The organism is Micromonospora sp. C81 (assembly GCF_018070425.1).
Taxonomy (GTDB): domain Bacteria; phylum Actinomycetota; class Actinomycetes; order Mycobacteriales; family Micromonosporaceae; genus Micromonospora; species Micromonospora zamorensis.
On record NZ_JAGPXS010000003.1, the window covers coordinates 339,579 to 451,110 of the forward strand.

Below are 111,532 nucleotides of genomic sequence, written 5' to 3' on the forward strand. Positions count from 1 at the left end.
TCGACCACGCCTGGACCTACGACCACCTGGGTTGGCGTGACCTGGTCGACGGCCCGTGGTTCGACTCGATGGCCACGCTGACCGCCGCCGCGACGGTGACCTCCCGGATCCGGTTGGGCACCCTGGTGGCGTCGCCGAACTTCCGGCACCCGGCGGCGTTCGCCCGGCAGATCACCACCGTGGACGACGTCTGCGACGGTCGGCTGCTGCTCGGCCTGGGCGCGGGTGGTATCGGGTTCGACTCGGCCGTGCTGGGCGGTGAGACCCTGCCGCCGCGTCAGCGGGTGGACCGGTTCGCCGAGTTCACCGAGCTGCTCGATCTCGTCCTGCGCGAGGACGGCACCACCTGGCGTGGTGAGTGGTTCGCCGCGGTGGACGCCCGCAACAACCCCGGCTGCGTGCAGCAGCCCCGGGTTCCCTTCGTGGTGGCCGCCAACGGGCCGCGATCGATGCGGCTGGTGGCCCGGTTCGGTCAGGGCTGGGTGACCACCGGCACCGATGCCGACGACGTGTCGGGCTGGTGGGACACCGTGTCGGCGCTGTCCGCGCGGATGGATCGCACGCTGGAGGAGGCCGGCCGCGATCCGGCCACTCTGGACCGTTACCTCTCGCTGGACGCGGCGCCGGTGTTCTCGCTCAGCAGCGCGCAGTTCTTCGCCGACCAGGTCGGCCGGGCCGCGGACCTGGGCTTCACCGACGTGGTGACGCACTGGCCGCGCGCCAGCAGTTGGTACGCCGGCGACGAGGCCATCCTCGCGGACGTGGCGACGCGGTTGCTGCCCGAGCTGCGCGCCTGACGTGGCCGCGTCAGGTGCCGAGGTCGCCGCTGGCCACTCCGCCCTCGCCGCCGGACACCAGTCGCAGGCGTAGGCACACGATCGGGGTGTCGCCGTCGACCGGGGTGCCGAGGCCCGCCCAGTAGGCCGCGTGCCCGGCCCGCCACTCCTCGATCGAGCGGTCCCCCTCACCCTCGGCGCGGGCGAAGTCCCATGGCACGTCCGCGAAGCGGACCACCTCGACTCCGGTGATCTCCACGACGCCGGCCAGCGCGTCGTCGTCGTCGACCAGGGCCAGCCGTTCCCCGACCTGCTCCAGCTCCTCGCCCTCTTCCGCGTACTCGGCGAGCCGGCCGGCCGTCGCGGTCTTCACGCCGGCCAGCACGAGGGTGTTGAGGGTCGCCCGCAGCTCGCCGGGGGTGCCGAGGGCAAGGGTGCGCAGTTCACCGATCCGAGGCCACATCCTGCCGAGGCTAGGCCAGCGCGACCCGTACTGCCGCCGCATTGCGCCGGGGCCTGCTCAGATCAGTTGGCCGGCGTAGCCGGCGGCGGTGAGCAGCCGGTCGTCGCCAGTGGCCGCGTGCGCGTCGAGCACCGCGTCGGCGAGCTTGACCACGTGCTCGTCGCCGTGCCGAGCCGCTCGGGCGAAGACCTCCGTCGGTGTCGCGGCGGTCACGGTCGGTGGCGCGATGCCGTCGGCTGGGGCGTACACCGAGGTCAGGGCCGCCGTCGCGGCCCAGGCCGCGGCGAGGCTCGGCGCCCACAGCGCCCGGTCCAGGGCCGGCAGGGTACGCAGCACCGCGGTCGGCGCGGTGACCGCGTGCACCAGCATGACCGGCGCGGCGTGACCGAAGCGCAGGTAGTCCAGGCCGGCGCGGTGCACCAACGTGGTGAGCCCGCGCTTCGCCTCGTCCGGGCTCCGCGCGGGGCTCAGCGCCGCGAGCGCCGGCTCCCATCGGGGTACGCCCGGCAGTTGACCCAACCGATCCCGGACGCCGCCGGTCTGGTCGTCGATCCGGGGCAGCCCGGCCAGCGCGGCGTCCACGTCCATCTGCTCGCGGCCGGCCCGGTGGCCGTCGAGAACACGGTCGGTGCCGGGGATCGGCTGCCAGCGGGCCGCCCAGTAGCCGAGGGCCTGGGCCAGTTCGGTGAGCCGAGGTGGGTTCACGTCGTCCGTTTCGAGGACGCGTACGGCGTGCCCGACCCGGATCACGCCGTGGGTGGCGCCGGCGGCGATGCCCGGCAGCAGACGGGGCCACCAGGTTCCGAGCACGTCACGCCACGGGTGGTCGCGCAGTTGCCGGTCGAAGTACGCCAGCCAGTCACCGGCCCGCTTCGGATCCCCCAGCGCCGCTCGCCAGTCGTCGATCGGGTGCAACCCCCGGGGCAGTTCGTCGAGTCGGCCGAGGTAGTCGTCGAGCCAACGGTGCACCTGTCCCTGGTGCCCGTGTCGGGCCAGCGCCTCGACGGCCATCGGTCCGTGGTTGGAGAGCCACCCCTCGTATTCGGGGCCGGTGCGATGCAGTCTTTCGTACGCCTCGTCGAGAATGCCGTCACTCATGGATCGATCGTCGGACGTGAACCGAGGTTCAGGTCAAGCGTGCAGATCGGCGGCGTCGATCAGGCCGGTGATCCGCAGGTCGGCCGCGACCTCGGGCGGGCAGTCGACGGCCACCACGGCGGTGCCCAGCACCTCGGCGCCACGCGCCGCGCAGATGTCATAGAGGGCGTGGAGCTGCGCGCCCGTACGCACCCAGTCGTCCACCACCAGCACCCGGTCGTCGGGGCCGAGGTGCCGGTCCCGTACCGCCAGGTCGACCCGTCGTCCCCGGTAGTCCGGTGGGCTCTGCGCCCAGGTGAGCGGCCCGGCCGGCAGCCGGCCGTCGGCGGGTTTGTGTGCGGCCACGAAGCCGACCCCGAGGGCGGTGGCGGCAAGCGGCCCGAGCAGCAGCCCGGTGACCGCCGGGGCGAGCACCACCGTCGGCCGGGCGGCCCGGTACGGCGCCACCAGGGCCGGTCCCAGCTCGGCCAGCACCGTCGGGTCGCGCCACCAACCGGAGATGTCGCTGACCAGGTGACTGGTGCCCGGACCGGGGTCGATCCACCGGAACAGGGCGGCCAGGCGTTCGGTCAGCTCAGCGGGCATCCGCTCATCCTGCGCCACGGCCGGTCGACGTGCCGACACCCGGGGCCGGCCGGCCCATCCCGCCTCGGATGATCGGCTACACGTAACAGTGCAAATACGGGCATACCACTATGATCACGTTGACTTCGGAAGTGCTTCTCTCGTTACGGTCCGACCCGGTTTGTTCAGTCGACGAAAGGACCGGGCCGGTGGCAGGTAAGCACTCCCGTACCCGCATCTTCTCCTCCCCGGCGGGCATCGTGGCCACCGCGGCGGTCGGCGTCGCCCTCGCCGTCGGGGGCACGTTCGGTGCCGTGCAGCTGACCTCCGGCTCCGCTCAGTCGGGCCAGACGACTCTCGACCTCACCCCGACCACCGCCGCCAGCAGCCTCGCCCCCAGCTCCCCGGCCGCCTCCGCGTCCCCGAGTGCCAGCGTCTCCCCGAGCGCGTCCGCCAGCCCCTCGGCCAGCCGGTCGCAGCAGGCCGCCTCCCGAGGCAAGGAGCGCACCGCGTCGCCGAAGCCGAAGCCGACCACCAAGAAGACCACCGCCGCCCCGAAGGTGCTGGACAGCGGCTCGTGCGGCGCCTCGTTCTACTCCGACGGGCAGCTCACCGCCAACGGTGAGTCGTTCAACCCGAGTGCGCTGACCGCCGCACACAAGACGCTGCCGTTCAACACCAAGGTCCGGGTGACCAACCCGGCCAACGGCAAGTCGGTAGTGGTGCGGATCAACGATCGCGGCCCGTTCATCGACGGCCGTTGCCTGGACCTCTCCCGCGCCGCGTTCGCCACCATCGCCTCGGTCGACGTGGGCGCGCTCACCGTCCGCTACGAGGTACTCGGCTGAGTGGGGCAAGCGACGTCGATTCGGCCGGTCGATCGGACCGGCCGGTCAGAACCTCCTCGGACGACGGGTCAGGTTCATTCACCGTTTCACGCGGATCAGGCAAACTGTCTCTCGTATCCACGCGACTCCTTCAGCCGGTCCGTCGCCCGCTGAGCCCCGGATCCCGCGCCGGCCTCGGCGCGGCCCTCGTTCTGCTCGCGATCGTGTCGGCGGTCGAGGCGGCGGACGGGCGTTCGGCGAACTACATCGCACTGTTGGCGGCCGCACCGATCCTGGCCGCCGCACTGGCGGCCTGGCCGGTGGTGCTGGGGGTGGGTGTCGCCGCGACAGTGATCGGGGTCGCCTTCGCGCTGCTCGATCCGGAGATGTTGCTGGTCACCTCGGTCAACGTGGTCTGGGTCGCGCTCGCCACCGGGCTGGCGGTGGCGGTGACATCGGTCCGCCAGAAGCAGGCGGACCGGATCGTCGAGTTGACCAAGCTCGCCTCGGTGGCCCAGCAGGCTGTGCTGCGTCCACTCGGCCCGCAGGTCGGGACGCTCTCGGTCGCCGGTCGCTACATCTCCTCCACCGCCACGGCCGAGATCGGCGGTGACCTGTACGAGGCGATCGACACGCCCTACGGCGTACGCATGATCATCGGTGACGTGCGCGGCAAGGGCCTGGACGCGGTCCGGCTGGCGAGCATCGTCCTCGGTTCCTATCGCCACGTGGCCTACGAGCGGGCCGACCTGCGCGCCGTCGTCGCCGACCTGGACCGCGCGGTCGCCCGCAACGTGGGCGACGAGGACTTCGTCACCGCGGCACTGGTCGAGGAGCGCGGTGGCACGCTCACGATCGTCAACTGCGGACATCCGCCGCCGCTGCTGCTGCGTCGGGGCGCGGTGATCCCGCTGGAGCCGCCGGCGCCGGCCCCTCCGCTCGGGTTCATGCCGGTGGTCCGCCCCCGGGTCGAACGCCTGGAGCCCGGCGACCGGCTGCTGCTGTTCACCGACGGGCTCGGCGAGGCGCGGCGTGACGGGGAGTTCTTCCCGACCGCCGACCGGGCCTGGCGACTGCTCGGCCACGGCACTGTCGCCAACGGGCTGGCCTCACTGGAGACGGCGCTGATCGAGTGGGTCCATGGTCGTCTCGACGACGACATCGCTCTGGTCCTCATGGAGTACGTCGGTGCCCGCACCGCCGTGACCGCAGCGGTCCCGAGCTGGGAGGTCGGCGCCGCCGAGAGCTGATTCGGTCAGCGCGGCCCGGAGGTGTGTAATCGCCGTCACTTGGGTGATCCGCTTGTCGCTGGCTACCCGCGAGTAATACAGTGTGGGTTACTGATCGGTAACACCTGTCCGGAAGCGGGGCCAGCGAGCATGACCCACTACAAGAGCAACCTGCGGGACCTTGAGTTCAACCTGTTCGAGGTCTTCGGGGCGGACCAGGCGTTCGGCCAGGAGCCCTATTCGGAACTCGACGTCGACACCGCCCGCACGTTCCTCGCTGAGCTCGACCGCCTCGCCCGCGGCGATCTGGCCGCCAGCTACACGGACAGCGACCGCAACCCGCCGGTGTTCGACCCGGCCACGCACACCGCGCCGCTGCCGGCGTCGTTCAAGAAGTCGTACCAGGCGTTCATGGACTCCGAGTTCTGGCGCCTGGACCTGCCGCCGCACCTGGGCGGCACCAACGCGCCGCGCGCCCTCTGGTGGGCCCTCGCCGAACTGGTCCTCGGCTCGAACGCCCCCATCTGGATGTACGCCTCCGGCCCCTCCTTCGCGCACGTCCTGGAGGTCGAGGGCAACGAGCAGCAGAAGCGGTGGGCCAAGCTCTTCATCGACAAGCAGTGGGGCTCCACGATGGTGCTCACCGAGCCGGACGCCGGCTCGGACGTCGGTGCCGGCCGTGCCCGCGCGATCCAGCAGCCCGACGGTTCCTGGCACATCGAGGGCGTGAAGCGCTTCATCACCTCGGGTGAGCACGACCTGAGCGACAACATCGTGCACTACGTGCTGGCCCGCCCGGTCGGCGTCGAGGGCGTCGGTGGCCCCGGCACCAAGGGCCTGTCGCTCTTCGTGGTGCCGAAGTTCCACTTCGACGAGACCACCGGCGAGCTGGGTGAGCGCAACGGCGTCTACACCACGAACGTCGAGCACAAGATGGGCCTGAAGGTCTCCAACACCTGCGAGCTGACCTTCGGCGAGCACGGCGTACCGGCCAAGGGCTGGCTGCTCGGCGACAAGCACGACGGCATCCGGCAGATGTTCATGATCATCGAATACGCCCGGATGCTGGTCGGCACCAAGGCCATCGCCACCCTCTCCACCGGCTACCTCAACGCTTTGGAATACGCGAAGAGCCGGGTGCAGGGCGCCGACCTCATCCAGCAGGCCGACAAGACCGCCCCGCGGGTCACCATCACCCACCACCCGGATGTGCGTCGCTCGCTGCTGCTGCAGAAGTCGTACGCCGAGGGCCTGCGTGCCCTGGTTCTCTACACCGCCTCCTGGCAGGACAAGGTCGCCATCGCCGAGGCCGCCGGCGACGAGAAGGCCACCAAGCTGGCCAAGCGGGTCAACGACCTGCTGCTGCCGCTGGTCAAGGGCGTCGGGTCGGAGCGGGCCTACGAGATGCTCGGGCACGAGTCCCTGCAGACCTTCGGTGGTTCCGGGTTCCTCCAGGACTACCCGCTGGAGCAGTACGTCCGCGACGCGAAGATCGACACCCTGTACGAGGGCACCACCGCCATCCAGAGCCTGGACCTGATCTTCCGCAAGATCGTCCGGGACAACGGCAAGGCGCTGATGGCGGTCGCCAGCGAGATCCAGGAGTTCATCTCCTCCGAGGCGGGCAACGGCCAGCTCAAGGAGGAGCGGCAGGCGCTCGGCAAGGCGCTGGCCGAGGTGCAGAACATCCTCGGCGTGATGACCGGCTGGCTGGGCGAGGCGCAGGGTGGCGAAACCCGCGCGCTCTACAAGGTCGGGCTGAGCAGCCGGCGGTTCCTGCTGGCGATCGGCGACCTGGTTGTCGCCTGGCTGCTCCAGCGGCAGGCCGAGGTGGCGCTGAAGGCACTGACCGGCGAGGTCTCCGCCAGCGACAAGGCGTTCTACACCGGCAAGGTGGCCGCTGCCCGCTTCTTCGCCCGCGAGGTGCTGCCCCGCATCGGTGCCGACCGGCGGATCATCGAGAACACCGACCTCGACATCATGGACCTCCCGGAGGAGGCCTTCTGACCGTGCCACGGCACGGTTGACCGGTCCCGGGTCGCACCACCTGGGACCGACACCGACGGCCGGTGGGGCAGCTGCCCCACCGGCCGTTGCCGCGTCCGAGGGTCAGCGACGCCTCTGCTTCCGGCCCCGACGTCCCAATCCGCGGCAAGGAACACTGGTCGGTCCCTCCTTGGGCCGGGTATTGGGCGAGCCTGGCCGGGTATGCCGGCGGCGTGGCGGGTAACCGTCGCGTGACCTCGAAAGGGAACGCCCAGAGCCACCGCACGGGGGAGTGCAGCGCATATGGGTGTCGGAAGCGGCATTTTTCTCATCGCGATCGGCGCGATCCTGACCTTCGCGCTGAGAGCCAACGTCTGGTGGATCGACGTACGGGCGGTCGGCTGGGTCTTCATCCTGGCCGGGCTGGCCGTACTGCTGACCACGCTCTGGTTCTGGCAGGACCGGCGCAAGCGGGCCCGGACCCTCATCGTGGAGGAGAACCGGCTCTCTCATCCGACCGCGATGATGCCGCCGCCGCCGGACCCGCCGCCACCAACCGCGCCGCCGTCCTGAGCTGGACCTGGGCGTGTACCTCTGAGCCACCCGTCGAGAAGCGGCGGGTGGCTCAGTCGCGTGCGGTGTGCCGCTCGATGATCGGAGCGCTTGACCGACCCAGTTCCGCCCAGCCGAGTGGGCCACGGTGCACCGCCAGTTCCGCGGTGCGTAACCCTTCGTCGGCCGCGCCCTCCGGGTCGAGGAGCGCGGAGAGCAGTGAGATGCCCGGATTGTGGGCGATGAGCAGCGCCGTGCGAGCCGTGGGGTCGATCGTGCGGACCAGCGCCAGCAACTCCTCGGGGTGCGCGTCGTACGCGCCGGGCTCGTAACGAACGGTCGGCCGTGGCCCGGCCGGGCCACCCTCCGGCGGCGAACCGGTCATCCCCATCGCCACCCCGTGCCAGGTCTGGCGGGTGCGTCTGGCCGTCGAGCAGATCACCACGTCGGGCAGCAACCCGTGGCGCGCCAGCCAGGCGCCGGCCGCTGCGGCGTCTGCGGTCCCGCGTGCGCTGAGAGGCCGTTCGGCGTCGTCCGCCGCGTCGCTACCCTGCTCGGCCTTCGCGTGCCGCAACAACACCAGCGTCCGGGTCTCGGGGTCGGCGTCCGTCATGCTCCCAGCTTGCCCGATTGGCGATCTCCGTGCCTGGGTAAGTCGATGGATGCCGCACCCCTACCGACGGCCGCGGCGCGTCGTACGCCAGGTTTTGAGCCGAGGAGCGAGACATGGGCATTGGTGGCAGCATCTTCTTGATCGCGCTTGGCGCGATCCTCGCATTCGCCGTGGAGGCCGACCTGGGCTGGCTGGACCTGTCCGTGGTCGGCTGGGTGCTGATGCTGGCCGGCGTCGCCGGCCTGATCACGACCCTCTACTTCTGGAACAGCCGCCGCCGCACTGTGGTCGCCGCGCCGGTGCGCGAGCAGCGCGTCGTGGCGGACCGGGTGGTGCCGGTCCAGGACGACCAGGTCGTCCAGGAATACCGCGAGGTGCGTCGGCCGGGCCGACCGGTCTGAACCTCGCTCGCGAAACTCCGGGGTCCCGCAGCGTCGCGGGGCCCCGGCTCGCGTCTCTACCCGGAGGGACCACCACCCCGGCCACCCCTGGCGAGATCCGCGCACTTTCCGGGAAACTGCTGCCTGAAAGCCCGTCGAGGCAGCAGTTTCCCCGAAGTTGCGCGGATCTTGCGGTGCGGGCGCGCCTGCGTCCTCGCGGGCTCGGGCGCTCAGGCGAACAGTGCGAAGTAGATCGCGATGTGGTGGCAGAGCGCCGCCAGCAGCGTGCAGGCGTGGAAGAACTCGTGGTGACCGAAGACGGTCGGCCACGGGTTGGGCCGCCGCAACGCGTAGAAGACAGCGCCGACGCTGTAGATCGCGCCGCCGACGACCAGCAGCACCAGTGCAGTGACGCCGCCGCCGTTCAGGATCTCCGGCAACATGGCCACCGCCACCCAGCCCAGCGCCAGGTAGAGCGGCGCGGACACCCAGCGCGGCGCGTGCGGCCAGACCACCTTGAGCGCCACGCCGGCCAGTGCGCCACCCCAGACCAGGGACAGCATCACGGTGGCCGGGCGGGGTGCGAGCAGCATCACGCAGAGCGGCGTGTACGTACCAGCGATGAACACGAAGATCATCGAGTGGTCCATCCGGCGCATGAGCTGGTAGCCGCGCTCCGACCACACCCGACGGTGGTAGAGCGCGCTCGTGCCGAAGAGCCCACAGACCGTCAGGCTGTAGATGAGACAGCTGACCAGGGGCGCCCACCCGGGTCGGGTGGCGGCGATCGAGCAGAGCACGATGCCGCACACCACCGCGACGAAGAAGGCGTACGTGTGCAGCCAGCCGCGCATCCGGGGCTTACCGATGTCGACCGGCTTCAGGCGAAGCGGGGCGGAGGTGGTCACCTCCTTAGGTTACGGCACCGTAGGTTACTTGCAAGTAGTCACGGCGGTGACACCCGGCACCGTCGCCGTGAACACCGCGACCGCCGGCCATCGGCGAAGATGAGCCGATGCGGATCCGACCCGTCGGGGCGCACGCCCTGCTCCTCGACTGCACCGACCCCGACGGCGTGCCCGAGGCCGACCTGGTCGACGCATGGCGAGCCGAGCTGTGGCGGCGTCGGGAGCAGGGTGACCTGGCCGCCGTCGAGATCGTGCCGGCGGCCAGCACCGTCCTGCTCGACGGCCTGCCCGACCCGGCTGCCACGGCCGCGCAGCTGACCCGGTGGGCGCCGGCCATTGTGACCGCCGCCACCGCCCGTCGCGGCACGGACGAGCACGACGACGGCACGGAGACCGTCGTTCCGGTCGACTTCGACGGACCCGACCTGCCGGCGGTGGCCGAGCACTGGGGCGTCGACGTGCCCGCCGTGCTGTCCCGGCTGACCGGCACCCGGTTCCGGGTCGCGTTCTGCGGCTTCGCCCCCGGCTTCCCGTACCTGACCGGGCTGCCTGCCGAGCTGGCGCTGCCCAGGCTGGCCACGCCCCGCCCCCGGGTGCCACCCGGTTCGGTCGCCCTGGCCGGCCCGTACGCAGGCATCTACCCGGGCGCGTCACCCGGCGGCTGGCAGCTGGTCGGCCGCACCGACCTGGTCCTCTTCGACGTCCACGCCGACCCGCCGGCCCGACTCGGCCCGGGCACCCCGGTCCGGATGGCCGCGGCATGACCCGCCCGCCCGCCATCGAGGTGCTCCGCGCCGGTGCGCTCACCACCGTGCAGGACCTGGGTCGGCCCGGCTGGGCGCACCTGGGGGTCCCCCGGTCCGGTGCCCTCGACCCGGCGGCCCTGCGGCTGGCCAACCGCCTGGTCGGCAACCCGGAGCACGCTGCCGGCCTGGAGATCACCCTGACCGGCTGCACGGTGCGGCTGACCCGGGCCACCACGGTGGCGGTCACCGGCGCCGAGGTGACCGTCCACGCGGGCGATCGGCCCGGCGACACCGGGCGCCCGCTCACCGTGCCGGCCGGGACGGTGCTGCGGATCGGCCCAGCCCGTCGGGGCGTACGGAGTTGGCTGGCGGTGGCGGGCGGCATCGACGTGTCGCCGGTGCTCGGCAGCCGGGCCACCGACACCCTCTCCGGGCTCGGTCCGCCTCGGCTGGGCGACGGCGACCGGCTGCCGCTCGGCGAGCCGCTCGACGCACCCGCGCCGGTGGACCTGACCGTCTGCTCCGCGCCCCCACCGGAGCTGCACCTCATGCTCAGCCTCGGCCCTCGCGACGACTGGTTCACACCAGCCGCACTCGACCTGCTGTTCGGCACCGCGTACACCGTCAGCCCGGTGAGCAACCGGGTCGGCGCGCGACTCGCCGGCGCGCCGCTGCCCCGCGCGGTCGCCGGCGAGCTGCCCAGCGAGGGCATCGTGCTCGGCGCGGTGCAGGTGCCGGCCGACGGACAACCCCTGATCTTCCTGGCCGATCACCCGACCACCGGCGGATACCCCGTCATCGGGGTGGTCACCGACGTGACCCCGCTCGCGCAGGCCCGCCCAGGGACTACCGTCAGATTCCATGGACCTCAACGCTGACCTGGGCGAGGGCTTCGGCATCTGGCGACTCGGCGACGACGAGGCGCTGCTGGGCCTCGTCACCTCCGCCAACGTCGCCTGCGGCTTCCACGGCGGCGACCCGTCCACCATGCGGCGGGTCTGCGAGGGCGCCGCACGGCGCGGGGTCGCGGTGGGCGCGCAGGTCGGCTACCGGGACCTGGCCGGCTTCGGTCGACGGCACATCGCGTACGACTTCGCTGAGCTACGCGACGAGGTGACCTACCAGCTCGGGGCGTTGAACGCGTTCTGCCGGCTGTTCGGCACCCGGGTCCGCTACCTCAAACCGCACGGCGCGCTCTACCACGCGACCAGCACCGACGAGTCCCAGGCGGCGGCGGTGGTCGCGGCGGTCACCGGGTACGACCCCGAGCTGCCCGTGCTCTGCCTACCCGGCTCGACGCTCGCTCAGCTCGCCGTCGGCGCGGGCCTGCCGGTCGTCGCCGAGGCCTTCGCCGACCGCGCCTACCTGCCCAACGGGGCATTGGTGCCGCGCGGCACCCCCGGCGCGGTGATCACCGACCCGGAGCAGGTGGCCGAACGGGCGGTGCGCATGGCCGTCGAGCGGAGCGTGGTGGCGGTGGATGGCACCGTCATCCCCTGCTCGGTCGACTCGATCTGCCTGCACGGCGACACCCCGGGCGCGGTCTCCGCCGCCGAGCTGGTCCGCGCCACCCTGATCGACGCCGACATCCCGCTGGCCCCGTTCGCGTGACCTTCAGGGGCCCACCGGGCCCCTGAAGGTCACGTCAGGCGTCCAGGCCGCGGAGCACCAGAGGCAGCCGGGTCACGGCACCGTCGACCACCCGGACCGGTACGCCCCAGTCCTGCCGGGTCAGGTGGCACGCCGCGTGTTCGACGTCCGCGTCACAGGTCGCCGCCTGGGCGGTCACCTGCAACACCCCGGCGGTGACCTCGCCGTTGAGCACCAGCCGACGGGACAGCTCGGTGCCCGTGCCGGCACCGTCCACCAGCAGCTCCGGCGGAGACGCGGAGACCACCAACCGGGTCGACGGCCCGTACGTCTCGTCCAGCTTCTGCCCCGGCGCCGGGGTGAAGACGATGTCCAGGGTGACCTCACCGGCCGCGACGTCGGTCGGCTTGCGCTCGGTGCGGTGCCGGGGCCCGTCCACCGTGCTGGCACCCGCCGCCGACAGGGCACCCGGGGCGAGCCGGGTCAACCGGTGCGCGGCGGACTCCACCACCAGCACCTCACCGGCCGGGGTGAGCACCAGGTCGCTCGGCTCCGCCAACCCGTCGGCGACAGTGGAGACCTGGTTGCTGGCCGGGTCGAAGCGGCGCACCGCGCCGTTGTACGTGTCCGCGATCAGCACTGAGCCGTCCGGCAGCGCGCACACGCCCAGCGGGTGCTGGAGCAGCGCCGTCTCCGCCGGGCCGTCCACGTGCCCGAAGTCGAACAGGCCCTGCCCGACGGCGGTGCCCAGCACGCCGTTCTCCACGTACCGGATGGCGCTGGTCTCGCTGTCGGCGACCCAGAGCCGGGTGCCGTCGGCCGAGACCGAGAGCCCCGACGGCTGCGCCATCCACGCCTCGGCCAACGGGCCGTCGCGCAGCGCCTCGACGGTGGTGCCGGCGTACATGCCAGTGGTCCGCTTGATCGGGTCGAACCACCAGAGCTGGTGGATGCCGGCCATCGCGATGATCAGCTTGTCGTCGTACCAGGCCAGGTCCCACGGGGAGGAGAGGTCGACGGCGAACGCGTCGTGGGCGTGGTCGTCGACCGAGGCGCGCCACTGCCGCCCACTGCCGGCCACTGTGACCACCTCGCCGGACTCCAGCCGTACGCCGCGCAGCAGGTGGTTGACCGTGTCGGCCACCACCAGGTCGTAGCCGGCGACCTCGGCGACATGCGTGGGCAGCAGGCACACACCCTGCGGCTCGGAGAACGTCGCCGCGGCAGCCGGCCCGTCGGCCCGGCCCCGCTCGCCCGAGCCGATCCGGCGCACCGGCGTCTCGCCGTCCGGGGCAACCTCGACCAGGGAGTGCCGGGCCGAGTCCGAGACCAGCAGGTTGCCGTTCGGCAGCTGCACCGCCTTACCGGGGAAGCGCAGCGCGGTCTCCGGCGCCGGCGGCGGGACGTACGGACCATCGCCCCGGTGCAGGGTGCCCTTGGCCTCGTGGGTGGCGATCAGCTCGTCGATCAGCCGGGCCAGCCCTTCGGCGTGCCCCTCGCCGGCCATGGTGGCCACCACGTACCCCTCGGGGTCGATCACCGACAGGGTCGGCCAGGCCCGCGCGGCGTACTGCTGCCACATCTCCATCTCAGGATCGTCGAGTACGGGATGGTGCACCCCGTACCGCTCGACGGCGGCGGCGAGCGCGTCGGCGTCCTTCTCGTGCTCGAACTTCGGCGAGTGCACACCGATCACGACGAGCACGTCGCCGTACTTCTCCTCCAACGGGCGCAGCTCGTCGAGAACGTGCAGGCAGTTGATACAGCAGAACGTCCAGAAATCCGCCAAAACGATCTTGCCGCGAAGGTCGGCGAGCTTGAGGTCGCGTCCGCCGGTGTTCAGCCAACCCCGGCCGTGCAGCTCTGGAGCCCGTACTCGTGCAGTCGTTCCCATGCCTGTCAGCCTGCCACGGCGAGGCTTCTCCGTATCGGTCGTCGTGACCCGGACGACAGTCAACATTTCGATCGGTGGCAGTTCAGCAGTGGTGGCAGCTCCGCAGTGGTGGCAGCTCAGCAGTGCGGTGCTCGGCGTGTCGAGTTGCTCAGCTGCCAACGATCAACGGGACGAGGCAGGAAGGCCCAGGGGTGGGGTACGACGGCGGCGGGGTCACGGTCGCCCGTGAACCCCGCCGCCGGTCGAGCTACTTCGTGGCCGGTTTGAGGCAGAGCACCCGGTTGGTGCCGTCACCCGGCAGCACCACGTGCGGCTGCGTCGTGTCGGTGCACTTCTCCTTGGCGTCCACCTTCGAGACGATTGTGAAAGCGTCCGCCTCGCCGCAGTCCGCCGCCGTGGCGCCACCCTGACCGGACTGCTTCACGCAGGTGCCGACCGCCGGGTCGAACGACGGACCGTCGTCGCCGCCGAACTTGCCGAGCAGCATCAGCAGGCCGAGCGGCACCGCCAGGATCAACACCGCCGCGATCAGCACCGCGGCCAGCACCCGACCGTTGCGGACCTTCGGCGTGGGCGGCTCCGCCTTCGGCTCGTCGGCGTCCGGCTTGAACGCGTCGAACCGGCCCTGGTCCGACTGGCCGACCTCCTGGCCCCAGGACGACGTGGGCTGCTGCGCGGGCGGGAACGACGGCGGGAAGTTTCCGCCCGGCACCGGCTCGGCACCGAAGCTCGACCCGCCGGACCCTGGCCCACCGAAGTTCGACCCACCGAAGGCCGACGCCCCGTTCACGGCGGCGGCGCCGGAGGCAGGTGACCCGGGGCCGCCGAACTGGTCGGCCGGTCGTTCGGCACCGGCGTGCGGCCGGGTGCCGTTCATCGGCCGGTTGTTGCCGGGCGTGTCGACGAAGGACGGCACACCGGGCGGGAATGCCGGCGGCGCCGACGGGGCCTCACCGAATGTGTTCGGCGCGGGCTGCCGGTCGTCGAAGCGGGGATCGGCAGCCGACTCGCCGCCCCAACCGGGACCGGCCTGGCGCTGCGAGTCGTTCTGCCATTCCGGTGCGGCCTGGCGGTGGGAGTCGTTCTGCCATTCCGGGGCGGCCTGCCGGTCGGCTCCCGGGTCGCCCTGGAACGCCTCCGGCTCCGGCTCGTTCTCCGGCTCGGGTCGAGCCGGGCGGCCGTACACCCGGGGTTGTGGTGTCGCCGTGCCGGTGGGCCGGATGGCCTGGTCGGTCGGTGGCATCACCCGGCTGGCCAGCGGCACCGAAGCGCTCGCAGTGGCGCGGGCCGCCGCGCCGTCCGCCGAGTCGGCCTCCGACGCCGGCACGACCGCGCGGCCCGCTCCGGACTCCGGAGAGGTACGCGGGGCAGGCACCATGGCGCCGCCGCTCGCGGGAGCGTCGCCGGCGCGGCCCCAGCCGGCCGGCTCCGCCTCGTACTGCGCGGCGGCGTCCGGGGCCTCCCGCTCGGCGTACGCGGGCTGCTCGGGGATCGGGGCGAACTGGGCCTGGGGCGGCGCGTAGTCGGCCGGCGGGGCGGCGGCCAGGCTGGCGCCCGGCACACGCTGCTCCTGCGGGGGCAGCGGCACGGCGTTCGCGGGCGAGATGCCCGGCGCGGGCCCGGGCTGGTAGGCAGGTGCCTCGTCGCCCCGGTCCGCCTCCCAGCCACCGCGGGACTGGGCGGAAGCCTCCGCTTCGGCGCGTCCCCACACCTCACCGGGTGCCCACGGCTCGACCGCCGGCACGCCGGGGTTGGCCTGTGCGGCGTTGTCCTGGTTGGCGGCCCAGCCGGGCACGCCGTCGTTGCTGGGCACACTGACGCTGGCACGCGCGGGCAGGCCACTCTGCTCCGGCGGATTCCACACTGCCGGCTCCGGCCGTTCGGCCGGCTGGTCCTGGGGTGCGAGCACCCAGTCGGGCTGCTGCGGACGGCTCTCGGCCCCGCCCCAGGCAGCCGGCTGCTCGGCCTGGTCCTGCCGCGCGTCGCCGCCGTCATTCCAGGCTGCGGGTTGTGCCTGCTGCTGTGCGGCCCACCCACCGGAGTGGGCCGGGTCGTCCTGGCTGGGCCAGTTCGCCGCCGGTGCCGGCACCTGGGCCGCGCCACGGGCGGCGCCGGGCTGGGCGGCCTGTCCCCACTCGGGGGCGGGCTGCTCGGTCGGTTCGGCAGGTTGGCCCCAGGCCGGCGGCGACTGCTCAGCCGGCGTCCACACCGGCTGGTCGTCGCGCGCGGCGGCGTTGCTGGCGGGCCAACCGCCGTTGCCGGGCGCGTCGTCCTGCTGAGCGCCGCCGGACCAACCACCGGCCTGCGGCATCTCGGGCTGCTGCGACTCGGCGCCGTGCCAGTCACCGGCGGGCGGGTTGGGCTGCTGCGCCCCACCCCAGCCTCCGGCTCGGGCCGGGTCTTCCTGGGCAGGCCAGGCAGTGGTGGCCGGAGGCACCTGCGCGGCACCTCGCGCGGCCGGCTGGGCCTGCACCCACTCGGGCTGCTCAGCCGCGTTCGGAGTCCAGTTTGGTGCGGGTGCGCTCTGCTCGGCCGGCGTCCAGCCCTGCTGCTGCGCCGCCCAGGGGGCAGGCTGCGCGGGGGCCGGTGTGCCGTCGTTGCCGGGCCAGGTGCCGGGCTGCTGCTGCTGCGGCGGCTCGCTCGTGCCGCCGGCCGCCCAGGCAGGCTGCGCCGGGTCGCTGGGCTGCGGGGCAGCGGCGGCACCCCAGGCGGGGGCCGGTGGCTGCTCGGACTGGGTCGCCCATGCTGGCGTCGACGGGTTGGGCCGCGTCGGCGGCGGGGGCGCCCAGCCCAGGTCGGGGCCGGCGGCGTTGTGGCTGTTGTCCGGCTGCGCCGGGCGGTCGCCGTACGGCGCCGGTCCGCCGGCGCCCGGTGACACCTCGTCCGGCTCTTGGCCGGGGCGGTGCGGGCCCTCGGACGTCATGGGTGCGCCTCCTCCATCACATGTCGGCTCGCCGGTGCCGATCGGTCTCCTCGGCATGGCTGCCGGCGTCACCGGCGTACCGCTGTGCCGGCTCCCCGCACGGTATCGGGTGGTGGCACGGCCCGTCCAAGGAGCACCGGTCGTCACTTTGCGTGGCCGGTCGGTGTCGAGCAGCTTCTGTCAGCTCGGCCCCTGCCGGGTCGGCGGGCGGCGACCGAAGCCCACCGTACCGGGCGCTGCGGCAGGGCGGAATCCCGGTGGCCGATGGCCGGAGACGCCGATGGCCCACCCGGCGGACCGGGTGGGCCATCGATCTGGAGGAGGTAGGAATGTCGAGGAGCGTCAGCTCATGTGACGCTGGGCGATGACGAGGATTTCCTCGCGAACCGCCGGCGAGTTCGCCGAGCGCAGCGCGTGCTCGATGGCACGGGCGCGGCGGGTCGCGTCGCGGTGGTTGCGGATTCGCTCGATCATGCTCATTGGTGGGTCCCCCTAGCTATTCGGTTGTCAGCCCCTGATGCGTCTATTTAACCGCAGAACCCGGCCAACTTCCATCGATTATTAGGTGAGCTGAGACACCTGCCTAACAATCAAAGGTCAACAGCCGATCTGGCTGATGTTTCCGTCGCTCAAACGACACGGCCGGTGTGCCGGGCGTTAACCCGTGGCACACCGGCCGTGGCTGGCGTCGCGAACGATCAGGTCCAGGCGAGCAGCGCCGCCTCCGGATCGGTGAGGAAGTCGCCGATGTCGCGCAGGAACTTCGAACCCAGCTCACCGTCGATGATCCGGTGGTCGAAGCTCAGCCCCAGCGTGGTGACCTGACGCGCCTTGACCTTGCCCTTGTGCACCCAGGGCATCTCCCGCACGGCACCGAAGGCCAGGATCGCGGACTCGCCCGGCGGCAGGATCGGCGTGCCGGTGTCCACTCCGAACACCCCGACGTTGGTGATGGTCAAGGTGCCACCGGACATGTCCGCCGGCGAGGTACGGCCGGACTTGGCCGTCTGCACCAGGCCGTTCAGTGCGTCCGCCAACTCCCGCAGCGAGAGCCGGCCGGCGTCCTTGACGTTCGGCACGATCAGGCCACGCTCGGTGGCCGCCGCGATACCGAGGTTGACGTAGTCCTTGACCACGATCTCGTCGCCGGCCCAGGTCGAGTTGACCATCGGGTGACGCTTCACCGCCAGCAGCACGGCCTTCGCCACCAGCAGCAGCGGCGAGACCCGTACGTCGCGCCACTCCCGTCGACCGCGCAGTCGGTCCAGAGCCTTCATCGCCCGGGTCACGTCGACGGTCAGGAACTCCGTCACGTGCGGGGCGGTGAACGCCGAGCGGGACATGTTCTCGGCGGTGAGCTTGCGAACCCCCTTGACCGGGATGCGCTGCTCGCGGTCCGTGCCGAAGCTCGCGGCGCTCGTCGTCACCGACGGGGTCGCGATCGGCTCGGCCACGGCACCGCTCGCCGCCTGCTGCACGTCCTCCCGGGTGATCGAACCCAACGGGCCCGACCCGGTCACCGTGCCGAGGTCGACCCCGAGGTCCTTGGCGAGCTTGCGCACCGGAGGCTTGGCCAGGACCAGCCCGCCGGTCGCCGTCGCGGCCTGCCCGTTACGAGCCGGAGCCGCCACTGGCGCGACCACCGGCTGCGGAGCCGGTGCCGCCGGAGCGGGGGCCGCAGCGGCCTGCGCCGGGACACCACCCTTGCGCGGGCGACGCTTCGCGGCCGTCGTACGCGGGCCGTAACCGACCAGCACCGCCGTCCGTCCACCCGGGGCCGCCCCGCCGATCAGGCCGGGCTCGATCATGCCCTCGGCAGGCGCCACCTCCACCGCCGCCAGCGAGGCCGCCGACGGGGTGGGCAGGTCGCTGCTGGGCGTGGCCGTGGTCGACGGCGCCTCCAACGGGCCGGCACCCGGATCGGTGTCGATCGCGATGATCGGCGTACCGACCTCGACGGTGGTGCCCTCCGGGTGGTGGATCGCCTGCACCTGCCCGGCCCACTTCGCCGGGATCTCCACCGCCGCCTTGGCGGTCTCGACCTCGACGATCGGCTGGTTCAGCTCGATGGTGTCGCCGACCTTGACCAGCCAGGCAAGGATCTCGCCCTCGGTCAGCCCTTCGCCCAGGTCGGGCAGGTTGAACGTCTTGATCCGGGACATGTCGATCACCAGCCGAAGGTGCGGTCGACGGCGTCGAGCACCCGGTCGAGGTCGGGCAGGTATTCCTCTTCCACCCGGGAGGCCGGGTAGGGGGTGTCGAAGCCGGTCACCCGCAGCACTGGCGACTCCAGGGAGTAGAAGCACTCCTCGGTGATCCGGGCGGCCAACTCGGCGCCGAGACCGATGTTGGACGGTGCCTCGTGCACCACGACCGCGCGGCCGGTGCGCTTCACCGACTCGTACGCGGCGCCCAGGTCCAGCGGGGAGAGCGAGCGCAGGTCGATGACCTCCAGCTCCCGGCCGTCCTCCGCGGCGGCGGTCGCCGCCTCCAGGCAGGTCCGCACCATCGGCCCGTAGGCCAGCACCGTGACGTCGGTGCCGGGCCGCACGACCCGGGCCGAGTGCAGGGGGTACGCCTCGGACAGCGGCGCGTTCAGGTCGACCTGACCCTTCTCCCAGTAGCGCCGCTTGGGCTCCAGGAAGACGATCGGGTCATCCGAGGCGATGGCCTGCTGGATCATCACGTACGCGTCCTGCGGGTTGGAGCAGGTCACGACCTTCAGACCGGCGGTGTGCGCGAAGTACGCCTCCGGCGACTCGGAGTGGTGCTCGACGGCGCCGATGCCACCGCCGAACGGGATCCGGATCACCATGGGGATGCTGAGCTTGCCGCCCGAGCGGTAGTGCATCTTCGCCACCTGCGACACGATCTGGTCGTACGCGGGGTAGACGAAACCGTCGAACTGGATCTCGCAGACCGGCCGGTAGCCGCGGATGGCCAGACCGACCGCCGTGCCGATGATGCCGGACTCGGCCAGCGGGGTGTCGATGACCCGTTGGTCGCCGAAGTCCTTCTGGAGCCCGTCGGTGATCCGGAAGACACCGCCGAGCTTGCCGACGTCCTCGCCCATGATGATGACCTTGGGGTCGGTCTCCAGGGCGCGGCGCAGGCCGGTGTTGAGGGCCTTGCCGAGGGTGAGCGTCTCCGTGGCCATCAGTGGGCGCTCCCTTCGAAGGACTCCATGTAGCGGTTGAACTTCGCGCGCTGCTCGTCGAGCAGCGGAGAGCCGTTGGGGTAGACGTGGTCGAACATCGTCACCGGCTCCGGGTTGGGCATGTTGAGCACCCGCTCGCGCAGGTGCACCGACTCGCGGCGGGCCTGCTCGTCGACCTCGGCGAAGAAGGTCGCGTCGGCGATCTGCTGCTTCTCCAGGAAGGCCTTGACCCGGGTGATCGGGTCCTTGGCCTGCCACGACTCGACCTCGCTGGCGATCCGGTAGCGGGTCGGGTCGTCGGAGGTGGTGTGCGCGCCCATCCGGTAGGTGTACGCCTCGATCAGGCTCGGGCCCTGCCCGTGCCGGGCGTTGTCCAGCGCCGTGCGGGTCACCGCGTACGAGGCCAGGACGTCGTTGCCGTCCACCCGTACGCCGGGGAAGCCGAAGCCGGCGGCCCGCTGGTAGAGCGGGACCCGGGTCTGGCGCTCCAGCGGCTCGGAGATCGCGTACTGGTTGTTCTGGCAGAAGAAGACCAGCGGCGCGTTGAAGACACTGGCCCAGACGAACGCCTCGTTCACGTCGCCCTGGCTGGTGGCCCCGTCGCCGAAGTAGGCGATCGCGGCCTCGCCGTCGTCGTTGCCGATCTTGCCGTCCATGGTGATGCCCATGGCGTAGCCGGTGGCGTGCAGGGTCTGCGCACCGATGACGATCGTGTACATGTTGAACTTGAACTCGTTCGGGTCCCAGCCGCCCTGGTCGACACCGCGGAACAGGCCCAGCGGCATGATCGGGTCGATGCCCCGGCAGTAGAGGACGCCGTGCTCCCGGTAGGTCGGGAAAGCCATGTCCTGCGATCGCAGCGCCCGCCCGGAGCCGACCTGAGCGGCCTCCTGGCCGAGCAGGCTGGCCCAGAGGCCCAGCTCGCCCTGGCGCTGGAGGGCGGTCGCCTCGGCATCCAGCTTGCGGACCATCACCAGATCGCGGTAGAGCCCGCGGTATTCCTCGTCGGTGAAGTCCACGCGGTACACGGTGCCGTCCGGCCCGGTGGCGCTGTCGATGCGCTCGCCGTCGGGGGTGAGCAGCTGCACCAGCTCCGGATTACCGGCCGCGCCCTTCTTGGAGCGGGGTGCAGGCCGCCTGCTGCGGGTGGTGCCCCCGGGGTCGCCCTTTGCCATCGGTCTCTCCCTGTCGTGTCTGCGTCGGCACCGGGGGGTCACCCGGCCGCGCAACTCGTGCGCCTGCCCGGCTGCTGCCGGGCCGGTTCCTGGCGGCCGCGCCTAGCCCCGGTGGGGGTTGCCGCACGGCGTGATCCGGGTTCTGGCCGAACCCGGATCGGGAGTGCCGGCGCTCAACCGCGCCTGCCGCGAGGGTGCGCGGAGGTCACGGCTGCGTTGCCGTCGTGCTCCATATTCGCAGAGCAGGTGAGCGCGCCCACAGTACGCCTGCCCCGCATTCCGACCGCCCACGCTTTGCCATCGTTTGTCGCCATCATGCTGGCCTGCGTTTCGAGGGCGATCCGGCGATGATTCGTCACCGTTCGGTCAGCACCGCGTGTCGACACGCGGTGGAGGTTGGACGACGGAGCGTGACTACGTAAGGCTGATTACCGCAGGATCGCGCCTATCGAGTTATTTGCCGGCTTCAGCGCCGGCGGCGTCCATCCATGTCCTCCGACGGCCGACGACAAGGGGTGTGCGGTGCACGAGCCAGGTGATGGTCCCGGCACACCAGCCCTCGGCCGGCACCGGTCCGCGGGCGGTTACCGCAGGGTGGTCGGCGTGCACCGTGCTCCCGGCGCGGGTGGCCCCACCCGGGGTTACCTGCTCACCGTCGCGCTGCTGGCCGGCACCGCGTCGATGCCGATCCTCGCCGCGATCAGCGCCGGCTCGGCCACCCCGGGCAGCACCGCGCTGCCGGACAGCAGCATCCCGTTCATCCCGACCCCGTCGGTCGGGCCGGTGCTGATTCCGCTGCCGATGACCAGCCAGCCGTCAGTCCCACCGCCCGGCTCACCCAGCGTCGGCCCCACCAGCGGCTGGCTGCCCGCCGCTCCCCGGCGTACCCGGGAAGGGCCTGGGTCGGGGCCCACAGTGACCGACCTGGGGCCCGCCCCGCGGGCGCCGCACCCGCCGGTGGCGCCGAAGCCGCCCCGGGGCACCTCACCGGCCGTCCCCCCGTCGTCGCCGACCGGTTCGCCGACCGACCCCGGTCCGACCGACCCGGACCCGACCGACTCGCCGGGCCCCGATCCGACTCCGACCCCCAGCCCGACTCCGACCCCGACGTCGACGCTGGATCCGTCGCCCACGCTGGATCCGTCGCCGACGCTCGACCCGACGCCCACGCTGACTCCGACCTCCACGCTGGAGCCAACCGCCACGCCGACGGACGCCTCGACCGCCACCGCCGTCCCGACCTGCACCCGGTCGGTGCCCGCCACCAGGCCCGCGCCGACCAGCACCCGGTCCGTGCCGGCCACCAGGCCCGCGCCGCCCGCCACCCCCGCCGTGCCGACCAGCCGGCCCAGCCCGTCGGTCCCGTCGTCTCCGACCGATCTCCCGACGTTCGCGGCCGGCCTGGCATCGCTGGCCGGACCGCCGCACCCGACGGTGTCCCCGGCGGTACGGTGACGAACAGGGGCGGCCCATCCGGTGCCGGCGGTGTTCGGCGGTAGGCGCATACCGGAGGGGGTGGCGTGGGCGGCGGTACCGAACTCCGCCCGGTCACCAGCCGACCCGGTCCGGGGCGGCGGATCGCCCGGCTGGTCACCGAGGTGACCGCACCGGCCGTGCTCGTGTCGTTGCTGATCATCACGGTGAGCTGGCACAGCGCGCGCCGTCCGGGTCAGGGCCTCGTCTGGGGTCTGCTCGCCACGATCTTCGTCACCGGCATCCCGTTCGCCTACATCGTCGGCGGCGTACGCCGTGGCCGGCTCACCGACCACCACATCGGCCGTCGGGAGCAGCGCCGGGTGCCACTGCTGGTCGGCCTGGGTTCGGTCGCGGGAGGGCTCGCCCTGCTCGCCGTGCTCGGTGCGCCCCGTCCGTTGCTGGCGCTGGCGGTGGCCGGGCTCGTCGGCCTCGTGGTCGCCGTGTCGGTCAGCCACTGGTGGAAGATGTCGATCCACTCGGCGGTGTCCGCCGGCACCCTGGTCATCCTGGCCCTGACGTTCGGAACGCGCGTGCTCGTCGCCGCCCCGCTGCTGGCGTTGGTGGGCTGGTCCAGGGTGCGACTGAGGGACCACACGGTGCCGCAGGTGCTCGCCGGTGGTGTGCTCGGCGCGCTGATCGCCGCGGCGGTCTTCGGCCCACTGCGCTGAGACCCGCCGCAGACGCCGGCCGGTCTCGCGCGCGCTGGGCCGACCGAGCCGCTGGGCCGAGCCGTTGGGTCGGGCCGAGGCGTTGGGTCGGGCCGAGGCGGGCGGCGTTATGCCGCCCGGCCTCGGGTGTCGTCAGGCCCCGTCGTCGGCCAGGCGGTGCCGGTTCGCCTCGATCCAGGCGTCCAGGGCGGCCGGGTCGTCCGGGTCCACGCCGTCGGCCATCAGCTGTGCCACCGCGGCGGTGGCGGCGCTGCGTCGTTCACCCGTGGAGTAAAGGCGCGCGAACTCCGGCACCATCTCCTCGATCGCCTCGTCGGTGCGCGTGGTCGCCGCCTCGGGCAGACCGCGCTGCCGGGACGCGTACCGCGCCCAGGCACGCAGCACCCGGGGCAGCATCGCGGCGTCGTCCATGTCCAGCACGGCACGGCGGTGCACCCAGTCAAGCAGGAAGAGCCCGGACACCGCCGGGCTCCAGCGCATCGGGTCGGCGTCCGGGAAGGTCGCCGAGTGGTCCAGCAGCAGGCTCAGGCAGAAGTGCAGCGAGGCCAGCTCCGGGCCGTCGACGGAATCCAGCCCGAAGCGGGTGGCCTCCGGCGCGGCGAGGAACCGCCGGACCAGGTCGGTGCGCTCGGCGGCGGAGAGTGGCTCGACCTCCGCCGGGCCGGTCGGGTCGGCCGCGGTGGGCAGCAGCGCCAGCCGGGCGCCGACCAGCGCCCGGTCGGTGGCGAGGGAACCCTCGCCGGGCAACTCGCTCAGCTCGTCGGTCACCGCGAGATGGCGGGCCACCTCGCCACGGAGCTGGGCCGGATTCTCGGTGCGGAACCAGGTCAGCTCGTCGTCCGCGCACATCTGGCGGACCTGGTCCAGGATCCGTTCCGCCGGCCCGCCGACGAAGATGTCCTTGGTGATCCCGATGTTGTGGTCCACCAGGGCCACCAGCGCGTGCTCCGAGCCGCCGGACGCGTCGTCGTAGGCGAAGGTGGCGAGGTAGGACGTCTGGTCGCCGTAGACGTCGCCGTACGCCCACGTGCCGGTGAGGTGCACCCGACCGAGCTGACCGGCCCAGGTGGGTGCCTGGCTGCCCGGACGCACCCGATCGGTGCCCTCGGCGTCCGGGACGAGCGTGGCGAAGACCTGCCGGATGGTGGTCGCGGCCGCGACCCGGCGACGGGCGGTGGCGGCGAGAAACCCGGTGACGAACTCCCGTACGGCGGTGTCGCGGTCGGTCTCCGCGATCGCGTAGACACTGCCCAGCAGCGCGCTGCCGAGCATCTCGGCGTCGAGGGCGGACTCCAGCTTGGTCACGTCGCGTGCGGCGTGCAGCACCGCGTCGTAGGGGGTCTGAGGCGTGGCCATGCTCCGACCCTACGCCGCTCGGGGCGTACACAGAGCGGTAGCGAGCCGTGCGGAGCGTCAGCGGCGGGCGGCGTCCCTCAGCGCGTCGCGTGCCTGCGCGTACGAGCCGAGCACGACCCGCACGGGTGTGAGCACGTACTCCTCGCCCACCCGGGCCACCTTCGCGGTCAGGCGTTGCTCGGCGCGGGCCCGGGCACGCCGCGCGGCCCAGCGCACCACGGGTCGGGTCAGCGCCGCCAGCAGCAGCCCGGCCAGCAGACCGCCGAGCAGCAGCAGGGTCGGCAGTGGCACCTGCCCGACCATCGGGTTGTCCAGCGCGGGCAGGCCGAGTGCCCGCAGCGCGTAGCCGAGCACCAGCCAGCCCAGACCGACCACGGCGGCCAGGGTGACCAGCCACTGCAAACCGCCGACGACCCGCCACCACAGCGGTCGACGGCCGAGGCCGAGGTCGGTGCCGGCGATCGTGCGGTCCAGCGCGTCCGGCAGGTCGCCGAGGCGGGACCGGGCGGCGGCGGTGACCGCGCCGGGCCAGGCGGCGGGCAGGTCGGCGGCGGCCCGGTCGGCCACCGCGCGGATCGCCAGACCCAGGGCGGAGCGTTGGGCGGCCGTCGGATCCGGCACGGAGGTGGCCGCGACCAGGCTTTCCGCCGCGTCGGCCCCCGCGTCGGCCGGGCCGGGCAGGTGCAGCCGGCGCAGCGGGTCGGGTCGCAACCGGCGCCAGCCTCGGACCAGGGGCCAGCCGGTGGCCGCGACGGCCCGGTGCCGGTACGCCTGCTGCACCGCCTCGGTCACCGCGGGCACGCCGGCAGCTCCGGCCAGCGCCCGGTTCAAGCCGTCGACTGTCGAGTCGTCCGGCCCACCGGCCGGTCTGGCCGAGCCGACCAGCTCGTCCAGCCCGGCGACGACCGTGTCGACGTCACCGGCGAGCCGGCGCAGCGCGGCCTGCCGCTCGGCGACGGTCCGCTCCAGGGCACCGCGCAGCCCGACCATTCCGGCCGGGTCGATGGCGGTGGTGGACAGCAGGGGCACACCGGTCAGCCCGTCCGTGTCGAGCAATCGGCGCAGGTCGTCCAGGACCCGGGGCACCTCCGCCGGGGGCAGCCGGTCGGCCTGGTTGAGCACGACCAGTGTGACGTCGCGGTGCCGGTGGAACTCGCGCAGGTAGCTGTCGTGGATGACCCGGTCGGCGTACTTCTGTGGGTCGACCACCCAGACCACCTGGTCGACCAGGCCGAGCAGTCGGTCCACCTCGAGCCGGTGGGACCGCTGGACCGAGTCGAAGTCGGGCAGGTCGAGCAGGATCAGCCCGTGCAGCGCCGTCTCGTCGTCCGCGTCCAGGGCGCTCTCCCGGACGAAACGGTGTCGGGGCAGCACGCCGATCCAGTCGAGCAGCCGGTTGGCGCCCTCCAGTGGGCCCCACACGCAGGCGTGGGTGACGCCGGTGGTCGGCCGACGGACCCCGACCGGCGACAGCTCCAGCTGGGCCAGCGCGTTGAAGAGGCTGGACTTGCCGCTGCCCGTGGCGCCGGCCAGGGCGACCACTGTGTGGTCCCGGGAGAGCGCGAGTCGGGTGCCGGCCCGCTCGACCAGGGTGTGCGCGGGCACCAGCTCCGCGTCCGGCAGCAGGCCGTCGACAGCGGTCAGGAACCGGCGTACCGCGTCCAGTCGGGCGATCAGCGCGTCGGCGTCGACCCGCTGGTCTCCGCGGAACGCCTCGCGTACCCGGCCGGTGATGTTCGTCACCGGAAACCCTCCTCGTCGGCGGCCGGCTGAGTGTTGCCGGCGGCGGACAGGCCGCTGCGGTGCCGGGCCAGCTCGACCCGGCCCGCGGCCCGGCGCAGGCCGTCGCCGGCGTCCGCGGCGGGGCGGGCGTCCGCGGTGCGGCTCAGGAACCGGTCGGCCTCCGCGTCGAGCAGCGTCCGCACCCGCTTCAGCAGGTCGGTGCGGGCCTTGGCGGCGAGGGTACGCACCGCCTGGTCGCCGAAGATCGCCTGGAGTACGGCCTGCGCGGCGACGGTGGTGCCGGCCCCGGTGGCCAGCTCCAGCCCGGTCGGGATGAACGCGGTGGAGGCGAATACGGCGATCATCACGGCCAGCCCGGTGGCGTTGACGGCGTACGCGGCGGTGCGGGCCACGAACCGCTTGTCCCCGCCCTCGACCCGGACCAGCTCCAGCACCCCGCGCTGCCAGTCCCGGACCATCCGTTCGGCGCGTTCGGGCAGGTCGGCGCTCGGGTGGGCGAGCGCCGGTTCGAGCAGGTCGGCGCCCGCAGGGTGTGCCTTCCAGCCGGTGTACGCGGATTCGGCGGCCTCCGAGGCCACCCCGCGCAGCAGCGTCACCAGCTGCGACTCGATGGCGTTGCGGAGTTCGACGGAGGGCGCCGGTCGGCCGGTGACGGCGGCCACCACCCGGTCCCGCAGGCGGCCGATCCGTGCCTCCAGGGTGCGGAACAGCTCGCCGGTGCCGACGAACTCCTGCCAGCGGGCGAGCACCTCGCCCCGGAGCAACCGACCGTCCTGGAGCCCCTGCTCGACGGTGCGCTCGGCACCCCGGTATGCGGCCCGGACCCGTTCGTCCAGCCCGTCGGCGGCGGCGAGCTGCTCGTCGGCGGCGTCGGCCAGCTCCTCGACGGCGGGGTGCAGGGCGGCCAGCGCCCCGTCCAGCGTCTGACGGACCACCGCCGCCCGGGCGTCCGCGTCGCCGGCCAGCCGGGCGAACCAGTCGGCCAGCGATGCGGTGACCCCCTCGGGCAGCAACCCCTGCCCGTCGACCCAGGTCTCCGGCAGCACGAACAGCGGCGCCCGGCCGAGGTCCTGTTCGGCGAGCATCTCGCTCAGGTGCGCGGCGATCTCCTCGGTGGCCTCGGCGGGCACCCGGTCCAGCACCATGGCGATCACCGCGCCTCGCGACCGGGCGCTGCGCAGCAGCTCCCAGGGCACCGCGTCGGCGTACCGCGCGGCGGTGGTGACGAAGAGCCAGAGATCGGCGGCGGCGAGCAGTTGGGTGGCGAGCGCCCGGTTGGCGTCGACCACCGAGTCGATGTCGGGCGCGTCGAGGAAGGCCAGCCCGGCGGGCAGGGCCGGCGCGGTGACGAGGTGCAGGGCGCGCGGATCTTCGCTCGGCTCGGTGGTGCGGGTCAGCCCGGGCAGCAGGTCCCCCTGCCGGAACCAGGCGGCGTCGGACGGGTTGCAGACCAGCACCGGCGAGCGGGTGGTCGGTCGGAGCACGCCGGCGGCGCTGACCCGGGCCTTGACCAGGCTGTTGACCAGGGTCGACTTGCCCGCGCCGGTGGAGCCGCCGACCACCACGAGCAGTGGGGCGTCCAGCCGGGCGAGCCGGGGCAGCAGATAGTCGTCGAGCTGGTCGTTGAGGGCGGTGGCGTTGTGCCGGGCGGACCCGGCGGTGGGCAGCGCGAGGGGATACCGGGTCGCACCGATCGCCTCCCGGAGGCCCGACAGTGCGCCGGGGAGGCTGTCGTCCCCGGTGGTGGCGGGCGGCTCCTCCGCGGCGTCCGGCGGGCCGGTGCGGGCTGCGACGGCGGGCGCGCCGGAACGGGTGGCGGAATCGCCGTGCGTCGTCACCGCTAAAGCGTGCCCGACCGATGCAAGAGAAGACAACCGGACGGTAATAACGGGTGGGTTGCGTCGGGTTGACTCAACTCAACTTGACGATTCGCCAACGCGTGGCACTATTGAGTCAAGTTCACTCAACTTGTGGTGGGGCCCGCTGCGGGCGGTGCTCGCCAGGCAGCCGCGGGCAGTGCCCGTCACCTGCACAACCTTACGAAGCGAGGAAGCGAACATGGCACGTGCGGTCGGTATCGACCTCGGCACGACGAACTCCTGCGTCAGCGTTCTCGAGGGCGGTGAGCCCACCGTCATCGCCAACGCTGAGGGGTCGCGGACGACTCCGTCGATCGTCGCGTTCGCCCGCAACGGCGAGGTGCTCGTCGGCGAGGTCGCCAAGCGTCAGGCAGTGACCAACCCGGATCGGACGATCCGGTCGGTCAAGCGCGAGGTCGGCACGAACTGGTCCGTCGACATCGACGGCAAGAAGTACACCCCGCAGGAGATCTCGGCCCGGACGCTGATGAAGCTCAAGCGGGACGCCGAGGCGTACCTGGGCGAGCAGATCACCGACGCGGTGATCACCGTTCCGGCCTACTTCAACGACAGCCAGCGCCAGGCCACCAAGGAGGCCGGTGAGATCGCCGGCTTCAACGTGCTGCGGATCGTCAACGAGCCGACCGCGGCCGCCCTGGCGTACGGGCTGGACAAGGGGTCCAAGGAGCAGACCGTCCTGGTCTTCGACCTCGGCGGCGGCACGTTCGACGTGTCGCTGCTGGAGCTGGCCGAGGGTGTCGTGGAGGTCAAGTCGACCAGCGGTGACAACCAGCTCGGTGGCGACGACTGGGACCAGCGGATCATCGACCACCTGGTCAAGACGTTCCGTGGTGAGCACGGCATCGACCTCGGTCAGGACAAGATGGCCCTCCAGCGCCTCCGTGAGGCTGCCGAGAAGGCCAAGATCGAGCTGTCCGCCGCCACCACCACCAACATCAACCTGCCGTACATCACCGCCGGCGCGGCCGGCCCGCTGCACCTCGACGTGACGCTGAGCCGCGCCGAGTTCCAGCGGATGACGCAGGACCTGCTGGACCGTTGCAAGGGCCCGTTCGAGCAGGCCGTGAAGGACGCCGGGATCAAGATCTCCGACGTCGAGCACGTCATCCTGGTCGGCGGTTCGACCCGGATGCCCGCCGTGACCGACCTGGTCAAGCAGCTCACCGGTCGCGACCCCAACAAGGGCGTCAACCCGGACGAGGTCGTCGCCGTCGGCGCCGCCCTCCAGGCCGGTGTGCTCAAGGGTGAGGTCAAGGACGTCCTGCTGCTCGACGTGACCCCGCTGAGCCTGGGCATCGAGACCAAGGGCGGCATCTTCACCAAGCTGATCGAGCGCAACACCACCATCCCGACCAAGCGCTCCGAGGTCTTCACCACGGCGGACGACAACCAGCCGTCGGTGCTGATCCAGGTCTTCCAGGGTGAGCGTGAGATCGCGGCCTACAACAAGAAGCTCGGCACCTTCGAGCTGACCGGCCTCCCGCCGGCGCCGCGCGGCGTGCCGCAGATCGAGGTCGCCTTCGACATCGACGCCAACGGCATCGTCAACGTGCACGCCAAGGACCTGGGCACCGGCAAGGAACAGAAGATGACGATCACCGGCGGCTCCTCGCTGCCGAAGGACGACATCGAGCGGATGCGCCGGGACGCCGAGGAGCACGCGGAGGAGGACAAGCGCCGCCGCGACGACGCCGAGACCCGCAACGTGGCCGAGGCGCTCCAGTGGCAGACCGAGAAGTTCCTCGCCGAGAGCGGCGACAAGCTGCCCACCGAAAACCGGGAGCAGCTCAACGAGGCGCTCGGCGAGCTGCGTGGTGCCCTCGGCGGCCAGGACATCGAGAAGATCAAGTCCGCGCACGAGCGGCTGGCGCAGGTCTCCCAGCAGGCCGGTTCGCTGCTCTACTCGCAGCAGGCCGAGCAGGGCCAGCAGCCGGGCGCCGAGCCCGGCCCGGGTGCGGCCGGCGCGACCGGTGCGACCGGCACGACCGGTGCGCAGGCCGGTGGGGCCGACGACGTGGTCGACGCGGAGATCGTGGACGAGGACGGCAAGAAGTGACCACCGGCCTCGGACGCGTATCCACGGCGAAGGGGATGAGGTAGCCGCATGACGCAGAAGCCACGAGCCGCCGACCCGGCCGACACCGGGTCGACGCCGGGTGGCTCCGCGCCCACGGAGCCGACCACCGGCGACAAGGAGCGGGTCGTCATCCGCAACAACCGCAAGCTCATCGACACGTCGGAGCCTGAGGGCACCGCGGCCGACGCCGAGACCGGCGTACCGGCCGAGGGCCTGGTCGAGGACGCCGAGGTGGTGGTCGACGAGATCGAGGTCGAGGTCAACGCCACCGACGGTCCGGAACCATCCGGCCCGGCGGTGGTGGACGCCCCGGCGCAGCCGGTCGACGGCGGCGGCACGGGCACCTCGCTCGGCGCCGAGCTGGAGGCGCTCCGAGCCGAGCTGGACGAGCGCACCAGGGATCTGCAGCGGGTGTCGGCGGAGTACGCCAACTACCGCAAGCGGGTCGACCGGGACCGCAGCCTGGTGCAGGAGCAGGCGACCGGCTCGGTTCTGGCCGCGCTGTTGCCGATCCTGGACGACCTGGACCGGGCCCGGGAACACGGCGACCTGGTCGGGCCGTTCGGCACGGTGGCGGAACAGCTCACCACCGCGTTGGGCAAGTTCGGCCTGAACGCCTTCGGCGAGCAGGGCGACCCGTTCGACCCGACCCGGCACGAGGCGGTCGCGCACCAGACCTCGGCCGACGTCAGCGAGCCGACCTGCGTCCAGGTCATGCGGCGCGGCTACCAGCTCGGTGAGCGGCTGCTGCGCCCCGCGCTGGTCGCGGTCGCGGATCCGGAATAGTGCGAGACAGTGACCGGGCCGCGAGGGTCGAGAGGGGGTGGACCGGTGAGTTCGAAGGACTGGATCGAGAAGGACTTCTACGCCGTGCTCGGCGTGGACAAGGCCGCCTCCGCGGATGACATCAAGAAGGCGTACCGCAAGGTGGCCCGGGAGTCGCACCCGGACCACAACCCGGGCGACCCGAAGGCCGAGGAGCGGTTCAAGGCCGCGTCCGAGGCCTACAACGTCCTGTCGGACACGGGTCGCCGTCGCGAGTACGACGAGATGCGCTCGCTGTTCGGCTCGGGGGCGTTCCGGCGCAGCGCCCGGGGCGGAGGCCAGCCGGGCGGCATGCCGTTCGACGTCTCCGACATGTTCGGCGGCGGTGGAGGCGGCGACCGTCGCTTCGGCGGAGCCGGCTTCCAGGACCTGTTCAGTTCGATCTTCACCGGTGGCCAGGCCGGTGGGCAGGCCGCGCCGCGCGGTCCGGCCCGTGGTCGGGACGTCGAGACCGAGGTGGCACTGGACTTCGGTGACGCCGTACGCGGGGTGACGCTGCCCCTGACGCTGCGCGCCCCCGGAGTCTGCGAGACCTGCCACGGCAACGGGGCCAAGCCCGGCACCCAGCCGCGTACCTGCACGGTCTGCCACGGCGCTGGGGTGACCACCCGCGACCAGGGTGCGTTCAGCTTCTCCGAGCCGTGCCGCAACTGCCAGGGCGTCGGCACCGTGGTCGAGGAGAAGTGCCCGGAGTGCCACGGCAGCGGCGGGGTCACCAAGACCCGCACCATGAACGTGCGGTTCCCGGCCGGGGTGGCCGACGGTCAGCGCATCCGGCTCGCCGGGCGCGGTGAGGCAGGCGAGCGCGGCGGGCCCGCTGGTGACCTCTTCGTGCAGGTCAAGGTTCGGCCGGACGATCTGTTCGGGCGTACCGGCGACGACCTGACGCTGTCCGTGCCGGTCACCTTCGCGGAGGCCGTGCTCGGCACGGACCTGCGGGTGCCCACGCTCGACGGCGCGGTGACCCTGCGGGTTCCGCCGGGGACGCCGAGCGGGCGGGTGCTGCGGGCCCGCGGCAAGGGTGTGGTCCGCCGCGACGGGCAGGCCGGCGACCTGCTGGTCACGTTGGACGTGGTGGTCCCGGCCCGACTGTCGGACGAGGCGCGCACGGCACTGGAGGCGTTCGCCGAGCAGAGCCCGCCGGCGGCCCGGGAACATCTCGACGCTCGGGTGCGTCGGGTCAGTTAGTCCGATGGAGTGGACGCGGAGGTGAGCGGCATGTCGGGCGAGTTCCTCGGTTCGGGTGACCCTGCCTACGAGGCCAAGGTTCTGATGATCTCGGTTGCAGCCCGGATGGCGGGGATGCACCCACAGACCCTGCGCCAGTACGACCGGCTGGGGCTGGTGCAGCCCGGCCGGGCCGCTGGTGGCGGACGTCGGTACAGCGTGCGCGACGTGGTGCTGCTGCGCGAGGTCCAGCGGCTCAGTCAGGACGACGGGATCAACCTGGCCGGCGTCAAGCGGATCATCGGGCTGGAGCGGCTGCTGGAGCAGGCGCAGCAGCGGGTGGCCCGGCTGGAGGCGGAGCTGGACGCCGCGTACCGCCGCGTGGCCGAGCTGGAGTCGCTGGCCCGCTTCCCGGGTCGGGACCTGGTGCCGACCAACCGCACGTCCACCGCGCTGGTCGTCTGGCGACCCCGCCGCATGCCCGATCGCTGACCAACCGCTCACCCGGCGCTGTCTTTCGGCCCGGACCGTACCGGATTTCCCGGCGCGGTCCGGGCCGCTTCGGTTAGCCTGTCGATACGGTCCAATCGGCTTAATACGGACCTACCGGCATGGCGAGGGGGAGCGATGGCGGAGCCGGCGAAGAAGGTTGCCCAGCAGGCGGAGGACCGGTTGGAAGAACTGGCCGAGACCGTCCGCAAGAAGTTCGACAAGGTGACCGAGGGAACGTACCGGGACCGGGTCGTCGGAGGGCGGTTCGCCGGCCGGGACGACCACGGCGGCGAGAAGGACCGAGCCGAGACGGAACGGCAGCAGGACTGACCGGTGACCGACGTGCGGGCCGGGACCCACGGGGGGTCCCGGCCCGTTCGCCGTCATTGAGTGCGGGCCGGGACGCGGTGACGCCAGGGCGGGGGTCCCGGCCCGTTCGCGTCGCTGAATGCGGGCCGGGACGCGGTGACGCCAGGGCGGGGGTCCCGGCCCGTTCGCCGTTACTGAACCGACCTCAGCCGAGGCGGCGGTTCTCGCGGACCAGGCCGCCCTCGCACCAGTCCCGGTAGACGAAGAGATCCGGTCGGGCCAGCAGCACCCGGCCGTTGTGCGCCCAGATCTTCATCAGCTCGTCGCCCTCACGCTCGGCCTGTTCGACGAGCTTGCGGAAGCGACGCTTCGGGTGGGCGCGGAAGTTCGTCCGGATGCCGTCGGCCGCGTAGATGTAGAGGCAGTGCAACGCGAACCGCCGCGCCGGGCAGGATGGGTCCATCGCAAGCTCGAAGAGCGTCAACACCAGCCGATCGCCGGAGACCAGCAGGTCCCAGTCGGGCGGCATCGAAGCCAACGGCACAGAATCAGGCTGGTACGCCCAAGCTCGCAACTCCGCCGGACTCGGGTCGACGGGGTTGGCGAAGCCGTGGAACGTCGATTCCTGCACGCTCACCGGCCAACCTTCCGCTCTCGCCCGCGTTTGGCTGCACTGCCTGCGGACCCTGGCTGCTGGGGCGAAACGGTAACCTGCCGTCGAGTGCTGCGGTAGTCCCCGTGGGGAGCAATTCAGCAACCGTTGGGGTCGGGGCTGCGCGGTTAATCGTGGATCGGGACCGGCGCCGCCCGCTGGGCCGCCGCGCGGGTGCGCAGCCACCGCTTGAACCACGGGAAGTCCGGCAGCCGGGCGAGGATCGGCCCGGTCACCACGGTGATCAGGACGTACGTCGCGGCCAGCGCCGCCAACTGCGGCTCGACGCTCCCGGCTGCCACCGCGAGCCCGGCAATGACGATGGAGAACTCACCTCGGGGTACGAGTGCGAGGCCGGCCCGCCATCGGCCGGGTTCCGCGATGCCCACCCGACGCGCCGCGAGGTAGCCGGTGAGCGTCTTCGTCGCCATGGTGACCACGGCCAACGCGAGCGCCGGCAACAGCACCGGCGGGATGTCCCGTGGGTCGGTGACCAGGCCGAAGAAGACGAAGAACACAGCGGCGAACAGGTCCCGCAGGGGGGAGAGCAACTCGGTCGCGTGGTGCGCCACCGGTCCGGAGAGCGCGATGCCGACGAGGAACGCGCCGACCGCCGCCGACACCTGCAGCTTCGCCGCAAGCCCGGCGATCAGCAGGGTCAGACCGAGTACGCCGAGCAGCAGCGCCTCCGGGTCCTTCGCGGACAGGGCGGACGAGATGAGGTGGCCGTACCGGATGGCGACCACCAGCACCAGCAGCACCGTGCCCACCGCGACGGCGAGTGCGATGCCACCGCCGAGCAGACCGGTGCCCGCCAGTACGGCGGTGACCAGCGGCAGGTAGAGCGCCATCGCCAGGTCCTCGATCACCAGGACCGAGAGGATCACTGGGGTTTCCCGGTTACCGAGTCGTCCCAGGTCGGCGAGGACCTTGGCGATCACGCCGGAGGAGGAGACCCAGGTGATGCCACCGAGCACCAGGGCGGCCACCCAGTCCCAACCGAGCAGCAGGGCGAACGCCGCGCCGGGCAGCGCGTTGAAGACGCCGTCTATCAGCCCGGCGGGGGCCGCCGATCGGAGGTTGCCGACCAGCTCGTTGGCCGAATATTCCAGGCCGAGCATCACCAGCAGCAGGATGACGCCGATCTCGGCGCCGACCGCGAAGAACTCCTCGCTGGCGGCGAGCGGAAGCAGCCCGCCGTGCCCGAACGCCAGCCCGGCGAACAGGTAGAGAGGGATGGGGGACAGGCCTACCCGGCGGCTGAGCCGACCGAGGACGCCAAGCAGCAGCAGCAGCGCGCCGACTTCGACGAGCAGAGTGGTGGAATCGTGCATCCGCCTCAGCCGTCCGGGTCACTGTCGGCGAGGATGGCGGACACGCCGTCGAGACCCCGTCGGGTCCCGACAACGACCACCACGTCGCCGGCCGCGAAGCGGAAGGAGGGAAGTGGCGAGACGATGACTTCGCCTTCGCGAAGCACCGCCACGATGGAGGCGCTCGTGCGGGTACGCGCCTTGGTGTCGCCGAGCTTCCGGTTGACGTACGGCGACCCGGCCGTGATGGCGATCTGCTCGGTGAGCAGACCTGCTGCCTGCTCACGCAGCCCGGAAAGCTGGCCGAGCATCAGCGACGCGCCGAGGATGTCGGCCAGGGCCTCAGCCTCGTCGTCGGTCAGCGGAATGTCCGACTGGCAGGCATCGGGATCGTCGGGGTCGTAGAGAACGAGATCACGGCGGCCATTGCGGTGGGAGACGACGCCCAAACGGCGTCCTGACTCCGTCACCAGATCGTGGCGTACCCCGATCCCGGGTAAGGCGGTCTGCTCGACACGTACTCGCACCCACCAAGGCTACCGCTTCGTGAACAGAACGCAGATCTTGGAAGCCCTCGGCCCTCCGACCAGGCCCGACACGTCCAGCAGGGCCGAGGGCGGGGCGGGACGCGGCGGTGCCCGCCCCCGGTGGAGCGGGCGCGGGCACCGGGCTCGTCGTGGTCAGCGGAGGCTGGCGAAGAACTCGCGGATGTCGGCGACCAGAACCTCGGGGGCCTGGTGGGCGGCGTAGTGACCGCCGACGTCACCGCGGCCGTCGACGTCGTTGTCGTACGCGGTCCACCGGACGATGTTCGCGTGGTCCCGATCGGCGAAGCGGCGGATGGACTGGAAGTCGCCGGGGAACATGGCCAGCGCGGTCGGCGCGGTGGTCGGCCCGGTCGGTGGCTCCTCGGCGTGCGCGTCCTCCCAGTAGAACCGGATCGCCGACGCGGCCGTGCCGGTGAACCAGTAGAGCGCCACGTTGGCCAGGATGAAGTCCGCGTCCAGGCTCTCGTCGAAGAGTTGCGCGTTCCAGGCGAGCAGCCCGACCGGCGAGTCGGCCAGCGCGAACGCCAGGGTCTGTGGCTGCTGGCTGTGCACCTGGTTGAAGGAGAACTTGTTCTCGTAGAACCACTGGAGGTGCTGGAGCGCCGCCTGATCCGCCTCGGACAGCCCGGCGAACTCGGCCGGGTCGCCGGAGGGGAACGAGAAGAGCTGGGTGACGTGGACGCCGAGCACGTGGTCCCGGTCGATCCGGCCCAGCTCCGGCGCGACCATCGAACCGGCGTCGTTGCCGACCGCGCCGTAGCTGGCGTACCCCAGGCGGTTCATCAGCTCGGCCCAGGCGCGGGCCGTGCGGTGCCGGTTCCACCCGGCGCTGCGGGTCGGGCCGGAGAAGCCGAAGCCGGGCAGCGACGGGATGACCACGTGGAAGGCCGGCGCGTCCGGGTCGGTCGGCTCGGTGAGCGGGGCGATCACGTCGAGGTATTCCAGCACCGAGCCTGGCCAGCCGTGGGTGAGCACCAGCGGGGTGGCGTCCGGCCGGGTCGACCGGACGTGCAGGAAGTGGATCTGCTCGCCGTCGATCTCGGTGACGAACTGCGGGTGGGCGTTCAGGTGGGCCTCGACGGCGCGCCAGTCGAAGCCGTCCCGCCACCGGTCGGCGAGGGCGCGGACCCGGTCGCTGCTCATCCCGTACGCGTCGCCGGTGCCGGGCAGGTCGGCGGGCCAGATGGTGCGGCCCAGCCGGTCGGCCAGGTCGTCGAGGGCGGTCTGCGGGATCTCGACGCGGTACGGGCGGATCGCGGTGCCGGTCATCTGAAGCTCCTTCGGAACGGAATGTTTCGTTCTGCAATCAGAGTAGCAGACCGGAATGATCCGTTCCACTGGTAGTCTGAGGTCATGCCGAATCCCCCCGGAAAGACGCTGGCCGGCCGCCGCGCCCAGGCCGCCCGCAACGACGAGGTCATCCTCGAAGCCGCCCGCGCGGTCTTCCTGGACGACCCGAAGGCGCCGATCGCCGCCGTCGCCGAACGCGCGGGGGTCGGCATCAGTGCCCTCTACCGCAGGTACGCGGGCAAGGAGGACCTACTGCGCCAGCTCTGCCATGACGGGTTGCGCCGGTACGTCGCCGCGGCCGAGGCGGCCCTCGCCGAGCCGGACGACTGGACCGCGTTCAGCGCCTTCCTGACCCAGGTGGTCAACGCCGACGTGCACTCGCTCACCGTCCACCTGGCGGGCATGTTCACTCCGACCGAGGAGATGGGTCGGGACGCGATGCGCGCCAACGAGTTGGCCACCGCCCTGTTCGAGCGGGCCCGCGCCAGCGGTCGGCTGCGGCCGGACGCGGTCGTGCAGGATCTGGGGTTGCTGCTGGAGGCGTGCGCCGCGGTGCGCGTACCCGATTCGGAGCGCACCGGGCAGTTGCGCCGACGCCAGCTCGCGGTGCTGCTGGCGGGCCTGTCGACCGGGCCGGCCACGGACCCGCTGCCCGGCCCGGCGCCCGCCGCTGGAGAGTTCGACTGGCGGTGGCGTCGCCGGGAGTGATGGGCATCACGCGCTAAGGTTGAGTGGAATACGCTCAACTCTGGTTGTGTCCAACTCAGTGGACAACGCCGATCCGGGGGAGCCCATGAACACCGAAAAACTCACCACCAAGAGCCGCGAAACCATCACGGGCGCCGTCGCGCTGGCCAACCAGCGTGGTCACGCCACAGTGGAGCCCTGGCACCTGCTGCTGGCACTGCTGGACACCGACGGCTCGACCGCCACCGGTCTGCTGCGCGCCGTCGGGGCCGACCCGACCGAGCTGCGCCGGGCCGCCCAGCGCGCGGTCGACGGCCTTCCCGCCGCCCGCGGCTCCAGCATCGCCGAGCCGACCCTGGCTCGGGAGTTCGTCAACGCCATCGGCGCCGCCGAGCAGATCGCCCGACCGTTGGGCGACGAGTACACCTCCACCGAGCACCTGCTCGCCGGCCTGGCCCGGGTGGGTGGCGCGGTGTCCGGTGCGCTGAAGACGGCCGGTGCCACCGAGGACGCCCTGGTCGCGGCCTTCCCGACCGTGCGGGGTGGCGACCGACGGGTCACCACCGCCGACCCGGAGCAGACCTATCAGGCCCTGACCAAGTACGGCGTCGACCTCACCGCCAGCGCCCGGGACGGCAAGATCGACCCGGTCATCGGCCGTGACTCCGAGATCCGCCGGGTCATCCAGGTGCTCTCCCGGCGTACGAAGAACAACCCGGTGCTGATCGGTGAGCCCGGCGTCGGCAAGACCGCGATCGTCGAGGGGCTGGCCCAGCGGATCGTCACCGGTGACGTGCCCGAGTCGCTGCGCGACAAGAAGCTGATCTCGCTCGACCTTGGCGCGATGGTCGCCGGTGCGCAGTACCGGGGGCAGTTCGAGGAACGGCTCAAGTCCGTCCTGGAGGAGATCAAGAACTCCAACGGGCAGGTCATCACCTTCCTCGACGAGCTGCACACCGTCGTCGGCGCCGGCAAGGGCGAGGGCTCGATGGACGCCGGCAACATGCTCAAGCCGATGCTGGCCCGTGGTGAGCTGCGGATGGTGGGCGCCACCACGCTGGACGAGTACCGCGAGCACGTCGAGAAGGACCCGGCTCTGGAGCGCCGTTTCCAGCCGGTGCTGGTCGGTGAGCCGACGATCGAGGACACCATCGGCATCCTGCGAGGGCTCAAGGAGCGCTACGAGGTGCACCACGGCGTACGGATCACCGACGCCGCGCTGGTCGCCGCCGCGACACTGTCGGACCGCTACATCACCGACCGGTTCCTGCCGGACAAGGCGATCGACCTGGTCGACGAGTCCGCGTCCCGGCTCCGGATGGAGATCGACTCCCGGCCGGTCGAGGTGGACGAGATCGAGCGGGCGGTCCGCCGGTTGGAGATCGAGGAGATGGCGCTGGCCAAGGAGCCGGACGCCGCCTCCGCCGAGCGGCTGGAGAGGCTGCGCAAGGAGCTGGCCGACAAGCGCGAGCAGCTCACTGTGCTCTCCGAGCGCTGGCAGACGGAGAAGAGCCACATCACCAAGCTCTCCACGGCGAAGGAGGAGCTGGAGCGCCTCGGCGGTGAGGCCGAGCGGGCCGAGCGCGACGGCGAGCTGGAGCGCGCCGCCGAGCTGCGCTACGGCCGCATCCCCGCCCTCAAGGTCGAGCTGAAGCAGGCCGCGGAGGAGCTGGCCCAGCTCCAGGCCGACGGCGCCATGCTCAAGGAGGAGGTCGGCGCGGACGACATCGCCGCGGTGGTCGCCTCCTGGACCGGCATCCCCGCCGGCCGCCTGCTCGAAGGCGAGACGGCCAAGCTGCTGCGGATGGAGGAGTCACTGGGCGGCCGGGTGGTCGGCCAGGCCGAGGCGGTCGGCGCGGTCTCCGACGCGGTACGCCGTGCTCGGGCCGGAATCGCCGACCCGGATCGCCCGACCGGCAGCTTCCTCTTCCTCGGCCCCACGGGTGTCGGCAAGACGGAGCTGGCCAAGGCCCTCGCCGAGTTCCTCTTCGACGACGAGCGGGCGATGGTCCGCATCGACATGAGCGAGTACGGCGAGAAGCACTCGGTCGCCCGCCTGGTGGGCGCCCCGCCCGGCTACGTCGGTTACACCGAGGGCGGCCAGCTCACCGAGGCGGTGCGCCGCAGGCCGTACTCGGTGATCCTGCTGGACGAGGTGGAGAAGGCCCACCCGGACGTCTTCGACGTGCTGCTCCAGGTGCTCGACGACGGTCGGCTCACCGATGGCCAGGGCCGCACTGTGGACTTCCGCAACGCCATCCTGGTCCTCACGTCCAACCTCGGGTCGTCGGTGATCAGCGACCTGACCCTGGCCGAGGAGCAGCGCCGGGAGGGTGTCCTCGCCGTGGTGCGGTCGCACTTCAAGCCGGAGTTCCTCAACCGGCTGGACGACATCGTGGTCTTCGCCTCGCTGCTGGGTGACGATCTGCGTTCGATCGTCGACATCCAGTTGGACCGGATGCGGCGGCGGTTGGCCGACCGCAGGCTCGGCCTGGAGATCACCGATGCCGCTCGGGACTGGCTCGCCGAGCACGGCTACGACCCGATCTACGGCGCTCGCCCGCTGCGTCGCCTGATCCAGACGGCAATCGGCGACCAGCTTGCCAAGGCGCTCCTGTCCGGCCAGATCCGCGACGGCGAAACGGTGAAGGTGGACCGCGCCACCGAAACCAACACCCTCTCCGTAACCGCCGCCTGATCCGTCGCACCCGGGCCGATCCCGCCTCCGCAGGCGGGGTCGGCCCGACACGTTCTCCGCCCCCACCGACACTCCACCGGGACGCTGCGTAGCTGCCGCATCACCAGAGAATGATTTGTTTCCCCAGGTGCGCGGGGTTGTTACCGTTCCCGCCGACGCACTTGGGGAGGTGGTCGGCATGAATGGTCCTGTGGCGTACCTGGTAACGACGCTGGGGTGTCTGATCGGAGTCGCCGGGGTCGTGGTGGCGGTGGTGGCGGTACGCAAGGGCCGTAAGGCCGCCCGGCCGGCGGCACCCGCCGACCCGTTCCGGGACACCGACAGCGACGCGCTCCGCGGCGACCCGCGCAGGCTCAAGCCCGGCGACATCGTCGAGATTCGCCGGGTGTCGTACGCGGTCCGGGGCTCGGTGCATCTGAATGAGGGCGGCTGGGGCTGGGCCGAGCACCTGCTGGACACCGTCGAGGGCGACAAGCGCTGGCTCTCCGTGGAGGAGGACCCGGACCTGGAGCTGGTGCTCTGGACCGCCGAGCCGGCCGCCACGATCACCCCGGGTGCATCCACCCTCGACTTTGCCGGCCGCCGCTATGCCTCGGAGGAGTCCGGTCAGGCCCGCTTCACGGCCACCGGCAGCACCGGCCTCGACCCCAGTGGCACCCTTCGATACCACGACTACCGGGCCCAGGGCGGCGAACGGCTTTCCTTCGAGGCGTACGGCCAGGCCGGCTGGGAGGTCGCCCGGGGCGAGCAGTTGCACCGCGCCGACGTGATGGTGTACCCGCAGGCCGGACCGGAGGCCAGCTGACGTGTTGGTGAGCCTCCACACCCCGTACGTCGACACCTGCGCCGCCGACTTGAGCCTGGCACTCGGTGGGCCGGAGCGGCCTGCGTTGCACGTCCACGACCTCACGCTGCCCGGGGAGGTCCGGCTGCGGCTGCGCCTGCTCGGCGCGTCCCACCAGGTCGTACTGGCCGAACCCGGTGGTGCGGCCGGGCTCACCGAGACGGTCGCCTGCCTGCCTGGTCGGCCGCCGCACCTGCCCGGCGCCCTGCATGACGAGGCGGGCGGCTACCGCTTCACCGCCAGCGTGCTGCGCCCCGCCGACGGCGAGTTGCACACCCGGATCGCCGGGCTCCGCGCCGACCTGGCCGGCGACCCGTACGCCCTGGTCGGAGTCTTTCCCGGTGACCCGGACGCGGTCACCGCGCTGGCCGTACGCACCGACCTGCCGCACGGGTCGGTCGGCTGGCGTACCTGGCACGCGTACCCCCAGACCAATGAGCTGGTCCTGACCGAGACGGTGGTGGCACTGCGATGACGTACCGACGCTGGTTCGTGGTGGGCGCGGCGGTGGCCGTGGTCGGCGTGCTGGTCGCGGCCTTCGCGCTCGTCAACGGCACCTTCTCCCCGCGCGCCTACGTGCAGGACAGGTATTCGCGAGCGGCCAGCCGGGACATCGGCCGGCAAGCAACCGCGTACACCTCCTCCAAGTCACCGACCACTGTCGCCAAGGAACTGACCGACGCGTGGAAGCCGTCCGACCGGTACGCCGACAGCAGCGGCGTCTACCTGCGCTACGACGACGACTCGGTGGTGATCCTGCCGATCGCCGCCGGCTCGGTGATCCTGCTCGAGGACATGGACACCGCTCACCCCCGCTACCACTCGACCGTCGGGTCGTACTGGGGCTGGGGACGCGGCAGCAGCGTTCGGGGCGGCGGCCCCGGCACCGGCAAGTAGCCCGACACCCGACCCCTTCACCTGGAGCCCTTCCGTGCAGAACCTCGTCACCGATCTGCTGGCCACCCTCGCCTTCGGCGCGGTCGGCGTCGTCCTCATGGGCGTCGGCTACGCGCTGGTCGACCTGACCACCCCTGGCAAGCTCCACGAACTGATCTGGACCGAGCGCAACCGCAACGCGGCGCTGCTGCTCGCATCCAACCTGCTCGGCGTCGGCACCATCGTGGTCGCGGCGATCGTCGCCAGCGACGACGACTTCGCCCTGGGGCTGGTCGGCGCGGCGGCGTACGGGATCGTCGGCCTGGTCATCATGGCCGCCGCGTTCCTGCTGCTCGACGCGGTGACCCCCGGCCGGCTCGGCGAGCTGCTGGTCGACCCGGAGCCGCACCCCGCCGTGTGGGTGTCGGCCGTGGTGCACCTGGCCACCGGCGCGATCATCGCCGCCGCGATCCTCTGATGGCCGGGGGTCCGCGACCGGTCGGTGCCGGCCGGCCGTACCCGGGGCGGTCATGAGCACCGGGGCACCGCCGGTGGTCGACAGCGGCACCGAGGCCCGGCCGCACTGGCGGCTGGCCCGCGCGGCGGTGCTGCTCGCGGTCTTCGTCTGCGCCGCCTGCGGGCTGGTCTACGAGCTGGCCCTGGTCGCGCTCGGCAGCTACCTGATCGGCGACACCGTCGGGCAGGCGTCGATCGTGCTCGGCGTGATGGTCTTCGCGATGGGGGTCGGCGCGCTGGTCGCGAAGCCGTTGCAGCCCCGGGCCGCCGCCGCGTTCGCGGTGATCGAACTGACCCTGGCCCTGCTCGGTGGTCTGTCCGTGCTCGGCCTCTACGCCGCCTTCGCCTGGCTCGACCTGTACGGCCCGGCGCTGGTCGGCACCGCCTTCGTGCTGGGCCTGCTGATCGGCGCGGAGATTCCACTGCTGATGGTGATGCTGCAGCGCATCCGCGAGCAGGCCGCCGGCAGTGCGGTGGCCGACCTGTTCGCCGCCGACTACGTCGGCGCGCTGCTCGGCGGGCTCGCCTTCCCGTTCCTGTTGATCCCCGTCTTCGGCCAGCTCAAGGGTGCCCTGGTGGTCGGCGCGGTGAACGCGGTGGCCGGCCTCGCCCTGGTCTGCACGGTGTTCCGGAGGGAGCTGAGCCGCCGGGCCCGGCTCGTCCTCGGCGCCGGCTCTGTCGTGGTCGCGCTCTGCCTGGGGTACGCCTGGGTGACCGCCGCCGACTTCGAGGTGACCGCCCGGCAGCAGCTCTACCGGGACCCCGTGGTGTACGCCGAACGCTCCCGTTACCAGGAGATCGTGCTGACCCGGTCGGTGCGGGAGGTTGGCCACGCCGACACCGACCTGCGGTTGTTCCTCAACGGTGATCTCCAGTTCAGCTCGGTCGACGAGTACCGCTACCACGAGGCGCTGGTGCATCCGGCGATGCGCGGCCCGCGCGGTGACGTCCTGGTTCTCGGTGCTGGCGACGGCCTCGCCGTCCGGGAGATCCTGCGGTACCCGGACGTCCGCCGGGTGACAGTGGTCGACCTCGACCCGGCGGTGGTGGCCCTGGCCAGCACCGTGCCGCAGCTGCGGGCGCTCAACGGCGGCTCGCTCGACGACCCCCGCGTACGGGTGCTGAACACTGACGCGTTCGGCTGGCTGCGTACCGCCGCCGAGCGCTTCGACGTGGTGGTCGCCGACCTGCCCGACCCGGACGAGACGGCCACCGCCAAGCTCTACACCGTCGAGTTCTACGCGTTGATCAGGTCGGTGCTCGCCGAGCAGGGACGGCTGGTGGTGCAGTCCGGCTCGCCATACTTCGCGCCCCGCTCATACTGGTCGATCGATGCGTCGGTGCGGGAAGCCGGCTTCGCCACCGTGCCGTACCACGTCGACGTGCCGTCCTTCGGCGACTGGGGGTTCCTGCTGGCCACGGCGGGAACCGTCCCGCCGGTGCTGGAACTGCCGGCCGACGCGCTCCGGCTGCGTTTCCTCGACCCGGGCGTGCTGCGGGCGGCGGCGGTCTTTCCCGCCGACCGCGCTCGCCTGAACGTGCCCCCCAGCACCCTCCTCCAACCGAGGGTCCTCGACTACGCCCGCACGGAGTGGCGCGGCTACTGACCCCATCATCTGGCGCCTGAACACGGTGGCTGTGTCAGGAGAGAGTCCGCTCATGGCGCAAACCTCTTGGCTAACGGGGTGGAGTGGGTGCGAACGGGGAAAGGGTGGAGGCATGTTTGGGATGCGCAAGGCTTGGGAGCGCGAATTGGGCGCGGCCGTCGACGAGTTGGTGGCGGCTGACACGCTCGCCTTCGGTGGGGTGGGAATCGCGGGCAAGCTGTTGCCGGTGACCGAGGCGTACCAACGGGTCGAGGCCGCCATCGACGACCACCCCGAGGAGGTACGCCGGCAGCTCGACCGCGTGCTCGCCGACGGCACACCCGCCGGCCGGGCGTACGCGGCGACGCTGCTGGAGCGGATCGACCCGGCGGCGGCCCGAGCGGCCTGGACGTCGCTGCGCGACGACCCGAGCGAGTTCACCACCTTCGTCGGCTGCGTGATGGACCGCGAAACCATCGGGAACTACGCCACCCAGCGCCTCGCTGCGGCGTGAGTCATCCGCCATCAACGCGCGAGGGTGCACACCGGGCGACACCACGGGTGCCGTCGGTAGCTGAGCTGTCCGTCACGGTACGGGTCCGGATCGTGCCTGCGGTTGTTACCGTCTGCGCCGACGTACCTGGGGAGGTGGTCGGGTGAGCGGGTCAGCGGTGTACCTGGTGGTGGCCCTTGCCGTACTCGTGGCGGTCGTGGTTGTGATCATCGTGCGGGCCCGGCTGCGAGCCGCGGCCCGGCCCGACGGCACGCTGCCACCCGGCCGTGCGGCGGGGACGCCGGACGACGGCCCGCTCCGCCTGACCCTGGGCGACCGGGTGCGGATCCAGGACCGGGAGTACGTGGTGAGTGGCACGGTCCGCCTGGTCGAGGGGGACTGGAGCTGGGTGCAGCACCTGCTCGACGACGACTCCGGCACCCGGCACCGGCTCTCCGTGGAGGACGGCCCGGAACTGGAGCTGGTGCTCTGGACGGCCGAGCCGGGCGCGACAGTCACCCCGGGGGCCCCGACCATCGACCTCGGCGGCCGGCGCTACACGTGGGCCGAGACAGGGCAGGCCCGCTACACCGCCACCGCGGAGACCGGGCTGCCGTCGGCCGGGACGATGCGCTACCACGACTACCAGTCGGGTGGCGCCGCGCGGCTCTCCTTCGAGGCGTACGGCGAAGAGGGTTGGCGGGTCGCCCGAGGTGACCTGCTCGACCCCGCCGACCTGACGATCCATCCCACGTCCGAGGAGCACTGAGCCGAACCGGGCGGGACGCGCGGGGTCGACACGGCATGCCGAACTGGCTTGTTGTCGATACGGTGTGGGCGCGATCTTAGGGAAGGAGAATCGTGGTCGATTCCCAGAGCACGCCGGCCCGTCAGCGGCCATCCATTGTGTCGATTTCCAGCTATCTGCTCTTCCTGTTCCTGGCGTGCCAGGTGATCAGTCTGATCATCACGCTCAGCACCATCGGTAAGACGCGCGACGCCCTTCGTGACGCGTACGCGGGCAGCAACGTCGAGAACGCCGATCAGGTGGGTGACGTCTTCTACGCCATCGGCCTCGGCAGCGCCATTCTGGTGCTGTTGCTCGCGGTCGTGCTGGGCGTTCTGGCCCTCTTCAACAACCAGGGCCGCAACGGTGCCCGGATCACCACCTGGATCGTCGGCGGCATCATGGTCTGCTGCGTGGGTGGTGGCCTGCTCAGCAACGCGGCCGGTGGTTTCACCGCCGGTGGAGAGACCGGCGCCAACGGGCCGAGCAGTGAAGAGGTCCAGCGCCGGTTGGAGGAGGCCCTGCCCTCCTGGGCCACCGCGGTGAGCCTGCTGCTCGGCGTGATCAGCCTGATCTCGCTGCTCGCGGCGCTGATCCTGCTGGCGATGCCGAAGGCGAACGCGTTCTTCCGCAAGCCGACCGCGGCGTGGGAGCCGCCGACCCCGGGCGCCAGCTACCAGGCCCCGGGTCAGCCCGGTTACCCGCAGGCCCCGGGTCAGCCCGGTTACCCGCAGGCCCCGGGTCAGCCCGGTTACCCGCAGGCCCCGGGTCAGCCCGGTTACCCGCAGTCGTCCGGTGAGCCGGGCTACCCGCAGTCGAGTGGGGAGCCGAGCTACCCGCCGCCGCCGGGCACGAACCGGCCGGACGACACGCCGCCCGCGGACCGTCCCGGGTCAACCCCGCCGTCGACGAGTTGATCGACAGATAAGCACCACGCCGACGATCCCTCCGAGTAGGTTGCAACCCGACGCCTACCGGAGGGATTCGTCGTGTCGTACCCGGAATCGGCACCGGCCCGCCGGCCCGCCGTCGTCCTGATGGCTGCGGGCGTGCTGCTGGTGATGGCCGTCGCCGCGCTCGCGTACGCCGTGGTCGACCTGGCGGTGCTGGGCGGGACGGTCGACGCGTTCCGCACCGCCGCCCGGGACACCTCGGCCAGCCCGGAGCAGATCGACGACGTGGTGACCCTGCTCCGCGCGTCCGCGGTGCTGTCTGCGGTGGTGGCCGCCCTCTCCGCGCCGGTGCTCGCCGGCCTGGCCCTGGGGCTGCTGGCCGGTCGCAACGGCGCACGGGTTGCCACCTGGGTGGTCAGTGGGCTTGGCCTGCTCGCCGGCTGTTGCAGCGTGGCGGTGCTGATCGGCGAACGAGCCGCACCACTGCAACTCGGCACCGGTGAGCAGGCTGTCGCCGAGTTGCTGGGGCTGATCGGCGACGCGTACCCGTCGTGGTGGATTCCGCTCAACGCCGGGCTTTCCGTCGCGCAGGGCCTCGGTTACCTTGTAGTAGCTACGCTGCTGGCCCTGCCGGCGGCGAACGCCTGGTTCGGTCGCCACCGCTCGACCGCGCCGACCGTCCCATCCGCACCACCGGCGTTTCCGCACGCCCCGCACCAGCCGCCGCCCGCACCCCCGTACCCGCCCAGGTGAGGACCACCCCGTGACGCTCGACCCCACGACTGCCGAGCGCCGGGCCCTGATCACCGGGGCCACCGCAGGCATCGGCGCGGCGTTCACCCGGCGGCTGGCCGCCGACGGCTGGCATCTGGTGCTGGTCGCCCGTGACGCGGCCCGGCTGACCGAGCTGGCCACCGAGTTGGGTTCCACCTACGGCCGCCCCGTGGAGACGATCCCGGCGGATCTGTCCACCGACGACGGCTGCGCGGTCGTGGAGCGGCGAATCGCCGACGGCAGCCCCGTGCACTTGCTCGTCAACAACGCCGGCATCAGCCTCAACAAGCCGTTCCTGCGCTCCACGGCAGAGGACGAGGCGCGGCTGTTGCGGCTCAACGTGCACGCGGTCATGCGGCTGACCCTGGCGGCGTTGCGACCGATGACCGAACGGCGGAATGGGGCAGTGATAAATGTCTCTTCGGTCGCCGGTTTCGGCACGGCGATGCCCGGCTCGACCTACTCGGCCAGCAAGGCGTGGGTCACCAACTTCAGCGAGTCCGTAGGCCTTTCGGCGCGCCCGTTCGGCGTCCGGGTGATGGCCCTCTGCCCCGGCTACACCCGCACCGAGTTCCACCAACGAGCCGGCATCAACATGTCCAAGACGCCCGAGTGGCTGTGGCTCCGCGCCGAGGATGTGGTCGACGAAGCCCTGCGTGACCTGCGCAAAGGCAAGATGGTCAGCGTCCCGGCATGGAAGTACAAGATGGTCGTCGCCGGCATGCGGCACGCCCCCCGCCGACTGCTCCAGGCCGTCGCGCGGGACACCCGCGGCCGGATCGGTCGCGACGAGCACTGAGCCTCGACCGGCCCACCAGGCCCCGTAGGTCGTTGGGGCGGTGCTGGCGCGCCGCTATCGGGCCAGTTGCTGAGCGTAGTCGAACATCGCCAACCATCGGTCCCCCGCCGGGCTGATCAGGGTGGACCCCACACACGGCGTTCAGACTTGCGCAGTAACCTCTATCGCCATGGGGGACCACGACGACCTGCGCAAATTCATTACCGACCTGGCTGTGGTCCACGGACGGGTCGTGCTCTCCTCGGGGCGCGAGGCAGACTGGTACGTGGATCTGCGGCGCGTCACGCTCCATCACCAGGCCGCTCCTCTGGTCGGCCGGGTGTTGCTCGACCTCACCGCCGACTGGGAGTACGACGCCGTTGGCGGCCTCACTCTGGGCGCGGATCCTGTCGCGCTCTCGATGCTGCATGCCGCCGCTCCGACCGGTCGGGCCCTGGACGCCTTTGTGGTGCGCAAGGCGGGCAAGGCCCACGGTCTGCAACGGCGGATCGAAGGACCGGAGGTGGCCGGCCGTCGGGTGTTGGCGGTGGAGGATACGTCCACGACAGGCGGAAGTGTGTTGACCGCTGTCGAGGCACTTCGTGAGGCCGGGGCGGAAGTTGTAGGCGTGGCGGTTATTGTTGATCGAGGCGCCGGCGACGCGGTGCGAGCCGCCGGATTGCCATACCGGGCGGCCTATACGTTGGCTGACCTCGGCCTTGTGGCGTAAAAGTTTGCCGATTCGGATCTGCTGATATGCAGGCGGATCGATGCTGCTGGTGGAAGGATGGAATACGTGGGAACTGCGTTGGCCGAAATGACTATGCCTCAGATCTCGCCGCTTAACGGCGAGCCGATCGAACGTGCCGATGCCGAGCGTCTTGCCGGGGTCCTCAAGGCCCTTGCTGATCCTGCTCGGTTGCGGCTGCTCAGCCTGATCCAGTCGGCCCCCGAGGGCGAGGCGTGCGTCTGTGACCTGACGGCGCCGCTCGGCCTCTCTCAGCCGACGGTCAGTCATCACCTGCGCATCCTCACCGAGGCTGGCTTGCTGCAGCGGGAGAAGCGCGGTGTCTGGGCGTACTACAGCCTGGTCCCGAGTGCGATCGCGACGATCGCCGACCTGCTGACCCCGCCGCGTAAGCGGGCCACCAAGAAGGCCCGCTGACGTAGGCACTGCACGCCGTCCCGCGCCGGGACGGCGTCCGGTGGCGAGCCAGGGGTGGCGCCATCGGTGAGTAACACCTGCTCGTCCCCGGCCGCACCGCCGGAGGCCGGGTCCGACATGCCGACGGCCGACCCCCGCACCAGGGGGCCGGCCGTCGTCGTCGTACCGGGACGTCAGCGGTCCTGGCCGTGCTCCGGGCGATGGCGGCCGTGCTGGTGTCCGTCGTGGTCGAACGCCTCGCGGGCTGCCTCCACCGCGCCGGCGGCGCTGGCCGCGGCAATTACCGCAACCGCCTCGCCACGCTTGCGGGCGCGCCGGTCGCGGAGGAACTCGAAGAAGATCGGCAGCACCGAGATCACGATGATCAGGGCCACCACCGGCAGGATGTAGTGGTCGATCTTGTCGCCGATGGCCTGGTAGATCTGCTCGGCCAGCAGGTAGCCGATCAGCAGGATGCCGTCCACCCAGAGCACCGCACCGACGATGTTCCAGAGCAGGAACTGCCGGGCTGGCATGCCGAGTGCACCCGCGACCGGGTTGAGGAACGTCCGGACGATCGGGATGAAGCGCGCCAGCACCACGGCCTTCGCCGGGCCGAACTTCTGGAAGTAGTACTCGGCCTTCTCGACGTACTCCTTCTTGAAGAGTCGGGAGTTCGGCCGCTCGAACATCGGCCGGCCGTACCGGGCGCCGAGCCAGTGCCCCAACTGGGCGCCGACGATCGCGCAGATCGGCCCACCGATCAGCAGGCCGGCCAGCGAGAGCCGCGTGCCGTCGCCGAAGATCGCGTCCGCCACCGGCGACGAGGCCACGCCGGCGAGGAACAGCAGCGAGTCGCCGGGGAAGAAGAAGCCCACCAGCAGGCCGGTCTCGGCGAAGAGGATCACCCACACACCGATCAGCCCGAAGGTCTGCAACAGCTCCTTGGGGTCGAGCGGGTTCAGGGCGACGCTCTCCACGAGAGCGCGGGTCTGCTCAGCTGTGTCCACGGCCACAAAGGGTACCGAAGCCCAAGGTTCCTGCCGCGCCGGACCGGCCCGCACCACCCGCCCGCGTGGCGGGGGCCCCAACGACGGTGCCCCGCCGACCGGAGTGGTCGGCGGGGCACCGGTGGTGCGGGGTGGGTCAGGCGACGAAGCGGGTCCGGCGGCGCTTGGCCACCAGGTAGCCGCCGACGCCCATGGCGAGCAGCAGCGCGCCGAGACCGGCGATCAGGCCGGTGGACTGACCGGTGACCGGCAGGCCGCCGCCGTCACCGTTGTCGCCACCGCCCTGGCCGCCGTCTCCGCTGCCGTTCACCAGGATCTGCGCGGTGTCGTTGGCCGGGTTCAAGTCCTTGATCTCGGTCTCCTCGTGCCCGGTGCGCAGCTTGACCTCACCGGCCTGGCCGCCGGCTTGGTCGATCCGCAGCTGGAACTCGTAGTCGACCTTCTCGCCCTTCGTGATCGAGCCGAGCACGAAGCACTGGTAGACCCGCCCGCCAGGCTTGCCCGACTCCCACCCGTCGTCCTCGGCGTCGAAGCAGTCTTCCGGAGCGCGGACGGCGGTTACGCCCTTCGGCAGCGTGACGGTGGTGACGACCCAGGGCGACTCGCTGCCAGCAGTGTTGACGGCCGCCGGCCCGTTGTTGACGTAGCCGACCGTGAGCGCGACGGTGGCGCCGACGTCGCCGGTCACCTTCGCGCCGCGCGCTGCCACATCGGCCCGCTGGTTCCCGGTCACCTGAAGGTCGACCCAGGTCGAGTTGTCCAACGGGTTGACGTCGGTCTGCCCGGAGCGCAGGTTCATGACCGGCTCGAGCTTCAGCTCACCCTCGGTCCCGTTCGGCCCGATCTTGGCCGGGAGTTCGGCCTCGGACCTGTACTCGTCCCAGTCGGCAGGCGTGAACCAGATGGAGAACCCGCCGAAGGTGTTCGGTGCCCAGCTGTCGGTGGGCACGGTGAACCCAAAGCTGTCGTCGAGGCGGAAGCTACCGTTCCTGCCGATGGTGGTGTCGAAGCGGCAGGCGAACGCGAAGTCGTGCAGCGGGCCTTCGGTGTACTCGCAGTTCTCGTAGCGCTTCGACGGCTGAAGACCGTCCGCGCCGACGACGTAGAGAACCGCGTCCTTCGCCGGCACCTCGCCCCGGTTCGTCACCTGGAACGGGGCCTTCAGCGTGGTACCGGGCGCGCCCTTAAGCTCCAGGGACTCGTTGGTGGTGAGGTCGACGCCCTCGCCGATTTCCACTGTCGAGTTGTAGGAGACGGATCCGGACTTGCCGTCCGGCGTGACCGTGAAACTCAGCTCGCCCTTCTGATCGGGCTTGGCGCCGGCCTTTGCGCCAACGACGAGGGAGACGAGGTTCAGGTACGAGCCGTCGTCGTCTTGGTCCTCGACCTTGCACGTCAGGATCGCACCGGACTCGGTGCAGTTCTCTCCGCTGTCCTCGACACTGGCGAAATCTTCGATCTTGCTCCGGTCCACCTTGATCGTGTAGTCGTCGGGCTGCCGCTCCGTGGTGAGCGAGAAGAGGGTGACCCACTTCCCGGTGCCGCCGGGCGCGACGATCACGTTGTTGGCGTACAGGTCGAGATTCTCTGCCGGTGCGGCGAAGGCTGCCGGTGCGGCGGAGGCGGGGGTGGCGGAGGCGGGGGTGGCGGAGGCGGCGACGAGCGCGCCTGCGACGCCCAGCCCGGCGAGCCAGCGCCGGGTGGAGTGCTTGAGCATGGGGTTCCCTCGTGTCGGGGGACGAATGGTGGAGCCAGCGGATCTTAAGGAATTGCTAAGGCTGACTGCAGCCCTCAAAGCCGCCCGCTGAGCAAGATGAACCAAAAGGTTGATCAGCGTCGCCGCAATGGTCGGGCGGTCCGCTCCCGTCATCTATGGCAGGAGACCCGGGAGGTGCGGTGACGTACGAGGAGTTCGCGGACACGCGGCTGGCCCCGCTGCTGCGGTACGCGGTGATGCTGACCGGCGATCCGCACCAGGCCCAGGATCTGGTTCAGGAAACCATGGTCCGGGTCCAGCTCAACTGGCGTCGGGTCGCCCGCGCGGACTCACCCGAGCGATACGTGCGCCGGATGCTCACCAACCAGTACGTCGACTGGCGGCGCGGCTCCTGGGTTCGCCGGGTGCTGCTGCGCGGAGAGCCCGACGCGACGGTGCCGGTGACCACCGACCACGCCCAGTCCGCCGTGGACCGGGACCAGATCTGGTCCTGGCTGTCCCGGCTGCCGCGTCGGCAGCGGGCCGCCCTGGTGCTGCGCTACTACGAGGACCTGCCCGACGCCGAGATCGCCGACATCCTCGGCTGTGCCGTCGGGACCGTACGTTCGTCCATCTCCCGGGCCCTCGCCACGCTCCGGGCCGAGTACGTGGAGGCGTGAACATGATTGAGGACGACCTGCGTGCCGCCTTCGCCCGGCACGAGCCGTTGACACCACCGACGGGCCCGCTGCGGGTTGCGATCGACCGGCTGGCGACGCGTCGGCGGCAGCTTCGCCGACGCTGGCAGGCTGGCGGAACGGCCTTGGCCGTGCTCGGCGTACTGGGCATCGGGGTGCCTCTGTTCACCCCGGAGCGCGCCGGGCCGCCGCAGGCCGCCGACCTGATCGGCGCGACGGATCGGCCTGTGGCGACGGGTGCGGTGAACGTTCTGCTGGTCGGCATCGACAACCGGGGGTCCGTCCCGCCGTTGGCCGACTCGGTGCTGCTGCTGCACATCCCGGCCGACCGCAGCCGCCCGTACCTGGTCTCACTGCCCCGCGACCTGAAGGTGCCGATCCCCGGCCACGGCACCGACAAGCTGAACGCGGCGTTTCCGTTCGGTGCGGGCCACTCTCCACCGGATCTGACCAAGGGGTACGAGCTGACCCGGCAGACGGTGGCGAACCTGACCGGCGTCCGCATCGACACCGGCGTGGTGTTGACGTACTCGAGTCTGCGCACGCTGACCAACGAGGTTGGCGGTGTGCCGGTCTGCCTGCCCGAGCGGGTGCAGTCGGTCCACACCCGGCGGGTCTTCCCGGCCGCGTGCCAACGCCTCGACGGTGCCGCCGCCGTCGACCTGCTCCGCCAGCGGTACGGGCTGCCCGACGGCAGTCAGGGCCGGGACCGCAACGCCCGGATCTTCGCCGCCGGGCTGGTCCGTTCGGCCTCCGACCAGGGTGTGCTCACGAATCCGGTACGACTCGCCAAGCTGCTGGGGGCCGTCGGTCCGGACCTCGCCGTGTCGCCGGGGCAGGCCACCATGCTGGACCTGATGCGGCTCGTCCCGACACTGCGATCGGTGGACCCGGTCGGGCTCAGTCTGCCGGTCGGCGACCCCACCGGGCCCAGTCGCTTCGTGCAGGCCGACCCGAAGCTCGCCCCGGAGTTCCTGACCGCACTGCGCGAGGATCGGCTCGGCGACTGGGTGGCCCGTCACCCCGAACAGGTCAATCCCGCCCGGTGATGGCGACCTGCCGCGAGGTCAGCGGTAGTCGTCCTCGTCACCGGTGACCACCCGGGCCTGCTCCATCGCGTCCCAGTCGTCGACCTCGAGGCCGCGCTGGGGCTCGCCGTCGGCGTCGGCGGGGCCGACCACCGTGGCCTGCTCGACCGCGTCGGCCGAATCGGCCTCGGGGTCGCGCTCGTCCGGGGCGAGGTGGTCGCCGGGAATGAAGTCCTCGTCGGGCTGACCCATCGTCCCTCCCGGGGTCTCGGGGCACGGTTCCCACCCACCGTACGGGTTGCGTCGGCGCCGCGCCCGGAAGCGGAGTAGGCGGAATCAGCCCTCGACGACGCGACCCGATGCCAGGATGGTGCCGTGGGCTTCCTCATTCGACTGGCGATCACCGCGGTCGCTCTGTGGATAACCACCCTGATCGTGCCCGGTGTCGACGTGCACGGTCGCTCGGGTGGCAACACCGCGCTCACCCTGATCGTGGTGGCGCTGATCTTCGGCGTGATCAACGCCGTGCTGAAGCCGTTGATCAAGGTCGTCGGCTGCGTGTTCTACCTGCTGACCCTGGGCCTGTTCGCGCTCGTGGTCAACGCCCTGCTGTTCCTGCTCACCGACCGGATCGCCCGCGGGCTCGACCTGCCGTTCCAGGTGGACGGTTTCTGGGCCGCGTTCTGGGGAGCCATCGTGATGACAGTGGTCACCTGGCTGATCAGCGTCATCGTGCCGGACAACCTGGACCGCCGGTGAACGGCTGACACCCGGGTCGGTTGTTCCGGCGCACCTCACCTACGGGATACTGCCGGGCGGAGGACAGCGCGGTCCGGCGCACAAATGAACAACAGCGGCCAGCACGGCCGAGAGTGGTAAGTAAGGAGCGTCAACATGCCCATCGCTTCCCCCGAGGCTTACGCGGAGATGCTGGACCGCGCCAAGGCTGGCCGGTACGCGTACCCCGCGATCAACGTGACCTCCTCCCAGACGCTGAACGCGGCGCTCAAGGGCTTCGCCGACGCGGAGAGCGACGGCATCATCCAGGTCTCCACCGGTGGCGCCGAGTACCTCTCCGGCCCGTCGATCAAGGACATGGTCACCGGCGCGGTGGCGTTCGCCGCGTACGCGCACGAGGTCGCCAAGAAGTACTCGGTGAACATCGCCCTGCACACCGACCACTGCCCGAAGGACAAGCTGGACGGGTTCGTGCGTCCGCTGATGGGCATCTCGCAGGAGCGGGTGAAGCGCGGCGAGGAGCCGCTGTACCAGTCGCACATGTGGGACGGTTCGGCCGTGCCGGTCGCGGAGAACCTGGAGATCGCCGCCCAGCTCCTCGACGAGGCCGCCAAGGCCAAGATCGTCCTTGAGATCGAGGTTGGTGTCGTCGGTGGCGAGGAGGATGGCGTCGAGAACGCCATCAACGACAAGCTCTACACCACCACCGATGACGGCCTGGCCATGGTCGAGGCGCTCGGCCTGGGCGAGAAGGGCCGCTACATGGCGGCGCTGACCTTCGGCAACGTGCACGGCGTCTACAAGCCGGGCAACGTCAAGCTGCGTCCGGAGATCCTCAAGCAGATCCAGGACGCCGTCGGCGCCAAGTACGGCAAGGACAAGCCGCTCAGCCTGGTCTTCCACGGCGGCTCGGGGTCCCTGCTGAGCGAGATCCGTGAGGCCCTGGACTACGGCGTGGTGAAGATGAACATCGACACCGACACCCAGTACGCCTTCACCCGGCCCGTCGTGGACCACATGCTGCGCAACTACGACGGTGTGCTGAAGATCGACGGCGAGGTCGGCAACAAGAAGCAGTACGACCCGCGTGCCTGGGGCAAGGCCGCCGAGGCTGGCCTGGCCGCCCGGGTCGTCGAGGCGTGCGAGCACCTTCGCTCCACCGGCACCACGATGACCAAGTAACGACGTACCACCGACGGCCGGCTTCCCCTCGCGGGGAGCCGGCCGTCGTCGTTCAGGCGGTGAGCAGGCGGACGGCCTCGCGTACGTCGTCGGTGAGGTGGATCGTCGCCGACAGGTCGCCGAACGGGGACGCGGCCAGCAGCGGACGCAACAGCGCCTCCACCGGCAACTCCACTGTCCAGTACGCGCGGTCCAGGAAGATGTACGCGCCGCTGGCCCCGTCGGTGCCGTAATAGGTCTTGGTGGCCGCCTGGAACACCTCCTGCACCGTGCCCGCCCGCCCCGGCGCGAAGACGATGCCGCCCCGGGCGAGTCGCAGGATGGTGTCCTCCCGGATCGCGTTGGAGAAGTACTTGGCGATCCGCCCGGCGAACAGGTTCGCCGGCTCGTGCCCGTACAGCCAGGTCGGGATGGCCAGCCCACCGGCTCGCGCCCAGCCCAGGTCGTCGCCACGCTGACGGGGAACGCTGGCGTACCGCTGCCGGACCGTCAACGCGGTGGCCGTGTACAGGTGGTGGTCGGTGAAGTCCGGTGCGGTGGCCAGCAGGTCGATCGCCGCCGTCACGTCGGTCGCCGGCCGGTCCGCCAGGTAGGCGCCGAGGTTCGCCGCCTCCATCACCCCGGGACCGCCGCCGGTCACCACCAGGCGGTCGGCCCGCGCCAGCTCCCAACCCAGCACTGCCGCCATCCGGTACGCGGGACTGCCGCGCCGCACCGCGTGCCCACCCATGATGCCCACCACCGACTGCGGACCGTGCCCGACCAGCCAGGTGCGGGTGGCGTCGGCCAACGCGTTGTCCACGCCGTGGTCGTGCAGCCGCTGACCCAGCGCCTCCTTGACGTCCGGCAGCGCGCCGCCGTGCGCCCGGTAGTGGTCGTACACCCGGGTGTCGTACATCCCGGTGAACCCACCCTCGGCGAACCCCTCGGCCAGTTCCTCCGGGGTGTAGAGGTGTGTCGGCTGGGTCGGGTACGGCAGCCCCGAGAACGGCGGCACCACGTTGGCGCCGCGTCGGACCAGGTCGGCGCCGACGTCCCGGGACGCGAAGCGGCAGCCCACGAAGAGGGTGCCGGCGACGTCGACGCCGGTCAGGTCGGGCACCGGTGCGAGGTCGAGACGCAGGCCCTGCACGGTCAGCCCGCTCAGTCGGCCGGCGGCCAGTTGGCGGTCGAACTCGTCCCGGGTCTGGATCTCGCCCGCGTGCAGGTGCGGCTCGATGACGTCCGCAGGAGGTGGGGTCGGCACCCGGCCATCCTGCCCCCGCGGCGGGTGCGGCCAAACCTCGGGCTCGGGGTGAAACGACAGGAGCCCGGTGGTCGTGGCCACCGGGCTCCTGCATTACCGGTTCCTGGGGAGGCTCCGGACCATTAGTTGTAGTGGAAAACACCTGGCAGCGGCATAGGCCGCAGGCGTGACCAACTCCTCAGCCGTTCAGCGGAACGTGTCGGCCGACCCGCTCGCGTGTCGCCCTGTCCAGCGGGTTGAATGGGGCGATGCAGAACCTTTTGCCAGAGCCACCGGCCACCCGCCTGCCCGCGAACAACGAGGCCGACGCCGCCCTGGCTGCCGCCGAGGAGGCCGGCACCGATGAGGCGTTCGCCAGCGTGGCGGCCGGCTTTCCCACCTACAGCGCGGCCTGGGCGGAGCTCGCGGCCCGGTCCTTCGCGCAGGGCCAGGTCGTGACCGCGTACGCCTACGCGCGCACCGGCTACCACCGGGGCCTCGACCAGCTGCGCCGCAGCGGGTGGAAGGGGCACGGCCCGGTGCCGTGGTCGAACGAGCCCAACCGGGGCTTCCTCCGCTGCCTCTACGTGCTGTCCCGAGCTGCGGACGAGATCGGCGAGGCCGACGAGGCAGCCCGCTGCGCGCAGTTCCTGCGTGACTGCGACCCGGCGGCGGCGGACGCGCTCGCGAGCAACTGAGCCCGATCCGACGGCCGGCCCGACATCGGGCCGGCCGTCGGCGGCTCACAGCCCTTCGGCGACCGCGGCGGCGATCTTCAACCAGGCGTCCCGGGTGGCCGAGGAGAGCCCGCCGTACCGGATCGGCTCACCCGTGTCGATGAGCCGCTCGTACGGGGCCAGCAGCACCGCCCGGGTGCGGGCCGCGAAGTGCTCCTGGATGGCCGGCAGGTCGATCTCCTTGCGGGACGGCGGCATCGACACCACAGTCACCGCCTGGCGGACCAGCCGTTGCCGGCCGCTCTGCTCCAGGTGGTCGAGCATTCGGGCGGCCGTCTCCGCCGAGTCGTTACGGGCCGACATGGTGACCACCAACTGGTCGGTGGCGTCCATCGAGGCCTGCCAGTTCTGCGCCCGCACGTTGTTGCCCGTGTCCACGAAGATCAGTTTGTAGAACCGGCTGACCACCTCGCGGATCTCGGCGAACGCGGCCGCGGTCAACATCTCGCCGCCCGTGGCCGACTCGTCCGAGGCCAGGACGTCGAACATCCCCTCGCCCTGCGAGCGAACGTACTGCGACAGGTCGCCGACCCGCCCGTGCGCGCCCTGGAACTGACCGAGGTCACGCAGCATGTCCCGCACCGTGCGGGAGTGGAAGTCCTGCTGGGCGCGCATCCCCAGGGTGCCCTGGGTCTCGTTGTTGTCCCACGCCAGCACGTAGCCACCGCGCTTCTGACCGAACGTCATCGCGAGCAGCAGGATGGCCACCGTCTTACCGGCACCGCCCTTCGGGTTGACCACGGTCACCTGCCGCAACCCGCCGAAGTTGCGGCGCACCATCTCGATGTCCCGCTTGAGCTCCTGCTCGTGCCGCCCGGGAGAGAGCCGGAGCAGCCCCATCTTGTTGACCACCGCGCGTACGCCCATGGTCGCCACCGGGTCGGCGGGCCGGACCTGTCGACGCTTGCTGAAGTCCTCGGCGGTCGGCACCGCCGTGGACTCCGGCGTCCAGCTCGCGTCCGGGTATCCGGTGGTCGGCACCTGGGCCACCCCCTCGGCCTCCTGGTAAGGCTGACCAGGAGGTACGCCGGGCGGGCCCTGCTGCCACGGCGGGGGGTACCAGCCAGGGGACGGCGGGAACGGCCCGGGCGGTGCGGCCTGCTGGGGAACCTGCGGCGGCAGGTTGCTGAACTGCGTCAGGTCGGGTGGAGGCGGGATCGGCGTCGGGCCGGCCTGACCGGGAATCGCCGGGTCGAACGACTGGCCGGCCTGGCCAGACTGACCGGCCTGCCCGGAGCCGGCCTGCGGGACGCCGGAGTGCGGCTGCGGCGGGGCCGGGATCGGGGGCGTCGCGGTGGCGCCCTCGTCGTGGGTCGGTGCGGCTGCGCCGGCCGGCCGTTGCGGCGGATACGCCCACGGCGACTCGCTGGCCGGCCGTGCCGCTCCACCAGCGGGCCCGTCCTCGCCGGTCCCGCCAGCCTGCGGCGCTGATCCGGCCGTCGCGGACTCCGGCGTCGCAGGAGCTGCCGGGGCGGTGCCCGCGGCGGTGGGCTCTGCCGCGGCGGTGCGGCTGGTGGGCTCTGCCGCAGTGGTGCGGCTGGTGGGCTCTGGCACGGTGGCGCGGCCGGTGGGCGGGGCACCTGCGGTGGGGTTGTCCAGGGTGAACGGCAGGTCCAGGTCGACACCGCCCGGGTTGACCGGCGGGGCGGGGACGGCGGCCGTACCGCGGTCACCTGGCTGCGCCTGCGTCGCGCCGGCTGCGGTGCTCGCCCCCTCGGGTCGGCTGTCCGTCGGCCCGAAGGCGGTGTTCGGCGCCGGAGGAACCCCGGTGCCGCCCGGGACGCCGTTGCTCGCCGGAGCGTTGCCCGCTGGCGGCGTGCCCATCGCCGGCGGCGTGCCCGTCGCCGGTGGACCGGGCGGTGTCGCCGCGGCGGTCGGAGCGGCCGCTGGTGGCCAACTCGGCTGCGGCGGCCCCCAGCCCGATCCTCCGCCGGCCGGGCCGCCAGCGCCCCAACCCCCGGGCGCCGGAACGGCACCGCTCAGCGACGGGTAGTCGGACGGCGAGGGTGGCGGCAGCGGGGCAGCGCCCGGCTGTCCGGGGACCGGCGGCCGGTTGATCGGCGGCGCCGCCACCGGTGGCGTAACCGGCCCGGGCGCGGCCGACGACGGCGCGCCCCGCTGCTCGGCGACCGCCGCCCAGGGCGGTACGACGGTCCCCGCGCCCCGGTCGGTCGGATCCGGTGGCCAGAGTGGTTCGATGTCCCGCTCCGGCACCGGCTGCTGGCCGTGCACCTGCGCCCGGTCGGCGTTCTCGTCCATTAGGGCCCTCCCCAGTCCTCCTGCGAGGATAGGCGCATCCGCCCACGAGGGGCGGGCGGCGCAGCCGAGGTCGGCCGCTCCGCGCCGTCGACGTCAGATCGACCAGACCGCCCAGGCACCCGGCTCGACCCACCAGGAACGCTTCCGGGTCAGCTCGCCCTCGACACCATCGTCGAGGTACGGCACCTTCCCCTCCCTGGGCAGCACCGAAACCGCCCGGCCACGGGCCCGCCGAACTTCGAGACGTACCCGTTTGCGGCCGAACGCCGAGCGGACGACCACCGGCACGGCAACCGCGACCTCGACCTGACCGTCGGCCGGGTCCGGTGCGGTCAGCAGCGTGACGTCGTCGAGCGTCGCGTAGCCGCCGGCGTTGGCTACCGCGCAGGCCAGCAGCGGCTCGTCACCGTCGGTGAGGATGGCGTCGTCGACCTCCACCCGAGCCCGCCAGTGCAGCGGCCGCCCGGCGTCGTCGGCGGCACCGAGCAACGCACCGTCCAGCGTCACCGAACCACCGTCGTTGCGCAGCAGGTCCAGTCGGCGCGGCGTGCCGTCCAACACCGCGGCGGCCACCACCGCCGGGTCACGGGGCAGCCCGAGCTGCGCGGCCAGGTCGCGGTGGGTGCCGCCACGGGCCGGGTCGAGCGGGAGTACGCCCACCGGCGGCAGGTCGGGCAGAGTCCGGTTGCCGGGCAGATCCGCGGGGCGCTTGCTCGGCGCCGGGGCGTACCGCCGGACCAGCCGGCGCAGCACGGCGCGCAACTGCCCGTCGTTGGCCGTCGCGACGACCAGCCGGGTCTTGCCGTCCGGGTCCGGCCAGGTGAGCCCGTCCGGGCGGACCGGCCCGTCGAGCCGGGCCAACACCGCGTCGATCTCCGCGTCCGAGCGGGCGGTGACCATCTCCACCCGGGCGCCTCGGGCGTTCAGCGCGTCGGCACAGGCCAGCACCGGCACCCGTGGCCGCTCGGTGGCGCACCGCTCGGTGTCACCGCCGGCCTCAGCCCGGGGTGCCTGACTGGCGTCGGCCTGGTCGGTGTCGGCCTGGCCGGTCTCGGTCTGGCTCGTCGAGCTGGTGTCGGTCTGGCCGTTGTCGGTCTGGCTCGTCGGGTCGGTGGCGGTCTCGGCCGCACCGCCGCAGCAGGCCCCGCCGCTGCCACAGCCCCCGGGAGCGTCCCGCTCCGAACCGAGGGTGAGCAGCACCACGTCGTACACGGAAGGAGCCTCCTGCCTCTCGACGCGACCCCTGCCGGCCGCGCCGTCATTACTTGTTAACCTGACACCCCGGGCTCGCCAACCGGTCGCCACCTGGCACCCGAGCCTTCTGGAGGCGGAAAAGATGCCAGCGATCGTGCTCCTCGGCGCTCAGTGGGGCGACGAGGGCAAGGGCAAGGTTACCGACCTGCTGGGTGAGCGGGTCGACTACGTCGTGCGCTACTCCGGCGGCAACAACGCCGGCCACACGGTGATCACCCCGGACGGCCAGAAGTACGCGCTGCACCTGATGCCGTCTGGAGCGCTCTCGCCGAACGCGATGATCGTCATCGGCAACGGTGTGGTGGTCGACCCGAAGGTGCTGCTCGCCGAGATCGACGGCCTGGCCGAGCGCGGCGTCGACGTGTCCCGACTGCGGATCTCCGGTGACGCGCACCTGATCATGCCGCACCACCGGGCGCTGGACCGGGTGATCGAGCGCTACCTCGGCTCGTCCCGGATCGGCACCACCGGCCGGGGCATCGGCCCGGCGTACGGCGACAAGGTCGCCCGGATCGGCATCCGCCTCCAGGACCTGCTCGACCCGGGCATCCTGCGCAAGAAGCTGGAACTCGCGCTGCGCGAGAAGAACCAGATCCTGTTCAAGGTCTACAACCGCAAGGCGATCGACCTTGAGGCGACCGTCGAGGAGTACCTGGCGTACGCGGAGCGGCTCAAGCCGTACATCGCGGAGACCCGGGCGATGCTGTGGGACGCACTGGACCGGGACGAGACGGTCCTGCTGGAGGGTGCCCAGGCCACCATGCTCGACATGGACCACGGCACGTACCCCTTCGTGACCTCGTCGAACCCGACCGCCGGTGGTGCCTGTGTGGGTGCCGGCATCCCGCCGACCGCGATCAGCAAGGTCATCGCGGTGAGCAAGGCGTACACCACCCGGGTCGGCGCGGGACCGTTCCCGACCGAGTTGTTCGACGCCAACGGTGACCACCTGCGCAAGATCGGCGCGGAGTACGGCACGACCACCGGGCGGGAGCGCCGGTGCGGGTGGTTCGACGCGGTCGTGGCCCGGTACGCCTGCCGCCTCAACGGTGTCACCGACCTGGTCATCACCAAGCTGGACGTGCTCACCGGCATGCCCAAGGTGCCGATCTGCGTCGGCTACGAGATCAACGGCGTCCGGGTCGACGACATGCCGATGAGCCAGACGGACTTCCACCACGCCAAGCCCGTCTACGAGGAGCTCGACGGCTGGTGGGAAGACATCACCAAGGCGCGGACGGCCGCCGACCTGCCGGAGAATGCCCGCCGCTACATCGCCCGGGTAGAGGAACTCTGCAACGCCAAGGTGAGCGTCGTAGGCGTAGGCCCAGGCCGAGACGAAAACGTGGTCCTCCACCCCCTCCTCCCCTAACCCCCAGGGTCCACCCCACCTCCACCCCACCTCACTCCCTCGTTGATCATGAGGTTGACGGAGTTTTTGATCTACGAAAGCTCCGTCAACCTCATGATCAACGAGGGAGTGAGGTGGGTGTTGTCCACAGGGTTGTCCACAGGGGTGGTGGGGTGGCTGGTGAGCGGTCAGCGTGGTCGTCGTGGATCGCACAGACCTCGTACGCCTCATCGCCAGCGGCCAGGATGGCCTGATCACTCGGGCGCAGGCGTTGCGTGCCGGATTCAGTCGACACGACATCGACCATCTGGTGACCGTCGGGCGGTGGCGACCACTCGCACGAGCGGTCTATCTGGTCCGCAGCCGGTCCATCGAATCGCCCGCCCGTCAGTGTCGTGTCCGCGCCGCTGTGCTCTCGTTGGGCCCGCAGGCTCACGCGGTGTTCGGCACAGCGGCTGAGCTGCACGGCATTGCCGGTCTGCCGCGTAGTGACGAGATCCACGTGGCGCTGCCGGGCAGGGCGGCCAAGAGGGTGCGGGTGTCGGACCCCGCGATCGTGCTGCACCAGCTCGAACACCCTCCGGGGAAGGTGGTGCAGGTGAACGGGATCGCGGCTACTGTGCCACGGCTGACCGTCGCAGAGATCATTCTGCGAGAGCGCCGTTATGCCGCGGTCTCCGTGCTCGACTCCGCGCTCAACCGGGGATTGATCAGGACCGAATGCCTGGAGGTCATCGCAGTGTTGATCAGGGGCCGGCGCGGCGCGATCGCGGCACGCGGTTATCTGGCTGAGGCGGACGGTCGGGCTCAGTCGCCGCTGGAGACGCGTACCCGGCTCCGCTGCGTTGACGGCCGGGTGCCTCCAGATGCCCTTCAATTGGAGGTGCGCGACGACGACGGATACCTGCTTGGCATCGGTGACCTGGGCTGGCGCGGACCGCAGGTGATCGCCGAGGCCGACGGCCGAGACGCGCACGGCACCATAGAGGCCGCTTTCGCCGACCGCCGCCGCCAGAATCGCCTGGTCAACGCCGGCTGGACCGTCTTGCGCTTCACCTGGCAAGACACCCTCCGCCCCGACTACATCCCCTGGACGGTCCGCCAGGCACTCGCCGCCGCCGCTTTTCGTTGATCATGATGTTGACGGGTCAGTGGATCACCAAAAGGCCCGCCAACCTCATGATCAACACCACTGGTGGTGGGGACAGTAGGATCTCGGTCGTGCGGGTTCTTTTGGTTGGTGGTGGTGGGCGGGAGCATGCGCTCGCCCTCGGGTTGGTGGCGGATCCGGCTGTTTCCGCGGTTGTTGCCGCACCTGGCAATCCGGGGATCGCCTCGGTGGCTGAGCTGCGGACGGTGAACGCTTCCGATCCGGACGCCGTAGCGGCGCTGGCCGTGGAGACTGCCGCTGACCTGGTGGTGATCGGGCCGGAGGCGCCGCTGGTCGCCGGGGTTGCCGATGCTGTCCGAGCCAAGGGGATCGCCGTCTTCGGTCCATCCGGTGCTGCCGCGCAGCTGGAGGGCTCAAAGGCGTTCGCCAAGGACGTGATGACCGCCGCCGGCGTACCGACCGCTCGGGCGTACGTCTGCACGGACGAGGAGAGCACCGCTCGGGCGCTGGACGAGTTCGGTGCCCCGTACGTGGTGAAGGACGACGGACTCGCCGCAGGCAAGGGCGTGGTGGTGACCGACGACCGGTCCGCCGCGTTGGCCCACGCGAACGAGTGTGGACGGGTCGTGGTCGAGGAGTTCCTCGACGGCCCGGAGGTCAGCCTCTTCGTCGTGACCGACGGTGAGGCGGCGCTGCCGCTGCTGCCGGCTCAGGACTTCAAGCGCCTCGGCGACGGCGACACGGGGCCGAACACCGGTGGCATGGGGGCGTACGCGCCGCTGGCCTGGGCACCTCCCGGCCTGGTCGACGACGTCATGCGCGACGTGGTCCACCCGACGCTCGCGGAGATGCGCCGCCGGGGCACCCCGTTCGCTGGTCTGCTGTACGTCGGGCTCGCGATCACCGCTGCCGGCCCCCGGGTGATCGAGTTCAACGCGCGCTTCGGTGACCCCGAGACCCAGGTGGTGCTCGCGTTGCTGGAGACCCCGCTGGGCGGGCTGCTGCACGCGTCGGCCACCGGCACGCTGACCGAGCATCCGCCGCTGCAATGGCGGGACGGCAGCGCTGTCACAGTGGTGCTCGCCTCCGCTGGCTATCCGGCCGCGCCGCGTACCGGCGACGTCATCACCGGCGCGGACCGGCCGGGCATCATCCACGCGGGCACCGCCCGCCGGGCCAGCGACGGCGCGTTGCTCTCCGCCGGCGGCAGGGTCCTCTGCGGTACGGCCACCGGCTCCGACCTGGCCGCCGCGCGGGACGCCGCGTACGCGCTGGTGGACGGGGTGGAGTTGGCCGGCTCGCAGCACCGCACCGACATCGCCGCCGCCGCCATCGACGGCCGGATCACGATTCCGGGCTGAGCAGCCGCCGGGCCGACGGCTGGGCGGCACCTCAGCCGAAGTAGCGGCGCAGTTCGCGGGTGAGCACCTTGCCGGTGGCGTTTCGGGGCAGGTATTTCACGAAGATCACGTCCCGGGGGACGCTGAAGCGTGCGAGATAGCGCCGGACGTACTCGCGTACCGCATCGGGATCGAGCGTCTCGTCGGGGTGCAGGGCGAGGAACGCGGACAGGCGCTGGCCGTACTCGGGGTCGGGTACGCCGATCACGGCCACTTCGCGGACCTGCGGCAGTTGGGCGAGCAGATCCTCCACTTCGGAGGGGAAGACGTTCTCACCACCGGAGACGATCATGTCGTCGGCCCGTCCGTCGACGAAGAGCAGCCCGTCGGCGTTGAGCCGGCCGAGGTCGCCGGTGTCGAGCAGACCGTCGCGGGTTTCCCGGCTGGTGCCGGAGGTGTAGCCCTCGAAGAGCATCTCGTTGCCGACGAAGATCCGCCCGACCCGTCCGGTCGGCACCGGCTGGCCGTCGTCGTCGAGCATTTCCAGCCGGGTGCCGTGCGGTGGCCGACCGGCGGTGGTGGGTGCCTGGCGCAGGTCCTGCGGGCCGGCGATGGACGCCCAGGACACCTCGGTGGAGCCGTAGAGGTTGTACAGGACGTCGCCATAGGCATCCATGAACTTCGGTGCCAGCCCGCCGGGCAGGGCGGAGCCGCTGACCGCGACGACCTTGAGCGGGGGGCGCGGGTCCGGCGGGGGCACCTCCATCAGTCGCTGCACCATCACGGGTACGGCGAACAGTGCGTCGCAGCGGTTGGCGGTCAGGGCGGCGAGTGTGGCGGCCGGGTCGAAGCGTCGGTGCAGCACGATGGTGGCCCGCAGGGCGAGGCAGACCTGGAGGGCGGCGAATCCCCAGGTGTGGAAGATCGGTGCGGCGATCATCACCCGGGTCCTGGTGTGCAGCGGGATGCGGCCGATGATGGACACCAGCGGGCCGAAGCCTTTGGGCGTGCGACGACGGGCGCCCTTGGGCGTACCGGTGGTGCCGGATGTGAGCACGATGATCCGGCCGTCCTGCTCCGGCGGGCGCAGGTCGCCCGGCAGCGCGCCGGCCACCAGCTCCTCGCGGGCGCGTTCGTCGAGCCGGGGCAGCTCGGCGGGGAGGCCGAGGACCCGCTCGGCGAACTCGTCGTCGTGCACCAGCAGCCGCAGCTGTTGCTCCTCGGCGATGGTGCCGAGCTGGGCCGCGGAGAGCCCGGTGTTGACCAGCACCGCGTCGACGCCGAGCAGGGTGGCGGCAACGATCGTCTCGATCAGCCCGTGGTGGTTGCGGCAGAGCACGCCGATCCGGTCGCCGGCCTGCACGCCGTGCCCGGCCCGCATCGACCTGGCCATCCGTTCGGCCCGGTCGAGCAGGTCGTGGTAGGTCAGCTCGACGCCGTCCTCGTCGATGACCGCCGTCCGGCCGGGATCCCGGGCGGCCGCCTGGCGCAATTCGCCAGCCAGGCTCCACCCCCAGGTACGCAGGGCGTTGAGTTGCGCGGCGACTCGGACCGGGTTGCCGGGGGTGAGCAGTCCGCGACGGGTCAGGGTGGCGACGGTGAACGGCAGGTCCATGCCGCAGACCTCCTAGGGGTGGTGCGCGGACGGGGCAGTGGCCTGCCCGTCCATCAGGGCTTCTTCCTTGATCATGCACTGGGGGCGGCTGAAGGCCCAGTTGGCGTCGGCGCGGGGTGACGAAGACGGCACAGATCGTGGAGTTCGGGCCACCGTCGGCCCGACCCCCTTGAAGAGGCGCCGGGCCGGCGGCGGTCAGCGGATCTGCATCCCGGAGATGGCTCGGGAGATCACCAGTCGTTGGATTTCCGAGGTGCCCTCGAAGATGGTGTAGATCTTGGCGTCCCGGTACCAGCGCTCGACCGGGTGGTCGCGCAGGAAGCCGGCCCCGCCGAGCAACTGCACCGCCTTCTCGGTGACCGACACCGCCACCTCGCCGGCCTTGAGTTTGGACATCGAGCCCTCGCCCGCGGTGAACGGGCGGTTGTTGCGGCCCATCCACGAGGCGCGCCAGACGAGCAGCCGTGCCGCGTCGATTTCCATCCGCATGTCGGCCAGCGCGAACGCGACCGCCTGGTTCTCGATGATGGGTCGTCCGAACTGGACCCGTTCCTTGGCGTAGTCCAGGGCGTACTCGTAGGCGGCCCGGGCCACGCCGAGCGCCTGCGCGCCGACCGTGGGTCGGGACAGCTCGAACGTGCGCATCGCGGCCTGTCCGGTGACCCGCTGACCGGAGCGGGCCCGGTCGAGGCGTTCCAGCAGGGCGTCCCGCCCGCCGAGCAGGCAGCGGCCGGGCACGCGTACGTCGTCGAGGAAGACGTCGGCGGTGTGTGACGCGCGGAGGCCGAGTTTGCGCAGCTTGCGGGTGGCGGCCAGGCCGGGGGTGCCCGGCGGTACGACGAACGCCGCCTGGCCTCGGGAGCCGAGGGTGGGGTCGACGGAGGCGGTGACCACGTGCACGCCGGCGATCCCGCCGTTGGTGGCGTACGCCTTCTGGCCGTTGAGCACCCACTCGTCGGTGGCCTCGTCGTAGACGGCCCGGGTGCGCATCGCGCCGACGTCGGAGCCGGCTTCGGGTTCGCTGGTGCAGAACGCGGCGACGGCCGGTGAGTTGACGTCGCCGAAGCACTGTGGCACCCACTCGACCATCTGGTCGGGGGTGCCGGCACCGTAGATGGCGGCGACGGCGAGTGAGGTGCCGAAGATGGAGAGGCCGATGCCGGCGTCACCCCAGAAGAGTTCCTCGCTGGCGATCGGCAGGGAGAGCCCGGTCGGGTCGGCCCAGCAGGTGGCGAGGAACTCGAAGCCGTAGAGGCCGACCTTGGCGGCTTCCTGGATCACCGGCCACGGGGTGTCCTCGCGCTCGTCCCACTCGGCGGCGGCCGGGCGCACGACCTCGGCGGCGAAGCCGTGCACCCAGTCGCGTAGATCCCGCTGTTCCTCATTCAGGTCAAGCGAGAACTCAGCCATGTCAGGCCTTGGGGATGTCGAACAGGTTGGCGATGTTGGCGGCGAGGCCGAGGTCGCCCTTTGCCTTCAGCTTGCCGGTCATGAACATCATCACCGGGTTGGCGCCACCGGAGACGATCTTCAGGAACTCGACCGGACCCATGGTGAGGCTCAGCTTCGGGTCGTGCTGCGGGGTCTCGTTCACGACGCACGCGCCGTCGGCGATGACCACCTCGTAGGTGTCGCTGCCGCCGTCGGGGCGACCGGTGATGACCCAGTGGATGACCGCGTTGGTCGAGCCGGCCCGGTCCGCGCGGAACAGCGACGGCATCCGGCCGAACACCTCGCCCAGGACCTTGTCGCGCATGTCACCGGACATCACCTGAGCGATCTTGTCGTCCGGGGTGGACTTGACCAGCTGGGCGAACTCCTTGGGGCCAACGTTGGCGAAGGTGGCCGGGTCGAAGTCAGTCATCAGGTGTGTGCCTTCCGGAAGATTTGGCTACTCGTGCGTAACCCTACGCACGAGTAGGTATGCTCGCAAGGTGTCCACCGTCCCCGCCTTCAAGCGCCTGCCACGCGCCGTCCGCGAGCAGCAGATGCTCGACGCGGCCGTGAAGGTCTTCTCCCGTCGCGGCTTCCACGCCGCCAGCATGGACGAGATCGCGGAGGACGCCGGCATCTCCAAGCCCATGGTGTACGCGTACCTCGGCACCAAGGAGGAGCTCTTCGTCGCCTGCCTGCACCGGGAGGGCACCCGGATGATGCAGGCCATCGCGGGAGCCGCCGCCCCCGACCTGCCGGCCGACGAGCGGCTCTGGCGTGGGTTGAGGGCGTTCTTCGGCTTCGTGGGCGCATACCGGGACGGCTGGGCGGTGCTCTACCGGCAGGCCCGGGGCGAGCAGCCGTTCGCCGGGGAGCTGGCCGCGATGCGGGCCCGGCTGGTCGAGGTGGTCGCCGGGATGCTCGACCACGCGCTGCGAGCCGAGGGCCGTGAGATCACCGCCGTCGACCTGGAGGTCGTCGCGTACGCCCTGGTCGGCGCGACCGAGTCGCTGGCCGACTGGCTCGCGGACCACCCGGACGCCGACCCGGAGAAGACGGCCACCCGGATGATGAACGTGGCCTGGCTCGGCGCCGCCCAGCTCCTGCACGGCGCGACCTGGCGTCCACCGGTCGACTGACCGGTCACCGCACCGGGGTCCGACCCAGCGGCGCGGTCACCGGCGCCGGCCCTCGGTCGGGCGCTGGCGAAACTCCAGGCGGGCAACCGGGTGCAGCTGGCCATCCTGGTGCACGGCGCTGACCTGCTGTGACGGGTGGCAGGCCGGTCCGGGCCGGTCAGTGGCGGGCGGCCGCGCGGCGGTGCGCCCGGTGCCGCAGCCACCGCACGCCCTCGATGCCCAGCGTGACGATCACCGAGAGGCCGATCCCGGCGAGGACGCCCTTGACGGGGTGGCGCTCGAAGGCCAGCCCACCGAAGTAGCCGAGCAGCCCGCAGTACAGGGCCCAGGTGACCGTCGCGATCGCGTCGTAGAGAAGGAACGACCGGCGGGGATACCGCACCGCCCCCATGGTGAGGGTGACCGCGGTCCGACCGCCCGGCAGGTAGCGGGAGGTGGTCAGGATCAGCCCGCCGCGCCGGTTCAGCGCGCGCCGGGCCCACTCGGAGCTGGCCTGTCGGCGGCTGCCGTCGGGAAACCCGGCGAGCCGGTTCGCGCCACCACCACGTCCGATGGCGTACGACACGTGGTCGCCGACGCACGCGCCCACGGCGGCGGCGACGATCACCGGCGCCAGGTTGGGGTTGCCGCTGGTGGAGAGCACGGCGGCGGTGATGACGGCCGCCTCGCCGGGTACGGCCGGGAAGAACGCGTCGACCGCCGTGAGCCCGAAGATCAGCAGGTACACCCATGGTGAGGTGACCAGCTGTCGGAGCAGGTCGAGCGCGGAGTCCATGCCCCCATGCTCGCCGGGTGCGACCCGCCCGGTGGCCGAGTCGGCGGATCACCTCCTCCGGTCCTGCGCGTCAGGCCGCGCGGACCAGGGCGGGCGGGGCGAGCAGCGGACCGTGCGGGGTCTTGTCGTCGGCGGTGGGGCCGTGCGAGGTCAGCACCACCCGCGCGCCCAGCTCTGCGGACACCGCCTCCGCCCAGTCCGCGGGCGGGTCGTCGTAGAGCGGGCGGGAGCGCAGCAGGCGGGCGGTGAGCGCGGCCTGCCGGTCCAGGTCACCGGGTGGGCCCGGGGTGAGCCGGTCGGTGGTGTCGTAGCGGCGGCAGATCCGCAGCTCGGGGCCGGCGAGGTCGAGGTGGGTCAGGGCCAGGCCGTCGACTCCACCGGCCACGGCGAGGGCGTACCGGTGGGCGACCGCGTCGAAGTGGCCGAACCGGAACCGGCCCTGCCACGGGTTCGTCGGGTTGTGTGGATCGGCCAGCGGCAGGGTTGGGTCCTCGGTCACCAGCGGGCCCGCCCCGTGCCGGGTGGTGACCAGCCGGAGCACCCCGATCCGGGTCGCGCGGGGCTGCCCCGCCTCGGTGAGCAGGCTGTCGGCGTTGGCGAACGTGGTGGTGCTCCACGTCGTGTACGGGTGGAAGCCGTGCCACTCGTCGAGCAGCACCCCCTGCGCGCCCTCGAAGACGCAGGTCCCCGCGCGTAGCGCCCCGGTGAGCCAGCTCCCGTCGACGATCGCGACCCGCCCGGCGAACCCGGTGAACGCGGGCAGGCAGTCCTCGACCGGTGGCGCGTCCAGTGGGCCGAGTTCGGCGGTCAGCCGCTCCCGCAGGGCGGTCAGCCGGCGACGCAGCAGCGTTGGGCTGCGGCAGTCGGCGACCCGGGGCGCGTCGTCAGGGTGGGCGAGACCGTACGCGACGGCCTCGCCCACCCCCAGCCCGCAGGAGCCGTGCCGGTCGGCTCCCCGGGCGATCTCCCGGGCCTGGTTGGCGGCCCGGTGGTACGGGGTGGCGAGCAGCGCGTCGGAGTCGACGGTGAGTCGGTCGAGCGCGTCGGTCACCCCGACCGTGGCGAGATGGTCGGCCTCGGCGGCCAGCGCCAGCGGATCCACCACGACGTGCCGCGACAGGTGCGTACGCACACCGGGATGGAACGTGCCGGCGCCGAACTGCGCGAACGTGTGGTGCCGCCCGTCGCGCAGCACGACGTTGTGAGCCGCCTGCGCGCCCCCGTTGAAGCGGACCACCGTGTGCACGGGCCGGGTGGCGCAGAGCCAGTCCACCACCGTGCCCTTGCCGGCGTCCCCGTAGCCGAGGTCGACCACCGCCACGTGGTTCACAGCCGGGTCACCCCACCGGTGGTGTCGGTGAACGCGGGCAGCGTCGACACCTCGGCCCGCCGTCCCCGGCCGAGGCGGGCCAGAGCCTTCGAGACGGTGCCGGTGGCGCTGGAACCGGCGTGGTCCAGGTGGCGCAGGCCCTCGTCCAGGTCGATGGCCTGCTCGCCGAGGCCGATGGTGAGCGCGATGGTCTCGCAGACGGCGTCGAGGTCGTCGAGCACCACGGCGTTCTGCCCGAGCAGGCCCCGCCAGAAGTCGAGCACCTTGGCGTTGCCGGCGTAGTGGCTGCCGGCGGGGAGCAGGAAGTAGGTGTCCCAGCGGCGGGTCACCTCGTCGAAGATCTGCCGCAGCGGCACGTCCTCGGTCAGGTCGTCGCCCATCAGACGGGCCACCTCACGGGCCTTCACCTGGGGGTACGCCAGCTCGTCGCCGATGATGAACAGGTAGCCGCGCCGGCCGCGCTTCTCCCAGTTGTCGGTGGCGGTGTGCCGGGCCATGAAGTACATGGCCAGCTCGTACGACTCGCTCATCTGCCCGCCGCCCCCGCCTTCGAGGACGATCCGGCCGAGGTCGTCGTCCATCCGGTTGTCCGACTCGAACTGGCCCACCTGCAACGGCACCCGGTCGCAGGTGGCGTCGCCGATCGCGCCGAACATGATCTGCGGGTCGCTGGCGTACCCCTGCCGTTGCAGCAGCCCGAGCAGCTGCGGCAGCTTGGTCTGCAGGACACGCGGCACCTTGAGCATCGAGCCGGTCACGTCGAAGAGCACGGCGACGGGCGTCGACCGGGGGTGCTCGTCGGAGTCGCGGCTCTCGCGCATCCCGTCGCGGGGGTCGAGCGCGGTGTGCACGGTGCGCGCCCCGCTGTCGCTGTAGGAGAAGGCGCTCTTGCCGGTGGACCGGCGGTAGCGGTCGGCGGCGTCGTACACGTCGGTGGACCAGATTCCACTGCCCATGACAGCTCTCCTTAGGGGGTGAGGGTGAAGGGTCGGAAGGTGCGTGGTCCGTAGAGCCGGTCCAGCACCTGGTCGAATTCGCGCAGCAGACGCCAGGCGTCGTCGGGTCGGGCGTCCAGCGACCGCTGCCGGCAACCCTGCGCGAAGGCGTGCAGCTCGCGGGGCGCGCGTGACCCCATCAGCCAGCTCATGCAGCGGCTGGCCATCGCGATGTCGGTGCCCGGGCCGCACTGCCGCTTCCGGGGGACCTCCTCCGGGTACCACGCGTCGTCGTGGCCGGGCACCATCGCCGGGATAGTGGTGCCGATCGGGGCGGAGAAGCACCAGTCGATGAGCACCACGCCGTGGGCGGCCGGCTCGATCAGCACGTGTCGCGGCAGGACCGCGCCGTGCACGATGCCGGCGCTGTGGGCCAGCGAGCGCCACCAGCAGCCGCCGCCACATCCAGGCGACGTCGCGGGCGTCCAACCCGTCGGGGTACGCGCGCCGCACCTCGTCGAGGTCGTGCAGGCCGGACGCGGTGGCAAGCACGTTGATCCGCCGTTCGGCGCCGGTCGCGGCGTCCCGGTGCGGGAACTCGTCGACGAGCCGGGGCACGTACGGCAGGTAGCGCGGGTCGCCGCGCTCGGCGATGGTGTGCAGGGCGTGTGCCTCACGGGCCATCAGGTCGTTGTCGGCGGGCCGCCGGGGGAGCTTGAGCAGCCGGCCGTCGCCGACGTCGTAGAGGTCGGCCAGGTCACCCGAGTGGGCCGGCGCGCGGAGCCGGTAGTCGCCGAGAACGGTGACCTGCCGGGCCTGCCACCGGGTGGTCACATGGATGAACGCGTCGACTGCCTCGGCGCGTACCGCCGGGTCGGCCGGCAGGCGGTCGGGGTGCAGGGCCGCGACCAGCTCCCGGTAACGCCGGGCCGGCTGGTCCGTGCCGAACAGGTCGGCGTCGGTGCGGGCCGCCGCGACCAGGTCGATGGCCGCCGCCGTCCTCATCGCACCGTCTCCTCGCGGGCGGGGCGCAGCAGAGCCGGGTGCAGCAATCGGGCGTCGCCGACGCGGTAGAGCCGGGCGCGGGGGCCGCCGCGGGCGCCGCCGCGCTCGGTGCTGGCGCCGGTGCTCTCCACGAAGCCCGGCACGGAGAGCACCTTGCGGTGGAAGTTGCCGGCGTGCAGCGGGTGACCCCAGACCGTCTCGTAGACGGCGCGCAGCTCGCTGATCGTGAACTCGGCGGCGAGGAAGCGCGTGGCGAGCGGCGTGTATTCCAGCTTGGACCGGGCCCGTTCCAGCGCGTCGTCGATGATCCGGCCGTGGTCGAAGGCGAGCTGCCGGCTGGTCAGCGCGGTCACCGGCAGCCAGATCGCCTCGTCGGCGTCGGTGCCGGCGGCCGGGTCCGGCAGGTCGGGGGCGAACGCGAGGTGGGCGATCGAGACGACCCGCATCCGCGGGTCGCGGTCGGGTGCGCCGTAGCTGCCCAACTGCTCCAGGTGTACGCGGCGCAGCCCCTCGCCGCCGAGCCCGGTCTCCTCGGCCAGCTCGCGTCGGGCGCCAGCGGTCAGGTCTTCGTCGGGGTGGACGAACCCACCGGGCAGCGCCCAGTGCCCCTCGAAGGGTGCCTGGCCGCGCCGGATCAGCAGCAGGTGCAGCGCGTCGTCGCGGATGGTCAGCGCCACCACGTCGACGGTCACTGCGACCGACGGATAGGCCCGGGGGTCGTACGCGGCCAGGAACTCCTGCTCGTTCATCGCGTCTCTCTCATTCTGAGAACATCTCGCTGTGAGAACAACCTAGCGCATGCGAGCGCCCCTGCCAAGAGGGGTGCCCATCAGCGCACCAGACCCGCCAGGTGCGGTCGGCCGCGCGAGTCGTGCAGGGCGAACCCGCCGTCCGGCAGGAGAGCGAAGCTCACGGTGCTCGGAAGTGGGACGGGAAGCTTGAAGGCGACCTCGACGGTGTAGGCGTCCGGCAGCCGGTTCTCCAGTGCGGCCAGGCAGCGCGCCTTGCTCCACATGCCGTGCGCGATCGGCCGGTGGAAGCCGAAGAGCCGCGCCCCGAGGCGGGACGTGTGGATCGGGTTGTGGTCCCCGGACACCCGCGCGTACTCCGTGCCGACCCGGGGCTCCACCCGCCAGCGGGACGTGCCGGTCGGCGCCTCGGAGCGTCCACTCCGGTCGCCCCCGCCAGGCTTGCGCTCCCGACCCAGGTACGTCGAGACACCCTCCCAGACCTTCTCGCCGGCGACCGAGCCGACCAGCACCACGTCCACCTGCCGCCCCCGGTCGTGCGGGCGCAGGTTCTCCGCGTACGTCGTGAAGTCGAGGGTCTCGTCGGCGGTGATCGGGCGGTGCACGGTGATCCGGTTACCGACGTGCACAAGACCGATCAGTGGAAAGGGAAAGTCCGGCGCGGTCATCAGCCGCAGGGTCAGCGGGAAGCCCATGACGTGCGGAAACGTGCCCGGCAGACGATCGGTGAGCCGGAACCCGCAGACCCGGTCGTAGGCGGCCAGGTGCGCCCGGTCGACGCTCACCCCGCCCACTGCCAACTCGACGCCCGGCACGCCGGGGCCGCGCCGCCCGCCGCCCGGACCGGGCAGCGCGCCGAGCAACGCCCGACGGTAGAGCGCTCCGGCCGCCGGCATCCGAGGCAGTTCGACCCGGTCGCGGCCGGCGGGCTCCGGCCGGAGTGCCGCGGCCCGCATCTCCGCCGACAGTGTCTCCGTCGGGCCGTCGATCAGCTCGTGCAGGGAGAGGTCGTCGTCCGGCTGCCTCCGAGTGCCCATCACGCCCCCAGCAGGCTCTGGCCGCAGACCCGGACCAGGTTTCCGCTGACCGCACCGCTGGCCGGCCAGGCCAACCAGCCGATCGTCTCCGCCACGTCCACCGGAAGCCCGCCCTGGGCCAGGCTGTTCATCCGCCGGCCCGCCTCGCGGACCACCAGCGGGATACGCGCGGTCAGCCGGGTCTCGATGAAGCCCGGGGCCACCGCGTTGACGCTGATCCCCCGCTCCCGCAGAGCCGGGGCGAGCGAGTCGACCAGGCCGATCACGCCGGCCTTGCTGGTGGCGTAGTTGGTCTGCCCCCGGTTGCCGGCGATCCCCGCGATCGACGAGACCGAGACGATGCGCCCGCCGGTCGGGATGAGCCCCCGCTCCAACAGCACGTCGTTGATGCGCTCCTGGCTGGAGAGGTTGACGTCGATGACCTGGTCCCACCGGTCGGCGTCCATCCGGCCGAGCGTCTTGTCCCGGGTGATGCCGGCGTTGTGCACCACCACGTCGACCCGGCCGTGTCGGCCGGCCAGGTGATCGGCGAGCCGGGTCGGAGCGTCCGGTGCGGTCAGGTCGAGTTGCACCGCCGTACCGCCGATGTCGTTCGCCACCGCGGCCAGCGCGTCACCGGCGGCCGGGATGTCCAGTGCCACCACCTGTGCGCCGTCGCGGGCGAGCACCCGGGCCAGCGCCGCGCCGATGCCCCGGGCGGCGCCGGTGACCAGCACGACCTGCCCGTCCAGTGGGCGGTCCCAGTCGGCCGGGGCGGTCGCCTCGCCGGTGCCGACCCGGATCACCTGACCCGAGACGTACGCGGACCGCCCGGACAGCAGGAACCGGAGCGTCGACTCGAGGCTGGTGAGGACGCCGTTCTCGGCGCGGGTCACGTAGACGAGTTGGGCGGTCGTGCCCCGGCCGAACTCCTTGCCGATGCTGCGCACCAGACCTTCCAGGGCGCGCTGGGCGGTCGCCTCGCGGGGCGTCGGGCACTCCTGCGGTGGTGTGCCCAGCACGATCACCCGGCCGCCGGGCAGCACTGCCCGGGCCTGTGGGTGGAAGAAGTCGTAGAGCTGGCGCAGCTCGGTCGAATCGGTGATCCCGGTGGCGTCGAAGAGCAGTGCGCCGTACCGCCGCGGGTTGTCGCCGGGGGCGGTGTCGGCGGCCGGGTCGGCCACCTCGACCCCGGCGGCGGTCAGGATCCTGCCGACCGGCTCGGCGAGCCGGCCGCCGGTGGCCGCGCCGAGCAGGGCCGGCCCGGGCAGCAGCGGGTCGCCTGGAGAGTGCCGGCGCAGTCGGGGCGGGTCGGGCAGCCCGAGGCGCTTGACCAGCGTGCGGCCGGCAGTCGATTGGACGAAGCTCGCGTACCTGTCGGTCATGGGCGTAGCCTACTGGCGAGTAGGGTTCGAGCAACACATGTCGAGGAGGCGGATCGTGCAGAGCATTCGGCGGGTCGCGGTCATCGGGGGCAACCGCATCCCCTTCGCCCGTTCCAACTCGCGCTACGCGGACGCGTCGAACGCCGACCTGCTCGGCGCCGCGCTGGACGGCCTGATCGCCCGGTACGGGCTGGCCGGGCAGCGCGTCGGTGAGGTGGTGACCGGCGCGGTGCTCAAGCACTCCCGCGACTTCAACCTCACCCGCGAGGTGGTCCTCGGCTCCCGGCTCGACCCGCACACCCCGGCGTACGACATCCAGCAGGCCTGCGGCACCGGCCTGGAGGCGGCGATCCTCGTCGCCAACAAGATCGCCCTCGGTCAACTCGACGTGGGCATCGCCGGCGGCGTCGACACCACCTCCGACGCGCCGCTCGCGGTCAACGAGGAGATGCGCCGCACGCTGCTCAAGCTCAACTCGGCCCGCACGCTGGGCGAACGGCTCAAGGTCGCGGCGAAGCTGCGCCCACTCCAGCCGTTCAAGCCGGAGATCCCGCGCAACGCCGAACCCCGTACCGGCCTGTCCATGGGCGACCACGCCGCCCGCACCGCGGTGCGCTGGCAGATCGACAGGCGATCCCAGGACGAGCTGGCCCTGCGTTCGCACCAGCGGCTCGCCGCCGCGTACGACAGGGGTTTCTTCGACGACCTGATGACTCCTTACCTGGGGCTGACCCGCGACGCGAACCTGCGCCCGGACACCAGCGTGGAGAAGCTCGGCTCGCTCAAGCCGGTCTTCGGCACCCGCGGCCCGGACGCCGAGCAGGCCACCATGACCGCCGGCAACTCGTCACCGCTCACCGACGGGGCATCCACCGTGCTGCTCGCCAGCGAGGAGTGGGCGGCCGCGCACAACCTGCCGGTGCTGGCCTGGTTCAGCTGGTCGGAGACGGCAGCGGTGGACTTCGTGCATGGCGACGAGGGGCTGTTGATGGCCCCCGCGTACGCGGTGCCCCGGATGCTGGCCCGCGCCGGCCTGACCTTGCAGGATTTCGACTACTACGAGATCCACGAGGCGTTCGCGTCCCAGGTGCTGGCCACCCTCGCCGCCTGGGAGTCGCCGGAGTTCTGCAAGGACAGGCTCGGCCTGGACGCGCCGCTGGGCGCGATCGACACCGACCGGCTCAACGTCAACGGCTCGTCGCTGGCCGCCGGGCACCCGTTCGCCGCCACCGGCGGGCGGATCGTGGCGACCCTGGCCAAGCTGCTGGCCGAGCGGGGCAGCGGACGTGGGCTGATCTCCATCTGCGCGGCCGGTGGTCAGGGTGTGACCGCCATCCTGGAGCGTTGAGGGCGGCAGCCCCGGACAGCCCCGGCCCGGTCCAGGTGTCGACCGGTGGGTGCGGGACAATGAGGTACGTGACGACGATCCCCAACGTGCTGGCCAACCGGTACGCCTCGCCCGAATTGGTCGCCCTCTGGTCTCCAGAGGAGAAGGTCCGGATGGAGCGGCGGCTCTGGCTCGCCGTGCTGCGCGCCCAGCGGGATCTGGGCGTCGCCGTGCCGGACGGTGTGGTCGAGGCGTACGAGCGGGTGCTCGACCAGGTCGACCTCGCCTCGATCGCGGAGCGGGAGCGGGTCACCCGGCATGACGTGAAGGCCCGGATCGAGGAGTTCAGCGCGCTCGCCGGGCACGAGCACGTGCACAAGGGCATGACCTCGCGGGATCTCACCGAGAACGTCGAGCAGCTCCAGGTGCGCGCCTCGCTGGAGCTGATCCGGGACCGCGTCGTGGCCACCCTGGCCCGGCTCGCCTTCCTCGCGTACGAGCACACCGACCTGGTCATGACCGGCCGTTCCCACAACGTGGCCGCGCAGGCCACCACGCTGGGCAAGCGCTTCGCGTCGGCGGCGGAGGAGTTGCTGATCGCGTACGAGCGGCTGGAGGACCTGATCGCCCGCTACCCACTGCGGGGGATCAAGGGCCCGGTCGGCACCGCCGCGGACCAGCTGGACCTCTTCGACGGCGACGCCGACAAGGTGGCCGAGCTGGAGCGGCGCGTCGCCGAGCACCTGGGCTTCTCCCGCGTGCTGAACAGCGTCGGGCAGGTCTACCCCCGCTCACTGGACTTCGACGTGCTGGCCGCGCTGGCCCAGACCGCCGCCGCGCCGTCGTCGCTGGCCACCACGATCCGCCTGATGGTCGGTCAGGAGCTCGCGACCGAGGGCTTCAAGCCGGGCCAGGTCGGCTCCAGCGCGATGCCGCACAAGATGAACACCCGCTCGTCGGAGCGGGTGAACGGCTTCGCGGTGATCATCCGGGGTTACCTGTCGATGGTCGGCGAGCTGGCCGGCGACCAGTGGAACGAGGGCGACGTGTCGTGCTCGGTGGTCCGCCGGGTGGCCCTGCCGGACGCGTTCTTCGCCGCCGACGGGCTGTTCCAGACGTTCCTCACAGTGCTCGACGAGTTCGGCGCGTACCCGGCGGTGATCAACCGGGAGCTGGAGCGATTCCTGCCGTTCCTGGCCACCACGAAGATCCTGGTGGCGGCGGTCCGGCGTGGCGTCGGCCGCGAGGTCGCGCACGAGGTGATCAAGGAGCACGCGGTCGCTGTGGCCCTGGCGATGCGTGAGAAGGGCTCGCCGGAGAACGACCTGTTCGACCGCCTGGCGGCGGACGGCCGACTCGGCCTGTCCCGCGCCGACATCGACACCCTGGTCGCCGACCGCTCCGCCTTCGTCGGCGCCGCCGCCGCCCAGGTGGCAGCGGTAACCAGCCGCATCACCAAGGTGGTCGAAACCCACCCGGAAGCCGCCACCTACAGCCCACCCCCCATCCTCTAACCCCACCCATCCCCCCAACCCCACCCATCCCCGGTGATCAAGAGGTTTGCGTCAACTTTGATCTCCTACTTGACGCAAATCTCTTGATCAACCGCATGGGGTGCGTGGGCGGTGTGGGTGGGGTCGGTGGGGTGGGGTTATTCGCCGGTTGGGGTTTCGGCGGCGGTTCTGAGGTTGGGTGCGCTGGCCGGTTCGGCGATGCCGCCGGGCGACCCCGTGAAGCCCGCGGGTTCGGCGGTCTCCGCGGCGACCACCGGCTGGTCGGCCGGCATGACCTCGGGCATCTTGGGCACGACGACCACGGCCGTCCCGTACGCGCAGATCTCCATCCACATCTCACCGCAGTCCCGGCTGTCGAACCGCATGCCGATCACCGCGTTCGCGCCGAGCCGCAGGGCCTCCTCGCCGAGCCGGGCCACCGAGTCGGTGCGCCACCGGGTCAGGTTGTCCGGAGCCATCGGGTCGTACGCGCCACCGCGCAGGTTCTTGACCCCCTCGCGGTACGGGTTGCGCGTCCTGGCCATCGATGACACCACCTCACCGAGAATCTGGCGGATCTCGTAGCCGGGCAGTTGCTCTGTCGTCACGACCAGCACGTTTCCGATGCTGTCAGGAGTGGCGTGACCCGATCGGGTGCATTGTTCACCTGATCGGATGCTGCAAAACGACGCGGCGCGGACGGCCGGCACGCCGCCGACCATCCGCGCCGCAGCGGGCGTTAACCGTCAGACACCGGCCACCGAGGTGATCCAGGCCCGGTTGTACGCAACGCTGCCGTAGTTCTGGATGCTCTGCCCGTCGGCGGTGGAGGCGACGCCGACCTGCTGGCCGTTGTAGAACTGCGGGCCACCCGAGTCGCCCCGCCACGCGTTGCCGCTGATCTCGGTGCTCCGGATCGCCTGCCCGCCGTACGCGTCGGTGACGCTGTTGCTGGTCACCCGCACGGTGGCGGTCTTCAGCTGGCTCGACGCGGAGCAGCCGCTGTAGCAGGTCATGCCCCAGCCGTAGATCGAGTTCGTCGAGTTGAGGGGCGGGTTGCTGCTGGCCAGGCTGACCGTCGAGGTGCTGACGGTGCTGGAGAGTCGCATGAGGGCGAGGTCGTTGCGGGTGTAGGTGGCGCTGACCGTACGGGTGACGCCGCCGGAGGAGCGGTACACGCTGCCGACCCGGACGGACATGGTGCCGCTGATGCAGTGCCGGGCGGTGAGCACCCATTGCGGGGAGATCACGCTGCCGGAGCAGGTGAACGAGCCGTTGCTCATGACCGCCGCCGCCCAGGGGGCGGACGAGACGGTGGTGCCGCCGATGATGGGTTGCGGGCCGGGCGGGGCGGCGGACGCGCCGGACGCGGTGCCGAGGGCGCCGACCAGCGCGATGCTGAGTACGGCGAGCAGGGGGCGGATGCGCATCGGGTGGACTCCTTGGGCGGGGCGGACCCGGGGTCGCCGGGTGTGGATGGGCGACAGCGGGAGGTCCCCCCTGCCGCCTGAATCGACTTACGTCGATGTACAGTAGGGCCCGAGCCGGCCGTTATCAAGGACCTGATCGAGGATCGCCGATGTAACGATTCGGCCTTCCGTTGCGCCGTGTATGCCCTGCTGAGGCCACCTGCCCCGCCTGTGGAGCCGCTCAGAGCGCCAGTAATGTTGATCACTGCTTGAACTGCAGCCGGCCGGTGCGTCCGTGGCCGTATCTGCCAGGTACGCTGGCTGCGCTCGCCCGTTGTGGGTCGGCACCCAACTGCGTACACAGTCAGGAGTGCCCAGTGCCTCGCGTCGTCGTCGACGTCATGCTCAAGCCCGAGATCCTCGATCCGCAGGGCCAGGCCGTCGCAAACGCGCTGCCCCGGCTCGGCGTCGGTGACGTCGCCTCGGTTCGGATCGGCAGGCGGATCGAGATCGAGTTCACCGGTGAACCGGACCTGGACCGCGCTCGGGAGATTGCCGACAAGCTGCTCGCCAACCCGGTCATCGAGGACTTCACCGTCCGCCTGGTCGAGGCCGACGAGACCGCGGACGCCCGCTCGTGACCGCCCGGGTCGGTGTGGTCACCTTCCCTGGCTCGCTCGACGACGGGGACGCGGCCCGAGCGGTCCGGATCGCCGGCGCTGAGCCGGTCCGGCTCTGGCACGGCGACCCGCAGCTGCACGGCGTCGACGCGGTCGTTCTGCCCGGTGGCTTCTCCTACGGTGACTACCTGCGCTGCGGCGCCATCGCCCGGTTCGCCCCGGTGATGGAGACGATCGTGGACGCCGCTCAGGGCGGTCTGCCGGTGCTCGGCATCTGCAATGGCTTCCAGATCCTGTGCGAGGCGCACCTGCTGCCCGGCGCGCTCACCCGCAACCAGCACCTGCACTTCCGTAACCGGGACCAGGTCCTGCGCATCGAGTCGGCCGGCACCGCGTGGACCAACGCGTTCCAGCCCGGCCAGGAGGTGCTCATCCCGGTCAAGAACGGCGAGGGCTGCTACGTCGCGGACACCGCGACGCTGGATCAGCTCGAAGCCGAGGGTCGGGTGGTCGCCCGTTACGTCGGCGGCAACCCCAACGGGTCGATGCGCGACATCGCCGCGATCACCAACGCCGCCGGCAACGTGGTGGGCATCATGCCGCACCCCGAGCACGCGGTGGAGGCGCTCACCGGTCCTTCGCTGGACGGCCTCGGGTTCTTCACGTCGGTCCTCAAGCACCTGGTGGGGGCGCCGGCGTGACCGGCGACACGATCATCGGTCTGCTCAACCGCCGGTCTGGCGGGCACGAGCGCAGCGAGGAGAGGTCATGACCACCCATCCGGACCCGGTACGCGACACACCGGAGGCGTACTCCGCTCCGTCGCAGCCGGCGGAGCCCAGCCTGGCGCAGCCCGTGGCACCGGCCACCGCCCCCGCCCAGCCGGCTCCCGCCGTCTGGACCGAGGGCGTGGACACCGTTCCGCGCGCCGACGGCACCCCGGGCGAGCTTCAGCCGTACACCGAGCTTGGTCTGCGCGACGACGAGTACGACCGGATCCGGCAGATCCTCGGCCGCCGGCCCACGCAGTCCGAGCTCGCGATGTACTCGATCATGTGGAGCGAGCACTGCTCCTACAAGTCGAGCAAGGTGCACCTGCGCCAGTTCGGCGAGAAAGCCCCGCCCAGCGACCGGATGCTCGCCGGCATCGGTGAGAACGCCGGTGTCGTGCAGATCTCCGACGAGCTGGCGGTGACCTTCAAGGTCGAGTCGCACAACCACCCCAGCTTTGTCGAGCCGTACCAGGGTGCGGCCACCGGCGTCGGCGGCATCGTCCGGGACATCCTCGCCATGGGCGCCCGCCCGATCGCGGTGATGGACCCGCTGCGCTTCGGTGCCGCGGACCACCCGGACACCGCCCGCGTGCTCACCGGCGTGGTTGCCGGTGTCGGCGGCTACGGCAACTGCCTCGGTCTGCCCAACATCGGTGGTGAGCTGGTCTTCGACCCCTCCTACCAGGGCAACCCGCTGCTCAACGCGCTCTGCCTGGGCGTGTTGCCGGTCGAGCGGCTGCAGAACAAGGCCGCCGCCGGCCCGGGCAACGTTGTCGTTCTGATGGGCGCCAAGACCGGCCGCGACGGCATCGGCGGCGTGTCGGTGCTGGCCAGCGCGACCTTCGACGAGGGCAGCGAGGCACGTCGACCCGCCGTGCAGGTCGGCGACCCGTTCATCGAGAAGCTGCTGATCGAGGCGTGCCTCGAGCTGTACGACGGCCAACTGGTCGTCGGCATCCAGGACCTCGGCGGCGCCGGCCTGACCTGCGCGCTCACCGAGACAGCCGCCGCGGCCGGCACCGGCATGCGGGTCTGGCTGGAGCGGGTGCCGCTGCGCGAGCCCTCGATGGACCCGCACGAGATCCTGGCCAGCGAGTCGCAGGAGCGGATGCTGCTGGTCGTCGAGCCGGAGAAGCTCGACGCGGTGCTCAAGACCTGCGAGAAGTGGGGCGTTCTCGCCACCGCGATCGGTGAGGTCACCGCACCGGAGCCGGACGGCAGCCCGGGTCGACTGCTGATCACCTGGCAGGACCACCTGGTCGTCGACGTGCCGCCGGGTTCGCTGGTCGACGACGGTCCGGTCTACGCCCGGCCGATGCGTGAGCCGGCCGACCTGATCCTGCTCCAGGCCGACCGGGCCGAGACGCTGCCCCGGCCGGCCGACCCGGAGGCGCTGCGGGAAACCGTGCTGCGCATGATCGCGTCGCCGAACCTCGCCGACAAGACCTGGGTCACCGAGCAGTACGACCGCTACGTGCTGGGCAACACGGTGCTCGCCCAGCCGGAGGACGGCGGCGTTATCCGGATCGACGAGCGGACCGGGTTGGGTGTGGCCCTGTCGGTGGACGGCAACGGCCGGTACGCCAGGCTCGACCCGTACAACGGCACCAAGCTGGCCCTGGCCGAGGCGTACCGGAACGTGGCGGTGACCGGCGCGAAGCCGATCGCCGTCACCGACTGCCTCAACTTCGGCTCCCCGGAGGACCCGGGCGTCATGTGGCAGTTCGCCGAGGCCGTCCGCGGCCTCGCGGACGGCTGCCTGGAGCTGGGCATCCCGGTGACCGGCGGCAACGTCAGCTTCTACAACCAGACCGGCGCGGCGGCCATCCACCCGACCCCGGTGGTCGGTGTGCTGGGCGTGCTGGACAACGTCGCCGACCGGGTGCCGATGGGTTTCGTGCCGCGCGCCGGTGGCGACCACGACCAGCTCTACCTGCTCGGCGAGACGAACGTGGAGCTGTCCGGCTCGGAGTGGGCCTGGGTGACGCACGAGCACCTCGGTGGCATCCCGCCGCAGGTCAACCTCGCCCGGGAGAAGGCGCTCGCCGAGCTGCTGGCCGAGGCGGCCCGGGTCGGTCACCTGGCCTCCGCGCACGACCTCTCCGACGGTGGTCTCGCCCAGAGCCTGGTCGAGTCCTGCCTGCGGCGTGGCGTCGGTGCACGGGTCGCGGTGCCGGAGCAGTTCGCCGAGGGCTCGATGCCGTTCGTCTACCTGTTCAGTGAGTCCGCCACCCGGGTGCTGGTCTCGGTACCGCGGGGCCACGACAAGGCGTTCGCGGCGCTCTGCGCCGAGCGGGGGGTGCCGTTCGAGCTGATCGGTGTCACCGACCCGTCCGGCGGCGCGCTGGAGGTGCACGGCCAGTTCCGGATCAGCCTGGACGAGCTGCGTACTGCGCACACCGAGACGTTGCCGCGCCTCTTCGGGGGTGCCGCCGCCGTCGAGGTGCCCGCGCCGGCCGCCGGCGTGGCGGGTGCGGTCGAGGGCGTCCCGCTGCCGGTCGCGGAGGCCGAGCCGGTCGATCCCGCGGAGGTGGTCTCCGAGCCGATCGCCTCGTTCGGGCCGGTCCCGCAGACCGGTGCCGTCCAGCCGATCGAGTCGGAGCAGCCGGGCACCGCCGCCGAGTCTGACCCCGGTGTCGCCGAGCCGTCGCCTGACGAGCGCTGAGGCGTTGGCGGCCGCCGTCCACGGCCAACCTGGTTCCGGTGCCCGGTTCGACTGGGGGCTGACCGGGGCGGCCGAGCTCGGACGGGTCTGCGCTGCACTGGTGGTGGTGGACGTCCTGTCGTTCACCACCTCGGTGGAGGTGGCGGTCGCCCGTGGCATGCGGGTGCACCCGTTCCCATGGGGTGAACAGGCCGCGGACTACGCGGTGCGGGTCGGCGCGACCGCTGCGGTGGGGCGGCGGCAGGTGAGCGCGGAGCATCCGTGGTCGCTGTCGCCCGCCGCACTGAGCACCGCGCCGGTGGTGGCGGACCTGGTCCTGCCCTCACCCAACGGCTCCGCCATCAGCGCCGCCGCCAGCGCCACCGGCCTGCCGGTGGTCGCGGCGTGTCTGCGCAACGCACCGGCCGTCGGGCGTTGGCTGCGCCGCCAGGGGTACGGCACAGTGGACGCCCCGATCGGCGTGATCGCCTCGGGGGAGCAGTGGCCGGACGGCTCGCTGCGCCCGTCGGTGGAGGACCAACTCGGCGCCGCCTCGGTGCTGGACGCCCTCTCCGGTGTGCCGGGTGGGCTGTCCGTGGAGGCGGCCATGGCGCTCGCCGCCCTGGCCAGCACTCCGGACCTGCCCGCCGCGGTACGCGGCAGCGTCTCCGGACGCGAGCTGACCGAGAGTGGTTTCGCCGAGGACGTGGACGTCGCCGTCCAGGTGGGTGTGTCGACAGTGGTCCCGGTGCTGCGCCAGGGCGTCTTCTCCGCCGCCTAGGCATTGAATGGGCTGAGCCCCGGAACCGTTACCACGGTTCTGGGGCTCAGTTTTTGGTTGGTTAGTTGGTGGTTAGTTGCCGGTTGGTCGTTTGGGTGTTTGGCAGGTGGTTCGGGCTGATTCGAGGGTGCCGTTGATGGAGGTGACGCAGTATTCGTAGTTCCAGAAGCCTGAGGTTAGGTAGGCGATGCCGTGGGTGGGTTCGGTGAATGTTTCTTCGCTTGGGGTCAGGGGGCTGCCGTTGGTGAGGTCGCGGGTCCAGACGCGGTAGCCGGCGGCTGTGTCGTTTTTGGTCCAGGTGAGTTGGACTGTGTTGGCGTCGAGGGGGTTGATTTGTAGGCCGGTGGGTGCGGTGGGGGTTGTGGTGCCGACTCTGATGGGGCGTGCGGGGTTGGGGACGCCGGAGCCGGTGGTGTTCCAGCTGGCTGTCGCGGTTCTGATGGGTGACCAGGCGGATTTTTGGTCGTCGGTGTCGCCGTTGTCGGCGCGGACCTGGTATTCCCAGGTCAGGCCTTTGACGTAGAGGGTTTCGTGAGGCATATGACGCTGTGCGGTCCGGGGTTCCTGTCTACGTAGCTGCGCTGGAGGCGTCCGAGGCTGCGGTCCGTCTGTACGCCGCTCATCTGCTCGCCTGGTTCCCCGAGGAAGAGGGCTTGCTCGGCCCAGCGTTGGCTGACCTGATCCGGCGGGAGCCGGAACCGGTCGTCGCGGCAACTGCCTGCGTTGCGGCTGGTCTGAGTTGCCCTGACGGCAGTGAAGCACTCGTTGGCGCGCTTTCAACTCGCCGAGACAGCGCTGACCTTGTGGAGCGCTGGTCGGCGGTGTTGGGCCTGTCGCGGATGTTGCGGCGCCCGGACCGGTCCCAGGTCAGGGATCTCTACTCGTGCCTCTTCTGGGCTGTCGAACCCGTTCCCCACTGGCCCTTTCTCGAAGGTGACATGGCCAGCTTGGCGGCCCTGACGATTGCCGACCTGAGTCCGGACGTCGCCGGCGATCGCATCGATGTGCTGGCCGAGAGGGCGGCTGCTGCTGACCCCACCACGGACAACGTCACGCTGCTGAGGGCCCTGCTGGATGCCGCGTTCCCTGAGCCGGTGCCGGACACTGCGGAATTCGACGACCTCACGCTGGTCCAGCAACGAACGCTCGCAACGCTGTTGGGTAGCAACATCCTGCAGGGCGGGGCGATGGTGGCCATGCTTCTCGGGCGGTACAACCTCCCTGACAGTGAGCCACGGCTTCGAACGTGGTGCAGCGGTTGATGCATGCCGGGTGCGCCAAGGCCCGCTTGACGTGGCGGGCCGGGCGGCCAACTTTCAGGAGGTGGGGCGGCGGCAGACGGTGCGGATGGTGGGCGGGCGGCTCAGATGAATGTGTCTCCGCAGACCCGCCAGGGATCTCCGTTCCGGCCCTCCAGGGAGAGGTCGACCTCGCGGGTCGCACCGTTCGCCCCGACGAGCCGCACGTCGATCCGCGCCTCATAGCCGGGTTCGTCCGCGAACGCCCCGCCGAGGACGGCGTGATCGACGGGCCGGAAGCCGTCCTTGAGCTTGCCGACGAAGGCGTCTTGAGTCATAGCCTTCTGGGCGTCGGCGCAGAGCAACTGGTATGCCCCGGCGTCGTCACCCGCTTCGACCCGGTCGAAGTATTGCCCGGCGACCGCCTTGGCATCGTCGATGTCCGGCCCCGCGAACCAATACAGAAAGAAACCGGTCACTGGAAGCGCGCAGATCACCAAGGTGACGACGATGCCGATCACGAGACCGACTTGGGTGCCGCTCGACCAACCACCGCTGCCTCCGCTGCGCGGCGAGGGTGGCATCATTTCGCTTGGCGACAAGGGTGGCATCATTTCGGGACCCGGCGCTGACGGTGACGAGGTCATATTCGCGACGGTATTGATCGCCGACACCGAACCGACCACGTTCCGGACACGACTAAGTCAAGATCACTCCTCGGCACACGCACGGCAGCCGGCCTTGGCTCCACCATGACTGTGGTTACAGTCGGTGACAGCTGAGTGCGTGCGGACGCAGTCGAATTCCGGCAGAGAACGAACCATTGCTGCCAGGACGCCGTGCGCGAGGGGGAGGCCACCCAGCTCGCTGATCCTGAACCAGGCGATGTCGTCATGCTCCTCAGGTGCGCTGTTGGTGGGAGAGCCGACCCAGTCGCCAATTTGCCAGACACCCACGTGAACGGCGTCCTCGCCACTGCCGTCATGCACGACGCCCACGCGTGAAGCGGACTCCGCCACAATCTGAACACCGAGCTCCTCGTGCATCTCACGTGCGAGGGCTTGTAGTTCCGACTCACCCGCTTCGACCAGCCCGCCGGGCAGGTCCCAGACATCTGGGTACGCCCGTTTGGTCGGCCTGCGATGAACCAGCAGGATTGCACCGTCCCGTACGAGTGCACCTGTGACGACGACACGCATGACGGGATTAGAGCACGAGGATAGGACACGTTCGTTCCCATCAACGAGGGCTCCCAGCCGTCCAGATCTGCGGGAGGCGGCGGGTCGATCACGACGGTGACGCTGGGTGTCCGACGGTGGTGGTGGTGAAGGTGACGCAGCGGATCTGGTCGAGAGTTTCCAGCCACGCACCGTCCGCGGCGCAGTCCGAAGGACGGTGAACGGTCCGGGTGACTTCGGCATCGTGGGCACTTGCGCAGTTGACCACCTTCACCCGGCCACTCACCTCGCGCGGTCCGTCAGTCGTGGCGATGCCCGTTTCGCCGAATACCTGGAAGCAGGTGCCGGCCGGGAACGCACCTGATCGCTGGCGGCGGTGATAGGCGCCCAGGGACAGGACCGCCCCGGCCAGCACCACCAACACCACCACGGACGACCCGGCCAACCATAGGGCCCGCCGTCTACGAGCCTTGTTGTCGCCCGTGTCGTCAGCCATTGCCACCCTCCGATCGGCAGCGCCGAGACTAGAGCACGACGCCGGTCAGCGGGGGACGGCCGCGACCGCACCCACGGACGACACTCGCCGCCAGTCCGGAGCAACGACGACAGGAGAGCGAGAGCCCACGCCAGTCATCAGTTCCCGCCTGACGAAGCGGTCCCTGGGCAGGTGCGGCACGACCGGGGGGCGGCATCCGCCCAGCCGAACCGGAGGTACCCGGCCCGGTGTCGGTTCATCGGACGTCGAAACCACCGGTGCTGCGGTAGACGCCGGGTTCGAATTCCTGGCTCCGTACACCGTGCCCGGTGAGGACGATTTCGGTGGGCTGTTCGGACACCATTGCCAACTCCTGCGGTTCCTGCGCCACGGGCGGCGCGGGCGGATCCTGCGGCGCGGGCGGCACGCGGCGCGGGTAGAGATTGCGTAGGAATCTCTCCACCGGGTGTTCGACTTAGCGGTAGCAGGCCCACGCCAGGGCGATGCCCATCACCGTCCAGATCAGCAGGACCTTGAGGTTCGTCCAGCTCGCGGGGCTGGACTTCACAGTGCCCATCAGCCAGTGGATGACCGACAGGTGGACCAGGTAGAAGGCGTAGGACCAGGCGCCGAGGGCGACGAGAGGTTTGCTCCGGAAGATCGAGGGGCGCCCGGAGATGTCGCGGATCGCTGCCGCGAGCACCACGACTACGCAGGCCGGCACCAGGCCCTGCTGCGACCAGTGCGCGCCCCACCAGCCCTGCTGTGCACCCCACCACAGCAGCAGCACCGAGGCGGGCACCGTCGACAGGGCGAGCCACAGGTTGAGTTTCGGCCGCCAGCCGCGCAGGAGCGCAGCGGCGGCGATCATTCCCAGCAGGAATTCGACGAATCGGACCGGCGGGAAGCGAAGGAACCAGGAGAGCTGGATCCAGTACTGCTTCGGGTCGATCAGATCCTGCACGAAGAACCAGTAGGCCCATTCGACGAACAGGCCAATCGCCGCGATGATCGCGAGCGCCGGCAGCCGCAGCCGCAGCAGCGGCCGGATGACGATCTTGAGACAGTTGTCCCAGGTAAGACTCATCCAGCCAACGGCAGATCCAAATGAATCGCTCCCACTGGGACCTCGGGCCAGGCTCCCCTGTAATCGGCCTTACGGCGAGGCACCGCCCCCGGACGCAGATAAGAGCGGCTGCCCGGTTCGGGCAGCCGCTCTCGTCGTTAGAGGCCGGGCGGGGGAGTCCCGGTCAGTCGTCCAGCCAGTCGAGGCGTCGGCCGCCCCGCTCGGTCGGAGGCGGGGTGTCGGGCCGGGCCCGCCCGCCCTGCTGGTCGTAGCCCCGGTTGTCGTAGCCGCCGGGCTGCGGGGGCTCCTGGCCGTAGCCACCACCCTGCTCGTAGCCGCCGGCCTGCTGGCTGCTGCCGTAGCCACCCTGGTCGTAGCCCCGGTCGTCGTAGTCGCCGCCGCGCTGCTGCGGGGCTTCCTGCCCGTAGCCGCCGCGCTGCTCGTAGCCGCCGGCTTGCTGGCCGTAGCCGCCCTGGTCGTACGCGCTGGTCTGCTGGCCGTAGCCGCCTGCTGGCTCCGCAGCCCGACCGCCGCCGTACGGGGCCGGGTCCGGCTGGCCGTAGCCCTGCCCCTGCTCGGGCTGGTAGACGCCGGTCGCGTACGGGTCGGCCGGAGCCGGGTACTGGGTGTTGTCGCCGGTGTACCGGCCGGTCGGCTCGTCGTACCGCTCGCCGTAGGCCGCTCCGCCAGCGGGAGCCGGCGGGTAGGCAGCAGTCCCGGCCGGCGCGGTGTAGTCACGGCTGCCGTAGCCGCCGCCGGAGGCCGGAGCGTTGCCGTAGGCCGGGGCGCCGCCATAGCCAGCGCCGGAGCCGGGCGCGGCGCCGTATCCAGCGCCCGAACCGGGTGCGGCACCGTAGCCGTCACCGGCCGCGCCAGCGCCGTAGCCGCCCTCGGGGCCCGCCGGAGTGCCGTAGCCGCCACCCGACGCGGGTGCGTTGCCGTAGCCGCCGTACCCGCCCGGTGCTGGCTCGTCGCCGTAACCGGCGCCGCCCCAGCCCTGCTGGCCCGCACCGCCGTACGCCTGCGCAGGCGCGGCGTACGGGTCCGGCGGAACGTCATCGACCACCGGGCGGTGCATCATCGTCGGCGCATCGCTCAGCGCCGCGCCACCGATCATGGTCGGGTCTGCCCCGCCGCCGGGTCGTCCGCCGACCACCCGGGTCTCTTCGGCGCCACGGAAACCGCCCCGCGCAGGTGGGACCGGACCGCCGCCGCCAGCCGCCGCAGGGGCGTCGTCGTCGTCGCCGTTCTCCCTGCGCTTCATCCAGAGCAGCACGATGGTGCCGACGCCGGCGGCCACCAGAAGACCGCCGAGCAGAATGATCAGGTACGAGCCCATGCCGCCGCCGCTGTCCTCGTTGTTCGAGGCGTTCGCAGCGGCACCCGGGCTGGGGTCCTCGGAGGCCTGGTCCTCGGTGCCCTCGTCGGTCGCCTCCTCGGTGGGAGTGGCCTCGGCGGTAGCAGATGGGGTGGCGCTGGGCGTCACTTCGACCTTGATATCCAGGCTGATGCGCTGCCCGGTAACAGACTGTCCCGCGTTCGCGTTCAGACTCTTGGTGGCATTGATGTTGTCGAAACTGGCACCAAGGTCGAGCCGTCCCGGAGCGATCGGATTGTCGGCGGTTCCATTGATTCTAAAGTCGCCGCTTCCGTTGCTGACGGTGTCGAACCGCTTGCCGGTGCTGTCCTGAAGGATCACGATGGCGTTAGGCACCGGCTCGCTGTTGGCCCTCTTGACCACCTTGCCGGAGACCGACCGCACGGTCTGGTTCTGCGGCGGCGGCGGCGGGGCGGCCTTGCCCTTGACCGTCAGCGCGACGGTGGCGGTGTCCGGGCCCGAATCGGCCTCGACGGCCACCGTGACGGTCGCTGTCGCGTCGCCGGCGTTGTCGTTGGCCGCGATCCTGACCAGCACCGACCTGGCTTGGGGGTTGCCCAGACCGGGGAAATCGACGTCGCCGCAGCCGCTGGCGCAGCTGACACCCGACGGCAGGCCGGAGAGACTGATCTTCGCCTTCCGGTCGTTGTCGCCGGGGGTCACGCGCACGGTGACCGTGGCATCGCTTCCGGCGTTTACGGTGACGGAGCCGGGGGAAACTTCGACCTCTGCGGCCATGGCTGGTGTGGCGGGGACGGCGAGCAGAGCGCCGGCAACCAGCGCTACGACCACACCGGCCCGCTGCTTCCAGGCACGTCGGTGTGTTGACACGTCCACCGCCTTCCGGGCTGACTTCCCTCTGACCGGCGGGGCGCCGGGCCGGGGATCATCACGGTTCAGATACGCCGTCGGCAACTATGCCTTGTCCGACCGGATCGGCGCGACCCAGGGCCAGCGTCAGGTAGTTGGCCTGCGGGTCGTATCGTCCCGTCGTGTCCTCTCCGCACAGTAAGTCCGCTGCCGTGACGGCGGCGTTGTTGGCGCTCGACGAGGGGCGTACGCCCGAACGGCCGGTGTTCCGAGAGGCGGTCCGGTCGTTGTTGGCCGTCCTCGCGGAGCGCGCCCCCGGCCGATCGGTGGAGGTGCGCGTCCCACCATACGGGGCGATCCAGTGCGTACCCGGACCTCGACACACCAGGGGAAACCCACCAAACGTCGTCGAGATGGCTCCCGACACCTGGTTACGGTTGGCGACCGGGAGGATCGGCTGGGTCGAGGCGGTCGCCGAAGGTCGCGTCCAGATGAGCGGTGTCCGTGCGGATCTCTCGGCGTATCTGCCCCTCTAACTATCTCCGAGTCCCACCCACGGTGACGGCCTGCGCAGGAATCGTGACTATCTGTATTGACGGCGATTCGCGTACACTGTCAGGCGACGACAGTGGTCCCGGCAGAGAAGTGTGGATCCGCCCGTGATCCCGCCCGGCCGGTCCAGACCAGCATGAGGGAGCGGTAGGTGCCCCGAGGCGACGGCCGGCTGAGCCACGACCTTGACCCCCAACGACCTGGCCCCCAGGATGCCTGTGGCGTCTTCGGCGTCTGGGCCCCCGGCGAAGAGGTTGCCAATCTGACCTACTTCGGCCTCTACGCCCTGCAGCACCGCGGCCAGGAGGCGGCGGGCATCGCGGTGAGCGATGGCTCCGGCGTGGTGGTCTACAAGGACCTCGGGCTGGTGGCCCAGGTCTTCGACGAGCCCACCCTGGCGAGCCTGCGCGGCCATCTGGCCATCGGGCACGCCCGCTACTCCACCACCGGCGCGTCGAACTGGGAGAACGCCCAGCCGACGATCCGGTCGACCACCTCCGGCACGACCATCGCGCTGGCTCACAACGGCAACCTGGTCAACACGGCCGAGCTGGAGAAGGAGGTCGCCGAGCGCGGCCTCGTCGCGGACGGTTCGACCAACGACACCTCCCTGGTGACGATGCTGCTCGCCAGCCGACCGGATCTGTCGGTCGAGGCGGCCGCACTGGAGGTGCTGCCGCAGCTGCGTGGCGCGTTCAGCTTCGTCTTCATGGACGAGTCGACCCTCTACGCGGCCCGCGATCCGCACGGCGTCCGCCCGCTGGTGCTCGGCCGCCTGGAGCGCGGCTGGGTGGTGGCCAGTGAGACCGCCGCACTGGACATCGTCGGTGCCAGCGTGGTGCGCGAGGTCGAGCCGGGCGAGCTGATCGCGATCGACGAGAACGGCCTGCGCTCCACGCGGTTCGCCGCGCCGGAGCCGAAGGGCTGTCTCTTCGAGTACGTCTACATCGCCCGCCCGGACGCCACGATCGCCGGGCGCAACGTCCACTCGGCCCGGGTGCAGATCGGCCGGCAGTTGGCCAAGGAGCACCCGGTCGAGGCCGACCTGGTGATCCCGGTGCCCGAGTCGGGCACCCCGGCCGCGATCGGCTACGCGGAGGCGTCCGGCATCACCTACGGCGCCGGCCTGATGAAGAACCCGTACGTGGGGCGCACCTTCATCCAGCCGTCGCAGACCCTGCGTCAGCTCGGCATCCGGCTCAAGCTCAACCCGCTGCGGGAGAACGTCCGGGGCAAGCGGTTGGTGGTCGTGGACGACTCGATCGTGCGCGGCAACACCCAGCGCGCCATCGTGCGGATGTTGCGTGAGGCGGGGGCGCTGGAGGTGCACGTCCGGATCTCCTCGCCGCCGGTCAGCTGGCCGTGTTTCTACGGCATCGACTTCGCCACCCGGGCGGAACTGCTGGCCAACGGGTTGGACAACGACGGCATCCGGCGCTCCATCGGCGCCGACACGCTGGGTTACGTCTCGCTTCCTGGCCTGATCGCCGCGACCGAGCAGCCGAAGACCAGGCTGTGTCGGGCGTGTTTCGATGGGGAGTACCCGATCGAGCTGCCGGCCGGCAACCTGATCGGCAAGCACGTGCTCGAAGGGGTGGGCCGACGGGTCGCCAACTCGGCGCCGGAAGCCCCGCACACCAACGGCTCGTTCGTCGCCACTCCGGGTGGCGTTACCGCAAACCGCCCGTAGCACCAACCGGCGCGGCCCGGCCACCGCCGGCGCGGCACCGAGAACCAAAGGGGAGAACCGTGACGCACGTGTCCGAGCGCAACGGCGCAGGAAGCAGCCCGACCGGCGCCGGCGGCGACCGTCAGCCCTGGACGGCCGGCGCTGGCCGTCAGGCGCGCAAACGCTCGGTCTCGTACGCCGATGCCGGGGTCTCGATCGACGCGGGCGACCGCGCGGTGGAGTTGCTCAAGTCGAAGGTGCGCCAGACCCGCCGGCCCGAGGTGATGGGTGACCTGGGCGGGTTCGCTGGCCTGTTCCGGCTGGACACGAAGAAGTACAAGAGCCCGATCCTGGCGTCCTCCACCGATGGTGTGGGCACCAAGCTGGTGATCGCTCAGCAGATGGACATCCACGACACGGTCGGCATCGACCTGGTGGCCATGGTCGTGGACGACCTGGTGGCCTGTGGCGCCGAGCCGCTGTTCCTGCTCGACTACATCGCCACCGGCGAGGTCGTTCCGGACAAGGTCGCCGAGATCGGGGCGGGCATCGCCGACGGCTGCCGTTACGCCGGCTGCGCGTTGCTGGGCGGGGAGACCGCCGAGCACCCCGGTGTGCTGCGCCCGGACGAGTACGACATCTCCGCGACCGGTGTCGGCGTGGTCGAGGAGGCCGACATCCTCAGCCCGGACCGGGTCGAGGTGGGCGACGTGGTGATCGCCATGCGTTCCTCCGGTCTGCACTCCAACGGCTACTCCCTGGTCCGGCACGTGCTGCTCGGCGCGGCCCGGATGCGCCTGGACATCGTGATCGACGACTTCGGTCGGCAGCGGACCCTCGGTGAGGAGCTGCTCACCCCGACCAAGATCTACGCCAAGGACTGCCTCAAGCTGATCGCCGAGGCCGAGGTGCGGGCGCTGTCCCACATCACCGGTGGCGGCATCCCCGGCAACCTGGTCCGGGTGCTGCCCGAGCACGTCGACGCTGTGGTCAACCGTTCCACCTGGAAGCCGCAGCCGATCTTCGACCTGATCCAGTCGAAGGGTCGGATCGACGACCAGGACATGGAGTCGACCTTCAACATGGGCGTCGGCATGTTCGCGATCGTGTCGGCCGAGGACGCCGACCGGGCGCTGGCCACGCTGACCGGCCGTGGGGTCGAGGCCTGGCAGGCCGGCGAGATCATCGAGGGCACCGGCAACGTGCAGATGGTTGGTCAGCACACCCGAGGATGATCACGTTCCGGTGATCGTACGGGCACCTGATCAGGGCTTCACCCGAGTGGCCTATGCCGCCTAGCCTGAAGGGCTCAGGCTTGGCGGAGGAGGGCGATGGCTGCTCGGGGACAGTCGTTCAGCGGGATGCGGGGTCTTTCCACCGTCCCGTCGTACGTCGTCATGCAGCCCACCACCCTCTGCAACCTCGACTGCGCGTACTGCTACCTGCCGTTTCGTGCCACCGACCAGCGGATGCCGGTGGCGGTGGCCGAGGCGGTGGCGGCGGCGGTCAACCCGTGGGCGGCGGCCGGCCGGTTCTCCGTGGTGTGGCACGGCGGCGAGCCGTTGGCGGCCGGCCGGGAGCACCTGGCCGACCTGATGGCGCCGTTCGACCCCGAGGTCGAGCATCACGTGCAGACCAACGCCACGCTGATCGACGACGACTGGTGTGACTTCTTCGCCCGGCACGAGATGCGGGTGAGCGTGAGCGTCGACGGGCCGCGGGCCCGCAACGGCGACCGGGTCAACCGGGGCGGCCAGCCGGCGTACGACCGGATCCTGCGCGGCGTCGCGGCGCTGCGCCGTCATGGTCTGCCCTTCTCCGCCCTGGCCGTGGTGTCCCAGCCGGGCCCGGGGCTCGCCACCGAGCTGTACGACTACTTCCTCGAACTGGGCTGCGATGTGCTGGGCATCAACATCGAGGAGACCGAGGGGGTCAACACCCGGGACAACCGCCACGACTCCTCGGCGGTGACCGCGTTCTGGGCGGAGCTGGTCGCGGCGTGGCGGCGTGACCCCCGAATCCACCTCCGCGAGGTCGAGTGGACGTTGCGCTACGCCGCGGCGGTGCTCGACAACTCGGCTGACGGGGTGCTGCCCCGCCAACTGGACCCGATCCCGACCATCGGTCACGACGGCTCGGTGACCGTGCTGTCCCCGGAGTTGGCGGGCTTCACCGACCCGCGCTACGGCGATTTCAGCAGCGGCAACGTCCTGCACGCTCCGCTGGCGGAGATTCTCGGCGGAGCGGCGGCGACCCCGTGGGTGGGGGAGTTCCTGGCCGGGGTGGAGGCCTGTCGGGTGTCCTGCCCCTACTTCGGCTTCTGTGGCGGTGGCCACGCGGCCAACCGCTACTTCGAGCTGGGGCGTTTTGACGGTACGGAGACCGAGCACTGCCGAAACAGCAAGATCCGCCTATTGGATGGAGTGTTGGAGCATGCCCGAGAGCACCAGTAACCGGCGGCCTGAGCGCGAGGCGGATGACGGAGTCAACGAGCGGGTACGGGAGGCGGCCCCTGCGCTCGTCGCGCTGCTACAGGAGGCTGAGGACGCCAGGCGGTTGCGCTCGGAGGTGTCGGGCGGCGATGGTGCCAGCGCGGTCTGCGCCTGGAACCACTTCGAGAACATCCCGACCTTCTACAACTGGAACAACCGCCCGCGCTGACGGGAGCCGTGAACAGGGGCCTGTCGAGCGGCCGGAATAACTCCGGTCGGGTCAGGCCCCTGATCGTCGGCAGCTGAACCTGCACGGGACGTGCGTGAGCACGCGGGTATCACCGCGTGCTCAGCTGCGTCGAGAGGTCAGCGGGCCGGACGGACCCAGGGATCCGGATCGTCGTCCGCGTGATCCTCATCATCGTCGTCGACGAACTCTTTAGAGTCGTCGTCGAAGTGGTGCTCAGACTTACCAGCACCCGCCAGTTCGCGCTGCAAGGCGGTGAGGTCGGTGTTCGGGGAGTGGTACTTCAACTCCCGGGCCACCTTTGTCTGCTTGGCCTTAGCACGGCCGCGCCCCATGGCTCGACCCCCTCGCACAGAATGCGGGGCAGCCCGAAGGCGGGCCCCGATGACGTCAGGCATCTCTCGTGGCTCTTACGGTACATGGGGATGCCACCGTTCGGCACCTCGGGTTACCGTCAGCCGGCTCTGCGCGTCGCGTCGATCCGGCCGTCACCCAGTGTACCGGGTAAGGAGCGGAACGGTTAGCGCCCGTGACACCGGACAAACCGCATCAAAATTCGATCCGGTCCTCAGCCTACCGAGCCGCGTCGGCACAGGGGGCCCGGAGGCGGATCCCGTCGATCCGCCTCCGGGGAATGCTCAGCGCAGGTGGATCGACCGCAGGCGGCCGACCTCCGCCATCCGGCGCTCGGCCAGCCGATCCGCGGCGACCGCTGGCGGCACGCCCTCGGCGTCGGCCAGGCCCAGGATCTCGCGGGTGGTGTCGTAGATCCGGGTTGCCCGCAGCTTCGCCCGGTCGAAGTTGAAGCCCTCGATCTCGTCGGCGACCTGGATCACACCGCCGGCGTTGACCACGTAGTCCGGCGTGTAGAGGATGCCCCGGTCGGCCAGCAGCTTCTCGATGCCCGGGTGGGCGAGCTGGTTGTTCGCCGCACCGGTCACCACCTTGGCGCGCAGCGCCGGCACGGTGTCGTCGTTCAGCGCGCCGCCCAGCGCGCACGGCGCGTACACGTCGATGTCCGCGGCGACCAGCGCGCTGGCGTCGTCCATCAGGGTGACCTGCGGGTGGTTGCTGCGAACCCAGGCCAGCGCCTTCGGGTTGACGTCGGTGGCGACCACCTCAGCGCCGTCCTCCAGCAGGTGGCCGGTGAGGTATTTGCCGACCTTGCCCAGACCGGCGACGCCGACCCGGCGGCCACGCAGGCTCGGAGTGCCCCAGACGTGCTCGGAGGCGGCCCGCATGCCCTGGAAGACACCCCAGGCGGTGAGGATCGACGAGTCGCCGGCGCCGCCGTGCTCCACGCTGCGCCCGGTCACGTAGCGGGTCTCCCGTGCCACCACGTCCATGTCCGCCACGTAGGTGCCGACGTCGCACGCGGTGTAGTAGCGACCGCCCAGCGACTCCACGAAGCGACCGTACGCGCGCAGCAGCGCCTCGCTCTTGATCTGCTCGGGGTCACCCCAGATGACGGCCTTGCCACCGCCCAGGTCCAGCCCGGCGAGCGCGTTCTTGTACGCCATCCCACGGGACAGGTCGAGCACATCGGCGAGGGCGTCGTCCTCGCTGGCGTACGGGTAGAAGCGGGTGCCACCGAGCGCCGGCCCCAGCGCGGTGGAGTAGATCCCGATGATCGCCTTCAGGCCGCTCTGCTTGTCCTGGCAGAAGACGACCTGTTCGTGACCGGTCGATACCGGATCGTCGGTGCTCGCGAATACGCCCATGGTTGGCTCCTGGAGTGGTGTGCGTCCTTGTGGGACGCGGACCTGGTGGACCCCGGCGGGGATGCTGCCGGTGAGATCGAGCCTAGTATCGGCCGCCCTGGGGACGCTCGACGCGCCGCCGCCGTCCCACGTTGCGGCGCGCGTGGTCCGGCCGCTGACCTCATACGGCTGTGGTTCGTGGGAGGATCGCGCCGTGCCGTCGCTCTTCGCTTCTTACCTGCGCGTGTACGAACCGTTGACCGCCTTCGACCGGGACCGGCAGAGCTACTGGCGCCGCTACGTGTCCGAGGGGCGGGCGGTGGCCCCGGTCGAGGGGCCCGGCCGACAGCGGACGGCGGTGATCGAGGCGCTGGGCGCGGGCTGGACCCGGCTGCCGGACCTGCCGGAGGAGGCGTACGTCCTGGAGACGGACGACAGCCTGCTGGTCTGCCCATGGAACCTGCGGATCCGGGTCGCTGAGGCGGCGCTCAGCGCTCGGGACGGGGTGCCCTCGGTGCTCGCCGACGCCTTCGTGCCGCCGGTGCTCGCCGGCCAGGCCAGGGCGGTCGTCGACGACTGGCGCAGCGGCGCCCGGGTGCTGGAGCACGGGGTGCCCCGGGTGCACGAGCAGATCGCCACCTGGGGGGTGCCTCTGCGGTGGTTCGTGCTCTTCGAGCCGGCCGAGCGGGACCTGGTCACCCAGCCGGGCCGGCGGGCGCTGCGCTACCGGACCGAGATCTCCAAGGCCCGTCGCCGGTCCTCACGGGCGCTGTCGGTGCTGCGCAAGTCGGTGGGCGAGGCGCCGATCACCGAGGCGGTGGAGGAGGCGGCGCGCTGGCTGGAGGAGTTCCATCCGCGCTCGGTGGTCGAGCTGGACTACGGCGGCCTGGTCGATCTGCTCTCCGACGAGACCCTCACCGCTGACGACTCGCCCGAGTTGGTCGCCACCGGCCTCGCGGGGCTGTCGCGCGGTGAGGCCGAGGAGGCGTCCGCCGCGTACGACACGCTGGTGGCCCGATGGCGTGCCGTGCAGCTGCTGGAGCGGTGCAACTAGGGGCATATCGCCCGAGGAGCGCTCCCAAGGTGAGGTGTGCTCGTAGTTGACGCATCACGAACCGTGATCATGAGTCCGAATAAGGTACTTTCTGCCGTGTAAAAGTCGTAAAAATCGGGCATGGTTCATCCGTCCGTCTAGGGACCTTCATCCGTTCGGCCCATGTCGGACATCGGGGACTAGCCGGACCATGGGAGACGCGTCGGCCGGCGGGACCCCGGCCGATGTCTATACATGTGGAGGAGTGACCGATGGCATCGCGAACGCACGAACCAGAGCCGCTACTCACGCCGGCCGAGGTGGCGTCGATGTTCCGTGTCGACCCGAAGACGGTGACCCGGTGGGCAAAGGCTGGCAAGCTCAGTGCCATCCGCACCCTGGGTGGCCACCGTCGATACCGCGAGTCGGAGGTCAGGGCGCTGTTGCAGGGTCAGATCCCGCAGCAGCGGCAGGGCGACTGAAGCGGCAATAGTTTTCCGGTCAGGGGCGGTGGATCTCGATCCGCCGCCCCTTTCCATGTCCTGAGTGGCCGCCGTCGCTGCGTCTCAGCGCCGCGTCTCGGCCAGCGTCACCCGGATGCCGACAGTGCCGCCCTCGCCGCGCCGCAGCCGGCTGCCGAGCAGGCTGAGTCGACCGATCAGGCGGTACTTGTGCTTGAGCAGGTCCCGTACCCGACCGGTGTCGCCGTTGCCGTAGATCGTCGCGTGGGCTGGCACCTCCGCCCCGTGTGGCCGCCCCCGCACGTCGCACGGGGCCACGGTCACCTCACCGTTGTGGCGGATCCGCTTCACCTTGCCCGAGTCGGCCCGGGTCCAGACCGCCAACGCCTCGCCATCTCGTACCGCCCAGACGGGGGTCGGCACCGCCCGACCGTCCTTGCGGAAGGTCGTGAGCAGGATGTACTTCTCGGCCGACAGCCGGTCCAGCGTGGTCACGCCGCAAGGATACGGCCGTTACCGGCCGCTGAGTGGACAGATAGCGTGAACGTCGTGACGGTTGAGCCTCGAATCGGTGACGTGGTCGGCGAACTGCTGCGGGACACGCTCGCGGTGGCCAGCGGGGTGGGCCCTCGACCGCTGGTCGGTGGGCGCCTGCCCCGGCCGGTCATCGAGATCATCGAGCGGGACGACGGTCTGATCAACGGCGCGCCGGCCGCCCACTATCTGGACGGTCCGCAGGACTGGCAGCCGTACGACCACCGCGCGGTGGACCGGGCCCGCGGCGAGACGCTGGACGTCGGCACCGGCGCCGGCCGGATCGCCCTGCTGCTCCAGGAGCGCGGCGTACCGGTCACCGGGCTGGACACCTCCGCGGGCGCGCTGGCCGTGAGTCAACGCCGCGGTGTCCGGCGGCTGGTGCACGGCACCGTCGACACGCACGTCGCGGACGGGCGGCGTTACGACACATTCCTGCTGCTCGGCAACAACCTCGGGCTGTTCGAGGGGCGGGAGCGTGCCCCCGTGTTCCTGGCCGCACTCGCCGCGCTGGCCCGACCGGGGGCGCAGATCATCGCGCACGGCACCGACCCGTACGGCACCCGTGACCCGGTGCACACGAGTTACCACGAGCGCAACCGCAGTCGGGGTCGGCTCGGCGGTCAGCTCCGGCTCCGGTTGCGCTACCGGGAGCTGAGCACCGAATGGTTCGACTATCTGGTCTGCTCGGCGGAGGAGTTCGCCTCGCTGGTGCACGGCACCGGCTGGCGGTTGACCGATGTGGACGACCGCGACAAGCCCTACTACCTGGCCACGCTGCGGCTCGCCGACTGAGCGACGGCCCCCGCGCTCCGCATCGCGGAGGACAGGGGCCGTCGTACGGCTCAGACCTGGACGGTCGGGGGAAGCTGCTCGGGCGGCAGACCGCCGTCGCCGTCGACCACCTCGTCCGGCTGGCCGTCCTCGTCGATGTCGACCATGGTGATGTCCACCTTGCCGTCACCGTCGGTGTCGAACTGGAACAGGTCCGCCTTGCCGTCGCCGTCGGTGTCCACCACCCACACGTCGGTCTTGCCGTCGTTGTTGGTGTCGGCGCGCAGCAGCTCGACCCGCTCGTCGCCCCGGGTCTCCACGGTCTGCCCGTCAGTGACGCTCTCCGGTGCCTGGCTCATCTCGGTGGTCCTTCCCTCGGTTGACGGGCCGTCAGTACCCGATCCCGCGCTCCCCCACGCATGAGCCGGGTCGTCGAGCTGTCTAGGGTCGCACCATGAGCGAGCGGAGCGGGCGGAACACCCCGGTCGGCGTGGCGGGGACCCCGCGCGCCGACAGGCGGGACAGGGAGGCGTGATGAGCGATCGTTTCGTGGTCGTCGGTGCCGGCACGATGGGGCTCGGCATCGCGTACGTGGCGGCCGGGGCCGGTCACGCCGTGGAGTTGGTCGAGGTGGACCCCGAGCGGGGAGCCTCCGCGCTGAACCGGCTCGCCGACCTGTGGGAGCGGGCGGTGCAGCGAGGGAAGCTGAGCGCCGACGAGGCCGCCGCGAACCGGCAACGGGTCACGCTGCGTCCCACGCTCGCCGACGTCGCTCCCGCCCCCGAGGTGATCGTGGAGGCGGTGCCGGAGCGGCTCGACCTGAAGCGGGCAGTGCTGCGGGACGCCGCCGCGCTGAACCCCGCGCTGCTGGGCAGCAACACCTCCAGCATCGCCATCGGTGAGCTGGCCGCCGGACTGGACGCGCCCGAGCGCTTCCTCGGCCTGCACTTCTTCAACCCGGTCTGGGCGATGGCCCTGCTGGAGATCGTGGTCGGCCCGGCCACCGCCGAGGAGACCACGGCCGCGGCCGTGGCGCTCGCCGGCCGGTTGGGCAAGGACCCCGTCGTCGTACGCGACCTGCCCGGCTTCGCCACCTCACGGCTCGGGGTCACCCTCGGGCTGGAGGCGATCCGGATGGTCGCCGACGGGGTGGCCAGCCCTGCCGACATCGACAAGGCGATGGTGCTGGGCTACCGGCACCCGATCGGGCCCTTGGAACTCACCGACCTGGTCGGCCTCGACGTGCGGCTGGACATCGCCCGCACCCTCCAGGCCGCGTACGGCGACCGCTTCGCACCGCCGCCCCTGCTCGTGGAGATGGTGGCCGACGGGCGGCTGGGCAAGAAGTCGGGGCAGGGCTTCTACCAGTGGAAAGCCGGGGTCAAGCAGTGAGCGCGAGGAGTGAGCTTGCGAGCCCCGCAGTCGCGAACGGAAGGTGGGCGCAGTGAGCGGGCTGCGGATCGAGGAGCGGCCGGACCGGCTGGTGGTCACCCTGGACCGGCCGGAGAAGCGCAACGCCATCGACGCCGAGCTGATCGCCGAGCTGCACCAGGTCTGCGCCGAGCTGGAGGCGCGTCCCCGGCTGTTGCTGCTCACCGGTGGGGCGGCGGGCATCTTCGCCGGTGGCGCCGACATCGGCCAACTGCGTGAACGGGGCCGCACCGATGCCCTCGCCGCGATCAACTCCGCTGCCTTCGCCCGGATCAGGGCGTTGCCGATGCCCACCGTCGCCGCCGTCGACGGCCCGGCGTTGGGCGGTGGCGCGGAGCTGGCGTACGCCTGCGATCTGCGGGTGTGCACGGCGCGGGCGGTCTTCGGTCAGCCGGAGGTGCGGTTGGGCATCCTGGCCGGCGCTGGCGCGACCCACCGGCTGCCCGCGTTGGTCGGTGAGGGCCGGGCCAAGGAGCTGCTCTTCACGGGCCGGCGGGTGGACGCTGCGGAGGCGCTGCGGATCGGCCTGGTGAACCGGGTGGTGGACGAGCCCGACGAGTTGCTGACGGTGGCGCACGCGCTGCTGGACGAGATCGCCCTGGGTTCGCCGCTGGCGCTGCGGCTGACCAAGCTCGCGGTCGACGCGCCCGCCGCCGCGCATCCGCAACTCGACCTGGTCAGTCAGGCGGTGCTCTTCGAGGACGAGGAGAAGCACCGGCGGATGACCGAGTTCCTGGAGCGCCGCCGGCCGCGGTGACTCCTGGAGACGAAACGGCCGCACCGGCGAGCGCCGGTGCGGCCTTCGTGTGCCTGTGGTCGTGCTACTGCCGGATCTGCACCTCGGCGTCGGCCAGGCCGCGGATCACCTGGGCGGACTCGCCGAAGCCGATGATCAGCACGGCGTCCGCGCCGAAGTCCTTGATCTCCTTCGCGCCCCGGCTGAAGTCGACGGGTGCCGCCTTGGCGTCGGCCGGCGGCTCGTACGTCAGCAGCTTGAGTCGATCGGCAGCGATACCGGCCTTCTCCAGCTCCTCACGGACGGTGCCCTGGAGGCCCTCACCGTAGGAGTCCTTGCGAGCCACGATGACGATCTTCTGCGAACCGTCGCGGAGGATGACGTCGGCCAACGCCCGGCCCTGGAGGCTGTCCGGTGGGGCGGTGCGGAAGTAGAGGCCCTGGTCGTCCACGTCGGTCAGGCTGCTGTCGGTGTTCGACGGAGAGAAAAGGATCTTCCCGGCCTGCACCACGTTCGGCAGCACGGCCCGGGAGATGCCCGAACCACCAGCGCCGATGATCACGCTGACGCCAGCCGTCGCGTGCCGGGCCACCGTCGCCTTGGCCACGTCCGGGTTGGTGCCGTCGTCGCCGTCCAGCCACGTCACCGGCTTGCCCAGGGCGCCGCCGGCGGCGTTGATCTCCTTGATCGCCAGCGCGGCGCCGGCGGCCATCGGCGGGTAGGCGATCGACAGGTCACCGGTCTTCGGCAGCAGACCGCCCAGGATCAACGGTTCCTGCTCGGGGTCGCCGCCCGGGCGCTGCTTCTTCGGCTTCGGCGGCGTCTTGGTGCTCGCCGCCGACTCGATGCCCGCGCCGACGAACTCGGTCTTGCCGTCGTTGATCTGCTGCCCGTCGAAGGTCAGCGTGGCGTAGCTCGCGGTGGCCGGCTCACCCTTGTCGGTGAAGCCCGCCCGGGTCAGCGAAACCCCGCGGTACTCGATGTCCTGCCCGTTGCGGGCCAGCGTGAGGCAGCTGACCGGGTCCTCGCAGCGCTGCCCGTCGTTGGTCACCGCGACGATCTGCTTCGCGATGGCAGCCGGGTCGGTGCTTCCGGCCAGCTGCGCGGCGAGCACGGCGATCACCACCGCGTCGTACGTCTCGGCCGAGTACACGTAGTCCGTCAGCGCCGGATTGACGGCCCGTAGCCGGCCCTTGAAGTCCTCGGGTAGCGGAACGAGTGGCGTGGTGCCCTTCATCCCATCCACGAGACCTGCGCGTTCTTTCAACTCCGCGGGGTAGGTGTTGAGCATGTTGCCGTCCGTGCCGTAGAGGCGCACCTGTTGGGCGCTGGTCTCCTTGGCCTTGTCATCCCCGCAAGCGCTTGTGGCGAGCAGGATCGTCGCGCAGGCAGCCAGTGAGGCCACCCGCGAGCGGCGTGATACGAGCATGGTCGTCCTTCCTCCGGCGAAGGTCCGCTGCGCACATTAGCGTGCCGAGGCCGACGGCGGGACCGTGGAGGTGGCGTAAAGCGCAGGTAGCTCGCCTTGAACACGGACAGTGACGGTTGTCGGGAGCCTTGACGACGCGTCCTACTGTGCGCTGGGTGACGGACCTACCACAGCAGACGTTCGACGACGCGGCCGCCGTGCTCCACTCGGCGCTGACCGGGGATGGAGAAGCGGTGGTGGGAGCGTTCGACGCGGTCGTCGACCGGGCCGGCCTGAGCGGCGCGTACGGGGTCGCGTGGTGCCTGGCCGCGACGATGCTCGGTGACGCTCCGGCGGCCAGCGGTGCGGCCCTGGACTTCCCGGGAATCGACCAGGCTGAGTATGACACCCGCTGGGTGGCCCGCTTCGTCAGCGCGTACGCCAACCGGGACGAGCCGACCGGGGAGGCGCTGTTCGGTGCCGCGGCAGCCGACGGGCTGCTGCCCGCCTGCCTGCTCACGCTCGCCGGCTCGACGATCGCCACCCTGCGCAGCCGTGCCGGGTGACCGGCCGCCGGTTCGCGGCGTCCGTCGGGGGGCGGACGCCGCGGCCGCGCGGACCACTCAGAACGCGTGGTACGCGATCAGCGGCTCGTACTCGTAGCGCAGGTTCTCGAAGCGGACCTGGAAGTTGACCCCGTCCCGGACGTCGGTCGCCACCGTGATCCACCCCGAGTTGGCCGGCAGGTAGGTCCAGTAGTTGCAGGCACTCGTCTTGTCCACGAAGATCACGCACGCCTCGGTGGCGTACACGCTCGCGTTGCGGACGTTGATGTCGCGACAGCGGGTCGTGGTGCGGTACTGGCCGGCCGATCCGCCGTAGCGGCCCGTCTCGAAGTACGACCGCACCGCCCCGCCGTAACAGGTGGCGAGCGGGGCGAACGCGTTCGCCCCGGAGCTGACCGGTGCGGTCGGTGTTGTCGGCTCCGCCTGCGCGGGTGTGCCGGCGAAGAGCAGGGTGGTGGCCGTGGCGACGGCGAGCAGGCGAGCGGTCGGGGATGACATGCGTGCCTCCGAAAGCGGGTTACTGACCGTCCGTATTGGACTGATCATCCGACCGTGACGATGATACGTATCGATCAATGGCGGCGTGACCCCGTGATGTCCGGCCCGTGTGGTAGCTCTGTAGGCATGTCCGAGGCGATGCTCAGCAAGGTGCGCAAGCTGCTGGCCCAGGCCGAGGATCCGGCCTGCACGCCCGCCGAGGCCGCCGCGTTCACCGCCAAGGCGACCGAGTTGATCGCCCGCTACGGGGTGGACCGGGCGCTGCTCGCCGTCCGCGACCCGACCACCGACCCCGTCGGTGACCGGGTGCTGGACATCGTCGCCCCGTACGCCCGCGACAAGGTCGGCCTGCTCGCCGCGGTCGCCGAGCCACTGCGCTGCCGCTGCGTACGCCGCCGGCAGGGCAACGGCTTCGCGCTGCACCTCTTCGGCTTCGCCAGCGACCTGGAACGGGTCGACCTGCTCTTCACCTCACTGCTCGTGCAGGCGGCGCACGGCCTGGCCGCCACCGCCGTGCCGGCCGACGACCACCCCGCCGCCTTCCGCCGCTCCTGGCTCGCCGGTTTCGCGGAAGTGATCGGGGGTCGGCTCTGGGCGGCCGAGACGGCGGCGGCCAGCGAGTCGGGCACGCCGTCGGTGGCGCTGGTGCTGGCCGACCGGTCCGACCGGGTGCAGCGGCGGCTCACCGAGGAATACCCGCGGCTGCGCACCGCACCGCCGCGCCGGCTCGGCGGCACCGGCTTCGGTTCGGGGGCGGAGGCCGGCCAACGCGCCAACCTGGGTGGTCGGGACCTCGGCGGCCGCTCCGCTGGCGACCGGCAGCTCGGTCGGTGACTCCGTGCGCCCGTCAGGCGGAAGTGCCGGGGCCGCGTGACACAGTGGCGACGTAGCGGGTGAGCAGCTCGTGCCAGCCGGCGGTGAGCGCCTTGCGATATCCCTCGGCCGCCTCGCCGTGCCGGTCGAAGTGCCGGTGCTCCAGCTCGACCCGGGTGCGCTCCGGCCCTTCGGGAAGGAACAGCACCTCGACCTCGCTGGCCCGGGCCGGGTCCGGCACCGGCGCCCGGTCGGGGCCGATCTGCCAGACGAAGACCAGCCGCCGCGGTGGATCCCAGGTGAGCACCCGACCCCAGTCGGCGCGGAAACCGTACGGGCCGATCTCGTAGAGCATCCCGCCGGCGCGCGGCTCCATGCCCAGCTCCGCGAGAGCGTCCGGGCCGGACCAGGTGTATTCGGTGACCCACCAGTCAGTCAGCTCGTCGGTGAACACCGCGAACGCGTGCTCGGCGGCGCCCGGGACGAGGAGACTGCACCGTAGGGAGAACCGGTCGACGTCCTGCCGGATGTCGGCCGGATCAGTCATTTCCTGTCCCATAGGCCCGGACCATACCGGCTGATGCCCGCGTGTGCAGCTTCGCACGGTGCCCGGTTCCAGACAGAGGGTCGCCGACTCGTCACGGACGGGATGCCCCGCCGGAAAGCGGGTAAGCGCGCCGAACGCCCGGACGACCGGGACGGTGTGCAGGCGGGGCGGGAGATCATGAGCGAGAGCGCGCAACAGCGAGGGCCGGACCGGAACGTCGAGAGCGCGGACCCCGACGTCCTGCTCGACATCCCGAAGGTCTCCGTCGACTCGATCCGACTGGCCGTCGACGGCCTGGACGCCGACCTGTCGCTGCGGGCCCGGGTGGCCAACCTGCTCCAGGTCGACGCCGGCGTACGGGTGCACCTGAACGGCGGCGAGCTGGACATCAACGGGGTGCACGCCGAGGCGCAGTTGCGGGTGCGGTTGGAGCAGCTGACGAGGATCCTGGGCCGGGCGCTCGACACACTCGACGCCAACCCGGAGATCATCGAGGCGCTCGCCCGGACGGCCGTCACCACCGTCGACGACGTGAACCGCAGCGCGCAGCAGCTGGCCCCGGGGCCGATGGGGGCCGCTGAGGTGCGGGGGTCGGCGCGGCGCTCCAACGGCGTACTCCAGGAGTTTGGTCAGCAGGTCGGTGCGGTCGGGGCCGTCGCCGACCGTGCCCAGCAAGGCCCCGGTCGTCCGGGGCCGGGTGCGGGTCAGCCAGGTGCGGGCCGGCCGGGTCCGGGTCAGCCGGGTCCGGGTGGGCCAGGGGCGGGTTCGGGTGGGCCCGGTTCGGGTGGGCCCGGGGCCGGTCCGGGTCGGCCTGGGGCGGGGCCCGGCGGCGCGGGGAAGGGTCCTGGGGGCCCTGGGCCCCATGCCGGAGGTCCGGGACCCAGTGCGGGCGGACCCGGGTCTCAAGCGGGTGGCCCCGGGCCGGGCCAGAAGTCGCAGCCGGAGTCCGGTGGGCCGCAGGGCGGCGGGGCCCCGGAAGGCCGGCCGCACGAGGAGCCGCGCCACCCTGAGGGGCAGCGGCACGAGGAGCCGCGCCACCCCGAGGGTCAGCGGGCCGCGGGCCCGGGTGACGGGAAACGGCCGGCCGGCGCGGACCGGGGCGCTGAGGGCCCGGCGGGGTCGTCTACCGGGGAGCGTGGGAACCGACCGGGCCAGTCGGCAGGCCCCGCGCCAGGCCTATCCGGCGATCGTGACGGCGGTGGTGGGTTGCTGGGCGGGGCGCAGAGCGCAGCGCAGCTCGCCGAACAGGCGGGGGAGACCCTGCGGCAGGCCGGGCGCAGCGTGTGGGAGGCGATCCAGAGCGGCGTGGCGCAGCACCGCCAGCAGGGGCGCCGAGACGAGTGACGCCGGGCAAGGCGGACCAGCGACGCCGCGCGACCGATCCGCGCAGCCGGTCCGCGCAGCCGGTCCGCGCAGCCGATCCGCGCAGCCGATCCGCGCAGCCGATCCGCGCGACCCAGGCATGATCGACTCGCTTTTCAGGAAAGCGCGGTATTGGGCACCTTCCGATGCCCCGATTTCCGGGAAGTCGAGTGGATCACACCCGTGGCGGGCCGGTCCGCAGCCGTAAACAGCAAGATCCCCACCTGCGTTTCCGCTGGTGGGGACCTCTGTAGCCCGGCGAAAGGCTATGTGGCCAGGGGCGGGGTCGAACCGCCGACCTTCCGATTTTCAGTCGGACGCTCGTACCAACTGAGCTACCTGGCCGTATCGCTGCTCGGCTCATGCTACCCGGCAACCGGACGAACCGGTGGCAGGGCGACCTGCTCCGATACGCAGAACGCCGCGCGAGGCGCGGCGTCAGCGCTGCGGTCCTGACGGGACTTGAACCCGCGACCTCCGCCTTGACAGGGCGGCGAGCACTCCAACTGCTCCACAGGACCTAGCTTGTGTTGCTCCGACTTGCGCCGGTCGTGCCCCCAACGGGATTCGAACCCGTGCTACCGCCTTGAAAGGGCGGCGTCCTGGGCCGCTAGACGATGAGGGCGGCCCCGCCATCATTGCACACTCGCAACTTCAAGCGGACTTGCTCCCATCCGGCCCCGCCGGAGGCTTGGAAAGCATACGTGATGCCCGGTCGGTCGACAAAATCGGTATCCGCAAGGGCTTCGGAAGAGACATAACCGCAGGTCAAAGCCGGTCTAGTGGAGTTTGGTGATGCCGAAGCGCTTCTTCAGGTCGGCGATCAGGTGGGGGCAGGCGGCGAGCGTCGCGGCCCGATCGCCACCCCCGTCGTGCAGCAGCACGATGGCGCCGGGGCGGGCGGCGGTGTGGATGCGCTTGCCGATCGTGGCGGCGTTCGGCTTGTCCCAGTCCTGTGGGTCGACCGACCAGTGCAGCGGGCGCATGCCGAGACCCTTCGCCACCGCCAGCACCTCCGGCGTCCACCGGCCGCCCGGCTGCCGATAGAAGGACACCTTGGCGCCAGGCGCCGCTGCCTGGATGGCCCTGTTCGTGCGTTTCAGGTCGGCCTTTATCTCGTTGACGGGCCGTCGGGCCAGGTCGAGGTCGTGCCGCCAACTGTGGTTGCAGAGCTGATGCCCCTCGTGGACGATCCGCCGGACCAGCTCCGGATGGCGCTGCACCTCGCGACCGACCACGCAGAACGTGGCGGTTACCTTGGCTGCCCGCAGTTGGTCGAGAACCTTGGGAGTCCAGGTCGGGTTGGGCCCGTCGTCGAAGGTCAGGACCACCGGGCGTACGCCGCTGTTGCGCCGCAGGCCGGCCGGGAGCTTGGCCGGCAGCGGCCGCAGCGGAGGCTTGGCGACCGTGGGATGCGGTGACGGCGTGGGGGCAGTGGTGGACTCCACCGGCTGCGGCGCGCCGGCGGGCGCGATGGTGTGGTCCGGCCCCGCACAGCCGGACAGGACCAGCGCCACGGCGAGGACGGACGCCAGGAAGGCGCGGGCTCGCATCTGCTCGCTCCCGGAGGGTCGGGGTAGGCGGACCCGCCCGACGGTAGTTCACGCGATCACCGGGCAACAGTGCGATCAGTCACGCCTCGACTGGTCCAGGGAGTCACGGACCGCGACGGCGAGCGAGACCGCCTCGGCCAGGTCGACCGGCCGCACCACCCCGGCGGGCAGCGTGTCGGCGCGCCAGCCGGGGCCGGCGGCGAGCGCCAACAACGGGCGGCGGGGTGCGGCGAGCAACGCGCTGAGCTGGGCCGGGTCGGCGGTGGCCCGGGTGTGCGACCAGAGCACCACGGCGGCCGGACCGGTCCGGTTGACCGCCTCCACGAGAGCGGCCACCGGCACCCGGGCGCCGAGCATCCGGTAACTGACCCCGGCCTCCGCGAGCGCGGCGGCCAACGCCTCCAGTGGCAGGGTGTGCTGCTCCTCGTCGGCACAGGAGAGCAGGATCCGGGCCGGCCCGGTGGGAACCTTGGCCCGACTGGCCGCCGCGAGAGCCTCCGAGACGCAGCGGGACACCAGGTGTTCCACCTCGATCAGGCCGGTGGTGGCGGCGTGGCGTTCGCCGATGCCGGCTAGCACCGGGCGCAGCAGACCCTCCCAGGTGGCGACGACCCCGACGGTGGCGAGGGCGTGCGCGATCGTCTCGCTGATCGCCGCCGCGTCCAGCCGCATGGCGGCGCGGGCCAGACCACGGGCTGCCGGGCCGGCGCGGCCGACCGGGATGGTGCCACCGCCGTCGCGGCCGGACGGGGGGATCCGGACGGGGGTGACGGTGCCGTTGGGTGTCGGATCCGGTGCCTGGCGAGCCCAGCGAGCCGCCTCGGCGGGGCTCACCCCCTCGGCGGTGAGCCGTCGCATGATTTCGAGACGGGCCAGGTCGGTCGGGGTGTACCGGCGGTGGTGACCGGGGATGTGCTCACTGGGCCCGAGCCCGTAGCGCTGGTGCCACGTGCGGAGGGTCGTCACCGCGACTCCCAACCTGCGTGCGACCGCGCCCGCGCTCAGCGCCTCATCGACCACCCGACCGCTCCGCCGAGTCGTCCGCCGACAGAGCAGGCGGGGTCACGGCCAGGCCGGGTGCGCCGGACGTGGGGCCCGAGGGGTGCAGCAGCCGGTTCACCACCCCGCCCAGCCAGGGCGCGTACGACCGGGGGTCGCGATCCAGCTCGGCTTCCAGCGCGGTCGGATCGGCCCACCGCAGCTCGGCGACCTCGTCCGGGTCCGGCAGGAGCGGGGCCCCGGGCAGGAAATCGCCCCGCAGCACGTGGTCGTACTCGAATTCGACCCGACCGGTCGCCGGGTCCTCGGCGTAGTAGACGTAGACGCCGACCTCGGTCAGCTCGACCGGGCCCGCGCCCAACTCCTCGCGTAGCCGCCGGTTGGCCGCCTCGGCGAGGGACTCGCCGGGCTGGGGGTGGCCACAGCAGGCGTTGGCCCAGCGCAGCGGGAACCGCGTCTTGACGGCGGCGCGCCGCTGGAGCAGCACCTGGCCGTCCGAGTCGACCAGCAGCACCGAGAAGGCCCGGTGCAACTGCCCCGGAGCCTGGTGCGCGGCCGCGACGGTCGTCTCGCCGTGGGCCTCGCCGTTCTCGTCGACCAGCTCGACGAGGTGGTCCTCGCGGCTGCTCATCGACCTTCCCCGGTGATCCGGCCGGCGGCGAGCTTGCCGGAGATGAGCACCATCGGTACGCCGACGCCGGGCTGGGTCCCGGAGCCGACGAAGACCACGTTCGACAGTTTGCGGTGCAGGTTCGACGGGCGGAACGGGCCGGTCTGGAAAAGGGTGTGGGCGGCGGCGAACGGCGTGCCCGCGGCCATGCCCTGGTCCTCCCACTCGGCCGGCGTGATCGCCCGCAGCACCTCGACGCCGGCACCGAAGCCGACGTAGCCGCGCTCCTCCAGGGTGCCGATCAGCTGGTCGCTGTAGCGCCGGGTCAGGTCGCCGCGCCACTCGAACGGGGCCCGGTGCAGGTTGGGCACGGGAGCCAGCACGTAGTAGGTGTGCCGATCGGGTGGGGCCACCGACGGGTCGGTCCGGCTCGGGTTGGTCACCAGCAGCGACGGGTCGGTCATCAGCTCACCCCGCCGGATGACCTCATCGAAGGTGCCCTTCCACGCTCGTCCGAAGTGGATGTTGTGATGGGCGATCTTTTCATATCCCTGTCGGGAGCCGACGTGCAGAACGACGCAGGACGGTGAGTAGGTGAGCCGGCGCTGCGGGGCGGCGGGGAGCAGGTCCCGGTAGGCGACCGGCAGGTC

General features: G+C 71.4%; 113 protein-coding genes, 3 tRNA genes and 1 pseudogene (2 of these 117 only partly in view). 60 read left to right on the plus strand and 57 right to left on the minus strand.

The window, feature by feature from the left end; all coding sequences use genetic code 11:
* Positions 1–797, plus strand: partial view of an LLM class flavin-dependent oxidoreductase gene (locus KBX46_RS07775; RefSeq protein WP_210791897.1) — the 3' portion only. 82 nt of this gene lie to the left of the window's left edge; only the last 797 of its 879 coding nucleotides appear in the window; the start codon falls outside the window, past its left edge; it ends in the stop codon at positions 795–797.
* Between the two features lie 10 nt (positions 798–807).
* Here the strand turns inward: KBX46_RS07775 and KBX46_RS07780 are convergent, their stop codons facing one another.
* Genes KBX46_RS07780 through KBX46_RS07790 form a run of 3 tightly spaced genes read right to left on the minus strand, consistent with a single transcriptional unit; the run spans position 808 to position 2,922 of the window.
* Entirely contained in the window at positions 808–1,239 is a 432-nt protein-coding gene (locus tag KBX46_RS07780; protein WP_088950881.1) for an ASCH domain-containing protein, read from the minus strand.
* Positions 1,240–1,296: 57 nt separating this feature from the next.
* Positions 1,297–2,337, minus strand: a complete 1,041-nt coding sequence (locus KBX46_RS07785; protein ID WP_210791906.1) for a questin oxidase family protein — start codon at positions 2,335–2,337, stop codon at positions 1,297–1,299.
* A gap of 33 nt (positions 2,338–2,370) precedes the next feature.
* Positions 2,371–2,922 (minus strand): phosphoribosyltransferase family protein, encoded by a 552-nt coding sequence (locus KBX46_RS07790; protein ID WP_210791907.1) that lies wholly within the window; start codon positions 2,920–2,922, stop codon positions 2,371–2,373.
* Positions 2,923–3,110: 188 nt separating this feature from the next.
* Between KBX46_RS07790 and KBX46_RS07795 the strand changes: the two genes are divergently transcribed.
* From KBX46_RS07795 to KBX46_RS07810, 4 genes are all read left to right on the plus strand, one after another.
* On the plus strand, positions 3,111–3,749 hold the full coding sequence (locus KBX46_RS07795; RefSeq protein ID WP_210791909.1) for a septal ring lytic transglycosylase RlpA family protein: 639 nt from the start codon (positions 3,111–3,113) through the stop codon (positions 3,747–3,749).
* A 104-nt stretch (positions 3,750–3,853) separates the two neighbouring features.
* Entirely contained in the window at positions 3,854–4,978 is a 1,125-nt protein-coding gene (locus KBX46_RS07800) for a PP2C family protein-serine/threonine phosphatase (RefSeq protein WP_210792037.1), read from the plus strand.
* A gap of 129 nt (positions 4,979–5,107) precedes the next feature.
* Positions 5,108–6,964, plus strand: coding sequence for an acyl-CoA dehydrogenase (locus tag KBX46_RS07805; RefSeq protein ID WP_210791911.1), 1,857 nt, complete (start codon positions 5,108–5,110; stop codon positions 6,962–6,964).
* 282 nt (positions 6,965–7,246) lie between these two features.
* Positions 7,247–7,516 carry a DUF6458 family protein gene (locus tag KBX46_RS07810; protein ID WP_030332052.1) on the plus strand — a complete coding sequence of 90 codons (270 nt, stop codon included), beginning with the start codon at positions 7,247–7,249 and terminating at the stop codon, positions 7,514–7,516.
* Positions 7,517–7,568: 52 nt separating this feature from the next.
* On the opposite strand, the gene KBX46_RS07815 is transcribed toward KBX46_RS07810, so the two are convergent.
* Entirely contained in the window at positions 7,569–8,108 is a 540-nt protein-coding gene (locus tag KBX46_RS07815; RefSeq protein ID WP_210791913.1) for a histidine phosphatase family protein, read from the minus strand.
* 113 nt (positions 8,109–8,221) lie between these two features.
* Between KBX46_RS07815 and KBX46_RS07820 the strand changes: the two genes are divergently transcribed.
* Complete coding sequence (locus KBX46_RS07820; RefSeq protein WP_088950887.1) at positions 8,222–8,509, plus strand: DUF6458 family protein; 288 nt, start codon at positions 8,222–8,224, stop codon at positions 8,507–8,509.
* A 209-nt stretch (positions 8,510–8,718) separates the two neighbouring features.
* On the opposite strand, the gene KBX46_RS07825 is transcribed toward KBX46_RS07820, so the two are convergent.
* On the minus strand, positions 8,719–9,396 hold the full coding sequence (locus KBX46_RS07825) for a hemolysin III family protein (protein ID WP_088950888.1): 678 nt from the start codon (positions 9,394–9,396) through the stop codon (positions 8,719–8,721).
* Positions 9,397–9,503: 107 nt separating this feature from the next.
* On the opposite strand from KBX46_RS07825, the gene KBX46_RS07830 reads away from it, so the two are divergent.
* Genes KBX46_RS07830 through KBX46_RS07840 form a run of 3 tightly spaced genes read left to right on the plus strand, consistent with a single transcriptional unit; the run spans position 9,504 to position 11,753 of the window.
* Positions 9,504–10,160 (plus strand): allophanate hydrolase subunit 1, encoded by a 657-nt coding sequence (locus KBX46_RS07830; protein WP_210791915.1) that lies wholly within the window; start codon positions 9,504–9,506, stop codon positions 10,158–10,160.
* Positions 10,157–11,020 carry a biotin-dependent carboxyltransferase family protein gene (locus KBX46_RS07835; protein ID WP_210791917.1) on the plus strand — a complete coding sequence of 288 codons (864 nt, stop codon included), beginning with the start codon at positions 10,157–10,159 and terminating at the stop codon, positions 11,018–11,020. The genes KBX46_RS07830 and KBX46_RS07835 overlap by 4 nt, the downstream gene beginning before the upstream one ends.
* Complete coding sequence (locus KBX46_RS07840) at positions 11,004–11,753, plus strand: LamB/YcsF family protein (RefSeq protein WP_210791919.1); 750 nt, start codon at positions 11,004–11,006, stop codon at positions 11,751–11,753. The genes KBX46_RS07835 and KBX46_RS07840 overlap by 17 nt, the downstream gene beginning before the upstream one ends.
* 34 nt (positions 11,754–11,787) lie before the next feature.
* On the opposite strand, the gene KBX46_RS07845 is transcribed toward KBX46_RS07840, so the two are convergent.
* The 6 genes from KBX46_RS07845 to pdhA form a co-directional block, all read right to left on the minus strand.
* Positions 11,788–13,626: an NHL domain-containing thioredoxin family protein gene (locus KBX46_RS07845; protein WP_088950892.1), complete on the minus strand. Its 1,839-nt coding sequence runs from the start codon at positions 13,624–13,626 to the stop codon at positions 11,788–11,790.
* 247 nt (positions 13,627–13,873) lie between these two features.
* Positions 13,874–16,549, minus strand: coding sequence for a hypothetical protein (locus tag KBX46_RS07850; RefSeq protein ID WP_210791920.1), 2,676 nt, complete (start codon positions 16,547–16,549; stop codon positions 13,874–13,876).
* A 342-nt stretch (positions 16,550–16,891) separates the two neighbouring features.
* Complete coding sequence (locus KBX46_RS07855; RefSeq protein ID WP_165435866.1) at positions 16,892–17,029, minus strand: hypothetical protein; 138 nt, start codon at positions 17,027–17,029, stop codon at positions 16,892–16,894.
* Positions 17,030–17,247: 218 nt separating this feature from the next.
* Entirely contained in the window at positions 17,248–18,711 is a 1,464-nt protein-coding gene (locus tag KBX46_RS07860) for a dihydrolipoamide acetyltransferase family protein (RefSeq protein ID WP_210792038.1), read from the minus strand.
* Positions 18,712–18,716: 5 nt separating this feature from the next.
* Positions 18,717–19,706, minus strand: a complete 990-nt coding sequence (locus KBX46_RS07865; protein ID WP_088950894.1) for an alpha-ketoacid dehydrogenase subunit beta — start codon at positions 19,704–19,706, stop codon at positions 18,717–18,719.
* Positions 19,706–20,881 carry a pyruvate dehydrogenase (acetyl-transferring) E1 component subunit alpha gene (gene pdhA, locus KBX46_RS07870; protein ID WP_210791921.1) on the minus strand — a complete coding sequence of 392 codons (1,176 nt, stop codon included), beginning with the start codon at positions 20,879–20,881 and terminating at the stop codon, positions 19,706–19,708. Before pdhA ends, KBX46_RS07865 begins: the two co-directional genes overlap by 1 nt.
* Positions 20,882–21,484: 603 nt before the next feature.
* On the opposite strand from pdhA, the gene KBX46_RS07875 reads away from it, so the two are divergent.
* Positions 21,485–22,336, plus strand: coding sequence for a hypothetical protein (locus KBX46_RS07875; RefSeq protein WP_210791922.1), 852 nt, complete (start codon positions 21,485–21,487; stop codon positions 22,334–22,336).
* 65 nt (positions 22,337–22,401) lie between these two features.
* Complete coding sequence (locus tag KBX46_RS07880) at positions 22,402–23,025, plus strand: phosphatase PAP2 family protein (protein ID WP_141912082.1); 624 nt, start codon at positions 22,402–22,404, stop codon at positions 23,023–23,025.
* 132 nt (positions 23,026–23,157) lie between these two features.
* Here KBX46_RS07880 and KBX46_RS07885 read toward each other — a convergent pair whose 3' ends face one another.
* The 3 genes from KBX46_RS07885 to KBX46_RS07895 are packed head-to-tail and all read right to left on the minus strand — an operon-like array spanning position 23,158 to position 27,962.
* Entirely contained in the window at positions 23,158–24,381 is a 1,224-nt protein-coding gene (locus tag KBX46_RS07885) for a hypothetical protein (protein ID WP_088950897.1), read from the minus strand.
* Between the two features lie 57 nt (positions 24,382–24,438).
* Positions 24,439–26,124, minus strand: a complete 1,686-nt coding sequence (locus KBX46_RS07890; RefSeq protein ID WP_210791924.1) for a GTPase — start codon at positions 26,122–26,124, stop codon at positions 24,439–24,441.
* The gene (locus KBX46_RS07895; protein ID WP_210791926.1) at positions 26,121–27,962 is read right to left on the minus strand and encodes a GTPase domain-containing protein; all 1,842 of its coding nucleotides are present in this window, start codon (positions 27,960–27,962) and stop codon (positions 26,121–26,123) included. Before KBX46_RS07895 ends, KBX46_RS07890 begins: the two co-directional genes overlap by 4 nt.
* A 220-nt stretch (positions 27,963–28,182) precedes the next feature.
* Between KBX46_RS07895 and dnaK the strand changes: the two genes are divergently transcribed.
* From dnaK to KBX46_RS07920, 5 genes are all read left to right on the plus strand, one after another.
* Positions 28,183–30,060, plus strand: a complete 1,878-nt coding sequence (gene dnaK, locus KBX46_RS07900; RefSeq protein ID WP_210791928.1) for a molecular chaperone DnaK — start codon at positions 28,183–28,185, stop codon at positions 30,058–30,060.
* Positions 30,061–30,108: 48 nt separating this feature from the next.
* Positions 30,109–30,867 (plus strand): nucleotide exchange factor GrpE, encoded by a 759-nt coding sequence (grpE, locus tag KBX46_RS07905; protein ID WP_088950901.1) that lies wholly within the window; start codon positions 30,109–30,111, stop codon positions 30,865–30,867.
* Positions 30,868–30,912: 45 nt separating this feature from the next.
* Entirely contained in the window at positions 30,913–32,094 is a 1,182-nt protein-coding gene (gene dnaJ, locus KBX46_RS07910) for a molecular chaperone DnaJ (protein WP_210791930.1), read from the plus strand.
* Between the two features lie 30 nt (positions 32,095–32,124).
* The gene (locus KBX46_RS07915) at positions 32,125–32,565 is read left to right on the plus strand and encodes a heat shock protein transcriptional repressor HspR (protein WP_088952117.1); all 441 of its coding nucleotides are present in this window, start codon (positions 32,125–32,127) and stop codon (positions 32,563–32,565) included.
* Positions 32,566–32,700: 135 nt separating this feature from the next.
* Entirely contained in the window at positions 32,701–32,895 is a 195-nt protein-coding gene (locus KBX46_RS07920; protein WP_088950903.1) for a hypothetical protein, read from the plus strand.
* 184 nt (positions 32,896–33,079) lie between these two features.
* Here the strand turns inward: KBX46_RS07920 and KBX46_RS07925 are convergent, their stop codons facing one another.
* From KBX46_RS07925 to KBX46_RS07940, 4 genes are all read right to left on the minus strand, one after another.
* The gene (locus KBX46_RS07925) at positions 33,080–33,511 is read right to left on the minus strand and encodes a hypothetical protein (RefSeq protein WP_088950904.1); all 432 of its coding nucleotides are present in this window, start codon (positions 33,509–33,511) and stop codon (positions 33,080–33,082) included.
* A 143-nt stretch (positions 33,512–33,654) separates the two neighbouring features.
* Positions 33,655–34,860: a cation:proton antiporter gene (locus tag KBX46_RS07930; protein ID WP_099849638.1), complete on the minus strand. Its 1,206-nt coding sequence runs from the start codon at positions 34,858–34,860 to the stop codon at positions 33,655–33,657.
* A 5-nt stretch (positions 34,861–34,865) separates the two neighbouring features.
* Positions 34,866–35,366 (minus strand): cation:proton antiporter regulatory subunit, encoded by a 501-nt coding sequence (locus tag KBX46_RS07935; RefSeq protein ID WP_030332098.1) that lies wholly within the window; start codon positions 35,364–35,366, stop codon positions 34,866–34,868.
* A gap of 153 nt (positions 35,367–35,519) precedes the next feature.
* Positions 35,520–36,656 (minus strand): epoxide hydrolase family protein, encoded by a 1,137-nt coding sequence (locus KBX46_RS07940; RefSeq protein ID WP_210791932.1) that lies wholly within the window; start codon positions 36,654–36,656, stop codon positions 35,520–35,522.
* 84 nt (positions 36,657–36,740) lie between these two features.
* Here KBX46_RS07940 and KBX46_RS07945 point away from each other — a divergent pair, with 84 nt between their 5' ends.
* The 14 genes from KBX46_RS07945 (at position 36,741) to KBX46_RS08010 (ending at position 48,774) form a co-directional block, all read left to right on the plus strand.
* Positions 36,741–37,385, plus strand: a complete 645-nt coding sequence (locus KBX46_RS07945) for a TetR/AcrR family transcriptional regulator (RefSeq protein ID WP_210791934.1) — start codon at positions 36,741–36,743, stop codon at positions 37,383–37,385.
* A gap of 85 nt (positions 37,386–37,470) precedes the next feature.
* A complete protein-coding gene (clpB, locus tag KBX46_RS07950; protein WP_141912094.1) occupies positions 37,471–40,062 on the plus strand; it encodes an ATP-dependent chaperone ClpB in 2,592 nt (863 codons plus the stop codon).
* A 178-nt stretch (positions 40,063–40,240) separates the two neighbouring features.
* Positions 40,241–40,867, plus strand: a complete 627-nt coding sequence (locus KBX46_RS07955; RefSeq protein ID WP_210791936.1) for a DUF4178 domain-containing protein — start codon at positions 40,241–40,243, stop codon at positions 40,865–40,867.
* A gap of 1 nt (position 40,868) precedes the next feature.
* A complete protein-coding gene (locus KBX46_RS07960; RefSeq protein WP_210791938.1) occupies positions 40,869–41,381 on the plus strand; it encodes a DUF2617 family protein in 513 nt (170 codons plus the stop codon).
* The gene (locus tag KBX46_RS07965) at positions 41,378–41,803 is read left to right on the plus strand and encodes a DUF4247 domain-containing protein (RefSeq protein ID WP_088950910.1); all 426 of its coding nucleotides are present in this window, start codon (positions 41,378–41,380) and stop codon (positions 41,801–41,803) included. Before KBX46_RS07960 ends, KBX46_RS07965 begins: the two co-directional genes overlap by 4 nt.
* A gap of 34 nt (positions 41,804–41,837) precedes the next feature.
* The gene (locus KBX46_RS07970; protein ID WP_088950911.1) at positions 41,838–42,260 is read left to right on the plus strand and encodes a DUF350 domain-containing protein; all 423 of its coding nucleotides are present in this window, start codon (positions 41,838–41,840) and stop codon (positions 42,258–42,260) included.
* Positions 42,261–42,312: 52 nt separating this feature from the next.
* Complete coding sequence (locus KBX46_RS07975; protein WP_141912099.1) at positions 42,313–43,905, plus strand: polyamine aminopropyltransferase; 1,593 nt, start codon at positions 42,313–42,315, stop codon at positions 43,903–43,905.
* A gap of 112 nt (positions 43,906–44,017) precedes the next feature.
* Positions 44,018–44,398, plus strand: coding sequence for a hypothetical protein (locus KBX46_RS07980; RefSeq protein ID WP_088950913.1), 381 nt, complete (start codon positions 44,018–44,020; stop codon positions 44,396–44,398).
* Positions 44,399–44,540: 142 nt separating this feature from the next.
* Positions 44,541–45,146, plus strand: coding sequence for a DUF4178 domain-containing protein (locus KBX46_RS07985; RefSeq protein WP_088950914.1), 606 nt, complete (start codon positions 44,541–44,543; stop codon positions 45,144–45,146).
* A 92-nt stretch (positions 45,147–45,238) separates the two neighbouring features.
* Positions 45,239–46,081: a hypothetical protein gene (locus KBX46_RS07990; RefSeq protein ID WP_210791939.1), complete on the plus strand. Its 843-nt coding sequence runs from the start codon at positions 45,239–45,241 to the stop codon at positions 46,079–46,081.
* Between the two features lie 72 nt (positions 46,082–46,153).
* A complete protein-coding gene (locus KBX46_RS07995; protein WP_210791941.1) occupies positions 46,154–46,810 on the plus strand; it encodes a hypothetical protein in 657 nt (218 codons plus the stop codon).
* A gap of 10 nt (positions 46,811–46,820) precedes the next feature.
* Complete coding sequence (locus KBX46_RS08000; protein WP_210791942.1) at positions 46,821–47,630, plus strand: SDR family oxidoreductase; 810 nt, start codon at positions 46,821–46,823, stop codon at positions 47,628–47,630.
* A 169-nt stretch (positions 47,631–47,799) separates the two neighbouring features.
* Complete coding sequence (gene pyrE, locus KBX46_RS08005) at positions 47,800–48,339, plus strand: orotate phosphoribosyltransferase (RefSeq protein WP_088950918.1); 540 nt, start codon at positions 47,800–47,802, stop codon at positions 48,337–48,339.
* 57 nt (positions 48,340–48,396) lie between these two features.
* Positions 48,397–48,774: a helix-turn-helix transcriptional regulator gene (locus KBX46_RS08010; RefSeq protein ID WP_030332125.1), complete on the plus strand. Its 378-nt coding sequence runs from the start codon at positions 48,397–48,399 to the stop codon at positions 48,772–48,774.
* Between the two features lie 173 nt (positions 48,775–48,947).
* Here KBX46_RS08010 and KBX46_RS08015 read toward each other — a convergent pair whose 3' ends face one another.
* Both KBX46_RS08015 and KBX46_RS08020 read right to left on the minus strand, forming a co-directional pair.
* On the minus strand, positions 48,948–49,769 hold the full coding sequence (locus tag KBX46_RS08015) for a DedA family protein (protein WP_088950919.1): 822 nt from the start codon (positions 49,767–49,769) through the stop codon (positions 48,948–48,950).
* Between the two features lie 130 nt (positions 49,770–49,899).
* On the minus strand, positions 49,900–51,633 hold the full coding sequence (locus KBX46_RS08020) for an LPXTG cell wall anchor domain-containing protein (protein WP_247667105.1): 1,734 nt from the start codon (positions 51,631–51,633) through the stop codon (positions 49,900–49,902).
* A gap of 26 nt (positions 51,634–51,659) precedes the next feature.
* On the opposite strand from KBX46_RS08020, the gene KBX46_RS08025 reads away from it, so the two are divergent.
* Both KBX46_RS08025 and KBX46_RS08030 read left to right on the plus strand, forming a co-directional pair.
* Positions 51,660–52,139, plus strand: coding sequence for a SigE family RNA polymerase sigma factor (locus KBX46_RS08025; RefSeq protein ID WP_210791944.1), 480 nt, complete (start codon positions 51,660–51,662; stop codon positions 52,137–52,139).
* A 2-nt stretch (positions 52,140–52,141) separates the two neighbouring features.
* Positions 52,142–53,206 carry an LCP family protein gene (locus KBX46_RS08030; RefSeq protein ID WP_210791946.1) on the plus strand — a complete coding sequence of 355 codons (1,065 nt, stop codon included), beginning with the start codon at positions 52,142–52,144 and terminating at the stop codon, positions 53,204–53,206.
* Between the two features lie 18 nt (positions 53,207–53,224).
* Here the strand turns inward: KBX46_RS08030 and KBX46_RS08035 are convergent, their stop codons facing one another.
* Positions 53,225–53,437, minus strand: coding sequence for a hypothetical protein (locus KBX46_RS08035; protein ID WP_088950922.1), 213 nt, complete (start codon positions 53,435–53,437; stop codon positions 53,225–53,227).
* A 123-nt stretch (positions 53,438–53,560) separates the two neighbouring features.
* Here KBX46_RS08035 and KBX46_RS08040 point away from each other — a divergent pair, with 123 nt between their 5' ends.
* Together KBX46_RS08040 and fbaA are read left to right on the plus strand one after the other, a co-directional pair.
* Complete coding sequence (locus KBX46_RS08040) at positions 53,561–53,944, plus strand: phage holin family protein (RefSeq protein ID WP_088950923.1); 384 nt, start codon at positions 53,561–53,563, stop codon at positions 53,942–53,944.
* 135 nt (positions 53,945–54,079) lie between these two features.
* Positions 54,080–55,105 (plus strand): class II fructose-bisphosphate aldolase, encoded by a 1,026-nt coding sequence (gene fbaA, locus KBX46_RS08045; protein ID WP_088950924.1) that lies wholly within the window; start codon positions 54,080–54,082, stop codon positions 55,103–55,105.
* Between the two features lie 52 nt (positions 55,106–55,157).
* Here fbaA and KBX46_RS08050 read toward each other — a convergent pair whose 3' ends face one another.
* Entirely contained in the window at positions 55,158–56,351 is a 1,194-nt protein-coding gene (locus KBX46_RS08050) for an LOG family protein (RefSeq protein ID WP_210791948.1), read from the minus strand.
* Positions 56,352–56,599: 248 nt separating this feature from the next.
* On the opposite strand from KBX46_RS08050, the gene KBX46_RS08055 reads away from it, so the two are divergent.
* Positions 56,600–57,028: a DUF3151 domain-containing protein gene (locus tag KBX46_RS08055; RefSeq protein WP_088950926.1), complete on the plus strand. Its 429-nt coding sequence runs from the start codon at positions 56,600–56,602 to the stop codon at positions 57,026–57,028.
* A 45-nt stretch (positions 57,029–57,073) separates the two neighbouring features.
* On the opposite strand, the gene KBX46_RS08060 is transcribed toward KBX46_RS08055, so the two are convergent.
* Together KBX46_RS08060 and KBX46_RS08065 are read right to left on the minus strand one after the other, a co-directional pair.
* Positions 57,074–59,326: a chromosome partitioning protein gene (locus tag KBX46_RS08060; RefSeq protein ID WP_210791950.1), complete on the minus strand. Its 2,253-nt coding sequence runs from the start codon at positions 59,324–59,326 to the stop codon at positions 57,074–57,076.
* A gap of 93 nt (positions 59,327–59,419) precedes the next feature.
* Positions 59,420–60,307: pseudogene (locus KBX46_RS08065) on the minus strand (hypothetical protein); the annotation flags it as partial.
* 355 nt (positions 60,308–60,662) lie between these two features.
* On the opposite strand from KBX46_RS08065, the gene KBX46_RS08070 reads away from it, so the two are divergent.
* The 3 genes from KBX46_RS08070 (at position 60,663) to purD (ending at position 64,403) form a co-directional block, all read left to right on the plus strand.
* Positions 60,663–61,952 (plus strand): adenylosuccinate synthase, encoded by a 1,290-nt coding sequence (locus tag KBX46_RS08070; RefSeq protein ID WP_088950929.1) that lies wholly within the window; start codon positions 60,663–60,665, stop codon positions 61,950–61,952.
* 172 nt (positions 61,953–62,124) lie between these two features.
* Positions 62,125–63,063: a type IV toxin-antitoxin system AbiEi family antitoxin domain-containing protein gene (locus KBX46_RS08075; RefSeq protein ID WP_308159417.1), complete on the plus strand. Its 939-nt coding sequence runs from the start codon at positions 62,125–62,127 to the stop codon at positions 63,061–63,063.
* Positions 63,064–63,152: 89 nt separating this feature from the next.
* Complete coding sequence (purD, locus tag KBX46_RS08080) at positions 63,153–64,403, plus strand: phosphoribosylamine--glycine ligase (RefSeq protein ID WP_210791955.1); 1,251 nt, start codon at positions 63,153–63,155, stop codon at positions 64,401–64,403.
* Between the two features lie 31 nt (positions 64,404–64,434).
* Here purD and KBX46_RS08085 read toward each other — a convergent pair whose 3' ends face one another.
* The 3 genes from KBX46_RS08085 to KBX46_RS08095 form a co-directional block, all read right to left on the minus strand.
* Positions 64,435–65,997 (minus strand): AMP-binding protein, encoded by a 1,563-nt coding sequence (locus KBX46_RS08085; protein WP_210791956.1) that lies wholly within the window; start codon positions 65,995–65,997, stop codon positions 64,435–64,437.
* Between the two features lie 195 nt (positions 65,998–66,192).
* Complete coding sequence (locus KBX46_RS08090) at positions 66,193–67,407, minus strand: acyl-CoA dehydrogenase family protein (protein ID WP_210791957.1); 1,215 nt, start codon at positions 67,405–67,407, stop codon at positions 66,193–66,195.
* 1 nt (position 67,408) lies between these two features.
* Positions 67,409–67,861, minus strand: coding sequence for an SCP2 sterol-binding domain-containing protein (locus KBX46_RS08095; protein ID WP_088950933.1), 453 nt, complete (start codon positions 67,859–67,861; stop codon positions 67,409–67,411).
* A gap of 70 nt (positions 67,862–67,931) precedes the next feature.
* Here KBX46_RS08095 and KBX46_RS08100 point away from each other — a divergent pair, with 70 nt between their 5' ends.
* Entirely contained in the window at positions 67,932–68,570 is a 639-nt protein-coding gene (locus tag KBX46_RS08100) for a TetR/AcrR family transcriptional regulator (RefSeq protein ID WP_088950934.1), read from the plus strand.
* Positions 68,571–68,727: 157 nt separating this feature from the next.
* On the opposite strand, the gene KBX46_RS08105 is transcribed toward KBX46_RS08100, so the two are convergent.
* The 4 genes from KBX46_RS08105 to KBX46_RS32420 all read right to left on the minus strand — a co-directional run bounded on the left by KBX46_RS08105 (position 68,728) and on the right by KBX46_RS32420 (position 72,026).
* Positions 68,728–69,345 carry a DedA family protein gene (locus KBX46_RS08105; RefSeq protein ID WP_088950935.1) on the minus strand — a complete coding sequence of 206 codons (618 nt, stop codon included), beginning with the start codon at positions 69,343–69,345 and terminating at the stop codon, positions 68,728–68,730.
* Positions 69,346–69,415: 70 nt separating this feature from the next.
* Positions 69,416–70,675 carry an adenylosuccinate synthetase gene (locus KBX46_RS08110; protein ID WP_210791958.1) on the minus strand — a complete coding sequence of 420 codons (1,260 nt, stop codon included), beginning with the start codon at positions 70,673–70,675 and terminating at the stop codon, positions 69,416–69,418.
* On the minus strand, positions 70,672–71,631 hold the full coding sequence (locus tag KBX46_RS08115) for a hypothetical protein (RefSeq protein WP_088950937.1): 960 nt from the start codon (positions 71,629–71,631) through the stop codon (positions 70,672–70,674). Before KBX46_RS08115 ends, KBX46_RS08110 begins: the two co-directional genes overlap by 4 nt.
* 11 nt (positions 71,632–71,642) lie before the next feature.
* Positions 71,643–72,026: a hypothetical protein gene (locus tag KBX46_RS32420; RefSeq protein ID WP_247667107.1), complete on the minus strand. Its 384-nt coding sequence runs from the start codon at positions 72,024–72,026 to the stop codon at positions 71,643–71,645.
* 1 nt (position 72,027) lies between these two features.
* Here KBX46_RS32420 and KBX46_RS32425 point away from each other — a divergent pair, with 1 nt between their 5' ends.
* The gene (locus KBX46_RS32425) at positions 72,028–72,684 is read left to right on the plus strand and encodes a hypothetical protein (RefSeq protein ID WP_247667108.1); all 657 of its coding nucleotides are present in this window, start codon (positions 72,028–72,030) and stop codon (positions 72,682–72,684) included.
* Here KBX46_RS32425 and KBX46_RS08125 read toward each other — a convergent pair.
* The 3 genes from KBX46_RS08125 to KBX46_RS08135 form a co-directional block, all read right to left on the minus strand.
* A complete protein-coding gene (locus KBX46_RS08125) occupies positions 72,612–73,364 on the minus strand; it encodes an NUDIX domain-containing protein (protein ID WP_210791959.1) in 753 nt (250 codons plus the stop codon). The genes KBX46_RS32425 and KBX46_RS08125 overlap by 73 nt on opposite strands.
* Positions 73,365–73,444: 80 nt before the next feature.
* The gene (locus KBX46_RS08130) at positions 73,445–74,320 is read right to left on the minus strand and encodes a MaoC/PaaZ C-terminal domain-containing protein (protein ID WP_247667199.1); all 876 of its coding nucleotides are present in this window, start codon (positions 74,318–74,320) and stop codon (positions 73,445–73,447) included.
* 80 nt (positions 74,321–74,400) lie between these two features.
* Positions 74,401–75,765 (minus strand): 3-oxoacyl-ACP reductase, encoded by a 1,365-nt coding sequence (locus KBX46_RS08135; RefSeq protein WP_210791961.1) that lies wholly within the window; start codon positions 75,763–75,765, stop codon positions 74,401–74,403.
* Positions 75,766–75,820: 55 nt separating this feature from the next.
* Here KBX46_RS08135 and KBX46_RS08140 point away from each other — a divergent pair, with 55 nt between their 5' ends.
* Both KBX46_RS08140 and purB read left to right on the plus strand, forming a co-directional pair.
* On the plus strand, positions 75,821–77,113 hold the full coding sequence (locus KBX46_RS08140; protein WP_088950941.1) for an acetyl-CoA C-acetyltransferase: 1,293 nt from the start codon (positions 75,821–75,823) through the stop codon (positions 77,111–77,113).
* A gap of 68 nt (positions 77,114–77,181) precedes the next feature.
* A complete protein-coding gene (purB, locus tag KBX46_RS08145; RefSeq protein WP_088952121.1) occupies positions 77,182–78,606 on the plus strand; it encodes an adenylosuccinate lyase in 1,425 nt (474 codons plus the stop codon).
* Between the two features lie 137 nt (positions 78,607–78,743).
* Here purB and KBX46_RS08150 read toward each other — a convergent pair whose 3' ends face one another.
* Together KBX46_RS08150 and KBX46_RS08155 are read right to left on the minus strand one after the other, a co-directional pair.
* Positions 78,744–79,307 carry a YbjQ family protein gene (locus KBX46_RS08150; RefSeq protein ID WP_099849694.1) on the minus strand — a complete coding sequence of 188 codons (564 nt, stop codon included), beginning with the start codon at positions 79,305–79,307 and terminating at the stop codon, positions 78,744–78,746.
* A 24-nt stretch (positions 79,308–79,331) separates the two neighbouring features.
* Positions 79,332–80,015, minus strand: a complete 684-nt coding sequence (locus KBX46_RS08155; RefSeq protein WP_088950943.1) for a trypsin-like serine protease — start codon at positions 80,013–80,015, stop codon at positions 79,332–79,334.
* Between the two features lie 356 nt (positions 80,016–80,371).
* On the opposite strand from KBX46_RS08155, the gene purS reads away from it, so the two are divergent.
* From purS to KBX46_RS08175, 4 genes are all read left to right on the plus strand, one after another.
* A complete protein-coding gene (gene purS, locus KBX46_RS08160) occupies positions 80,372–80,635 on the plus strand; it encodes a phosphoribosylformylglycinamidine synthase subunit PurS (protein WP_030491392.1) in 264 nt (87 codons plus the stop codon).
* Entirely contained in the window at positions 80,632–81,315 is a 684-nt protein-coding gene (gene purQ / locus KBX46_RS08165; protein ID WP_088950944.1) for a phosphoribosylformylglycinamidine synthase subunit PurQ, read from the plus strand. The genes purS and purQ overlap by 4 nt, the downstream gene beginning before the upstream one ends.
* 67 nt (positions 81,316–81,382) lie before the next feature.
* The gene (purL, locus tag KBX46_RS08170) at positions 81,383–84,052 is read left to right on the plus strand and encodes a phosphoribosylformylglycinamidine synthase subunit PurL (RefSeq protein ID WP_210791962.1); all 2,670 of its coding nucleotides are present in this window, start codon (positions 81,383–81,385) and stop codon (positions 84,050–84,052) included.
* A 4-nt stretch (positions 84,053–84,056) separates the two neighbouring features.
* On the plus strand, positions 84,057–84,812 hold the full coding sequence (locus tag KBX46_RS08175; RefSeq protein ID WP_210792041.1) for a 2-phosphosulfolactate phosphatase: 756 nt from the start codon (positions 84,057–84,059) through the stop codon (positions 84,810–84,812).
* Between the two features lie 72 nt (positions 84,813–84,884).
* Here the strand turns inward: KBX46_RS08175 and KBX46_RS08180 are convergent, their stop codons facing one another.
* The gene (locus tag KBX46_RS08180) at positions 84,885–85,352 is read right to left on the minus strand and encodes a hypothetical protein (protein ID WP_210791963.1); all 468 of its coding nucleotides are present in this window, start codon (positions 85,350–85,352) and stop codon (positions 84,885–84,887) included.
* Between the two features lie 8 nt (positions 85,353–85,360).
* On the opposite strand from KBX46_RS08180, the gene KBX46_RS08185 reads away from it, so the two are divergent.
* Positions 85,361–86,074, plus strand: a complete 714-nt coding sequence (locus KBX46_RS08185) for a hypothetical protein (protein WP_210791964.1) — start codon at positions 85,361–85,363, stop codon at positions 86,072–86,074.
* A 101-nt stretch (positions 86,075–86,175) separates the two neighbouring features.
* Here KBX46_RS08185 and KBX46_RS08190 read toward each other — a convergent pair whose 3' ends face one another.
* From KBX46_RS08190 to KBX46_RS08215, 6 genes are all read right to left on the minus strand, one after another.
* Positions 86,176–86,571: a hypothetical protein gene (locus KBX46_RS08190; protein WP_210791965.1), complete on the minus strand. Its 396-nt coding sequence runs from the start codon at positions 86,569–86,571 to the stop codon at positions 86,176–86,178.
* A gap of 189 nt (positions 86,572–86,760) precedes the next feature.
* A complete protein-coding gene (locus KBX46_RS08195; RefSeq protein WP_210791966.1) occupies positions 86,761–87,249 on the minus strand; it encodes an NUDIX domain-containing protein in 489 nt (162 codons plus the stop codon).
* A gap of 88 nt (positions 87,250–87,337) precedes the next feature.
* Positions 87,338–87,724 carry a hypothetical protein gene (locus tag KBX46_RS08200; protein WP_210791967.1) on the minus strand — a complete coding sequence of 129 codons (387 nt, stop codon included), beginning with the start codon at positions 87,722–87,724 and terminating at the stop codon, positions 87,338–87,340.
* Between the two features lie 235 nt (positions 87,725–87,959).
* Positions 87,960–88,130: a hypothetical protein gene (locus tag KBX46_RS08205; protein WP_210791968.1), complete on the minus strand. Its 171-nt coding sequence runs from the start codon at positions 88,128–88,130 to the stop codon at positions 87,960–87,962.
* A gap of 48 nt (positions 88,131–88,178) precedes the next feature.
* Entirely contained in the window at positions 88,179–88,790 is a 612-nt protein-coding gene (locus KBX46_RS08210; protein ID WP_210791969.1) for an acyltransferase family protein, read from the minus strand.
* Positions 88,791–88,953: 163 nt separating this feature from the next.
* Entirely contained in the window at positions 88,954–90,978 is a 2,025-nt protein-coding gene (locus tag KBX46_RS08215; RefSeq protein WP_308159420.1) for a hypothetical protein, read from the minus strand.
* Positions 90,979–91,169: 191 nt separating this feature from the next.
* Between KBX46_RS08215 and KBX46_RS08220 the strand changes: the two genes are divergently transcribed.
* The 5 genes from KBX46_RS08220 (at position 91,170) to amcA (ending at position 95,839) form a co-directional block, all read left to right on the plus strand.
* On the plus strand, positions 91,170–91,493 hold the full coding sequence (locus tag KBX46_RS08220; RefSeq protein ID WP_099849700.1) for a sterol carrier family protein: 324 nt from the start codon (positions 91,170–91,172) through the stop codon (positions 91,491–91,493).
* A gap of 167 nt (positions 91,494–91,660) precedes the next feature.
* Complete coding sequence (gene purF / locus KBX46_RS08225) at positions 91,661–93,199, plus strand: amidophosphoribosyltransferase (RefSeq protein WP_088950947.1); 1,539 nt, start codon at positions 91,661–91,663, stop codon at positions 93,197–93,199.
* A 59-nt stretch (positions 93,200–93,258) separates the two neighbouring features.
* Positions 93,259–94,413: a phosphoribosylformylglycinamidine cyclo-ligase gene (gene purM, locus KBX46_RS08230; protein WP_141912148.1), complete on the plus strand. Its 1,155-nt coding sequence runs from the start codon at positions 93,259–93,261 to the stop codon at positions 94,411–94,413.
* Between the two features lie 126 nt (positions 94,414–94,539).
* Positions 94,540–95,631: a cyclophane-forming radical SAM peptide maturase AmcB gene (amcB, locus tag KBX46_RS08235; RefSeq protein WP_305798142.1), complete on the plus strand. Its 1,092-nt coding sequence runs from the start codon at positions 94,540–94,542 to the stop codon at positions 95,629–95,631.
* The gene (gene amcA, locus KBX46_RS08240) at positions 95,612–95,839 is read left to right on the plus strand and encodes a multiple cyclophane-containing RiPP AmcA (protein ID WP_088950950.1); all 228 of its coding nucleotides are present in this window, start codon (positions 95,612–95,614) and stop codon (positions 95,837–95,839) included. The genes amcB and amcA overlap by 20 nt, the downstream gene beginning before the upstream one ends.
* 137 nt (positions 95,840–95,976) lie before the next feature.
* Here the strand turns inward: amcA and KBX46_RS08245 are convergent, their stop codons facing one another.
* Together KBX46_RS08245 and KBX46_RS08250 are read right to left on the minus strand one after the other, a co-directional pair.
* Complete coding sequence (locus KBX46_RS08245) at positions 95,977–96,192, minus strand: DUF3073 domain-containing protein (protein WP_088950951.1); 216 nt, start codon at positions 96,190–96,192, stop codon at positions 95,977–95,979.
* Positions 96,193–96,495: 303 nt separating this feature from the next.
* Positions 96,496–97,578, minus strand: a complete 1,083-nt coding sequence (locus tag KBX46_RS08250; RefSeq protein ID WP_088950952.1) for a Glu/Leu/Phe/Val dehydrogenase dimerization domain-containing protein — start codon at positions 97,576–97,578, stop codon at positions 96,496–96,498.
* A gap of 193 nt (positions 97,579–97,771) precedes the next feature.
* Here KBX46_RS08250 and KBX46_RS08255 point away from each other — a divergent pair, with 193 nt between their 5' ends.
* Together KBX46_RS08255 and KBX46_RS08260 are read left to right on the plus strand one after the other, a co-directional pair.
* A complete protein-coding gene (locus KBX46_RS08255; protein WP_088952124.1) occupies positions 97,772–98,611 on the plus strand; it encodes a hypothetical protein in 840 nt (279 codons plus the stop codon).
* Between the two features lie 251 nt (positions 98,612–98,862).
* Positions 98,863–99,072, plus strand: a complete 210-nt coding sequence (locus KBX46_RS08260) for a BldC family transcriptional regulator (RefSeq protein WP_007073996.1) — start codon at positions 98,863–98,865, stop codon at positions 99,070–99,072.
* Positions 99,073–99,156: 84 nt separating this feature from the next.
* On the opposite strand, the gene KBX46_RS08265 is transcribed toward KBX46_RS08260, so the two are convergent.
* Positions 99,157–99,546, minus strand: a complete 390-nt coding sequence (locus tag KBX46_RS08265; protein WP_210791971.1) for a PPOX class F420-dependent oxidoreductase — start codon at positions 99,544–99,546, stop codon at positions 99,157–99,159.
* Between the two features lie 54 nt (positions 99,547–99,600).
* On the opposite strand from KBX46_RS08265, the gene KBX46_RS08270 reads away from it, so the two are divergent.
* Positions 99,601–100,380, plus strand: a complete 780-nt coding sequence (locus tag KBX46_RS08270; protein WP_210791972.1) for a bifunctional 2-polyprenyl-6-hydroxyphenol methylase/3-demethylubiquinol 3-O-methyltransferase UbiG — start codon at positions 99,601–99,603, stop codon at positions 100,378–100,380.
* Positions 100,381–100,430: 50 nt separating this feature from the next.
* Here the strand turns inward: KBX46_RS08270 and KBX46_RS08275 are convergent, their stop codons facing one another.
* Positions 100,431–100,718 carry a hypothetical protein gene (locus KBX46_RS08275; RefSeq protein WP_088950954.1) on the minus strand — a complete coding sequence of 96 codons (288 nt, stop codon included), beginning with the start codon at positions 100,716–100,718 and terminating at the stop codon, positions 100,431–100,433.
* 175 nt (positions 100,719–100,893) lie between these two features.
* Here KBX46_RS08275 and KBX46_RS08280 point away from each other — a divergent pair, with 175 nt between their 5' ends.
* Together KBX46_RS08280 and KBX46_RS08285 are read left to right on the plus strand one after the other, a co-directional pair.
* On the plus strand, positions 100,894–101,751 hold the full coding sequence (locus KBX46_RS08280) for a 3-hydroxyacyl-CoA dehydrogenase family protein (protein WP_210791973.1): 858 nt from the start codon (positions 100,894–100,896) through the stop codon (positions 101,749–101,751).
* A gap of 52 nt (positions 101,752–101,803) precedes the next feature.
* Complete coding sequence (locus KBX46_RS08285) at positions 101,804–102,547, plus strand: enoyl-CoA hydratase/isomerase family protein (RefSeq protein WP_088952126.1); 744 nt, start codon at positions 101,804–101,806, stop codon at positions 102,545–102,547.
* 64 nt (positions 102,548–102,611) lie between these two features.
* Here KBX46_RS08285 and KBX46_RS08290 read toward each other — a convergent pair whose 3' ends face one another.
* Entirely contained in the window at positions 102,612–103,955 is a 1,344-nt protein-coding gene (locus tag KBX46_RS08290) for an ABC transporter substrate-binding protein (RefSeq protein ID WP_210791974.1), read from the minus strand.
* 155 nt (positions 103,956–104,110) lie between these two features.
* On the opposite strand from KBX46_RS08290, the gene KBX46_RS08295 reads away from it, so the two are divergent.
* Positions 104,111–104,500 carry a hypothetical protein gene (locus tag KBX46_RS08295; protein WP_210791975.1) on the plus strand — a complete coding sequence of 130 codons (390 nt, stop codon included), beginning with the start codon at positions 104,111–104,113 and terminating at the stop codon, positions 104,498–104,500.
* A gap of 57 nt (positions 104,501–104,557) precedes the next feature.
* Here the strand turns inward: KBX46_RS08295 and KBX46_RS08300 are convergent, their stop codons facing one another.
* Positions 104,558–104,998, minus strand: coding sequence for a hypothetical protein (locus tag KBX46_RS08300; RefSeq protein WP_210791976.1), 441 nt, complete (start codon positions 104,996–104,998; stop codon positions 104,558–104,560).
* 126 nt (positions 104,999–105,124) lie between these two features.
* Here KBX46_RS08300 and KBX46_RS08305 point away from each other — a divergent pair, with 126 nt between their 5' ends.
* Positions 105,125–105,832 (plus strand): DUF2786 domain-containing protein, encoded by a 708-nt coding sequence (locus tag KBX46_RS08305; RefSeq protein ID WP_088950958.1) that lies wholly within the window; start codon positions 105,125–105,127, stop codon positions 105,830–105,832.
* 13 nt (positions 105,833–105,845) lie between these two features.
* Here the strand turns inward: KBX46_RS08305 and KBX46_RS08310 are convergent, their stop codons facing one another.
* A complete protein-coding gene (locus tag KBX46_RS08310) occupies positions 105,846–106,370 on the minus strand; it encodes an SRPBCC family protein (protein WP_088950959.1) in 525 nt (174 codons plus the stop codon).
* Between the two features lie 90 nt (positions 106,371–106,460).
* Between KBX46_RS08310 and KBX46_RS08315 the strand changes: the two genes are divergently transcribed.
* Positions 106,461–107,702, plus strand: a complete 1,242-nt coding sequence (locus KBX46_RS08315; RefSeq protein WP_210791977.1) for a hypothetical protein — start codon at positions 106,461–106,463, stop codon at positions 107,700–107,702.
* 289 nt (positions 107,703–107,991) lie between these two features.
* Here the strand turns inward: KBX46_RS08315 and KBX46_RS08320 are convergent.
* The 7 genes from KBX46_RS08320 to crtI all read right to left on the minus strand — a co-directional run.
* Positions 107,992–108,065 (minus strand) — tRNA-Phe (locus KBX46_RS08320).
* A gap of 102 nt (positions 108,066–108,167) precedes the next feature.
* Positions 108,168–108,241: transfer RNA gene (locus tag KBX46_RS08325), tRNA-Asp, on the minus strand.
* 31 nt (positions 108,242–108,272) lie between these two features.
* Positions 108,273–108,345: transfer RNA gene (locus KBX46_RS08330), tRNA-Glu, on the minus strand.
* Positions 108,346–108,499: 154 nt separating this feature from the next.
* Positions 108,500–109,273, minus strand: coding sequence for a polysaccharide deacetylase family protein (locus KBX46_RS08335; RefSeq protein ID WP_210791978.1), 774 nt, complete (start codon positions 109,271–109,273; stop codon positions 108,500–108,502).
* A gap of 75 nt (positions 109,274–109,348) precedes the next feature.
* Positions 109,349–110,293, minus strand: coding sequence for a MerR family transcriptional regulator (locus KBX46_RS08340; RefSeq protein WP_210791979.1), 945 nt, complete (start codon positions 110,291–110,293; stop codon positions 109,349–109,351).
* Positions 110,283–110,903: an isopentenyl-diphosphate Delta-isomerase gene (idi, locus tag KBX46_RS08345; RefSeq protein ID WP_088950963.1), complete on the minus strand. Its 621-nt coding sequence runs from the start codon at positions 110,901–110,903 to the stop codon at positions 110,283–110,285. The genes KBX46_RS08340 and idi overlap by 11 nt, the downstream gene beginning before the upstream one ends.
* Positions 110,900–111,532, minus strand: partial view of a phytoene desaturase family protein gene (gene crtI / locus KBX46_RS08350; protein ID WP_088950964.1) — the end only. It continues 849 nt past the right edge of the window; the window shows 633 of its 1,482 coding nt (coding positions 850–1,482); the start codon falls outside the window, past its right edge — the gene reads right to left on this strand; the stop codon is at positions 110,900–110,902. The genes idi and crtI overlap by 4 nt, the downstream gene beginning before the upstream one ends.

What these genes read in the sequence shown, in the direction of transcription:
- KBX46_RS07780 (WP_088950881.1), bottom strand. Translation starts at nt 1,239, where the DNA reads ATGTGGCCTCGGATCGGTGAACTGCGCACCCTTGCCCTCGGCACCCCC.
- KBX46_RS07785 (WP_210791906.1), bottom strand. Translation starts at nt 2,337, where the DNA reads ATGAGTGACGGCATTCTCGACGAGGCGTACGAAAGACTGCATCGCACC.
- KBX46_RS07790 (WP_210791907.1), bottom strand. Translation starts at nt 2,922, where the DNA reads ATGCCCGCTGAGCTGACCGAACGCCTGGCCGCCCTGTTCCGGTGGATC.
- KBX46_RS07805 (WP_210791911.1), top strand. Translation starts at nt 5,108, where the DNA reads ATGACCCACTACAAGAGCAACCTGCGGGACCTTGAGTTCAACCTGTTC.
- KBX46_RS07810 (WP_030332052.1), top strand. Translation starts at nt 7,247, where the DNA reads ATGGGTGTCGGAAGCGGCATTTTTCTCATCGCGATCGGCGCGATCCTG.
- KBX46_RS07815 (WP_210791913.1), bottom strand. Translation starts at nt 8,108, where the DNA reads ATGACGGACGCCGACCCCGAGACCCGGACGCTGGTGTTGTTGCGGCAC.
- KBX46_RS07820 (WP_088950887.1), top strand. Translation starts at nt 8,222, where the DNA reads ATGGGCATTGGTGGCAGCATCTTCTTGATCGCGCTTGGCGCGATCCTC.
- KBX46_RS07830 (WP_210791915.1), top strand. Translation starts at nt 9,504, where the DNA reads ATGCGGATCCGACCCGTCGGGGCGCACGCCCTGCTCCTCGACTGCACC.
- KBX46_RS07835 (WP_210791917.1), top strand. Translation starts at nt 10,157, where the DNA reads ATGACCCGCCCGCCCGCCATCGAGGTGCTCCGCGCCGGTGCGCTCACC.
- KBX46_RS07840 (WP_210791919.1), top strand. Translation starts at nt 11,004, where the DNA reads ATGGACCTCAACGCTGACCTGGGCGAGGGCTTCGGCATCTGGCGACTC.
- KBX46_RS07845 (WP_088950892.1), bottom strand. Translation starts at nt 13,626, where the DNA reads ATGGGAACGACTGCACGAGTACGGGCTCCAGAGCTGCACGGCCGGGGT.
- KBX46_RS07850 (WP_210791920.1), bottom strand. Translation starts at nt 16,549, where the DNA reads ATGACGTCCGAGGGCCCGCACCGCCCCGGCCAAGAGCCGGACGAGGTG.
- KBX46_RS07855 (WP_165435866.1), bottom strand. Translation starts at nt 17,029, where the DNA reads ATGAGCATGATCGAGCGAATCCGCAACCACCGCGACGCGACCCGCCGC.
- KBX46_RS07860 (WP_210792038.1), bottom strand. Translation starts at nt 18,711, where the DNA reads ATGTCCCGGATCAAGACGTTCAACCTGCCCGACCTGGGCGAAGGGCTG.
- KBX46_RS07865 (WP_088950894.1), bottom strand. Translation starts at nt 19,706, where the DNA reads ATGGCCACGGAGACGCTCACCCTCGGCAAGGCCCTCAACACCGGCCTG.
- pdhA (WP_210791921.1), bottom strand. Translation starts at nt 20,881, where the DNA reads ATGGCAAAGGGCGACCCCGGGGGCACCACCCGCAGCAGGCGGCCTGCA.
- KBX46_RS07885 (WP_088950897.1), bottom strand. Translation starts at nt 24,381, where the DNA reads ATGGCCACGCCTCAGACCCCCTACGACGCGGTGCTGCACGCCGCACGC.
- dnaK (WP_210791928.1), top strand. Translation starts at nt 28,183, where the DNA reads ATGGCACGTGCGGTCGGTATCGACCTCGGCACGACGAACTCCTGCGTC.
- grpE (WP_088950901.1), top strand. Translation starts at nt 30,109, where the DNA reads ATGACGCAGAAGCCACGAGCCGCCGACCCGGCCGACACCGGGTCGACG.
- KBX46_RS07915 (WP_088952117.1), top strand. Translation starts at nt 32,125, where the DNA reads ATGTCGGGCGAGTTCCTCGGTTCGGGTGACCCTGCCTACGAGGCCAAG.
- KBX46_RS07920 (WP_088950903.1), top strand. Translation starts at nt 32,701, where the DNA reads ATGGCGGAGCCGGCGAAGAAGGTTGCCCAGCAGGCGGAGGACCGGTTG.
- KBX46_RS07930 (WP_099849638.1), bottom strand. Translation starts at nt 34,860, where the DNA reads ATGCACGATTCCACCACTCTGCTCGTCGAAGTCGGCGCGCTGCTGCTG.
- KBX46_RS07940 (WP_210791932.1), bottom strand. Translation starts at nt 36,656, where the DNA reads ATGACCGGCACCGCGATCCGCCCGTACCGCGTCGAGATCCCGCAGACC.
- KBX46_RS07945 (WP_210791934.1), top strand. Translation starts at nt 36,741, where the DNA reads ATGCCGAATCCCCCCGGAAAGACGCTGGCCGGCCGCCGCGCCCAGGCC.
- clpB (WP_141912094.1), top strand. Translation starts at nt 37,471, where the DNA reads ATGAACACCGAAAAACTCACCACCAAGAGCCGCGAAACCATCACGGGC.
- KBX46_RS07955 (WP_210791936.1), top strand. Translation starts at nt 40,241, where the DNA reads ATGAATGGTCCTGTGGCGTACCTGGTAACGACGCTGGGGTGTCTGATC.
- KBX46_RS07965 (WP_088950910.1), top strand. Translation starts at nt 41,378, where the DNA reads ATGACGTACCGACGCTGGTTCGTGGTGGGCGCGGCGGTGGCCGTGGTC.
- KBX46_RS07975 (WP_141912099.1), top strand. Translation starts at nt 42,313, where the DNA reads ATGAGCACCGGGGCACCGCCGGTGGTCGACAGCGGCACCGAGGCCCGG.
- KBX46_RS07980 (WP_088950913.1), top strand. Translation starts at nt 44,018, where the DNA reads ATGTTTGGGATGCGCAAGGCTTGGGAGCGCGAATTGGGCGCGGCCGTC.
- pyrE (WP_088950918.1), top strand. Translation starts at nt 47,800, where the DNA reads ATGGGGGACCACGACGACCTGCGCAAATTCATTACCGACCTGGCTGTG.
- KBX46_RS08010 (WP_030332125.1), top strand. Translation starts at nt 48,397, where the DNA reads ATGGAATACGTGGGAACTGCGTTGGCCGAAATGACTATGCCTCAGATC.
- KBX46_RS08020 (WP_247667105.1), bottom strand. Translation starts at nt 51,633, where the DNA reads ATGACGGGAGCGGACCGCCCGACCATTGCGGCGACGCTGATCAACCTT.
- KBX46_RS08030 (WP_210791946.1), top strand. Translation starts at nt 52,142, where the DNA reads ATGATTGAGGACGACCTGCGTGCCGCCTTCGCCCGGCACGAGCCGTTG.
- KBX46_RS08035 (WP_088950922.1), bottom strand. Translation starts at nt 53,437, where the DNA reads ATGGGTCAGCCCGACGAGGACTTCATTCCCGGCGACCACCTCGCCCCG.
- fbaA (WP_088950924.1), top strand. Translation starts at nt 54,080, where the DNA reads ATGCCCATCGCTTCCCCCGAGGCTTACGCGGAGATGCTGGACCGCGCC.
- KBX46_RS08055 (WP_088950926.1), top strand. Translation starts at nt 56,600, where the DNA reads ATGCAGAACCTTTTGCCAGAGCCACCGGCCACCCGCCTGCCCGCGAAC.
- KBX46_RS08060 (WP_210791950.1), bottom strand. Translation starts at nt 59,326, where the DNA reads ATGGACGAGAACGCCGACCGGGCGCAGGTGCACGGCCAGCAGCCGGTG.
- KBX46_RS08070 (WP_088950929.1), top strand. Translation starts at nt 60,663, where the DNA reads ATGCCAGCGATCGTGCTCCTCGGCGCTCAGTGGGGCGACGAGGGCAAG.
- KBX46_RS08085 (WP_210791956.1), bottom strand. Translation starts at nt 65,997, where the DNA reads ATGGACCTGCCGTTCACCGTCGCCACCCTGACCCGTCGCGGACTGCTC.
- KBX46_RS08090 (WP_210791957.1), bottom strand. Translation starts at nt 67,407, where the DNA reads ATGGCTGAGTTCTCGCTTGACCTGAATGAGGAACAGCGGGATCTACGC.
- KBX46_RS08095 (WP_088950933.1), bottom strand. Translation starts at nt 67,861, where the DNA reads ATGACTGACTTCGACCCGGCCACCTTCGCCAACGTTGGCCCCAAGGAG.
- KBX46_RS08105 (WP_088950935.1), bottom strand. Translation starts at nt 69,345, where the DNA reads ATGGACTCCGCGCTCGACCTGCTCCGACAGCTGGTCACCTCACCATGG.
- KBX46_RS08115 (WP_088950937.1), bottom strand. Translation starts at nt 71,631, where the DNA reads ATGGGCAGTGGAATCTGGTCCACCGACGTGTACGACGCCGCCGACCGC.
- KBX46_RS32425 (WP_247667108.1), top strand. Translation starts at nt 72,028, where the DNA reads ATGCCGGCGCTGTGGGCCAGCGAGCGCCACCAGCAGCCGCCGCCACAT.
- KBX46_RS08125 (WP_210791959.1), bottom strand. Translation starts at nt 73,364, where the DNA reads ATGAACGAGCAGGAGTTCCTGGCCGCGTACGACCCCCGGGCCTATCCG.
- KBX46_RS08130 (WP_247667199.1), bottom strand. Translation starts at nt 74,320, where the DNA reads ATGCGGGCCGCGGCACTCCGGCCGGAGCCCGCCGGCCGCGACCGGGTC.
- KBX46_RS08135 (WP_210791961.1), bottom strand. Translation starts at nt 75,765, where the DNA reads ATGACCGACAGGTACGCGAGCTTCGTCCAATCGACTGCCGGCCGCACG.
- KBX46_RS08150 (WP_099849694.1), bottom strand. Translation starts at nt 79,307, where the DNA reads ATGGTCGGCGGCGTGCCGGCCGTCCGCGCCGCGTCGTTTTGCAGCATC.
- KBX46_RS08155 (WP_088950943.1), bottom strand. Translation starts at nt 80,015, where the DNA reads ATGCGCATCCGCCCCCTGCTCGCCGTACTCAGCATCGCGCTGGTCGGC.
- purL (WP_210791962.1), top strand. Translation starts at nt 81,383, where the DNA reads ATGACCACCCATCCGGACCCGGTACGCGACACACCGGAGGCGTACTCC.
- KBX46_RS08180 (WP_210791963.1), bottom strand. Translation starts at nt 85,352, where the DNA reads ATGCCTCACGAAACCCTCTACGTCAAAGGCCTGACCTGGGAATACCAG.
- KBX46_RS08195 (WP_210791966.1), bottom strand. Translation starts at nt 87,249, where the DNA reads ATGCGTGTCGTCGTCACAGGTGCACTCGTACGGGACGGTGCAATCCTG.
- KBX46_RS08200 (WP_210791967.1), bottom strand. Translation starts at nt 87,724, where the DNA reads ATGGCTGACGACACGGGCGACAACAAGGCTCGTAGACGGCGGGCCCTA.
- KBX46_RS08210 (WP_210791969.1), bottom strand. Translation starts at nt 88,790, where the DNA reads ATGAGTCTTACCTGGGACAACTGTCTCAAGATCGTCATCCGGCCGCTG.
- amcB (WP_305798142.1), top strand. Translation starts at nt 94,540, where the DNA reads ATGCGGGGTCTTTCCACCGTCCCGTCGTACGTCGTCATGCAGCCCACC.
- amcA (WP_088950950.1), top strand. Translation starts at nt 95,612, where the DNA reads ATGCCCGAGAGCACCAGTAACCGGCGGCCTGAGCGCGAGGCGGATGAC.
- KBX46_RS08245 (WP_088950951.1), bottom strand. Translation starts at nt 96,192, where the DNA reads ATGGGGCGCGGCCGTGCTAAGGCCAAGCAGACAAAGGTGGCCCGGGAG.
- KBX46_RS08250 (WP_088950952.1), bottom strand. Translation starts at nt 97,578, where the DNA reads ATGGGCGTATTCGCGAGCACCGACGATCCGGTATCGACCGGTCACGAA.
- KBX46_RS08260 (WP_007073996.1), top strand. Translation starts at nt 98,863, where the DNA reads ATGGCATCGCGAACGCACGAACCAGAGCCGCTACTCACGCCGGCCGAG.
- KBX46_RS08275 (WP_088950954.1), bottom strand. Translation starts at nt 100,718, where the DNA reads ATGAGCCAGGCACCGGAGAGCGTCACTGACGGGCAGACCGTGGAGACC.
- KBX46_RS08280 (WP_210791973.1), top strand. Translation starts at nt 100,894, where the DNA reads ATGAGCGATCGTTTCGTGGTCGTCGGTGCCGGCACGATGGGGCTCGGC.
- KBX46_RS08290 (WP_210791974.1), bottom strand. Translation starts at nt 103,955, where the DNA reads ATGCTCGTATCACGCCGCTCGCGGGTGGCCTCACTGGCTGCCTGCGCG.
- KBX46_RS08300 (WP_210791976.1), bottom strand. Translation starts at nt 104,998, where the DNA reads ATGTCATCCCCGACCGCTCGCCTGCTCGCCGTCGCCACGGCCACCACC.
- KBX46_RS08305 (WP_088950958.1), top strand. Translation starts at nt 105,125, where the DNA reads ATGTCCGAGGCGATGCTCAGCAAGGTGCGCAAGCTGCTGGCCCAGGCC.
- KBX46_RS08310 (WP_088950959.1), bottom strand. Translation starts at nt 106,370, where the DNA reads ATGGGACAGGAAATGACTGATCCGGCCGACATCCGGCAGGACGTCGAC.
- KBX46_RS08315 (WP_210791977.1), top strand. Translation starts at nt 106,461, where the DNA reads ATGCCCCGCCGGAAAGCGGGTAAGCGCGCCGAACGCCCGGACGACCGG.
- KBX46_RS08335 (WP_210791978.1), bottom strand. Translation starts at nt 109,273, where the DNA reads ATGCGAGCCCGCGCCTTCCTGGCGTCCGTCCTCGCCGTGGCGCTGGTC.
- idi (WP_088950963.1), bottom strand. Translation starts at nt 110,903, where the DNA reads ATGAGCAGCCGCGAGGACCACCTCGTCGAGCTGGTCGACGAGAACGGC.